Raw genomic sequence first — 115343 nt, forward strand, 5'->3', positions numbered from 1 at the left:
GCCCGCGTACTGGATGTACTCGGGTGGTGCGACAACGCGGCGAGGTGCCGTGCCGGGCGTCGCGAGCCGGTGAACCTTTCCGGTCACAGCACTAGCCTGCTGCCGTGACCCCAGACGACCTCATCGCCCACTACGGGCTGGAACCCATCCCGCGCGAGGGCGGGCGGTTCCGCCGGACCTGGACGGGCCCGGCCCGGGCCGACGGGCGGCCGGAGGGCACCGCCATCGTCGCCCTGCTGACCGCCGCCCCCGACGACCACTCGGCCCTGCACCGCCTCCCGGCCGACGAGGTCTGGCACTTCTACCTCGGCGACCCGCTGGAGCTGCTGCTCCTCGCCCCCGACGGCGGCACCCGCACGGCCGTCCTCGGACCGGACGTCCTCGGCGGCCAGCACGTGCAGTTCACCGTGGAGGCGGGCACCTGGATGGGCGGACGGGTCGCCGCGGGCGGCTCCTGGACGCTCTTCGGGTGCACCATGGCGCCGGGCTTCACCTACGAGTCCTACGAGCACGGCGACGCCGCCGTGCTGACGGCCCGCTACCCGGCCGAGGCGGCCCGGATCGCGGAGCTGTGCCGGCCGTGAGCGGGCTGCTGGAAGGGCAGGTGGCCCTGGTGACGGGGGCGGGCGGCGGCATCGGGCGCGGGATCGCGCTGCGGTTCGCCGAGGAGGGCGCGGCGGTCGCCGTGCACTGCCGTACGTCGGTCGCGGCGGCGCACGACGTGGCCGCCCGCATCCGGGACACGGGAGCCCGGGCGGTCGTGCTCCGGGCGGACCTGACCGTCGAGGAGGAGTGCCGACGCCTGGTGGCCGAGACCGCCGAGTGGGGCGGCGGACGGCTGACGGCGCTGGTCAACAACGCGGGGGTGCAGCCCGTGCAGGAGCTGGCCGGGATGACGGCCGCGGACTGGCGGGCCGTGGTGGACACCAACCTGTCGGGCGTCTTCGCCTGCACCCGGGCCGCCGCGGAGGTGATGCGCGACGCGGGCGGCGGCACCGTCACCCACATCGCCTCCGTCGAGGCCACGCACCCGGCCCCGCTGCACGCCCACTACTGCGCGTCCAAGGCGGCCGTCGTGATGCACGCGCGCTCCGCCGCCCTCGAGTACGGGCCCCACGGCATCCGCGTCAACACCGTCTCGCCCGGCCTCATCCACCGCCAGGGCATCGCCGAGGACTGGCCGGAGGGGGTGGAGCGGTGGCAACGGGCGGCGCCCCTGGGCCGGTTGGGACGTCCGGAGGACGTCGGGAACGCCTGCGTGTTCCTGGCCTCCCCCCTCGCCTCCTGGATCACGGGCCACGACCTGGTGGTGGACGGCGGGGTGTCGGCCCGGCCCACCTGGTGACGGCTCCGAGCCAGACGCCGGGCGACTCGGCCGGCGGCCGGCCCGGTCGGGGCGGCCGACGATGAGAAGAGGGCCCGCCGCGTCCGTACGTAACCGAGACCCGGAACCGGCGGATACGGGAGACGTGACGTGGACGGAGGACGTGTGGACGGGGGGAGTCGGGGCGCGGACCGGCGTGGCGGGCGGCTGCGGCACCTCGCGTTCGTCCTGCTCGTCGCTCCCCTGCTGCTCCTCGCGGGCGCCGGTGCGGCCTCCGCGCACGCCGCGCTGACGGGCACCGACCCGGCGGACGGCAGCGTGCTGAGGACGGCGCCGAAGGCGATCACCCTCACCTTCTCCGAGTCGGTCGGGCTGCTGGACAACTCCATCCGCGTGTTCGATCCCGGCAACCGCCGGGTTCACACGGGCGAACAGGAACACGCGGACGGCCGCGCGGACACGGCGCACGTCACCCTGCCCGATCTGAAGCAGGGCACGTACATCGTGGCCTGGCGGGTGGTGTCGGCCGACAGCCACCCCGTGTCCGGCGCGCTCACCTTCTCCGTGGGCAAGCGCACGGCGACCACGGCGGCCCTGCCGGACGACGAGGCCCAGGACGCCGCCTCCACCGCCCTGTACAACACGGCCCGCTACATCGCCTACTGCGGCCTCGCGCTGCTGCTCGGCGCCACCGCGTTCGCGATGGTCACCGGCGTGGTCGCGCCGCGCGGACTGCTCGTGGGCGGCTGGTGGACGCTGCTGGCGGCCACGCTCGGCCTGCTGCTGCTCCGGGGCCCCTACGAGCGCGGCAGCGGCCCGGCGGCGGCCCTCGACCTCACGGTGCTGCGGGAGACGGCGACGAGCCGCCCGGGCCTCGCGCTGCTCGTGCGGGTGGCGTTGCTGGCGGTGGCGGTGCCGGTCGCGGCGCGGGCCGGAGTGCTCCGCGCACCGGCCGACGGGCGCGGACCCGCGGGTTCCGCCCGGCTCCGGTTCGCGATCGTGAGCCTTCTGTCGCTCGGCCTCGCCCTGACCTGGGCGGTGGCCGAGCACGCGTCCGCCGGGATCCAGGTGCCGCTCGCGATGACCTCGGCCGTGCTGCACCTGCTGGCGATGGCGGTGTGGCTCGGCGGCCTCGCCGCCCTGGTGACGGTGGTGCAACGGGCGCCCGGGGAACTGCCCGCCGGCGCGGTCGCCCGTTTCTCGCGGCTGGCGTTCGCCGCGGTCGCCGTCCTGGTCGTCACCGGCGTCTACCAGTCCTGGCGCGGCCTCGGCTCCCTCGACGCGCTCACCTCGACGCCGTACGGCAGGCTGCTCCTCGCCAAGCTGGCCGCGGTCGCGCTGCTGCTCACCGCGGCGGCCTTCTCCCGCCGCTTCACGGCACGCCTTGCGCCTCCGGCGGCGGAGGGTGCGGAGGGAGCGGCACCGGAGCGGGTGCGGGCCACGGTGGGGGCCGCCGCACGGGACGCCGGCGCCGTTCACGTACGAGGCGCCGTGGACGTACGGGACGCGGCGCACCTACAGGACCCACGGGACGCCGTGGACGCACGGACGGACGCGGACCCCGAGGACGCGCCCACGGGCCCCGCCGAGGGCACGGGCGGCCCCGCACTCCACCTCCAGGCCCTGCGTCGCTCCGTGCTCGCCGAGATCTCCCTGGGGGTCGTCGTCCTGGCCCTCACCACCCTGCTCACCGGAGCCCAGCCGGGCCGGGCGGCCGAGGAGGCGGCGGCGAACACGGCCGCCGCCGATCAGCCCCTGGGCTCCGCCACGGTGATCCCCTTCGACGTGGGCACCCCCGGGGGGCACGGCAAGGTGCAGATCGAGCTGACGCCCGGCCGGGTGGGCGAGAACGGCGTCCAGGCGCTGGTCTTCGGGCCCGACGGGGGCATCGCGACGGTGCCCGAACTACGCCTCACCTTCACCCTCGAGGGCCGCGACGTCGGCCCGCTCGACGCGAAGCTGACCGACCGGGGCGGCTACTGGGCCACCGACACCCTGAACCTCCCGCTGCCGGGCCGGTGGACGATGAAGGCGACCGTACGCACGAGCGACATCGACCAGGTGACCGTCTCGAAGACGGTCCGGATCGGCTAGCGGCAGCGGTTCCACCGGCCCCGGGCCGACAGGGGCTCCGATAGGTGCTGTCTGAAACTGTTTACTTTTCTTTACCGGCACTCGTCTTGCCATCCCTCGGGGACGGCCCGGCGTGACCGCCACCGATCAACGCCGTGTCGGTCACGTTTCAAAAACGGCCCTTGGCGGCTCTTGACGGAGGAGCGGACATTCGCGTCTTATGACGCCACGATGTTCGGTCAAGTTTGATTCTGATCGTTTCTGACCCTTCGATCGGAACCACCCGGGACCCCTGCCCCCAGGAGCCGCAATGCATCACTCACCCTCCGGTCTCTCCCTCCCCGGTCCGAGCCGCCGCACCCTGCTGCGCGGGATAGGCGGCGCCGCAGCGCTGAGCGCGGCCGTCCCCCTGCTGAGCGCCTGCGCCGGCAGCAGTGGCTCGGGTGGTGACTCGAAGACCGTGTCCCTCGGCTCCAACGCCTCGGACGCGGTGCCGAAGAAGGCGTTCGCCGACATCTACGCGGCCTTCCAGAAGAAGGACGGCATCAAGGTCGCGGTGAACACCAAGGACCACAACACGTTCCAGGAGCAGATCAACTCCTACCTGCAGGGCACGCCGGACGACGTGTTCACCTGGTTCGCCGGCTACCGCATGCAGTTCTTCGCGGCCAAGGGGCTCGCCTCCCCGATCGACGACGTGTGGCAGACGATCGGCGCCAACTTCCCCGACGCGATGAAGCAGCTCAGCAAGGGCGAGGACGGCAAGTACTACTTCGTGCCGCTGTACACGTACCCGTGGGCGATCTTCTACCGCAAGAGCGTCTTCCAGCAGCACGGCTACAAGGTCCCCACCACGTGGGACGAACTCGTGGCGCTGTGCAAGCAGATGAAGAAGGACAACCTGGTCCCGATCGCGTTCGGCGACAAGGACGCCTGGCCCGCGATGGGCACCTTCGACCAGATCAACTTCCGCCTCAACGGCTACGACTTCCACAAGTCCCTGATGGCGGGCAAGGAGTCGTGGAACGACGCCAAGGTGAAGGCCGTCTTCGACCACTGGGCCGAGCTGCTGCCCTACCACCAGGACGGCGCCGTGGGCCGCACCTGGCAGGACGCCGCGCAGACGCTGGTGTCGAAGAAGGCGGGCATGTACCTGCTGGGCTCCTTCGTGGCACAGCAGTTCACCAACAAGGCCGACGTGGACGACCTCGACTTCTTCGCCTTCCCGGAGATCAACTCCGCCTACGGCCAGGACACCGTCGAGGCCCCCACCGACGGCTTCATGCTCAGCAAGAGCCCGAAGAACCACGCGGGCGCCGTGAAGCTGCTTCAGTACCTGGGCACGCCGGAGGCCGAGGCCATCTACCTCAAGTCCGACCCGAGCGTGGTGGCCGCCTCCAGCAAGGCCGACACCTCCTCGTACACGGCGCTGCAGAAGAAGGCGTACACGATGATCTCGGGCGCCAAGAACCTCACCCAGTTCATGGACCGCGACAGCCGCCCGGACTTCACCTCCACGGTGATGCAGCCCGCGCTGCAGAACTTCGTCCGCAACCCCAAGGGCGTGGACAGCATCCTGTCCTCCATCGAGCGCCAGAAGAAGACGATCTTCGCGTCCTCATGAGCATCGAAACCGGAATCCAGAACCCGGAGGCGGCCGAGGTGCCGCCTCCGGGCGGCGCGCCCGTCCAGAAGAAGCGCGTCCCGCAGGGGCACCGCCGCCTGCTCACCCGCCGCGACCGCCTCACCCTCGGGCTGATGGCGGGCGTTCCCACGATCCTGCACGTCGCGCTCGTGTGGGTCACGGCCCTCGCCTCGGTCGCGCTGGCCTTCACCACCTGGGACGGCATCGGCTTCGACTCCATCAAGTGGGTCGGGCTGCAGAACTTCAAGCAACTGTTCACCGACAACCCGCAGTTCTGGCCGGCCGTCGAGCACAACATCATCTGGTTCGTCGTGCTCATCCTGATCCCGACGCCGATGGGCCTGTTCCTGGCCGTGCAGCTCGACAAGAGGATCCGGTTCAGCCGCATCTACCAGACGGCGTTCTTCCTGCCCGTCGTGGTGTCGCTGGCGGTCACCGGGTTCGTCTGGCAGCTCGTCTACAACCCCGACACCGGCCTGATCAACAGCCTCATCGGGGCCAACAAGCCCGGCCACTACATCGACTGGATCGGCAACCCGCACCTCAACCTGTGGGCGGTTCTGGTCGCCGCGTCCTGGCGGCACACCGGCTACATGATGATCCTCTACCTGGCCGGTCTGAAGGGCGTCGACCCGTCCCTGCGAGAGGCCTCCGCGCTGGACGGCGCCAACGAATGGCAGACGTTCAAGAACGTCATCTTCCCGACGCTGCGGCCCACCAACACCGTCGTCCTGGTCGTCACCATCATCGAGGCCCTGCGCGCCTTCGACCTGGTGTTCGTCTTCAACAAGGGCGCCCAGGGCACCGAGCTGCTGTCGATCCTGATCACCAACAACATCATCGGCGAGTCCAGCCGGATCGGATACGGCTCCGCGATCGCCGTCGTCCTGCTGGTCATCTCGCTCGCGGTCATCATCCCGTACCTGATCGCGACCTTCCGGAAGGAGCGGCGCGCATGAGCACCCCCACCGTCGCGCTCGCTGCCAAGCAGCGCACCCCCGTCCGCCCGGCGAGGGTCCTGCTGCACGTGTTCCTCGTCGTCACCTCGCTCGCCTGGCTCGCCCCGCTGCTGTGGGCGATCTTCGCGGCCCTGCGGCCGTACTCGGAGACCAGCGCCAAGGGCTACGTCTCCTGGCCGGACAAGCTGAGCTTCGACAACTTCACGAACGCGTTCAAGCAGTCCGACATGATGCACTACTTCGGCAACACGCTGATCATCGCGGTCCCGGCCGTGCTGCTGACGCTGCTGCTGTCGTCGATGGTCGCGTTCTACGTCAGCCGCTTCGACTTCCGGTTCAACATCGCGCTGCTGCTGGTGTTCACGGCCGGCAACCTGCTGCCCCAGCAGGTCATCATCACCCCGCTGTACCGCCTGTACCTGCTGATCGACCTGCCCGGCATCACCACCAGCGGCAAGCTGTACGACTCCGCGCTGGGCCTGGTGCTCATCCACGTGGCGTTCCAGTCCGGCTTCTGCGCGTTCGTGCTGAGCAACTACATGCGCATGCTGCCGCACGAACTGACCGAGGCCGCCCTCGTGGACGGCGCGTCGGTGTGGCGGATGTACTGGCAGATCGTGCTGCCGCTGTGCAAGCCCGCGATGGCCGCCCTGGCGACGTTGCTGTCCATCTGGATCTACAACGACTTCTTCTGGGCCATCGTGCTGATCTCCACCGGTGACCGGATGCCGATCACCTCGGCCCTGAACAACCTGTCCGGGCAGTACTTCACCGACCCCAACCTGGTCGCCGCCGGCGCGCTGCTCACCGCGATCCCCACGCTGATCGTGTACTTCGTGCTCCAGCGCCAGTTCGTCAGCGGCCTGACCCTGGGCGCCAACAAGGGCTGACCGACCCCTTTTCCGAGAGAGAAGCACTGTGCACCACCCCTTCACGCCGCTCGCCTCCGTGCCCGTGGACGTCGCCCGTGCACGGGTCCACGAGGAGGGCTGGCAGTCCTGGAGCCCGAGCGGCGCCTACGCCCTCGGGGAGAAGCCCCACCGTCCGGCGAACGACAACTGGGCGACCGTCTGCTACCGCCCCGGCCGCACGGTCCCCGCCGGCGTCTTCCAGGGCGAGGGGCTGCTCGCGCTCGACCCGGGAGACGGCACGCCGGTCAGGCTGTGGGCGGCCGCGGACCCGTACCGCGCTGTCCCCTCCATCCGGCTGGACGTGCACGGCGACCGGGCCGAGGTGAGCGCGGACGGGCCGGTCCGGGAGCTGACCGGGACGGACATCCGGTCCGTCCTCGCCGCGTGGGCCGACGGTCTCGGCGTGGCGCCGCCGCGCCCCGCGCCGACCGTGTGGTGCTCCTGGTACGAGTACTTCACCGAGGTCACCGAGGACGACATCCACGAGAACCTGCGGGCCATGGACACCCTGGACCTGCCCGTCGACGTGGTGCAGATCGACGACGGCTACCAGAGCGCCCTCGGTGACTGGCTCACCCTCTCCGGCCGCTTCCGCTCCCGCTCCGCGATCGCCGACACGATCCGGGCGCGCGGCCGCAGGGCCGGCATCTGGACGGCGCCCTTCCTGGTCGCCCCGGACAGCGAACTGGCCACCGCCCACCCCGACTGGCTGATCCGGGACGCGGCGGGCGCGCCGGTGCACGCGGGCCACAACTGGGACCACGACCTGTACGCCCTGGACACCACCCACCCGGACGCGGCGGCATATCTGACGCACGTCTTCGCCACCCTGCGCGGCGAGGGCTACGACTACTTCAAGGTCGACTTCCTCTACGCGGGCGCCCTGGACGGCGTACGGCACTCCGGTGCCGACCCGCTCGCGGCCTACCGCGCGGGCATCGCCCTCATCCGGGACGCCATCGGCCCGGACGCCTACCTGCTGGGCTGCGGCGCGCCGATCCTGCCGTCCATCGGGCTGTTCGACGCGATGCGCGTCAGCCCCGACACGGCCCCGCACCGCCGCCCGGAGGCGGACGACTTCAGCCAGCCCGGGCAGGACTCCGCCGAGTTCACCGGCCGGGCACGCCAGTGGCAGCACGGCCGCCTCTGGATCAACGACCCCGACTGCCTGATGGCCCGCCCGGCGGTGGAGACCCGCGAGCGCTGGGCCGCCCACGTGGAGGCCACCGGGGGCCTGATGGCCTCCAGCGACCGTCTGCTGTCCCTCGACGCGTGGGGCGTGGCCACGACCCGCCGACTCCTCGCCGGAGGCACCCTGTGAAGCGCACCCTGTCCGTACCCGGCATCGCCTACGGCGGTGACTACAACCCCGAGCAGTGGCCCGAGGAGGTCTGGGCCGAGGACATGCGCCTGATGCGCGAGGCCGGGGTGACCGTGGCCAGCGTCGGGATCTTCTCCTGGGCGCTGCTGGAGCCCGTCGAGGGCGTGTACGACTTCTCGCGCATGGACCGGGTCCTCGATCTGCTGCACGAGAACGGCATCGCCGCCGACCTCGCCACCCCCACCGCGGCCCCGCCCGCCTGGTTCTTCCGGGCCCACCCCGAGGCACTGCCGGTGGACCGCGACGGCCGCACCCTGTCCTACGGCAGCCGGCAGACCTTCTGCCCGTCCAGCCCCGCCTACCGCGAGGCCGCCCTGCGCATCGCGGGCAAGCTGGCCGAGCGGTACGCCGACCACCCGGCCGTCGCGATGTGGCACGTCCACAATGAGTACGGCTGCCACAACGCCGAGTGCCACTGCGACATCAGCGCGGCGTCCTTCCGCGGCTGGCTGCGCGCCAAGTACGGCGACGACCTGGCGGCGCTCAACCACGCCTGGGGCACCGCCTTCTGGAGCCAGTGGTACTACGACTGGGACGAGATCCTGCCCCCGCGCGCGACCGGCGCCGTGGCCAACCCCACCCACCAGCTCGACTGGCGCCGCTTCTGCTCCGACGAACTGCTGTCGCTGTACACGGCCGAGCGGGACGTGCTGCGCGCGGCGGCCCCCTCGATCCCGGCCACCACCAACTTCATGGTGAACTTCAGCTTCGAGGCGCTGGACTACTGGCGCTGGGCCCCGGAGCTGGACGTCGTCTCCAACGACCACTACCTCCGCTCCACGGACCCGGAATCGCACATCGACATCGCCATGAGCGGTGACCTGATGCGCTCGATGGCGGGCGGCCCCTGGTTCCTCATGGAGCACTCCACGGGAGCGGTGAACTGGCAGCCCGTCAACCGCGCCAAGACCGAGGGCGAGCTGCGCCGCAACGCGCTCGCCCACGTGGCGCACGGCGCGGACGGCATCGCCTACTTCCAGTGGCGGGCGTCCAAGGCGGGCGCCGAGCAGTGGCACTCGGCGATGCTGCCGCACGCGGGCACGGACAGCCGGATCTGGCGGGACGTCGTACGACTCGGCGCCGACCTGAAGGCCCTCGCGGAGGTCCGCGGCAGCACCGGCACCGCCGAGGTGGCGATCGTCTGGGACTGGAACGCCCGCTGGGCCCTGGAACTCCCCTCCCAGCCCAGCGCCGAAGTCCGCTTCGCGGACCTGGTCCGCGCCTGGTACGAGCCGCTGTGGCGCGCGGGCGTCGCCGTGGACTTCGTCCGCCCCGACGCCGACCTGTCGCCCTACCGCCTGGTCCTGGCGCCCAGCCTGTACCTGGTCGACGACGCGGGCGCGGCGAAGCTCACCGGGTTCGCGGAGCGCGGCGGAACCCTCGCGGTGGGCTTCCACAGCGGGGCGGTGGACGAGAACTGCCATGTTCGCCTCGGCGGTTACCCCGGGGCCTTCCGCGAGGCGCTGGGGGTCAGGTCGGACGAGCTGTTCCCGCTGCTGCCGGGCGAGTCGGTGCCGCTGAGCGGCGGCGGGACGGCGACCCTGTGGTCGGAGCGGCTGCGCCTGGAGGGCGCCGAGGCCGTGTCGTCGTACGAGGGCGGCCCTCTTCAGGGCGTCCCCGCGGTGACGCGCCACGCCCACGGCGAGGGCACCGCCTGGTACCTGGCCACCCGGCCCGACCCGGACACCCTCGCCTCCCTGCTGACCCGCATCCGCACCGAGGCGGGCGTGGAGCCGGTGCGGCCGGCGCCGGAGGGCGTGGAGGTGGTCCGGCGGCGAGGTCCCTCCGCGGACTACCTGTTCGTCATCGACCACACGGGCCGCGGCGCGCGGGTGACCGTCGCCGAGGACGCGGTGGAGCTGCTGACGGGCAAGCCGGCGCCCGGCTCGGTGACGGTGGAGCCGGGCGAGGTGGCGGTCGTGCGGGAGCCCCGGCGACCGTGAGGCGGAGCTGAAGGGGGCCCCGGCCGTGATCGGCCGGGGCCCCTTCGCGTCCGGTCCGCCCCGAGCCGCGGGCCTCCGCGACCGTTCGGCCGATCCGGGTGCCCCGTGCTCCTACTGGGCGCGGGCGACGAGGAGGGCGACGTCGTCGTGGTCGTCGGGGTGGCGCAGCCCGTGCAGCAGGAGGTCGCAGGTCTCCTCCAGGGGACGCTGGGGCTGGTCGAGGAGGGAGAGGAGCGCGTTCAGCCGGTCGTCGATGGAGTGATGGCGGGTCTCCACCAGGCCGTCGGTGTACAGGACCAGCAGGTCACCGGGCTCGAGGTCGGTGGTGGAGACCTCGAAGGGGATGCCGCCGACGCCGAGCGGGGCCCCGCTGGGCAGGTCCAGCAGGGTCGGGTCACGGCCGGTGCGGGCCAGCGCGGGCGGCAGGTGCCCCGCGTTGGCGATGCGGCACTCCTTCCGGTGGGGGTCGTACACCGCGTACAGGCAGGTGACGATGTAGTGCTCCAGATCGCAGGTGATCTTGTCGAGGTGCTGGAGCACGACCTCGGGCGCGAGGTCGAGGTCCGCGTAGGCACACGTCGCGGTGCGCAGCCGGCCCATGGTGGCGGCGGCGTCGATGCCGTTGCCCATGACGTCGCCGACGACCAGAGCGGTCTTGTCGCCGGTCAGCGGGATGACGTCGTACCAGTCGCCGCCGACCTCGCTGGTGGTCTGGGCGGGCTGGTAGCGGGTGGCGAGGTCCAGGCCGGTGTGGTGCGGGGCGTGGTCGGGCAGCAGGCTGCGCTGCAGGGTGAGGGCGGTGTTGCGCACGCTCTGGTACCAGCGGGCGTTGTCCATGGCCACGGCGGCCCGCCCGGCCAGCTCGGTGGCCAGGACGACGTCGTCGTCGTCGAACGGGAGCGGGTTGCGGGTGCGCTTGAGGTCGAGGGCGCCGATGACCTCGCCGCGTGCGATCAGCGGCACGGCGAGGTAGGAGTGGACCCCGGCCCGGGCCAGCAAGGTGGTTCCCGCGGGGTCGCGGGCGATACGCGGCAGATCGTGCTCGCCGACGTGGCGGACCAGGACCGGCCGGCCGGTGTGCACGCACAGGGTCACCAGCCGGTCGCCGTCGTAGGCGGCGAGGTCGCCGGGGGCGTCGGCGGCGCGCAGGGCCACGGTGGGGTGGGCCGCCTTGAGGGCCAGGGTGCGGAAGAGCTCGGGGCCGCTTTCCGGTTTGCCGGTACGGCGGAAGGCGAGGGCGGAGTCGAGGACGTCCACGGCGACCACGTCGGCCAGATCGGGCGAGGCGACGTCGGCCAGCTCGCGGGCGGTCTGCTCCACCTCCAGGGTGTTGCCCACGCGGGCGGACGCGTCGGCGATGAGGGCGAGGCGCCGGCGGGCCCGGTCGGCCTCGGTGGCGGCGCGGTGCCGCTCGGTGACGTCGACGACGGAGGTGGCCGCGCCGAGAACGCGTCCGCCGGGGTCCTCCAGGCGGTAGAAGGAGAGGGACCAGGCGTGGTCGTGGTCGGGGTCCGCGGGGGTGCGGCCCACGTGGTACTGGTCGAGCAGCGGGGTGCCCGTGGCCAGCACCTGGTGCAGGGCGGACTCGATGGTGTCGACGTCGGCGAACGGCACGGTCTCCCGCAGGTGCCGGCCGATGTGCTCCTCGGCGGGAACGCCGTCGATGCGCTCCAGGGCCGGGTTCACCAGGAGGTAGCACAGGTCGGGGTCCATCAGGGCGAGGCCGATCGGGGACTGGTTGACCAGCCGCTCGCACAGCGCCAGGTCGGTCTCCAGACGCTGCAGGACGACGTGGTCGGCGGCGATGCCCAGGGCGTACACGTCCCCGCGGTCGTTCCACAGCCGCATGTTGCGGAACTCCATCAGCCGGGTGTCGCCGTTCTTGTGCCGGATGGGGAAGGCCCCGGCCCAGCTCCGGCCGGTCTCCATCACCTCGGCGAACAGGCTCAGCACGGACTGGACGTGCTCCGGGTGCACCAGCAGCCGCGCCGCGTACTCGCCGAGCGCCTCCCCCGCGGTGTAGCCGAACAACTCCTCGGCCTGCGGGCTCCAGAACACGATGCGCCCGCTCTGGTCGAGCACCACCGCGGCGACGCTGAGCACGTCCAGCAGGCCGGTCCGCCGGGAGCGTGCGGGGCCGAATTCGTCGCCGTCCACCTGGAAGGGTTCGGCTGACATCGAGGACCTCCCTCCGCCTGCCGGCGTGGCCGGCGTCCTGTACCCCCATCGCTCCACGCCTGAATCAGGCTTCCGGTATATCCATGCTGCCCCGGGGCGGGGGCGGTGCACAGCCGGGACCTTCGCCGGGCGCCACTCAGGGGCGTGGCGGTGCCGCCGCCCCGGCGAGCGCCGGGTGCGCCGGCAGCCCGTCCGGGGTCTTCGCCGCTCGGAGCTGCTCCGGGGAGGACGAGGCCGCACAGCCGACGGTGGAGGTGCGGTGGGCCCGGCCGCCAGGGGCGGCGGGACAAGGCGACGGCGAGGCCCGGGGGAGCAGCTCCGGGCCGGGGAGGGCAGGGGCGGCGGGCACGGAACCGACCGACCTGCGGGCCGTCGGCCGCCGTGGTTGCGCGAGCCTGCCCGGAGGGCAGCGGCCGTCGCGCGGCCCGCCCCCGGCCACCGGAGGTGCTCCGGCCACCGGCGATGGTGTGGTCCCGTGCCACGCGGCGCGGACTCTTAAGAGAGGGTGCCCCCACCGCGCCTCCGGCGGCGAGCCGCCAGCCACAGCGTCGCGGCCCCAGCGGCGGCCACCAGCAGCACGGTCCGTTTGTCCCGTGCCGCCCGGGCGCCCAGGGCCGCCTGCCGCCGCAACGGCTCCGGTGCCCGGTCCTCCCACACCCGCCCGGCCTGAGACGCCTGCGCGCGGGCCCCGCCGACAGCCCGGGCCGCCTTGCCCCTGACCGTGTCGGGCAGCTTGTCCTGCACCTGGTGCGCGACACCGGCGGCCTTGGCCTTCAGCTCGGCGGCCCTGACCACGGCTTGGTCCTTGACTTCGGCGGCCTTGACCATGGCCTGGTCCTTGACTTCGGCGGCCTTGACCACGGCCTGCTCCTTGACTTCGGCGGCCTTCTCCTGGGCGCGGGCCTTGACGTCGGCCCTGGCCACCAGCGCCTCCACCGTCTGCCCCAGCTCCTCCCGGCTGTGTTCGAGCTGTACCCGCAGTTCCTCCGTGCCCGTGGCGCCCTGTCCGTCGTCGGTCGGCTTGCTCATCGGTGCGCACTCTCCTTGATCTCGGCCACGTCGGCCTTGACGTTCTCGATCGTCTGCCGGGGCGTGGGCGGTGCGGCCCGGCCGACCTGCTTCTTCCCGGTCACGGCCAGGACCGCCGCGATCACGCCCAGCGCCACGGTGACGATCAGAGCGGCGGCCCACACCGGCAGGGGTACGGCCAGCGCCGCGATGATCGTGGCCACCAGGGCCTGCAGGGCGAGCAGGCCGACGACTCCGGCACCGCCGAACAGCCCGCCGCCCCGCCCGTAGCGCCTGCCCTTCTCCTTCATCTCCGCCTGCGCCAGCCTCAGTTCGCCGCGCACCAACTCCGTCAACTGCTGCGAAGCCCGATGCACCAGCTCACTCACCGGCTCCTGAGCGGAGCGGTTCACGCTGTGGTCGCGTCCGGTGTAATGCGGCTGCGTGCTCGTCACGGAGATCACCACCCATCCGTCTCGGTTCCAGCGATCGGCCGGGGCGCTGTGGCGCCCCGACCCTCCGGTGTGCTCGCGAGTACCCCGATCAGGCCGGTTCAGGGCGCGGAACCCGGCCATGCCGCCAAGCCGTTCGACCGGCTCGTACCTCCTCCACGGCGGCAACCGGCGTACGCCCCGGCGCATCCCCCCGTCGGGAGCGCACCCGGCCGCGCCACCAGGTTCCGTTCGAGGCCGGCGGGTACTCCACGCGCCATGGGATCTTTGAGTTCGCCGGTTCTGCTCCTGCTGTTCGCGGCCGGTGCCGCGGTCATCTGGTACGCGGGCGTCAAGCTGTCCGACACCACGGACGTACTCGCCGAACGGCTCCACCTCGGCAGTGCGCTCGGCGGTCTGATCCTCCTGGCGATCGCCACGAATCTGCCCGAGACCGCCATCACCGTCAGCGCCGCGCTGGCCGGCCAACTCGACGTCGCGGTCGGCAACATCCTCGGCGGCATCGCCGTCCAGACCGTCGTCCTGGCCGTCCTGGACGCCACCGGGGTCCGTCCCCGCGCACCCCTGACCCGGCTGGCCGCCAGTCTCCAACTGGTCCTGGAGGGCGCCCTGGTGGTGGCGGTGCTGGCCGTGGTCGTCATGGGCACGCAGCTCCCCGCCGGTCTGCACGCCGCAGGTCTGGCCCCGGCGTCCGTGGTGATCGCCGCGCTGTGGGTGATCGGTCTGGTACTGCTCGACCGGGCCGGGCGCGGGCTGCCGTGGCGGGAAGGCGGCGACGCCCCCGACAACCAGCCGGAACCACGCGGCCACTCCAGGGCCAAGAAGGAGAAGGCCGCCGGCGACCGGGGCGTGAGCACCGCACGTGCCGCGCTCGTGTTCTCCGTCTCGGCCCTGGCGACCCTGGTGGCCGGTGTGGTCATCGAACGCAGTGGCGAGGAGTTCTTCGCCCGGCAGGGGCTCAGCGGCGTGCTCTTCGGTGCCACGGTGCTGGCCGTGGCCACCGCCCTGCCCGAGATCAGCACCGGCCTGACCTCCACCCGGCTCGGCGACTACCAGCTCGCCGTCAGCGACATATTCGGCGGGAACGCCTTCCTGCCCGTGCTGTTCCTGCTCGCGAGCCTCGTCTCGGGCAAGCCGGTGCTGCCGGCCGCGCACCACACGGACGTCTATCTCACCGCGCTGGCCGTGATCCTGACCATCGTCTACATGGCGGGCCTCGTCTTCCGGCCCCGCCGCCAGTACGCCCGGATGGGCATCGACAGCGTCACAGCGGTGATCGTCTACGTCGTCGGCATCGCGGGACTCGCGACGATCTCCGGCTGACGCAGACCGGCTGTCAGCCGACTCTGATCAAGGATTTACTTTCGCCTGATTGTCTCTGATCGGACAGGGCGGATAGCGTCGCGGCCAGCGGCCTTTCTCCCTCATCGGACCGTCAACGAAGTCGGCGCCAGCTCACCTGACGAGGCATCAGTTCTGCTCACGCGCTCCCTCCGAGCAGCCCCCGCCCTGCGTGCACGTCACACGGCGCCGATCGGCAGATGTCGCCCCCCGGCCGCCGGCATCCGTCGGAACAACGGCCACGATCAGGCACGTCGCTCCCCGTCGGCACCACACAAGAAGGACACTCCCTTGCGCTCAAGCGCCGAACACGCGACATCGGAGCCGGGCGGCAGACGCAGGCACAGAGGCCGCGCGGGCGCCGTCGCGGCCGCTTGGCTGGCCGCCGCGGCCCTCCTGGCGGGCGGACCGCTCACGGACACCGCCTCCGCGGCCCCGGCCACCTCGTCGGCCCACGTCAAGCACCTGTGCGCACACGCCACCGAGCCCGGCCGGATGGCGTGCCTCGCCGAGGCCAGGACCGACATCGTCCAGCACATGACGCTCGGGCCGGACACCACACCGTCCGGCTACGGCCCCACGGACCTGCAGAGCGCCTACAACCTGCCGTCCACCACGGCCGGTTCGGGCCGGACCGTGGCGATCGTCGACGCCATGGACGATCCCACCGCCGAGTCGGACCTCGCCACCTACCGGTCCCAGTACGGCCTGCCCGCCTGCACCACCGCGAACGGCTGCTTCCGCAAGGTCAACCAGACCGGCGGCACCACCTACCCGAGCGCGGACACCGGATGGGCCGGCGAGATCTCCCTGGACCTCGACATGGTCAGCGCCGTCTGCCCGCAGTGCCACATCCTGCTCGTCGAGGCCAAATCCGCCAGCGTGTCCGACCTCGGCACGGCCGAGAACGAGGCCGTGGCCCTCGGCGCGAAGTACGTCTCCAACTCCTTCGGCGGCACCGAGGACCCGAGCGAGACCACCGCGGACGTCCAGTACTTCGACCACCCCGGCGTCGCCATCACCGTCAGCGCGGGTGACAACGGCTACGGCGCCGAGTACCCGGCCAGTTCCCCGTACGTCACCGCCGTCGGAGGCACCTCCCTCACCCGTGCGAACACCTCCCGGGGCTGGAGCGAGTCGGTCTGGTCCACCGACAGCACCGACGGCACCGGATCCGGGTGCTCCGCGGACGAGCCCAAGCCGTCCTGGCAGTCGGACACCGGCTGCTCCAAGCGCAGCGTCGCCGATGTCTCGGCGGTCGCCGACCCGGCCACCGGCGTCGCGGTCTACGACAGCTACGGGGCCTCCGGCTGGGACGTCTTCGGCGGCACCAGCGCGTCGTCGCCCATCGTCGCGGCCACCTACGCCCTCGCGGGCACCCCGACCGCGAACAGCTACCCGTCGTCGTACCCCTACGGCCACACCTCGGCGCTGAACGACGTCACCACGGGATCCGACGGCACCTGCTCACCGAGCTACCTGTGCACCGCGGGCTCCGGCTACGACGGCCCGACCGGGCTCGGCACCCCCAACGGCACCGCCGCCTTCGCCGGCGGCCCGAACACCGTCAACGCGTTGCAGCCCGGACAGAAGCTGACCTCCGGGCACCGCCTGAGCAGTGCCAACGTCACGCTGTCGATGGGCAGCGACGGCAACCTGGCCGCCTACCTCAGGACGGGCGCGACGGGCAACGGCCCGGCGATCTGGTCCAGCCACACCTCGGGCCACTCCGGTGCGTACGCCTTCATGCAGAGCGACGGCAACCTGGTCGTCTACGCCCCCGGCGGCAGCGCCCTGTGGTCCACCCACACCAACGGCCACTCCGGCGCCTACCTCCTGCTACAGGACGACGGCAACCTCGTGGTGTACGGCCCCGGCGGCGGCCCCGGCACCGGCGGCTCCCTGTGGGCGGACGGCACCAACGTGCGCTCGACGACGATCAAGTCGGGCCAGAAGCTCACGGGCGGCTGGTGGAGCCAGACCCGCTACACCCGCCTCGTGGTGCAGCCGGACGGCAACGTCGTGATGTACCGCAAGCACGACGGCAAGGCCATCTGGTCCACCGGCACCTACGGTCACGCGGGCGCCTACATGTACATGCAGAGCGACGGCAACCTGGTCGTCTACACCTCCGGCGGCAGCGCCCTGTGGTCCACCCACACCAGCGGCCACACCGGCGCCTACGCCCTCCTCCAGAGCGACGGGAACTTCGTCGTCTACAAGAGCGGCGGCGGCCCCGGCACGGGCGGCGCCCTGTGGGCCAGCAACACCTACACGTCGGTGCCCTGACCTTCCCACCACCGGCCGACGGCCCCGCCCGACCGAACGGGCGGGGCCGTCGGCGCACCAGCGGCTGCCACAGCGGCACACTCCACCGGGAAGCGCTGCCTGTCGAGCCCGAGCAACCCGAACCACAGTGCCTGGCAGTACTACTGGTCCAACGAGCGGTGGGGCAACTGGACGACCAACCTGCGCGTCAGCGACTACGGGACGTACCACGTCTGGTCGAAGTGACCCTGTCTGCTCGTGACCGCGTTCGGTCGTGAACGGTCCGCGGAGGCGCCCCGCCGGCCGGCGGGGCGCCTCTCGGCTCGAACAGTTCCCGCATTCGCCCGACCCACAGGACCTGATCCCATGATGGTGCGTCGTTTCCTCCGTGCCGCCGCCGGTTCGATCACGGTGATCGTGTTCGGTCTGCTGACCGCCTGCACCACCACGACCCACTCCACACCCTCGGCTGCCGGTGGCACCACCCCTCCTGCCGCCGGCGCCTGCACCACCGGTTCGGTCGCCGGCACCGGCGCCGCCGGTCCGGTGAAGACGCTCCACCGTCCCGCCTGTGCACCGCACTGACCGCGGACGCCGCCAAACCGCTCATCGCCGACGCGCCGCTCGTGGCCCTGGTCAGCCCCGACAAGGGCCGGGCCCCGGACGTCTGCAACTACGCATCGCCCGACGGAACGTCGACGCTGGCCCTCACCTCGGCCTCCCGCACGTACGACGCCGAACTGCCCGCCGCCCACGACCTGCGCGCGAACCTGGCGCCGGCCGGGATGCGCGACGTGCGGGTCGACCCGGTGAGCGGCCTGGGCCGACAGGCCTTCCGGGAAACCGCCTACAGGAACAGGCTCGGCAGCACGTCACCTTCCTCGTGTGGAACTCGGGAGCCCGGACCTAAGTCTGGGAGGACCTGAAGACGTCGAAGTAGCCCGGCCACCGGTTTCTCATCGCTGAGGACAGCGAGGGCATCGCAGCTGCGTTCACACACGCCCGTTTGGTGTCTAATGATCCGGCACTCATGCCCCCTGCTGGTGAGGCACGGCGCATGCTCATGATGCTTGGCACCGCTGCTCGTACTCGGCGGCAGGGTCACCGATTGGGCAACCAAGTACTCGAGGAGGCGCTGCACGACATCCTTGACAGCGAACCGGATAGCTCATACGTGCATGTATGGGGCAAGGTTGGTCCCAAAAATCTGCCAAGTCAGAGGATGCTGAAAAGAGCAGGCTTCGAGGAGCGCGACGTTCCGAGTTTGGATAACTTCACGCACTGGTACCTCGCGCGAGAGCGCTGACCGACAAGTGCCCGAGCCTGACGTAAGTGCCTCTGGTGGCGGCGTACCCGGTAGAGGTCTGGCTCATCGTGGGCGTATCCGAGTGTTGTGCCGAGGGTGGAATGCAGCGCGGGACTAATTGCTGGCGTCGACAAGGCCAAGCCTCGGTCCTGCGCTGCTCAGTTGTCCGGACCAAGTGCTTAGAAGATGCGGGCAGGCCCTACAAGCCCGACTCGACGCCCTCTCATCACCTTCATCACGAACTGCCGAGAGCCGTCGCCGTCCGCGAACGTTGCCGTCAGTACCGTCGGCCGTACTAGTCGGTCATCGCATTAGGGGCGCACAAACTGCGCGGCAGCCACGAGAAAAGCGTTGACACTTAAAAGTACTTATTCAGGTTTACCTCCCTGCACTACTGCAGGGAGGGCCACGGTCAGTGAGTCGTAAGGATTTTTGGGTTGAAGAGTTGGGAGCTCTAGTTCACCAGACATAGCACCATCGCTACGAAGAGTGGTGTCGTGCTCTGTACCCTTCGGGTCGGCAGATCTCATGTTGATACTTCTCTCAGTATCTGCCGCCAGCGTCGGCTTGGAACCTTTAGTCGAATTAAGTTCGATCAATGCTTCATCGTTCGCGGAAAGTTCCCCTGTTGCTGTGAGACTCACATCCAGGGCCCACGCCTCTCCGGCAATATGTCGGAACGACCACTTTAGGCGAGAGCCATCCAACGCGCGATCTATCGAAATATTGCGCAGGTACACCTGGGCGATGATGTGATCACCGCCACTCGCTCCGATTGCTTTTTCGTAACGCGTATCTCCGGCCGTGACGTTAGCGACTCCGACGGACGACTCGATATCACGCCGGACCCTAACTGCATCACGCTCTTTCGATGCCGCTAGATTTGCATAGATGGCAGGAGCGAAGCCGGCGAGCACTGCACCAACGACCAACAGGGCAACGGTCCGGAAGCGGGTATTTCCGAGGTGAGTCGTGGATATACTAAGCCACTGAGGATCTCTCGCAAAAAGCCATATTACTATCATTGTCAGGACGACGCGTGCAATGAAGGGAAGAGTTGGAGGGGTGCCAGGAATTATTGCAACCAGCCAGCCAATAGCGGGAACGGAGAGCCCCCCGATGAAAGAAAGGATGTTGCTCGAAGCGTTGGATGCAGGCCGAGGATCCGACGGCCCAGGCGAGTTGCTCGACATATTCCTTGCCTCCGCATTTTTTAAATCACGCCATGAGACATGTAAATCGTTTGGTTCCTCCGACCTCAAAGAGACGGTCAGTACCTGGCTCAGTAAGAAGTCGTGCGGGCCGACCCGTTCTTAGCGCGACGGACGCTTCGGAGGAACCGGTCCTGGGATCACGTCCTTGCCCAGGTGTTCCTTGATCAGGTATTTGAGCTCCGGGCCTTCGATGAGTTGGAGCCGACCATGCTGACGGGCGAAGTCGTGGCTGGCCCTGCCGAACCATGAGGTAGTGATCAGGATGCCCTTGGCGGCTCGCTTGTGTTCCACGACGCCTGCCAATGCCTGCACGGCCTCAACGCCCACGAGTTTGCTGTAGCGCTTGGCCTGGATGATGCACTCACCGTTGAAGACCGGGTCCTTGCTGACGGCCACCGCGTCCACACCTTCGTCCTTTGAGGCCTGTGTGTTCCATGCCTCCATCCCGATCGCCTCGAAGAGTTGGCGGATCAGGTGCTCGAACTCGGTGGGGGTCAGCTTGACCAGTACGGGCCTGCTGTCCAGGTCAGCTACCACGTCCATGCTGTCCATCAGGCGGTACTTGGTCAGGTCGAATTCGATGATGGGCCGGATGGGTTCGAGGTCGTAAGGGTTGGGAGATACGAGTGCGTTGAGCCCCTTGAGACAGGCAGCGGGATCGACCTGGCTGAGCCGCAGCTTTCCGAACTGTTCCCTGCTGGCACTCAGTGTGACGAGACAGGGTGAGACTTCCTGACCAGTAGCTCGGTCGATGGTCTTGACGCGACCGTTCAAGATGACGCCGTTGACCACTCGGTCCGGATCGCCGGCCAGGATCTCGTGGACGGTCCGTAGAGCGACCTGCGCCAAGACAGACGAGTAGATCTCCTTACGCTCCTTCTCCGGCCGAGGCACCACAGTCATCTCATCCCGGCTCTTCACATACCTGTAGCCGCGCGCGGCGGGCACGATTGTCTCCGGCGGCAGCTGAATCTCCACAAGGACGTCCCCCGTAGCAGGGCGGAAGGCGATGAGGTGCTCGTGAGGGAAGCCCATGGGGTACGACGAGGCATCGAGGACGGCCCCTAGGTGCGCTTCCACTGCTTCCGGATCGCCGGCGCGATACGCCTCGCGCTGCTCATCCAACTGCCTGTTGAAGGCCTCGACCTCCTCAGCGGATCGCTCCTCCGCCTGACGGTGCTCCGCGCGTTTCTGCTCCAGCGTCGCCCGGCGCTTCTCCTCAGCTCGCGCATGCCGCGCCTGCGCTTCCCTGAATCGCTCACGGGCCTCGGCGACCTCCGCCTCGTGTCGCTTCCTGCCAAAGCCCAGGACGGCACCCAGACCGCCGGGCCCTGGGGGTGCGAAGTCTTCCCACCGCGGTGAAGGCTCCGGGCGGGACCAAGGGCGTTCATCTAACACCGTCGGCGTATGAGTCCTCCGTCGGCGCTCGAACGTCGTGGGCGGGTCACCGACCAGAGCATCACGCAGCAACTGGCTCAGCTGCTCGACCTCGTGCTCGACCCCGATCGTCTGCACCTTGGCATGCTCGGCCTGCTGCTCTTGATACGCAGCCTTCCGCTCTTGCTCCCGCCGTTTGCTGGCCGCTTCAGCAGCCTTGCGGGCCCGCTCTGCTTGGCGGGCCTGTTGCTCCTGGGCCCGCCGCAAAGCTTGCTGCTGCCGCTGGTACTCGTTGCCTCGGCCACTACTACGCTGCGCCATTCGCTAGCCCTCCCCTGGCTTGACCCCTCAAGCTGCATTCCCCTCTCAGCTCGCAGAATCACCAGGCGAGCCGTCAGCGCCTCTAGCACGGCAGGAGCCTGGCAGGCGGACCACAGGCGGCAGCCCGCTCCCTGCGTCCGACGGGATGGGTCGGAGCACCGCCGTCCGTTGCAGGGCTCCAGGGCCCGTCATCCGATTAGCCGTTCGCAATCCCAGCGGTCGCCAGGGGTTCGGTGAGCTGCAGAACTGCGGACGTTCGCCGAGCGGTGAGAGGTGTTCCCTGGCGGCGGCTTGGACCACGAGAGCCAACGATGCCGCTGTTTGTGTGCGAGCGGGGGCGGCGGGGCCAGCTCTGTCTTGAGGTCAGGTCTCAGGAGCGGCTACGGATCACCACATGCCTCCCCGTCCAAAGACGCTCGGAAGAGAAACCGCCCAGCGACTTACCGCGCCATTAGGAGCGCAGGCCCGGCCGGGAGCCGGGCCGCGCGCGGTGAGCGGAGCGAGCTGCCTTGACGAGGCCGCCGCTGACTCGGCCTTCGTGCTGCTGACCGTGGAAGAGGCCGCGCGACAGCATCCGTATCGGTCCTACGACGTGCTTCCGGCTGGTCATGTCCAGCGAGATCGAGTCCGTGACTGTGGGGCGGCTCCGGCGAGTCCCGGTCGACGCTCTCTCTGCGTACGTGGCGAAGCTGCGGCGCCCGGCTGCGGTTGCGTAGGGAAGGGGACGTGGCAGAGCAGAAGCGCACCCGTCAACCCAACGGGGCCTCGTCCATCTACCTCGGTAAGGACGGCAAGTGGCACGGACGTGTGACGGTCGGCGTCCGGGATGACGGCAAGCCCGACCGCCGTCACATCGAGCGAAAGACCAAGGCCGAGGTGACCAAGGCCGTTCGCGAGATGGAGCGGGCGCGGGATGAGAAGAAGCTCAGGAAGCCGGGCCAGAGCTGGACCGTCCAAGCGTGGCTGGAGCACTGGGTCGAGAACATCGCCAAGCCGTACGTCTCGGAGAACACGTACGACGGCTATGAGGTCGATGTTCGGGTCCACCTCGTGCCCGGCCTGGGTGCCCACAAGCTCGACCGCCTGGAGCCGGAGCACCTGGAGCGCTTCTACCGGAAGATGCAGGAGGCCGGGAGCGCGGCCGGCACTGCCCACCACGTCCACCGCACGATCCGGGTCGCCCTGGGGGAAGCTGTCCGACGTGGCCACGTCGCCACCAACGTTGCCGAGATCGCCAAGGCTCCCCGCCTCGAAGAGGAGGACATCGAGCCGTACACGATCGAAGAGGTTCAGAGCCTGCTGGTCGAGGCGGCCAAGCTCCGGAACAGCGCGCGCTGGGTCGTCGCCCTGGCCCTCGGCCTCCGCCAAGGGGAAGCGCTCGGGCTGCACTGGGAAGACGTCGACCTGGACGCGGGGTATGTCCGCATCCGCAAGAACCGGCTGCGGCCCAAGTATGCGCACGGCTGCGGTGCTGATCCGTGTGGCAGGAAGGCGGGCTACTGCCCGAAGCGGGAGCAGATCCGGCGCGAGCACAAGTCGACCAAGTCACGCGCGGGGCGGCGCACCATCGGGCTGCCTGACCCGCTGATCAGAATTCTCCGCCAGCACCAGGAGGTACAGGACCGGGAGCGGATCGCGGCCGGTGCGGAATGGGAGGGCAAGGGGTACGTCTTCGCCTCGCCGATCGGCGGGCCGTTGAGCCCGAACACCGACTTTCACGTCTGGAAGCGGCTTCTCCGGGACGCGGGCGTACGAGACGGCCGACTGCACGACGCTCGGCACACTGCCGCCACCGTGCTGCTGATCCTCGGAGTCCCAGACGTGGTGATCGACTCGATCATGGGTTGGGAGCCTGGGGGAGCGGCGCGGATGCGCGCCCGGTACATGCATGTGACGGGAACCATGCTCCGCAAGGTCGCCCAGCAAGTCGGGGACGCGCTCTGGGTGCCGCCCGGTACCGAAGAAAGAACCAACTGAGACGGAAACTGAGACGGACAACGTCGAAGGGCCCCACTGCGAACAGTGGGGCCCTTCGACATCGTGCCCGGTGAGGCACTGGCGGAGGATACGAGATTCGAACTCGTGAGGGGTTGCCCCCAACACGCTTTCCAAGCGTGCGCCCTAGGCCTCTAGGCGAATCCTCCGCCGGAAACATTACATGACGCCGGGGAGTGCTAGCGAACTCGTTCGGGACCCCGGCGATCGGGTAGGCTGGGGCTCAGCCCCTCACGCGGCGCTATCTGACTGAACTCCCCCAGGGCCGGAAGGCAGCAAGGGTAGGTCGGCTCTGGCGGGTGCGTGGGGGGTCTTTCGCATCCGGGGGACGGGTGCCCGGGGCGGGCCGTCGGGGGCTGCGCACGGGCCGAGGCTCGGGCCGGGCGCTTTGTCAGTGGGCGCCTATAACCTCGTAAGCGTGTCGTCTCTCGCGCTGTACCGCCGCTATCGCCCGGAGTCCTTCGCCGAGGTCATCGGGCAAGGGCATGTCACCGACCCGCTGCAGCAGGCGCTGCGGAACAACCGGGTCAATCACGCGTACCTGTTCAGCGGGCCGCGCGGGTGCGGCAAGACGACCAGCGCACGGATCCTGGCCCGCTGTCTGAACTGTGAGCAAGGTCCCACGCCGACGCCGTGCGGCGAGTGCCAGTCCTGCCGCGACCTGGCCAGGAACGGACCGGGGTCGATCGACGTCATCGAGATCGACGCCGCCAGCCACGGTGGCGTGGACGACGCCCGTGACCTGCGGGAGAAGGCCTTCTTCGGGCCCGCGAGCAGCCGCTACAAGATCTACATCATCGACGAGGCCCACATGGTCACGTCGGCTGGTTTCAACGCGCTGCTCAAGGTCGTCGAGGAACCGCCCGAGCACCTCAAGTTCATCTTCGCGACCACCGAGCCCGAGAAGGTCATCGGGACCATCCGGTCGCGTACGCACCACTACCCGTTCCGGCTCGTGCCGCCCGGGACGCTGCGCGACTATCTCGCCGAGGTGTGCGAGAAGGAGAAGATCCCCGTCGAGGACGGGGTCCTGCCGCTGGTCGTGCGGGCGGGCGCCGGATCCGTGCGTGACTCCATGTCCGTCATGGACCAGCTCCTCGCCGGCGCGGGTCCCGACGGTGTGACGTACGCCATGGCCACCTCGCTGCTCGGGTACACGGACGGCTCGCTCCTCGACTCCGTCGTCGAGGCCTTCGCGACCGGGGACGGCGCCGCCGCCTTCGAGGTCGTCGACCGCGTGATCGAGGGGGGCAACGACCCCCGCCGGTTCGTCGCCGACCTGCTGGAGCGGCTGCGGGACCTGGTCATCCTCGCCGCCGTGCCCGACGCCGCCGAGAAGGGACTCATCGACGCCCCGGCCGACGTGCTGGAGCGGATGCAGGCCCAGGCGGGCGTCTTCGGCCCGGCCGAGCTGAGCCGCGCCGCCGACATCGTCAACCAGGGGCTGACCGAGATGCGCGGGGCCACCTCGCCCCGGCTGCAGCTCGAGCTGATCTGCGCACGGGTGCTGCTGCCCGCCGCGTACGGGGACGAGCGGTCCGTCATGGCCCGGCTGGACCGCCTGGAGCGCGGCGTCGACTTCTCCGGCGGCGGCACGGCCCCCGCCATGGGGTACGTGCCCGGCCCCGAGGCGCACGCCGGGGCGGCGGCCGCTCCTCCGGTGCCGCCCGGCGGCGGCCCGGCGGCGGCCCGGGCCGCGGTGCGGGGCGGAGGCACCGGCACGGGCGCGGGCGGTGCGCCGGGCCCGGTCACGTCGAACGCTGCGGCGACGCCTGTTCCGGCAGCGCCCGCAGCGCCCGCGGAGGCGCCGCCGGCGGCTCCCGCTCCCGCCCAGCCCGGGCCCCCGGCCGCCCCTGCTCCCACCGCCCCCGGCGCCTGGCCCACCGCCGCGTCGGCGGGCAGCGGCCGACGGCCCGGCGGGTGGCCCACGGCGGCGTCCGCGGGCGGGGGACAGCCCCCGGCCGCGCCCACGCGACCGGGGGCGCCCGCGGCCACGCCGGCACCGGCCGCCTCCGCTCCGGCACCGGCCGGCGCACCGGCGCCGGGCGGACTCGACCCCCGAGCGCTGTGGCCGAACATCCTGGAGGCGGTGAAGAACCGCCGCCGCTTCACCTGGATCCTGCTCAGCCAGAACGCGCAGGTCGCGGGCTTCGACGGAACGACGCTGCAGCTCGGCTTCGTGAACGCCGGCGCCCGGGACAACTTCCTGAGCAGCGGCAGCGAGGACGTCCTGCGGCAGGCGCTGGGCGAGCAGTTCAACGTGCAGTGGAAGGTCGAGGCGATCGTCGACCCGTCGGGCGGTTCGGCACCGCCGTCCGGCTCGGGCCCCGGCTTCGGCGGCGGTGGCGGCTACGGCTCGGGCGCCCCGTCCGCGCCGCGTCCCGCACCCCAGCAGCCGACTCCGGCCGCGCGCCCCGCCGCCCCGGCGGCCCCCGCCGCACCGGCACCGGCGGCGCCCGCCCCCGCCCCGTCCGCGCCTCCCGCCCCGGAGCGTCACGTGGTCGCCCCCGAGGACGACATGCCGGAGGACGACGACCCCGACCTCGACGAGTCGGCCCTGTCCGGCCACGAACTGATCGTGAGAGAGCTCGGGGCCACGGTGATCGAGGAGTTCTCCAACGAATAGGTGCGGATAGTAGGTGCGGGTAGAGCGAAAGCGGATGGAACGGATAAAGCGGACAGGGTAGATAAAGCAGATAGAGCGGATAGGGCGAGTAGCACCGCAGGAGGACCCGGGGGTGGCTCCTGGGAGGAACCCACAAACCCCCGCCCCGCCCCTCTTCGGCGGCCCCCACAAGGTCACCGGCCCGCGCCCGTTAGGCTGACCCCGTGAAGGTCCTCGTCATCGGTAGCGGCGCCCGCGAACACGCCCTGTGCCGTTCCCTCTCCCTCGACCCCGACGTCACCGAGCTGCACTGCGCCCCCGGCAACGCGGGCATCGCCGAGGCGGCCCGGCTGCACCAGGTCGACGCCCTCGACGGCAAGGCCGTGGCCGCGCTGGCGACCGAGCTCGGTGCCGACCTGGTCGTCGTCGGCCCGGAGGCACCCCTCGTGGCGGGTGTCGCCGACGCCGTGCGCGAGGCCGGAATCCCCGTCTTCGGTCCCTCCAGGGAAGCCGCGCAGCTCGAGGGCTCCAAGGCCTTCGCCAAGGACGTCATGGCGGCCGCGGGCGTCCCCACCGCACGGTCGTACGTCTGCACGAACGCCGAGGAGGTCGAGGAGGCGCTCGACGCCTTCGGCGCCCCTTACGTCGTGAAGGACGACGGTCTCGCCGCCGGCAAGGGCGTCGTCGTCACCGCCGACCTGGAGGCCGCCAAGGCGCACGCGGCGGCCTGCGAGCGCGTGGTGATCGAGGAGTTCCTCGACGGCCCCGAGGTGTCCCTGTTCGCCGTCACCGACGGCGAGACGGTCGTCCCGCTCCAGCCCGCCCAGGACTTCAAGCGCGCCCTGGACGGCGACGAGGGGCCGAACACCGGCGGCATGGGTGCGTACTCGCCGCTGCCGTGGGCCGACCCCAAGCTGGTCGAGGAGGTGCTGCAGACGGTTCTGCAGCCGACCGTCGACGAGATGCGCCGCCGCGGCACGCCGTTCTCCGGGCTGCTGTACGCGGGGCTCGCGATCACCTCGCGCGGCGTCCGGGTCATCGAGTTCAACGCCCGCTTCGGCGACCCGGAGACCCAGGTCGTCCTCGCCCGGCTGAGGACCCCGCTCGCCGGCCTGCTGCTGGCCGCCGCGAACGGCACCCTCGCCGACCTGCCGCCGCTGCGCTGGAGCGACGACGCGGCCGTCACCGTGGTCGTGGCCTCCCACAACTACCCCGGCAGCCCGCGCACCGGCGACCCGATCACCGGACTCGACGAGGTGGCGGCCCAGGACGCCCCGCACGCGTACGTCCTGCACGCCGGCACCCGGCGCGAGGGCGACGCCGTGGTGAGCGCGGGCGGCCGCGTGCTGTCCGTCACGGCGACCGGCGCGGACCTCACCGAGGCCCGCGACCGGGCGTACACGGCGGTCGGCCGCATCGGCCTGGAGGGCTCCCAGCACCGCACGGACATCGCGGCGAAGGCGGCCGAAGCCGCCGTCTGACCCCGGCGCGCCCGCGACGGTGGTGACGCCGGTCGATGTGACGCCGGTCGATGTGACGCCGGGCGATGAACCTCCCGGGCCCCGCACCCGTCTCAGGGTGCGGGGCCCTTCTCATGCGGCGGTGTCGCGCGGGGCTGGGCGCCGGCCGGGCGCGATCCTGGCCTGGCCGTTGCGCTGCGTCAGCCACCTTTCCCCAAAGCCATTCCATCGAGTGAGCGGTGCCCCATCCGGCTGACGTCGGCCGGAGCCCCAACTAGGGTGCGGCGCAGGCGTTCCGGCACTTGGCCCACCGGCATTGCGATGTCAGTGGCGGGTGCCACAGTGGGGGAGTGAGCAACGCACGGGCATCCGGCGGCGACCTCCGTGACGCAGACCGTCACGGCACAGGTCGTGCCGGACAGAGGCGGGTCCGAGGGGGTGACGTCCGGTCGTGACAGGTATGGGTGTGGAGGCAGGCGCGCAGGCCGCGCGCTCCCGGGCCCTGGCCGTGCTGCGTATCCGCAGCCGGGCGCTGGCCGTCGCCCTGCTGCCCGCGGCCGTCGCCGTCGTGCTGCTCGTCGGCGGTGCCACCGGTCACCTGACCGGAGCCCGCTGGGGGATCGCCCGCTGGATCGTGACCGGCATCGCCGCGGTCGTCCTGCTCTGCGCCGCCGCCATCGCCCTCGTGGTCGCCCGCGCCCGCCCGGCCATGAGCCCCACGGTCCCCATCGCGGAGGACGCGGCCCCCGATCTCTACCGCATGGTCAGAGACCTCGCCGACCGCCTCGACGTGCCCGCGCCGTCCGCCATAGCGCTCACCCCGGACTGCGACAGCTGGCTGGAGGACCGCACCCACCCCGCGCACGGCCCGCCGTGTCCGCCGCCCGGGGAGGAGATATCCGGCGCCCGCGGCATACGCGGCCTGTCGGCCCCCCGGCAGCACCGCGCCGCGACCGCACCCGTGCTGGTCATCGGCTCCCCGTTCCTGTGGTGGATGCGGGTGGGCGAGCTGCGCGCGGTCCTCGCCCCGGTCGTCGCCGGTACGGGGCCCTCGGCACACCCCGACATAGCGGCGGCACGGCGTTTCGTCCGGGGGCTGGACGCCGCGGTGGCGGTGACGTCGGCGCCGGCCCACGGACCGGTGGTCCGTACGGCGCTGGCGGGCGCCGGCTGGGTGGCGCGCCTGCTGCTGCGTAGCTGCCGCGGGCATGCGGAGGAGATGGAGCGGGGGGTGGCGGCGGCCGCGGCCGAGCGTGCACAGGCTGTGGACTACGGCGTGCGGATCGTCGCGCAGGAGCAGGTGGGGCTGGCGTACGCGGGCTGGGACCGGCTGCTGACCCGGGTCGCGCTGCCGGCCTGGCGGATGGGCCGCTGGCCCTCGCGGCTGGACGCGGGCGTGGTCTCCGCGCTCACCGAGCTGTCGCGCCGGGACCGGCTGGCCGAGGGTTTCACCTCCCGGCTGGGTGAGCGGCCGGCCTGTGACCTCCTCGAGGAACCCGGCGTGGTGGACGAGGCCGCGTCCCTGCTCGCGGCCCGCCTCTTCCACGGAGGACCGGCCGAGCCCGGCCCCGACTGGGCCCCGGTGAACTGGCAGGAGTACCCGGACGAGGTCGTCGACCGCAAGTGGCGCACGGACGCGGCCCGCCTGCACCGCGTCCTGGACGCCCTGGGCGTCCGGCACGCCCACCACGGCACGGCCCCCGAAGCGGACCGGCCGACACTGGAGCGGGTCCTGGAGTACCTGACGGTCCGCCCGGGCGGCAGCGCGAGCGGCACGCCGACGGGCGAGGACGAGGTCGACGGCGTACGCCCGATGGGTGAGCGCGGGGCCGACGGCGTACGTCCGCCGGGTGAGGACGGGGCCGAGGGCACACGTCCGACGGGCGAGCGCGGGTCCGACTTCATACGTCCGCCGGGCCGTCCGCCGGGCGAGGACGGCGTCGGCGACGAAACCGATCGTGTCCCCGACGACGACGCGGTCGCCAGTGTGCGGACCGCCGCGCTCGTCGCCGGCCTCAGCGCCGAAATGGCCCGGGAGGAGACGGCCGGTGTCCTGCCCGGCGGCCGGGCCGGGGCGCAGGCGGCGGGTCCGGACCGAACGGTGTGGGACGCGACCGCGATGCTGCCGCTGTTCCCGCTGCAGCCGCCCCGCACCGGCCGTGAACTGCTCGTCGACCACGTCGCCGCGGTGGTGTGCTGCGCCGCGATGGACACGGCGGGGGCGGCACCGGGCCTCGACTGGCTGGACGGCCCCTCCCTCCTGGTGAAGGGCGAACGCGCCGCCGACCTCTCGCCCCGGGTCCGCACCCTCGTCGAGGAGGGCGACCCCGCCCCGCTGCGCACCTGGCTCCGCGCCATCGGCGTGCGCCCCGAGAAACCGGTCCGCCTGGGCTGAGACCCCGCGACCCCGGTCCCACCTGGGGGAACCCGCCCGGCTCGATTCCGCAACCCCGACCCGTGGCCGCAGAATCCCATTCCGTTCACGTCAATTCGCGACGAACGGTGACGGAGTGGGTGCGTTATGTGATGTGCTGGGTACCGATCGGGCACTCGGTAAGGGCTTACGACGCGGCTCACGGGGGCGAGGGAGGGGACACACATGGGGTCGGAACACATCCGGCGGTGGGAGTCGGGTGCTCTCGCGCACGCCGTGACGGATCCTTTCGGCCAGGGTCCCGTTCCCTGGCTGAGGGGCAGTGAGACGTACTTCGACGACACGGGCCACGTGGTCCCCTGGTACGTGGACCCGACCCCGGCACACGTCCCCGCCCAGGGCCACAAGGGGGCACGGATCCCGGCCCCCCGCACCAGCGGCCCGCGCTCCGCGGACGACGTCCACCGCCAGATCAAGGGCTTCACCTCCACCGGCGCGGTCGCTCCGGGCGAGGCCCTGGACTTCCACATCACGGTGGACCCGCCCCAGGAGTTCTCCGTCGACGTGTACCGGATCGGGCACTACAACGGCGACGGAGCAGCAAAGATCACCACCAGCCCCCGTCTCTCCGGCATCGTCCAGCCGCCCCCGCTCACCGCCGACCGCACGGTCTCCTGCCATCACTGGTGGCTGTCCTGGCGGCTGCAGATCCCGTCGTACTGGAGCGTCGGCGCCTACGTCGCCGTGCTGACCACCGCCGACGGCTACCGCTCCCACGTCCCGTTCACCGTCCGCGACGCCCACCCGGCCGACCTGCTCCTGCTGCTCCCGGACATCACCTGGCAGGCGTACAACCTCTACCCGGAGGACGGCCGCACCGGCGCCAGCCTCTACCACGCCTGGGACGACAACGGCCGGCTGCTCGGTGAGACCGACGCCGCCACCACGGTCTCCTTCGACCGCCCGTACGCGGGCGCGGGCCTGCCCCTGCACGTCGGGCACGCCTACGACTTCATCCGCTGGGCCGAGCGGTACGGCTACGACCTCGCCTACGCCGACGCCCGCGATCTGCACGCCGGACGCGTCGACCCCACCCGCTACCGCGGTCTCGTCTTCCCCGGCCACGACGAGTACTGGTCGGTGCAGATGCGCCGCACCGTGGAGCTAGCTCGCGAGCACGGCACCTCGCTGGTCTTCCTCTCCGCCAACACCATGTACTGGCAGGTGGAGCTCGGTCCGTCCCCGTCCGGCGTCCCGGACCGCCTGCTCACCTGCCGCAAGCGCCGCGGCCCGGGAAAGCCGGTCCTGTGGCGGGAGATCGACCGTGCGGAACAGGAACTGATCGGCATCCAGTACGCGGGCCGGGTGCCCGAGCCCCACCCCCTGGTGGTCCGCAACGCCGACCACTGGCTGTGGGAGGGGACCGGCGCGGAGGAGGGCGACAGGCTGGACGGGATGGTCGCCGGGGAGGCGGACCGTTACTTCCCGCGCGCCCCACTGCCCGACCACGAGGGCCGCATCCTGCTCGCCCACTCCCCGTACCGGGACGGCGAGGGCGCCCTGCGCCACCAGGAGACCTCCCTGTACCGCGCCCCGTCCGGAGCCCTCGTCTTCGCGTCCGGAACGTTCGCGTGGTCCCCCGCGCTGGACCGCCCCGGTCACGTCGACCCCCGCATCCAGCAGGCGACCGCAAACCTCCTGGACCGCATCTGCAAACGGGACTGACCCGGCCACTCACCGGCCCCGCGGACGGCTCGCTCCGGGCATACGGGAGAATCGAGCCATTGGGAGAGAACCACGGGGAGGAACCGTGTCCGGATTCGTCGAAAAGCCCGAGCCCGTTCAGGTGCCGGGCCTGGTGCATCTGCACACCGGAAAGGTGCGCGAGCTGTACCAGAACGAGGCGGGCGACCTCGTCATGGTCGCCAGTAACCGTACGTCCGCATTCGACTGGGTGCTGCCGACCGAGATCCCGGACAAGGGCCGGATCCTCACCCAGCTTTCGCTCTGGTGGTTCGACCTGCTCCGGGACCTGGTTCCGAGCCATGTCCTGAGCACCGAACTACCGCCGGGGGCCCCCGCCGACTGGGCCGGCCGCACCCTGGTCTGCAGATCCCTGAAGATGGTCCCGGTGGAGTGCGTGGCCCGCGGCTACCTCACCGGCTCGGGCCTCGCCGAGTACAACCAGTCCCGCACCGTCTGCGGCCTGGCCCTCCCCGAGGGCCTGGTCGACGGCTCGGAACTGCCCGCACCGATCTTCACCCCGGCGACCAAGGCCGCGGTCGGCGAGCACGACGAGAACGTCTCCTACGAGGAGGTCGCCCGTCAGGTCGGCGCCGAGACCGCCGCCCAGCTCCGGCAGGCCACCCTCGCCGTGTACGGCCGCGCCCGGGACATCGCCCGCGACCGCGGGATCATCCTCGCGGACACCAAGTTCGAGTTCGGCTACGACGGGGACACCCTGGTCCTCGCCGACGAGGTCCTCACCCCGGACTCCTCCCGCTTCTGGCCGGCCGACCGGTGGCAGCCCGGCCGCGCCCAGCCGTCGTTCGACAAGCAGTTCGTACGGGACTGGCTCACCTCCCCCGCCTCCGGCTGGGACCGCACCAGCGAGCAGCCCCCGCCGCCGCTGCCGCAGGAGATCGTCGAGGCGACCCGCGCGAAATACGTGGAGGCATACGAACGCCTGACCGGCGTCCGCTGGTCCTAGGCGACCGGCCGCCCGAAGGGGCCCGGTACCGGCCGGGCCCCGCGGCGGCTCCTCGAATCCGGACGCACCACGAGCACGAGAAAGGCCCCGGTCCACGACCGGGGCCTTTCTTTGTGGAGCGGACGACGAGGCTCGAACTCGCGACCTCAACCTTGGCAAGGTTGCGCTCTACCAACTGAGCTACGTCCGCACTGCGCGCTGCGCGAAGCCAACTATACCCAACCCCGCTCCCGGGTGGTGCACACGTTCCCCGAGGTTCCGCGCGGCGCCCTGCGACGACCGGCTGGGCCGGCGCCCTCTCCGCCGCCCGCCCGGTCTGCGAACTCGGGTTCCGAGCAAGGACGTCCGTGACTCCGCGCCGACGTCGGCCACACGATCCCCCGGGTGCGAGGGCGTGTCGTGTGCGCGGCGCTGTGGCCACCTTCACACCGTGTACGGATCGCGAGCACGAGAAAGGCCCCGGTCGATCGACCGGGGCCTTTCTTTGTGGAGCGGACGACGAGGCTCGAACTCGCGACCTCAACCTTGGCAAGGTTGCGCTCTACCAACTGAGCTACGTCCGCATTGCCCCCGACCGGCTTTCACCGATCGGTGCGAGCACCAGCCTACCTGATCCACAAGGGTGGTCCGGCCGGTCTCGTGGAGCGGGTGACAGGGATTGCACACTGCGCCTCCCCCTTGGAAAGGGGGTGTTCTGCTACTGAACTACACCCGCGTGACCCCTCGGGCCTCGGCCTTCCGGCCTCGCCCCTCGGCGTGCTCCAGACTCTAGCTGATCACCAGGGGTGCGACGCAAGTCGGTTGGGTGCGGGGCCCGATGGGGGCCGAGCGCCCCCGAGGGGTGCGGGGAACCGCGCGACCGGACCCGGGGCGCAGCCCCGCGACGGAACCCCATCACCGAGCCCGGCCCGGCCGACCGCGCCGAACCCCCGTCAGGCGGGCGCGGCCGGCGCGCGGCTACTGCGCCTCGGCGAACGCCTCGTACACCTTCTTGGGGATCCGTCCCCGCGGCGGCACGTCCAGCTTGTTGGAGCGGGCCCACGCGCGGACCGCGGCGGGATCCGGGGTCAGCGCCGTGTGCGTGTACGTCCGGCCCGACTTGGCCTTCTTCCGCCCGGCCTCCACGTACGGCTCCAGCGCCTTACGCAGTTTCTTGGCATTGGCTTGATTGAGGTCGATCTCGTACGACTTGCCGTCCAGTCCGAAGACGATCGTTTCCGCCGCTTCTGAGCCGTCGATGTCGTCAAAGAGAGTGACCACGACACGCTGCGCCACGAATATCGGTCCCTTCGTGCGGCACCTCCGCGCCTCGCGCGGCATGACGTGCGCAGCCTTGACGTGCGCGGTCGTCCGGCGGTTGTCGGGGAGGTGTCGACTGTCCGGCAGTAATTGGGGAAAGTATCGGCTATTGCCTTTTCCTTTGTACAGTGCCCGGCATTGCATTGTGAAGACAGACTGAATGCCTCCGCGTGTCCGTGTGCAATGGCGGGGCATCCGTCTTCGTGTTTTTCCGAGGATTTTCCGTGCGGGGCACCGCGTCGATGCATGATCGTGACGGCGGTCACGTAGGATGCTACGAATCTACGCGAGTAGAAATTGTGTGCGGGTAGTCTGAAGGAACCTGCTCAGCACCACACACCGGGAGTGCCAGTGGCACGCGTCGTAGTCGACGTCATGCTCAAGCCGGAGATCCTCGACCCCCAGGGCCAGGCGGTGCAGCGCGCACTGCCGCGCCTCGGTTTCGACGGCATCTCCGACGTACGTCAGGGAAAGCGATTCGAACTCGAGGTGGACGGGCCGGTCGACGACGCCGCGCTCGCCCGCATCCATGATCTCGCCGAATCCTTCCTCGCCAACACCGTGATCGAGAACTTCACCGTCAAGGTGGAGGAAGCGGCGGAGGCATCGAAGTGACCACCCGTATCGGCGTCGTCACTTTCCCCGGCAGCCTCGACGACCGGGACACCCAGCGCGCGATCCGTATCGCCGGGGCGGAGCCCGTCGCCCTCTGGCACAAGGACAAGGACCTCAAGCAGGTCGACGCCGTGGTCCTGTGCGGCGGTTTCTCCTACGGCGACTATCTGCGGGCCGGCGCCATCGCCCGCTTCTCGCCGGTGATGGAGCCCCTCATCGAGCAGGCGAAGGCGGGGCTTCCTGTCCTCGGTATCTGCAACGGCTTCCAGATCCTCACCGAGGCCCACCTCCTCCCGGGCGCCATGCTCGGCAACGACCACCTCCACTTCATCTGCCGCGACCAGAAGCTGCGGGTGGAGAACGCGGAGACCTCCTGGACCGGCGACTACACCGCCGGACAGGAGATCCACATCCCGCTGAAGAACATGGACGGCCGGTACGTCGCCGACGAGTACACCCTCGACAAGCTGGAGGCCGAGGGCCGGGTCGCCTTCCGGTACCTCGACTTCAACCCCAACGGCTCGCTGCGGGACATCGCCGGCATCACCAACGAGGCCGGCAACGTCGTCGGCCTCATGCCGCACCCCGAGCACGCCGTCGAGCCGCTGATCGGTACCGGTCGTACCGACGGCCTCCCGTTCTTCACCTCGATCCTCAAGAAGCTGGTCACCGCATGAGCAGGACGCCTCTGGACACGGTCGAACACGCGGCCGCGACCCCCGACGTCGAGCTGCCCTGGGCCGAACTCGGCCTGAAGAAGGACGAGTACGAGCGGATCGTCGAGATCCTCGGCCGCCGCCCCACCGGCGCCGAGCTCGCCATGTACTCGGTCATGTGGTCCGAGCACTGCTCGTACAAGAGCAGCAAGGTCCACCTGCGCCAGTTCGGCGAGAAGGCCCCCGAGTCCGACGCCCTGCTCGTCGGCATCGGCGAGAACGCCGGTGTCGTCGACGTCGGCCAGGGCTACGCCGTCACCTTCAAGGTGGAGTCGCACAACCACCCCTCCTACGTCGAGCCCTACCAGGGCGCGGCCACGGGCGTCGGCGGCATCGTCCGCGACATCATCGCGATGGGCGCGCGCCCGGTCGCCGTGGTCGACCCGCTGCGCTTCGGCGCGGCCGACCACCCCGACACCAAGCGCGTCCTGCCGGGCGTCGTCGCCGGCATCGGCGGCTACGGCAACTGCCTGGGCCTGCCCAACATCGGCGGCGAGGTCGTCTTCGACGCCTGCTACCAGGGCAACCCGCTGGTCAACGCCGGTGCCATCGGTGTGATGCGGCACGAGGACATCCACCTCGCGAAGGCGTCCGGCGCGGGCAACAAGGTCATCCTGTACGGCGCCCGCACGGGCGGCGACGGCATCGGCGGCGCCTCGATCCTCGCCTCCGAGACCTTCGACGACGCGAAGCCCTCCAAGCGTCCCGCCGTCCAGGTGGGCGACCCCTTCCAGGAGAAGCTCCTCATCGAGTGCACCCTGGAGGCCTTCAAGGAGAAGCTGGTCGTCGGCATCCAGGACCTCGGCGCGGCGGGCCTGTCCTGCGCCACGTCCGAGCTGGCCTCCAACGGCTCCGGCGGCATGCGCGTCACGCTCGACGACGTACCGCTGCGCGACTCGACGCTCTCGCCCGAGGAGATCCTCATGAGCGAGTCGCAGGAGCGCATGTGCGCGGTGGTGGAGCCCGAGAAGGTCGAGCGGTTCCTGGAGATCTGCGAGAAGTGGGACGTCATCGCCACCGTCATCGGTGAGGTGACCGACGGCGACCGCCTGGAGATCTACTGGCACGGCGGCAAGATCGTCGACGTCGACCCGCGCACGGTCGCGCACGAGGGCCCGGTCTACGAACGCCCGTACGCCCGCCCGTCCTGGCAGGACGAGCTGCAGGCCGACGACGCGAACAAGCTCCCGCGCCCGGCGACCTCCGAGGAGCTGAAGGACCAGGTCCTGAAGCTGGTGGGCTCGCCCAACCAGGCCTCCAAGAAGTGGATCACGCAGCAGTACGACCACTTCGTGCAGGGCAACACGGTCCTCGCCCAGCCCGAGGACTCCGGCATGATCCGCATCGACGAGGAGTCCGGCCTCGGCGTCGCGATCGCCACCGACGGCAACGGCCGCTACGCCAAGCTCGACCCGTACGCGGGCGCCCAGCTCGCCCTGGCGGAGGCGTACCGCAACGTCGCCACCACCGGTGCCAGGCCGCTGGCGGTCTCCGACTGCCTGAACTTCGGCTCGCCCGAGGACCCGGCGGTGATGTGGCAGTTCGCGGAGGCCGTGCGCGGCCTGGCGGACGGCTGCCGGCAGCTCGGCACCCCGGTGACCGGCGGCAACGTCTCCCTGTACAACCAGACGGGCGAGGCGGCCATCCACCCGACCCCGGTGGTCGCCGTGCTGGGCGTCATCGACGACGTCGCCCGGCGCACCCCGGTCGGCTTCCGGGAGGAGGGCCAGCTCCTGTACCTCCTCGGCGACACCCGCGAGGAGTTCGGCGGTTCGGCCTGGTCTCAGGTGATCCACGACCACCTCGGCGGTCTGCCCCCGCAGGTGGACCTGGAGCGCGAACGCCTCCTCGGCGAGATCCTGATCTCCGCCTCCCGCGACGGCATGATCGACTCCGCGCACGACCTGTCCGACGGCGGTCTGATCCAGGCCGTGGTCGAGTCGGCGCTGCTCGGCGGCAGGGGCGCGCGCCTGATCGTGCCGGAGGGCCTGGACGCGTTCACGTTCCTCTTCTCCGAGTCGGCGGGACGCGCGATCGTCGCCGTGCCGCGCTCGGAGGAGGTCCGCTTCAACGACATGTGCGGCGCGCGGGGCCTGCCCGCCACCCGCATCGGTGTCGTGGACGGCGACACGGTCGAGGTCCAGGGCGAGTTCGAACTGTCCCTGGACGAACTCCGGGAGACCCACGAGCGCACGATTCCGGCGCTGCTCGCGTAAGCGGTCGTACGCCATCGGGGAAGGCCCCGTCCGGTTCGCCGGGCGGGGCCTTCGCTCCGCCTCCCGGCGGATCGAAAAGGGCCTGAACAGGTACGCAGTGACGGCATAGGCTCGCCCCATGCCACCGGCCAGGAAACGCACCCGGACCTACGACCCCGCCAAGACCCGCGCCGCGGTTCTCGCGCAGTTCGACCACGTGCGGGAGGGCGTCGGCGCCCTCACGGACGCGCAGCTCGCGCTGCCCACGCGGCTCGGGGAGTGGAGCGTGCGGGAGCTGGTCGCGCACATCGGCATGGCCCTGTCGGCCGTGGAGCGGTCCCTCGAGCGGCCCGAGCCGTCCCGGCAGGACGCGACGGTGCTCGACTGGCCCTTCGCGACCTCCGCCGACTCCGCCGCCATCGCCGACAGGGCACGCACCCTCGCCTCGGAGAACCCCGACCTCGGCGCCCACCTCGCCGGCATCGGGAAGCGCGTCACCGAACGCCTGGCCGAACACCCCGGTACCCGTCTGCTCGACACCAACGCGGGCGCCATGCCGCTCGCCGACTACCTCGTCACCCGCACCGTCGAACTCGTCGTCCACACCGACGACCTCAACGCCGCCGTCCCCGGCCTCGACATCCCCTACGACCGCCGGGCCCTGGCCGCCGCCACCCGCCTGCTCGCCGACGCCCTCGCGGTCAGGGCGCCCGGTGCCTCCACCGAGGTGCGCATTCCGCCGTACGCCGTCGTGCAGTGCGTCGAAGGCCCCCGGCACACCCGCGGAACCCCGCCCAACGTCGTCGAGACCGACCCGCTGACCTGGGTTCGGCTCGCCACCGGCCGTACGAGCTGGGGCGCGGCCCTCGCCGCCGCGAAGGTCAGCGCGAGCGGTGAACGCGCGGACCTCGGCGGCCTGCTGCCCCTCATGGGGTGAGAGGGCGACGGTACGCGCCAGTCACCTGACGGTGGGCACCCGAGGGAGCTCCCTGGGAGATGTGCGACGCCTCACTCACGGACACCGGGGAGCTGCCGGCCACGTTCCCCGGCCGTCCGCCCAGCTCCACCCCCGGCCCTTGCGGCGCCTGGCTGACCAGCGGAAACGTCCGGGACACCGGCGTGGTCGCCGAGCGCGGGCCAGGGGCGATCGGCGACGTCGCACGGCGTGCGGCACTGAAGACCGGATTCGGACCAGTGCACGATCTCGCCTACACTCGGTGGCGTGCCACGTGGTGACGGTCGACTCAATCACGATCTGCTCCCCGGTGAGAAGGGCCCCCAGGACGCCTGCGGCGTCTTCGGTGTCTGGGCTCCGGGCGAAGAGGTCGCAAAGCTCACGTACTTCGGGCTCTACGCCCTCCAGCACCGGGGCCAGGAATCCGCGGGTATCGCGGTGAGCAACGGCTCCCAGATCCTCGTCTTCAAGGACATGGGCCTGGTCTCCCAGGTCTTCGACGAGACCTCTCTCGGTTCGCTCCAGGGTCACATCGCGGTCGGCCACGCCCGCTACTCGACCACCGGCGCCTCCGTGTGGGAGAACGCCCAGCCGACGTTCCGCGCCACCGCGCACGGCTCCATCGCGCTCGGCCACAACGGCAATCTGGTCAACACGGCGCAGCTCGCCGAGATGGTCGCCGACCTCCCCAAGGAAAACGGCCGCGCCACCAAGGTCGCCGCCACCAACGACACCGACCTCATCACCGCGCTGCTGGCCGGCCAGGTCGACGAGGACGGCAAGCCGCTGACCGTCGAGGAGGCGGCTCCCCAGCTCCTGCCCCAGGTCAAGGGGGCATTCTCGCTCGTCTTCATGGACGAGAACACCCTCTACGCGGCCCGCGACCCGCAGGGCATCCGCCCGCTGGTCCTCGGCCGGCTGGAGCGCGGCTGGGTCATCGCCTCCGAGACCGCGGCGCTCGACATCACCGGCGCCAGCTTCGTCCGTGAGATCGAACCGGGCGAGTTCGTGGCGATCGACGAGAACGGTCTGCGCACATCGCGGTTCGCGGATGCGAAGCCTCGCGGCTGTGTCTTCGAGTACGTGTACCTGGCCCGTCCGGACACCGACATCGCCGGCCGGAACGTGTACCTCTCGCGTGTGGAGATGGGCCGTCGCCTCGCCAAGGAGGCGCCCGTCGAAGCCGATCTGGTCATAGCGACCCCCGAGTCCGGCACGCCCGCCGCGATCGGCTACGCGGAGGCCTCCGGCATCCCGTTCGGCTCCGGCCTGGTGAAGAACGCGTACGTCGGCCGGACCTTCATCCAGCCCTCGCAGACCATCCGCCAGCTCGGCATCCGCCTGAAGCTGAACCCCCTCAAGGAAGTCATCAAGGGCAAGCGCCTGGTCGTCGTCGACGACTCGATCGTGCGCGGCAACACCCAGCGGGCCCTGGTGCGGATGCTGCGCGAGGCGGGCGCCGCCGAGGTCCACATCCGGATCTCCTCCCCGCCCGTGAAGTGGCCCTGCTTCTTCGGCATCGACTTCGCCACCCGCGCCGAGCTGATCGCCAACGGCATGTCGGTCGACGAGATCGGCCGCTCCCTGGGCGCCGACTCGCTGGCCTACATCTCCATCGACGGCATGATCGAGGCGACCACCATCGCCAAGCCGAACCTGTGCCGCGCCTGCTTCGACGGCGAGTACCCGATGGAGCTGCCCGACCCGGAGCTGCTGGGCAAGCAGCTGCTGGAGACCGAGCTGGCGGCCGGTCCCGCCGCCACGGCCGCGACCGACGCGATCCGTCGCCCGTAAGCCCCGTTTTCTCACCGATCGGAAAGATCCCAGGCAATGTCTGCTGCGTTTGATCAGTCGACTCCGTCGACGGGCACCCCCAAGGGCACTTCGTACGCGGCCGCCGGCGTCGACATCGAGGCGGGCGACCGCGCCGTGGAGCTCATGAAGGAGTGGGTGAAGAAGACGCAGCGCCCCGAGGTCCTCGGCGGCCTCGGCGGTTTCGCCGGCCTCTTCGACGCCTCCGCCCTCAAGCGCTACGAGCGTCCCCTGCTGGCCTCCGCCACCGACGGGGTGGGCACCAAGGTCGACATCGCGCGCCGGATGGGCGTCTACGACACCATCGGCCACGACCTGGTCGCCATGGTCATGGACGACATCGTGGTGTGCGGCGCCGAGCCGCTGTTCATGACCGACTACATCTGTGTCGGCAAGGTCCACCCCGAGCGGGTCGCGGCGATCGTGAAGGGCATCGCCGAGGGCTGCGTGCTCGCCGGGTGCGCCCTGGTGGGCGGTGAGACGGCCGAACACCCGGGACTTCTGGGTCCGGACGACTTCGACGTCGCCGGTGCCGGTACGGGCGTCGTGGAGGCCGACCTGCTGCTCGGCGCCGAGCGCATCCGCGAGGGTGACGCGCTGATCGCCATGGCGTCCTCCGGACTTCACTCCAACGGGTACTCCCTCGTCCGGCACGTCCTGCTCGACCGGGCGAACCTCGGCCTCGACCGGCACGTCGAGGAGCTCGGCCGCACCCTCGGCGAGGAACTGCTCGAGCCCACGAAGATCTACTCGCTGGACTGCCTGGCCCTGATGCGCACCGCCGAGGTGCACGCGTTCAGCCACGTCACCGGCGGCGGACTCGCGGCCAACCTGGCCCGCGTGATCCCCGACCACCTGCACGCCGTGGTCGACCGTTCGACCTGGACCCCCGCGCCCGTGTTCGACCTCGTCGGCCGGACAGGCGACGTCGAGCGCCTGGAGCTGGAGAAGACCCTGAACATGGGCGTCGGCATGATCGCCGTCGTCCCCGAGCAGTCGGTGGACGTCGCGCTCGCCGCCCTCGCGGACCGCGGCGTGGACGCATGGGTCGCCGGCGAGATCACCGAGCGGGGCGGCCACGCAACGGGTGCCGCCCTGGTCGGGGACTACGCCGGCTGAGACCCTGCCGACAGCACAGAACCCGGTCCGTGGCCAGGGCCACGGACCGGGTCACAGCTCGGTGCAGGGTCAAGCGCCGCGACGGTGCCGCGAGGACGACTCGTCTTGCTCGTCCTCGTCGTCGTCCGCGTACAGATCGGCGTACCGTGCGTACAGATCGTCGTCGTGCTCATCGTCCTCGAACCGGTCGCCGTTCGGCGACGCGTTCGACGTCGATGCGCCCAGCTCCTCGGCCAGGCGTGAGAGGTCCGTCCCACCGCTGTTGTACTTCAGCTGGCGGGCGACCTTCGTCTGCTTGGCCTTGGCCCGGCCGCGCCCCATGGCTCGACCCCCTCAACGACGGGGCTCGACGGCCCCAGAGTCTTGACACGCGTTCATGATCCGGAACGGACTCTCCGTGGAGAGACCGGCCCGTAGGGCTTCCACGGTACCTGAGCCCACGCCCATACGGTACGTCGCCCGCAGGACGGGCGTGTGCCCATGACCACCAAGGAGCCCTGTCCTCGCTGGTCACGGCCGATTTTAACCACTTATTGGCCGACGACCCGCCGATGAAAGTGAGAGTCCTCTCAAACTCGTCACCGGCGGGTACCGGTCAGCCCCGGGCGATCCCCCTGCGGCGCCCGCGGAAGGTCACCGTCCGCGGGCCTCCGCCATGCGCTGCTCGGCGATCCGGTCGGCCGCGGCGGCCGGCGGAATGCCGTCTTCCTTCGCACGAGCGAATATGGCCAGCGTGGTGTCGAAGATCTTCGACGCCTTCGCCTTGCACCGGTCGAAGTCGAAGCCGTTCAGCTCGTCGGCGACCTGGATCACACCGCCGGCGTTGACGACGTAGTCGGGCGCGTACAGGATCCCGCGGTCCGCGATGTCCTTCTCCACTCCCGGGTGCGCGAGCTGGTTGTTGGCCGCGCCGCACACCACCTTCGCCGTCAGCACCGGCACGGTCTCGTCGTTCAGCGCCCCGCCCAGCGCGCACGGGGCGTAGATGTCCAGGCCCGCGGTGCGGACGAGGGCGTCGGTGTCGGCGGCCACGGCGACCTCCGGGTGCGCGTCGGTGACGCGGCGCACGGCGTCCGGCCGCACGTCCGTGATCACGACCTCGGCGCCGTCCTCGAGCAGGTGCTCGACCAGGTAGTGGCCGACCTTGCCGACGCCCGCGATGCCGACCTTGCGGCCGCGCAGCGTCGGGTCGCCCCACAGGTGCTGGGCGGAGGCCCGCATGCCCTGGAAGACGCCGTACGCGGTGAGCACGGAGGAGTCGCCCGCGCCGCCGTTCTCGGGGGAGCGGCCCGTGGTCCACGGGCACACCCGGGCCACCACGTCCATGTCGGCCACATAGGTGCCGACGTCGCAGGCGGTGACGTACCGGCCACCGAGCGAGGCCACGAAACGGCCGTACGCCAGCAGCAGCTCCTCGGTCTTGATCCGCTCGGGGTCGCCGATGATCACGGCCTTGCCGCCGCCGTGGTCGAGGCCGGCCATGGCGTTCTTGTACGACATCCCGCGCGAGAGGTTCAGCGCGTCGGCGACGGCCTCCTCCTCGCTCGCGTACGGGTAGAAGCGGGTGCCGCCGAGCGCGGGGCCCAGGGCGGTGGAGTGGATCGCGATGACGGCCTTGAGGCCACTGGCCCGGTCCTGGCAGAGCACGACCTGCTCATGACCCCCTTGATCCGAGCGGAACAGGGTGTGCAGGACGCCGTCGGTTACGTCGGTCACGGTGGTGACTCCCGGTGGAGTAGCGGCGGTTGAGGGCGGGTCCCGTGCGGGTGGCGGGGCCCGTGGGCATGAGCGTAGAGCGTGCGGGCGTCCGCGTCGGGCGCAGTGCCGAGGATCACCCTCCCTCGGAGTACGCCCGGTCGGGTTCGTGGGACGATTTGCAGGGGTTTTCCACCTCGGCCGGGCCGGCGCCCGGGCGGGTTCGGGTTGGGTTCCGGTGGGGAGGGAGCAGGTGTGCCCAAGGTGTCCTCGGTGATCGTCCCGTACGCGTCCTACTTGCGCGTGTACGAGCCGCTGGCCGCCTTCCCGGAGCCGGAACGCAGCCACTGGGCGCGCTACGCCCGCCGCCCCGACCGCCCCTCGTACCAGGACGAACTGCGCCGTTCCCTGGCCGACTTGCTGCCCACGCCACCGGTCCCGGTACCGGTGCACGAGAGCGACGACGCCTTCGTGACCGAGGTCGAAGGGGTCCTGTGCGTGTGCCCCTGGCGCACCCGGCTGCGCGGCTGGCAGGCGCTCGGGGAGTTGCCCGAGGAGCTGCCGGCGCCGGTCCTGGACGCGGTGCTGCCGCCCGTCGTGCGCCGCCAGGCCGCCCAGGACTACGAGCGCTGGCTCGAGCGCAACCCGGACGCGCGCCCCTGGATCCGCACCGCGACCTGGCAGGTGCCGCTGAACTGGTTCGTGCTGGTCTCCGACGAGGAGCGCAGGTACGAGAAGGGGTCCGGCGGGGTTCCCCCGATGCTGCGCTACCGCACGCCCATGGTGCAGGCCCGCAGGCGCGTCGCGCGGGCGCTCAGGACGCTGAAGGACACGATCGACGAGGGGCCGCTCATCGACGGCCTGGTGGACGTCGGGCGGTGGCTGGAGGAGTTCCACCCGCGGTCGCTGGTCGAGCTGGACTACGGCGGGCTCGTCCACGTCCTGCCGGCCGTGGAGCTGGACGCGGACCACTCGGCCGCGGACGTCGCCGAGGGCATCGAGGCCCTGCGGCACGGGGACGGGGTGACGGCCGGGGAGGCGTACGGGCGGCTGGTGGAGCGCTGGCGGGCCGTACGGGAGCGCCGGTCGGCGAACTGAGGGAGCGGCCCCTCGACCGGGTCGTGGCGAACCGTTGCTCGAATTGTGACTCACGAGACATGGTGAAGTCGCAACCCTTGGCCCATGGTTGACGTACCGCAGTTCAGTGCGGGTTCGGCGCGGAGGACGTAGCGACCGATCCGGGCCTAATGCCGCCAAGCGTGACGGACGGCACTTACAAGGACCTTGCGTCTTACGACCCTCCTCATGCCAAAATAGGACAAGGAGCCCGGGGGAGGCCCCTTCTGCCCACATCTGGGCGGAAACTCAGCATTGCACTCTTTGGGGGGTCTCGTGCCTCCTGATCGCCCTGTGACTGATCGTCACAGTGGCGTGACTGTCCGCTATGGCATGGTCCATCGGCTTCCGTCGCTGATGAACACCTGGGAGGGCAATTCCATCGGTTTGGCCGACGCGGCTGGACAGATGGTGTAGTTGTAGTGCCGAGGACAAGCCGTTCGTCCTATAACCGACTCGACTCGCGTCCGCCATTTCGGGCAACGCGGGTCAAGGTGCAGAATTTAGAGGAAAGAACCGAGAAGGTTCGGTTCTCCCGAGGAGGCCGCTCATGACCGCTCGCACCCCTGATGCCGAGCCGCTGCTGACCCCGGCTGAGGTCGCCACCATGTTCCGCGTCGACCCGAAGACGGTCACGCGGTGGGCGAAGGCCGGCAAGCTCACGTCCATCCGTACGCTCGGCGGGCACCGCCGCTACCGCGAGGCCGAGGTCCGCGCCCTGCTCGCGGGCATCCCGCAGCAGCGCAGCGAGGCCTGACCATCGCATAGCCGGACCTACGCGCAGGTCCCCCACCTGCCGTGACGTCCGGAACAACAGCTCCAAGCGACGCGGGTTCTGCCCCAACAGGACTCACGCCCGAGGTCAACAGAGGCACGACAAGGGTGCGTCGTGGATCGCGCTGGACTCCGCCGGGTCCAGCGCGATCTTTTTTGTGCGCCGACCGGGGGTGCGGGGCCGGTCTGTGAGCGGCCTTGTCGAAGTCTGGGGAGCGGTGTCGGAACCGCTGTGTGCGACCTCAGAGCATGGTGCAATTGCACATATTAAATTGACCCTTTGTAGGAGAGGGGTAAGGGCGGCGGTCCCCGAAACTGGGGCGGTGACACCCGTCACATGCCAGAGTCCTTGTTGCGCAAGCGGTCTCTTTGCTAGGGAACGGCCCGCTGCGGAGCGGGTGTTGGGCGCCCGTACGTCCAGGAGTGCCCCCGCGGGCGCGGGATGAACCCCACCGGTTCGTCAGGCCGGCGCGGCGCTCTCGGAGGCGCTGTCGTCCTCCGGGGCCGTCTCCGGGGCCTCCTCGCCGCGCTGGCCGGGTTCCATGGCCAGGCGCAGCAGGTGGTGGCAGATCGGGCAGTGCCGCGTCAGATGGCGGTATCCGGCGGCGGCGGACAGGTGGGCGCGGAGCAGAGCACGGATCTCGTGCCGAACGGACGCCGCCATACGCCACCTCCCCGGGGCCGCCCCCGCCTCGGGGGGCCCTGACTTCCGGGGTACCGAGGGAAAGTGACGCCGTCAAGCCACGGGACGCCCGCGCTGCCGCCCGGGCCGCGCTCGGGGCCCGGCGCCCGGGGTGCCGTCACCGGGTTCCGCCCCGCCGGGCTCCGGGCGCTGTGCCGCCGTGGGCGGGGGCGCCGCGTCGGTGACGGTGGGCGGGTGGTCGCCCGGGGATGCCCGGGGCCACGCGGTGGCGGCCCGGCTCCGTGCCGCTTCCGGACGCTGCCGGCCGGCCTCCGCCGCGGCGGGACGTACGCCGACCGGTGACGCCGCCGCTGTCCCGCCCGCACCCTGCCGGGCCGTGACCTCTCAGGAACTGCGTCCTCCCCCGCCACACGGCGAAGTCCCGCGCCTGGCGGGGGAGAGAGGCCTTGAGCTGTCCGGCCCTGATGCCGGGGCGCGGCTGCGCCGCAGGGGCCGAGACCTCCGCCTTCGCCGGGCGGCCGCTCGGCGGGCGGTACGGCAAAGGCCCGCGTCCGTTGCCGGATGCGGGCCTTTGTTCGATGCGGTCCTGACGGGATTTGAACCCGCGGCCTCCACCTTGACAGGGTGGCGAGCACTCCAAACTGCTCCACAGGACCAGGTTTCGCGGCGCTTCTCGCGTCGTGCGCTGCGAGAAGAGACTGTACAGGAGGGTGAGCCCCGGGTCGAACTCACCCTTCGTGCACGCGTCGTCACGGCGCCGCCGCGTCGATCGCCTTCACGATCCGCTTGTCCGAGACCGGGTACGCCGTGCCCAGTGCGTGGGCGAAGTAGCTGACCCGGAGTTCCTCGATCATCCAGCGGATGTCCCGCACCGAGGACGGCACGGGCCGCCCCTGCGGCAACTGCTCCAGCAGCCACGCGTACTCGTCCTGCATCTCCCGGACCTTCTCCATGCGCGTGGTGTCCCGCTGCACGTTCGTCGGCATCTGCTGGAGGCGGCGGTCCGCGGCCACCAGGTAGCGCATCAGGTCCGGCAGCCGCCGTATCCCCGCCTCCGTCACGAACCCGGGCTTCACGAGGGCGTCGAGCTGCGCCCGTACGTCCGCCAGGTTCGGCAGCAGCGCCGGGCTGCGCACGGACTTCAGGCGGCGCTCACAGGCCTGCCAGGCGGCCAGCACCTGCTGCACCTGCGCGACCGTACGCACCGTCGTGTCGACGATCTCCGCGCGCACCCTGTCGAACAGCTTCCGGTAGGACTCCTCGTCCCACGCCGGTCCCCCGAAGTCCCCGATCAGCTTGTCCGCCGCCGCCGTCGCGCAGTCGTCGAACAGTGCCTGGATCGAGCCGTGCGGGTTCGCCGACAGGGCGAGCTTCTGCTGGTTGGTCAGCTTCTCGGAGGCGAACTTCGCCGGGTTCACCGGGATGTTGCGCAGGATGAGCCGGCGCGTGCCCTTCCACATGGCCTCGGCCTGCTCCGCCTCCGTGTCGAAGAGGCGCACGGACACCGTGTCGCCGTCGTCCACCAGCGCCGGGAACGCCTTCACCGGCTGTCCGGCCCGGCGCGTCTCGAACACCTGGGTGAGCGTGCCGATCGTCCAGTCCGTGAGGCCGGTGCGCTCCAGGGACTCCCCGCCCTGCCGCTCCGCGGTGGCCGCGGCGGCCTGCGACAGCGCCTTGCGCGCCCTGGGCTTGAGCTTCAGCTTCAGAGCCTCGAGGTCCTTGTCCTCCGCCAGCTTCCGGCGCCGCTCGTCGACGATCCGGAAAGTGATCTTCAAGTGGTCGGGCACCTTGGACCAGTCGAAGTCCTCCGCCTCGAACGGCACCCCGACCATCCGCTTCAGCTCGCGCGCCATCGCCGCCGTCAGCGGCTCCTGCAGGGGCACCGCCTTGTCCAGGAACGCCTTCGCGTAGTTCGGCGCCGGGACGTAGTTGCGGCGGATCGGTTTGGGGAGGGAGCGGATCAGTTCCGTGACCAGTTCCTCCCGCAGGCCCGGGATCTGCCAGTCGAAGCCCTCGTCGGTGACCTGGTTGAGGACCTGCAGCGGGATGTGGACGGTCACGCCGTCCGCGTCCGCGCCCGGCTCGAACTGGTAGGTGACGCGGAACTTCAGCCGGCCCTGGCGCCACGAGTCCGGGTAGTCGTCCTTGGTGACGGCGCCCGCCTTCTCGTTGATGAGCATCTCGCGCTCGAAGTCGAGGAAGTCGGGCTGCTCGTGGCGTTTGCGCTTCCACCAGGAGTCGAAGTGCGCACCGGACACGACGTGCTCGGGCACCCGCTGGTCGTAGAAGTCGAACAGCGTCTCGTCGTCGACGACGATGTCCCGCCGCCGGGCGCGGTGCTCCAGCTCCTCGACCTCGCTCAGCAGCCTGCGGTTGTCGGCGAAGAACTTGTGGTGCGTGCGCCAGTCGCCCTCGACCAGGGCGTTCCGGATGAACAGCTCGCGGCTGGCCTCGGGGTCGATCCGGCCGTAGTTCACCTTCCGCTGGGCGACGATCGGGACGCCGTACAGCGTGACCTTCTCGTACGCCATCACGGCCGCCTGGTCCTTCTCCCAGTGCGGTTCGCTGTAGGTCCGCTTCAGCAGGTGGCCGGCGAGCGGCTCGACCCACTCGGGCTCGATCTTCGCGTTGACCCGGGCCCAGAGGCGGGAGGTCTCCACCAGCTCGGCGGACATCACGAAGCGCGGGGGCTTCTTGAAGAGGGCCGAGCCCGGGAAGATCGCGAACTTGGCGTTCCGGGCACCCAGGTACTCGTTCTTCGCTGTGTTCTTCCCGCCCTCCCCCCCGGCGTTCTTCACGTCCTTCATGCCGATGTGCGACAGCAGACCCGCGAGGAGCGAGACATGGATGCGGTCGGCCGGGGCGTCGTCCTCGTTGACGTGGATGCCCATCTGCTTGGCGACCGTGCGTAGCTGCGTGTAGATGTCCTGCCATTCGCGAATGCGCAGGAAGTTGAGGTATTCCTGCTTGCACATCCGGCGGAAGGACGAGGAGCCCCGCTCCTTCTGCTGTTCGCGGATGTACCGCCAGAGGTTGAGGTAGGCGAGGAAGTCGCTCGTCTCGTCCCTGAAGCGGGCGTGCTGCTGGTCGGCCTGGGTCTGCTTGTCGGCGGGCCGTTCGCGCGGGTCCTGGATGGACAGGGCGGCGGCGATCACCATGACCTCGCGGACGCAGCCGTTCCTGTCGGCCTCCAGGACCATGCGCGCCAGGCGCGGGTCGACCGGAAGCTGGGCCAGCTTGCGGCCGGTGTCGGTGAGGCGCTTGCGGGGGTCCTTCTGGGCGGGGTCGAGCGCGCCCAGCTCCTGCAGCAGTTGCACGCCGTCACGGATGTTGCGGTGGTCCGGCGGGTCGATGAAGGGGAACTTCTCGATGTCGCCCAGGCCGGCGGCGGTCATCTGGAGGATGACGGAGGCGAGGTTCGTCCGCAGGATCTCGGCGTCCGTGAACTCCGGGCGGGCGAGGAAGTCGTCCTCGCCGTAGAGCCGGATGCAGATGCCGTCGCTGGTCCGGCCGCAGCGGCCCTTGCGCTGGTTGGCGCTCGCCTGCGAGATCGGCTCGATGGGCAGCCGCTGGACCTTCGTCCGGTGGCTGTACCGGGAGATCCGGGCGAAGCCGGGGTCGATGACGTACTTGATGCCCGGGACGGTGAGGGAGGTCTCGGCGACGTTCGTCGCGAGAACGATCCTGCGGCCCGTGTGCGGCTGGAACACGCGGTGCTGTTCGGCGTGGCTGAGCCGGGCGTACAGCGGCAGGATCTCCGTGAACCTGTACTGCTTCCTGGTGAGCGCGTCCGCGGTGTCGCGGATCTCGCGCTCGCCGGAGAGGAAGACGAGGATGTCGCCGGGACCCTCGGCCATCAGTTCCTCGACGGCGTCGATGATCGCGGTGATCTGGTCCCGGTCCGCGTCGTCGGAGTCCTCCTCCAACAGCGGCCGGTAGCGCACCTCGACCGGATAGGTCCGGCCGCTGACCTCGACGATCGGCGCGTCGCCGAAGTGCCGGGAGAAGCGCTCGGGGTCGATCGTGGCCGAGGTGATGACGACCTTGAGGTCAGGGCGCCGGGGGAGGAGCTGGGCCAGGTAGCCCAGCAGGAAGTCGATGTTGAGGGACCGCTCGTGGGCCTCGTCGATGATGATCGTGTCGTAGGCGCGCAGCTCGCGGTCCGTCTGGATCTCGGCGAGCAGGATGCCGTCCGTCATCAGCTTGATGAAGGTCGCGTCCGGGTTCACCTGGTCGGTGAAGCGGACCTTCCAGCCGACGGCCTCGCCGAGGGGCGTGTCCAGCTCCTCCGCGACGCGTTCGGCGACCGTGCGGGCGGCGATGCGGCGGGGCTGGGTGTGGCCGATCATCCCGCGGACGCCCCGGCCGAGTTCGAGGCAGATCTTGGGGATCTGGGTGGTCTTGCCGGAGCCGGTCTCACCGGCCACGATCACGACCTGGTGGTCGCGTATGGCGTCGGCGATCTCGTTCTTCTTCTGGCTGACCGGGAGTTGTCCGGGGTACGTGACGGCGGGCACGCGGGCGGTGCGCTCCGCGATCCGCGCCTCGGCCTTGGCTACCTCCGCCTCGATCTCGGCGAGTACGGCGGCCCGGGCCTCGGGCTTGCGGATCTTGCGCGCGCCTTCGAGCCTGCGGCCGAGCCGGTGCGCGTCGCGCAGGGAGAGCTCGTTCAGGCGGGGGGCGAGGGTGCCGAGGGCGGGGGCGGGATGCGTAGACATACGCGGTCCAGGATCTCACCTCGGCGAAAATCGTGGCTAACGAATTGCCGTCGGCGGACGGCGGGGCGCGGCGTGCGGAGGTCGGGAGGCCTCTGGGGCCCTTCCGCGTGACGGGCGCGCAACGGGGCGCACGTCGCCTGTCGCGGCACTAGTGCTGCTGCTGGGACGCCGGCGGTGCCTGGTCGCGGGCGGCCATGGACTTCGCCGTGTTGGAGACCGCCTTGATGCCCAGATACGCCGTGGTCACGCTGCTGACGGCGGTGAAGGCCGCGGTGAGGACGCTCACGATCACCGATGTGTTCCCGCCCAGGCGCCAGACGCCGAAGGCCGCCACGCCGGCTATGGCCAGATTGGTGGTGATCACCGCGAGCAGGCCGTAGCGGGCCCGGGTCTTCTCCAGATCGTCCCGCACGGCTCCCGCCTCGTCCCGGCTCATGACTCCCCCACGGCTGCCCCGACCCGGCAGAACGTAGCGCCCGGAAGGGGACATGCCAAGCGGGCGCGGCGGGGAACCGCCGGCGCGGACCCGTGTGATCGTCGTGACATGCTGCTTTCGGCGCAATCGGGCGTTGTGGGCGGTTCGGCCGTCACGCTGTGCCTGTTGATCACGGTCCAGGTCGAGGAGACCGCCGGCACACAGGTCGCGTGAGCGGCTCTCCGGGAGGATCCGGCGGGCCGTTCACGACGTGATGGGGATGGCGAACACATGGCTGATGAAGCGAGGTCGGGGCCGACCGGAACAGGCACAGGGACATCACGACGCCGCGTACTGACCACGGCTGCGCTGGGAACGACATGCGCGGCACTGCCGGGACGGGCCGTCGGCATCGGGCACGGCGCCTCGCACGAAGGGGCGCACAACGGCACGGATCACCCGCACGGCGGTGAGTCCCCAGGCGCGGGCGGCAGGGCCGGCCGGAATGCCGACGCGTTGGTGCGTCCCGCCGACAGCACCGCGAAGGACTGGGCCCACGTGGCGGCGGAGCTGGGCCGCGAGGGCAGCATGCTGGGCAGGCTCATCTACCGGACGGCCTTCCCCCGCTCCGACCTGCATGTCGTCTCCGACGGCGTCATCGTGTCGCCGGAACTCGCCGTCGGCTCGCACGTGTCCTTCATCCGCTATGCCGACGGCACCGCCCTGACCATGGGGGAACTGGCCGTCACCGAGAAGGAGCTGCACCGGGTGACCGGCGCGCTGCAGTCGCACGGCATCGAGCAGGTGGCCATTCACAACCACCTGCTCGCCCACACTCCCCGAATCGTGTGGGTCCACACGCACGGGCACGGTCCGCAGCCCCAGACCCTGGCCCGCGGCCTGCGTGCCGCGCTGGCCTGCACCGGCACGCCGCCCGCCAGGTCCTCGACGACTCTCCCGAAGAAGCTGAAGCTGGACACGGCGGGCATCGACGCCGCCCTGGGCACCACGGGCACCGTCTACGGCAACGTCTACAAGTCCGCCTTCGTACGCCGCGAAACGATCATCGACGGCAACTACGTCCTGCCGCCCGGCTCCGGGGGGACCACGGCCCTCAGCTTCCAGCCGGTGGGAGGGGGCCGTGCCGCGGTCAGCGGGGATGTCGCCGTCGTGGCCGGGGAGACGCAGGACGTGCTGGACGCCCTCCAGCGCGGCGGAATCCAGATCGTCGAGTTGCACAACCACGGCCTGGTCGACACGCCCCGCATGTTCTTCATCCACGTCTGGGCCGTCGGCGACCCCGTGAAGATCGCCCGGGGCCTGCGCCGTGCGGTGGCCCTCACCAACGCCGTACCCGCACGTGGGACGGCGGGGGGCGAGTAGCGGCGCGGCCGACATGAACACAGCCCCTCCGGGAGATCCCGGAGGGGCTGTGTGCCCTGGTAGGGCGGTTGTGGCTGGGGCCGGGGTCGAACCGGCGACCTTCCGCTTTTCAGGCGGACGCTCGTACCAACTGAGCTACCCAGCCACGAGGTTTCGGTGAAACCTCAGCGGTCCTGACGGGATTTGAACCCGCGGCCTCCACCTTGACAGGGTGGCGAGCACTCCAAACTGCTCCACAGGACCAAGCGCTGCGTACGACAGTGTCGCACAGGGTGGTGCGTGCCCCCAACGGGATTCGAACCCGTGCTACCGCCTTGAAAGGGCGGCGTCCTAGGCCGCTAGACGATGAGGGCTATCGGCCCGCCTGGGCGCTTCTCAGCGCGTCGGGGACGTGAGAAGCATATGGGATGGGAGGAGGGTTCGCCAAAACCGTTTAGGGGGCGCTCGGTGCCGGGGTCGCGCCGGGGCGGCTCGCCGGGGGCGTGCTCGGGGGCGCGGTGCCCGGTGTGGGGCTGCCGCTCGGTGTGGGACTGCCGCTCGGCGCGGGGGTCCGGCCCGGCTGGTTCTCCTCGGGCAGGTGCCGGGTCACCTCCGCCGTCGTCTGCCCCAGGCCGCCGAGCTTGATCTCGTCCCAGGCCTGCAGACGGCGGGTGTCCCGGTCCAGGTAGAGGATGGAGGCCTCGATCGGGGCCGGATACCGGCGCTCGACCGCCCGCAGCCCGCTGCCGCCCGTCGATCCCTCGATGCGCAGCCGGGTGCCGTACTTCATGACCTCCATCCCCTCGTGGTGCAGATGCCCCGCCAGGACCAGCGGTACGTCGCCGTCCACCTGGCGTGCGGCGGTCGGTTCATGGGCGATCGCGATGTCGACGGGCCTGCCCGCGGTCTTCTGGTCGCGCAGGGCCGTGGCCAGGCGGGCGCCCGCCAGTTCCTCGGCGCGGTCGCCGCCCGGGGTGACCGACCGGTCGGGGGTGAACTGCGGGTCCCCGATCCCGGCGAAGCGCAGGCCCGCGACGCTGACCGCCCTGCCGCCGTCCAGGACGTGCACGTTCTTCATGTGCTCCAGGTAGCGCTGGGTGGTCAGCGAGTCGTGGTTGCCGCGGACCCAGACGTAGGGGGCGCCCAGGTCGGCGATCGGATCCAGGAAGCGGTTCTCCGCCGCGGTGCCGTGGTCCATGGTGTCGCCGGAGTCGACGATCACGTTGACGTCGTACTGCTTCACCAGCGAGGCGATGATCTTCCAGCTCGCCGGGTTGAGGTGGATGTCGGAGACGTGCAGAACCCGGATCGTCGTCGGGTCCGGCTGGTAGGCGGGGAGGGTGGACGTGACGTCGTAGAGCTTCGTCACGTTCGTCACCAGGCGCGCCAGCTCCTGCTGGTAGACGTCGAACTCGGTGACGATGCTGCGCGCGTTGCCGACCAGGGAGGGCGCGGAGGAGAGCAGGCCGGAGAACTTCGGCTCGAGGACCGACTTGGGGTTCCAGGTGGCGTACGCCGTCGCCCCACAGGCGGCGAGGAGGGTGAACGCCAGTCCGCCGGCCGCGAGGGCCCGGCGCGGACGGCGGTAGACCGCCAGGCCGAGCGCGCCGGCGCCGGCGACCACCGCGACGCAGGAGCGCACGGCCAGGTCGAGCGTGCCGTGTTCCACGTCGTGAGTGATCTCCTCCTGGAGCCCGGAGATCCGCTCGGGGTGCTCGACCAGCTCCTGGGCGCGGGCCGGGTCGAGCTGGTCCACGTTGACGTCCAGGCGGACCGGCGCCTCGTGGCTGTTCAGGCTCAGGGCGCCGAGCGGGGACACGTTGATCTTCGTGCCCCCGGCGAGCGAGGGGCGCAGGGTCATCGTGGTGTTCATGGGGCCCACCGGGACGCGTACGTCGCCCACGATCAACAGGCCGAGCCAGGAACCCAGGAGCACGACGGCGACCATGCCGAGGGCCCGCAGCCAGGGGTGGGGCTGCGGGAGGAGTTCGGCGGCCGGGCGCGGGCGGAGTGAGCGGTAGTACCGGGCGAACGTGGAGGGCGCCCGTCGAACGCGGTTCAGAGCTGCTGCGGGGACGCGGTCCATTGGTCCCGTATGCCCAGGTTGGCGAGCGGATATGCGGAGTGGATCACCGGATCCGCGGGCGGTCGCGCCCCGCCTGGCGGGGGATCGTGCCGGACAATGGGCCTGTGCTGGAGATGACGCGCGAGGAGTTCGAAGAACTGGTGTCCGAGGCGCTCGACCGGATCCCGCCGGAGCTGACGCGGCTCATGGACAACGTCGCGGTGTTCGTCGAGGACGAGCCGCCCACGGACGATCCCGGGCTGCTCGGTCTGTACGAGGGCACTCCGCTGACGGACCGCGGCGAGTGGTACGCGGGCGTGCTGCCGGACCGGATCACCATCTACCGGGGGCCGACCCTGCGGATCTGCGACACCCGGGAGGACGTGGTCGCCGAGACCGAGGTGACGGTGGTGCACGAGATCGCGCACCACTTCGGCATCGACGACACCCGGCTGCACTCGCTGGGGTACGGGTGAGGCGCGGCGTGCGCTCCGGCAGGGGGCACGTCCGGAAGCGATGCCCGCGGTGACGGTCGAGCGTCCTCACGCACGGGTGACCTCGGGCGGGTGACATTCCCTTCGCGCGGCGCGTGTCCTCTTGCGGGCGACGGGAGTTGGGCAGGCTGACTTCTCGTACGCCCCCCGGAGGTGGCTGCCCGTGCGCGCCTGTTGTGTACCCGTCCGTCTGGCCGCCGCGGTCATGGCCCTCGCCGCCGCCACCGGCTGCATGAGCGTGGGGGACGGCGCGGGCGCTCCGTCGAAGGCGCCCTCGGTGGGGCGGCGCGGCGGGGCGGCTCCGGACGGCGGTTCGGCGACGAGCGGGGGTGCGGACGCGGGCCTGGGCGGAGCGGCGGCCAAGGGGGGATCGCCGAAGCCGGGCGTGCCCGGGACCGGGGGATCCTCCGCACCGCCCTCCGCGTCGGCGTCCAGGGGCAGCGGTGGGTCGAAGGGCGCCGGGCCGACCGCCGGGGCGACGACACACCCCGGCAAGGGGGGCGGCGGTGCGGTGCCGCCCGCGCCGACGGCCGGGCAGCCGGACCCCACCCAGAGCTCGGTCGACCCCTCGCCGACGAGCCGTCCGGATCCGCCGTCGCCGACCCCGGCCACCGCGGAGCCGTCGTCCTCGGCGCCCGGGCAGGCCACGCAGCTGGTGCAGCGGGAGCCCGCGCCACGCGCGGGAATTCCGGCCGCTTAGGGGTGGACGGCCCTTGTGGCTGTGGCGAGGGTCACCCGGAGGGAGCGGGGATCGGTTTGCGTTCGGCGGGGCGAGGTGCGTATCTTGGTAGATCGTTTGATCCCATTTGCCCGGCGCCATGAAGACGCGCCGCGTGTGGCGCGTACTCTCCCTTGCCGTGGCCGGACCGCATCGAGGCGGTCGATTGTGACTTCACGGATGTTTGGGCACGTGCCAGAACTCCGGAAGGTTCGCATTTCGTATGTCTGTTGCCGGTACCGAGCACATCGTCCTGTCCGAGGACGACTCCCAGGACACCGAGGGCACCCAGCACACCTCCGTGGCCGCTGAGACCCAGGACACCGCTCCCGAGGTCACCTTCGCCGACCTCGGCCTGCCCGAGGGCATCGTCCGCAAGCTCGCGCAGAACGGCGTCACCGTCCCCTTCCCGATCCAGGCCGCGACCATCCCGGACGCCCTGACGGGCAAGGACATCCTCGGCCGCGGCCGCACGGGCTCGGGCAAGACGCTGTCCTTCGGTCTGCCCACCCTGGCCACCCTGGCCGGCGGGCACACCGAGAAGAAGAAGCCCCGGGCCGTGATCCTCACCCCGACCCGTGAGCTGGCCATGCAGGTCGCGGACGCGCTGCAGCCCTACGGCGACGTGCTCGGGCTGAAGATGAAGGTCGTCTGCGGCGGCACCTCCATGGCCAACCAGATCTACGCCCTCGAGCGCGGCGTGGACATCCTGGTCGCCACGCCCGGCCGCCTGCGCGACATCATCAACCGCGGCGCCTGCTCCCTCGAGGACGTGCGGATCGCCGTCCTCGACGAGGCCGACCAGATGTCCGACCTGGGCTTCCTGCCCGAGGTCACCGAACTGCTCGACCAGGTCCCGGCGGGCGGCCAGCGGATGCTGTTCTCCGCGACCATGGAGAACGAGATCAAGACCCTCGTCGACCGCTACCTGAACGACCCGGTGAGCCACGAGGTGGACGCCGCCCAGGGCGCGGTGACGACCATGTCGCACCACATCCTCATCGTGAAGCCCAAGGACAAGGCGCCGGTCACCGCCGCGATCGCCTCCCGCAAGGGCCGCACCATCATCTTCGTCCGCACCCAGATGGGCGCCGACCGTGTCGCCGAACAGCTGCGCGACGCCGGGGTGAAGGCGGACGCGCTGCACGGCGGCATGACCCAGGGCGCGCGCACCCGGACGCTGGCCGACTTCAAGGACGGCTACGTCAACGTGCTCGTCGCGACGGACGTCGCGGCCCGCGGCATCCACGTCGACGGGATCGACCTCGTGCTCAACGTGGACCCCGCCGGGGACCACAAGGACTACCTGCACCGCGCCGGCCGTACGGCGCGTGCGGGCCGTACGGGCACGGTGGTCTCCCTCGCGCTGCCGCACCAGCGGCGCCAGATCTTCCGGCTGATGGAGGACGCGGGCGTCGACGCCTCGCGCCACATCATCCAGGGCGGGGCCGCCTTCGACCCCGAGGTCGCCGAGATCACCGGCGCCCGGTCGATGACCGAGGTCCAGGCGGAGTCCGCCGGGATGGCCGCGCAGCAGGCCGAGCGGGAAGTCGAGCAGCTCACCAAGCAGTTGGAGCGGGCGACGCGGCGCGCGGCCGAGCTGCGGGAGGAGGCCGACCGCCTGGTCGCGCGGGCCGCGCGGGAGCGGGGCGAGGACCCTCAGGCGGCGGTGGCGGCCGCGGCGGCGGAGAGCACCGAGGCGCGGACCGAGATCTCGGTGCCGGAGCAGCGGACCGCCAAGGACGCCGAGCGCGCCGAGAGCGCCGAACAGGGCGAGCGTGCGGAGCGTACGGCGGCTTCGGCGTCGTACGAGCGGCGGGAACGCCGGGAGGAGCGCGGCGGTTTCCAGCGGGACCGCGGTTTCGACCGTGACCGTGACCGGGACCGCGGCTTCGACCGGCGGGACGACGACCGTGGCGGCCGTTCCTTCGAGCGGCGTGACGACCGGGGCGGCTTCCGCCGCGACGGCGACCGTCGCCCCTCCGACCGCGACCGCGGCTTCGCCGGCCGGGACCGCGACCGTGGCTTCGACCGCCGCGACAACGACCGCCGCGACAACGACCGTCGTGACAACGACCGTCGTGACAACGACCGTCGTTCGTTCGACCGGCGTGACGACCGCGGTGGCTTCCGCCGGGACGACGACCGTGGTGGCTTCCGCCGTGACAACGACCGCGACCGCCGCCCGTTCGACCGCGACCGTCGTGACAACGACCGTCGTTCGTTCGACCGGCGTGACGACCGGGGCGGCTTCCGTCGTGACAACGACCGGCGCCCCTTCGAGCGCCGTGACGACCGCGGCGGGCACCGCGGCAGCGACCGCCCGTTCAACCGGGACCGCCAGGGCGACCGCCCCGGCTTCCGCTCCAGCGGCCACGACCGCCCCTACGGCCGTCGTGACGACCACCGCGGCACCGGTTCGTTCGGCCGCCGCGAGGACAAGCCGCGCTGGAAGCGCAACGGCTGACGGCCGGTGATTTCGAAGGGCCCGTACGACTTCCCGTCGTACGGGCCCTTCCGCGTTCCGTGACGACCGCGGCGACAGACCTTGCCCAACCGTTGGTCAACCGCCGGTTTCAGGTCACCGAGTGACGCATGTCACGCCCTCGGCGAGGGAATCGCTGGGGGCATGACAGATGACGCCAGAGCCAGTGGGCCGTCGGACGAAGAGCGGCTGGCCCAGCTCGGTTACACACAGGTTCTCGCGCGCCGCATGTCGGCGTTCTCCAACTACGCGGTCTCCTTCACGATCATCTCGGTCCTGTCCGGCTGCCTGACGCTGTACCTCTTCGGGATGAACACCGGCGGCCCCGCCGTGATCACCTGGGGCTGGGTGGCCGTCGGCCTGATGACGCTGCTCGTCGGGCTGTCGATGGCCGAGATCTGCTCGGCGTACCCGACCTCCGCGGGCCTGTACTTCTGGGCCCACCGCCTGGCTCCGCCGCGCACGGCCGCGGCCTGGGCCTGGTTCACGGGCTGGTTCAACGTGCTGGGCCAGGTGGCGGTGACGGCGGGCATCGACTTCGGTGCCGCGTCCTTCCTGGGCGCGTACCTCAACCTCCAGTTCGACTTCGAGGTCACCCCCGGCCGCACGGTCCTGCTCTTCGCGGCGATCCTGCTGCTGCACGGCCTGCTGAACACCTTCGGCGTCCGCATCGTCGCCCTGCTCAACAGCGTCAGCGTGTGGTGGCACGTGCTCGGGGTCGCGGTCATCGTCGGCGCCCTCGCCTTCGTACCGGACCACCACCAGTCGGCGTCCTTCGTGTTCACGAAGTTCGTGAACAACACCGGGTGGGGCAGCGGAACTTACGTGGTCCTGCTCGGCCTGCTGATGGCGCAGTACACGTTCACCGGTTACGACGCCTCCGCCCACATGACGGAGGAGACGCACGACGCGTCCACCGCGGGCCCGAAGGGTATCGTCCGTTCCATCTGGACCTCCTGGATCGCCGGCTTCGTCCTCCTGCTGGGCTTCACCTTCGCCATCCAGTCCTACGACAGGGAACTCGCGTCCCCGACCGGCGCGCCGCCCGCGCAGATCCTGCTGGACGCCCTCGGAGCGAGTGCGGGCAAGCTGCTGCTGCTCGTGGTGATCGGCGCGCAACTGTTCTGCGGGATGGCGTCGGTGACCGCCAACAGCCGCATGATCTACGCCTTCTCGCGCGACGGCGCGCTGCCCTTCTCGCACGTGTGGCACACGGTCAGCCCGCGCACGCGCACCCCGGTGGCGGCGGTCTGGCTGGCCGCCGTCGGGGCGCTCGTCCTGGGCCTGCCGTACCTGATCAACGTGACCGCGTACGCGGCCGTCACGTCGATCGCGGTGATCGGCCTCTACATCGCCTACGTCATCCCGACCCTGCTGCGGGTCCGCCGGGGCGACACCTTCGAACGCGGCCCCTGGCACCTGGGCCGCTGGTCCCAGCCGATCGGTGTGATCTCGGTGGCCTGGGTCGTCGTGATCACGGTCCTGTTCATGCTGCCGCAGGTCTCCCCGGTGACCTGGGAGACGTTCAACTACGCCCCGGTCGCCGTCCTGGTCGTCCTCGGCTTCGCCGCGACCTGGTGGCTGGCCTCGGCCCGCCACTGGTTCCTGAACCCCGGCCACGAACGCACCCGCGCCCGCGAGGCCGCCCTTCCCCGACCTCTCGGCTCCGCTCGAGCAGGGGAGACCCCGGGCGGCGCCCCCGAACCGGCCGACCCGTAACCTCACCGGCCACCCGCACGGCCGTCCCGCCACCCACCCGCATGCCACCCACAACGAACACATCCGGCCCGCCTCCCCGATACCCGATCGGAGACACGGCCTCCTCGGGCTATGCTCGGGGAGGCAACATCGCGAGGGCCCTTAGCTCAATTGGCAGAGCAGTGGACTTTTAATCCATTGGTTGTGGGTTCGAGTCCCACAGGGCCTACGGCTGGTAGGCGGGGGATATGGCCCCTGACCTGCTACGCAGCGTCCGAGCCGGCGTCAGCTGGCTCGGACGCTGCTTCGTTTCCGGGCTCCTGCGTGAGCGATGCGTGAGCGGGAAGAGCGGCCACCTGCGGCGGTTTTGTGTGAGACCGCCCTCAGCGGATACCCGGCGGGCGTGAGGTACGGCAGTGTGCCCCACGAGTGGGCCGTCTGCCCCGGATGTCTCCATGAGCCTCGGCAGGCGGTGCGCTCCTTACGGGCCTTACGGGTGAGCCCGTCCGGTGCTGCGGGTCGAGTCGGCCGGCGGCGTACGGTGGAGATACCGAGGGCATCACGCACTCCGGCCGTCCTGCCGGGTCGTCCTCGGCGAGAGACGAACCCCGGGCCGTCCGAGCGGCGGTGCGGAGACGGGTCGGCAATCATGCCCGCCGCGATCACAACAACTCCGCACCCTTCCCTGGTCGTTGCGTTTCCCTGCCGAAGGGCGGGGTGATGGCCGTGCAGCGCCTGGACATCCACCGGCGTGACCGGGGGGAGCGGGCCCTCGTCACGCTCGTCGGCGACATCTGGCCGGCCTCGGCGCCCCTGCTGCGGGCCGCGCTGGAGCAGTGCCTGCGCGACGGCATGACCGCCATCGACGTCGATCTCACCACGGTCGGCTCCTGTGACGCCAAGGGCCTGGACGTCTTCCTGGCGGCGTCACGGCATGCCGGCCGCGTGCACGCCTGCCTGCACCTGCACCATCCGTGCGCGCAGATCACCCGGCTCCTCGCCTTCACCGGCTCCGCGCCCCTGCTCCGCGATCTGCTGGACCCGTCCGCGGCGGGTCCGTCGGCCGGCGGGACGCAGACGTCCGGCGACCGCGCCGGTGCGCCGGTCGTCAAGGACGGGATCCGCCTGCGCAGGCTGACTCGCCGGCAGGTGGAGGGGATGAGCGAGGACATCGCCGACCTGGCCGTGGCCGGCCCCTTCCTGCGGGACGACTTCCTGCGGCGGCTTGCCGTCAGCGCCCGACGGCCTGGCTTCGCGCTGCTGGTGGCCGAGACGACGGTGTTGGTGGGGTGCGTCTTCGGGTTTCCGGTGAGTCCCGTCAGCCGGTCCGAGCAGGGGTTGCAGGAGAGCGTCCAACGGCTCACCGGCTGTGCCCGGTTCCTGCTCCTCACCCAGGTCGTGGCGCACCAGCACCCACAGCGCCGCGACATCGGCCGCCGTCTGCAACAGCGTCTGCTGGCCGATGAGCGCACCGAGCTCGGAGTGGCCTTGCTGATTCCGGCCGACCGGGCCGGACAAGCCGCCTACGACTCGTGGGGCTGGCGGAACCACGGGGAGATGGTCGGGCTGCCCGGTCGGGGCGCTCCTTGCGTGCTGACCCTGTTCCGGGAGAGCGGATCTTCGCTGCCTGCGCCTCGGGCCGCCGTTCCAAGCCGGGCGTAGCCTTGAAGACACCGAGAGCATGTCGGGCGCATGATCAGGACAGCGCCGTTCCCGGCGAGTGGCGAACGAGGGCAGCTCCAGGCCGCCCGGACGGGATCGCACGATGGACTCCCCCACACCGCCCGTAGGAGACCGGCCGCCGGGTGACGCGCACACGTACAGGATGCCGCTGGCCCGGCTGAGGCTCACGCCGGAGGCCAGCCATGGCCCGCTGGACGGGGCGTGGTGGCCGCGTTGCGACGCCCTGGAACTGGAGCTGCCCGCGCTCGTGGGCTCGCTCGACCCCGGCCTTGGCACGGTCACCCGCGTCACGGTCGGCGCTGCGGCCTGGCCTGACGCGCCACTGACCGTGTCGGCGCCGGACCACGTGATCGAGGTCGTCCTGAGCGACGCCACCGCCGAGGAGCATGCCATCACCCTGGACTGCGGCACCCTGGGGCGCTGGGAGCTGCTGGTCGTCCCGCCCGACGAGCCGGCCGGAACCGCCGAATGCCTGTTGACCGCCGCCGCCGATCCGTGGAATCCGCTGTCGGCTCAGCGCACCTTGGCACATGTCGAGGACAGCTTCGGCCGGGAGGGCGCAGGGGAACAGCACGGCCCATGATGGAGTGATGGGACGGGTAGTCCATTCGCCGGTCGACCCCGCCGCCGATGTCCGTGTGGATCACGGTGGGTGAGCTGATGACGGCCGAACCGGGCACGGACCGCTCCGAGAGCTTCGGGGAAGCGCTTCTGGGGGCGGTTCTCGACCGGGCGCACGAGCTCCCGCCCCACCTCATCGGACCGCTGGTCGCCGACGTGGTGGAGCGGCTCGGCGGCCGCCGTCCGCAGGTGCTGCTCCAGGACTACGGTCAGTTGCTGCTCGTACCTCTGCGCGGTGAGGGCCTCACGGGCGGGGATCCGCAGGACATCGACGCTTCCGTCGCGGGCCGGTGCTTTCTCGACGCCCAGCCCGTCGAGGTGCCCGAGGCCGACGGCGTACGGGTCCACCTGCCGCTGCTGGACGGCGGCGACCAGGTGGGCGTCATGGCCGTGACGCTGGACCGGGTCGATGACGACGACCGGCGGCTGCTGGCCAGGCTCTCCGGCCTGGTTGCCGACCTGCTGGTGACCAAGCACGGCTACTCCGACCTGTTCTTCTCCACCCGCCGCGGTGAGCCGATGAGCGTCGCCGCCGAGATCCAGTGGTCCCTGCTGCCGCCTCTGGCCATGGTCATGCCGCGGGTCGCCGTGGCCGGGATCCTGGAGCCCGCCTACGACGTGGCGGGGGACAGCTTCGACTACGCGCTCAACGGTGACATCCTCCACGTGGCCATGATCGACGCGATGGGGCACGGCCTGGGCGCGGCCACCATGGCCACCGTGGCCATCGGCGCCTACCGTCACGCCCGCCGCCTCGGCACCGGCCTGTCGGAGATCTACGCCGCCATGGACGTCGCCGTGGTACACCAGTTCGGCCCGGACCACTTCGTCACCGCCCAGATGATGCGGCTGGACACGGCCACGGGGCGGATGCACTGGGTCAATGCGGGACACCCGCCACCGATACTCGTGCGCGATCACCGCGTCGCGCGTCGGCTGGTCGCCCCCACGACCCTCCCGGTCGGCCTGGGCGGGCCGGCGCCGGAGGTCAGTGAGCTGGACCTGGAGCGTGGAGACCGCGTCCTCTGCTTCACGGACGGACTGATCGAGGAACACGCCGTGGGTGAGGAGCAGTTCGGTGAGGACCAGCTGATCGACTGCGTGAACCGGCTGGAGAGGACCGGTCGCGGGGTCCGGGCGGTGGCGCGCTCCCTGTCGCACACCCTCAAGCGAGCACGGGGCGGACACACGACGGACGACGCGACGCTGCTCCTGGTGGAGTGGCGCGGCTGACCGCACCACCGGCAACGACGAAGGTCAGCCGGACGGCCTCTGCCCGCTTCCCGTGTCGATGAGGATCTGCCCCGCCTCGCTGACGTTGCCGGCCAGGGCAGCCTGTGCCATCGCAGCGCGGGCGGCCTCGGGAGGCGTGTCCGGTGGGACCACCAGCAGCGAGAAGAGGTCACCCTCGCCCCGGGTGATCAGGACCGTGTCGTCACCCACCGGGAAGGAGTCCACGTGTACCACGTGGTCGCCGACGACGATCCGGGTCGGGAGCCCCTCCCAGGCCGTGGCATCCAGCCCGACGCGGGTCAGGGGGCCCAGGTGCTCGGTGAGGGCGCTCAGCAGCGCGGGCAGCTCGGCACCGATGTCGCGCGACCGCGGCCACCACGCCCCGTCGAGGACGCCTTCGCGCGATGCCGTCGTCTCCAGCCGGAGCAGTGCACTCCCCGGCCGCACGGCATGGTGCACACCGCTCGGCAGGTGCCTGGAACCAGGGGATGTGTCGGAGCCGGTCATGGAGGACCACCTGTCCGGGATCCGGTGCGAACACGGGATCCGCCTCGCTTCTGACCACGCTACTCCCCATCACCGCGAGCATCGGCGTCGCCGGGAATCGCCGGGACGCCCGCATACAGCGAGGGGAAGCCGCATGAGGGGCTGCGCGGCGGGGCACCCGGGCGGCGGAGGCTGTGAGCGAGGCCGCAAGGCCCACTGCCTGTCGGCATCAGCAGCCTCGGATACCAGCCTGGGAGCGCCAGAGATGACGACACTCCGTGAACGCAAGACCTACCGCAAGGCCGTCCTCCGGCAACTCTACGGAGCCATGGAACGCAACCGACCTGAGGTCAGCGGGGCGGCACTGCGCGAGGCGCTCCGGCTGCCCGACGACGACCTGTCCGCAGCCTGCGCCTACCTGGCCGACGAGGGCCTGATCACCGTCGAGTGGACGTCGCACAAGACGCCCGCCACCGTCTCACTGTCCCATGAGGGCATCCGTTACATGGAGGAGGAAGAGGAGTGGGGTGATCCCAGGCCGAGTGAGTGACGCGGCTCCACGCCCGGTCGCTGCTTTTCGGGCCGGGACTTCAATCCCCGTGTGACGCCTGGGCGGATGTGCCGGTGGCCTGCGGATCGAACGCTGCCGGGGCGGACGGTTCGGCGGCTGCCGGACGGGACCGCGGGATCAGCCTCGCTGCCTTCTCAGCGATTTCGCGGTCGAGCTCCGGGAGCAGGCTCGTGTACGTGTCCGAGGTCAGCGTGATGGTGGAGTGCCGGAGGGTCTCCTTCACCGTGTGGATGTCGCCGCCGCCTCCGTGCGTGAGCGTCGCGGCCACGTGGCGCAGGTCCCGCAGGGTGATGGGGGGCAGGTCGGTCGTGGCGAGGATACGGCGGAAGGTCTCCGACACCGTCTCGGGGTGGAGCCAGGAGCCGTCCTCCTTCGTGAAGACCTTGCCCGTGTCCTGCCAGGCGCCGCCCCAGTCCGCACGCTCCTTGTCCTGGCGGGCCTTGTGGTCGCGCAGCACGGCGATGTTCATGCTGTCGAGCGCGATCGTGTTCGCGCTGCCGTCTGTCTTCGGCTCGGACTCGTAGAGGTCCCAGCCGTCCACCACGATCTCCTTGGCCGGAGTGATGAGGCCGGCGCCGAGATCGATCTCGTGCCAGTCCTGGCCGACCGCCTCGCCGCGACGGAGGCCGCGGGTGCCCATCAGGTGGAAGATCGCGTACAGCCGGTCACCCTCGGCGGCGTCCAGGAAGGCGCCGAACTGCTGCGGGGTCCAGACCATGACCGCGCCGGGGATCTCGCCCGTCTCGCGCCAGCGTCGGACCCGCTCCTCGGTCCAGAGGAGGGGCTTGGGGCGCCTGCCGGACTCCAGCTCGACGTGGGAGGCAGGGTTGAAGGTGATGAGCTGCTGGGCGATCGCGGAATTCAGCGCCGCGCGCAGGGTGCGGCGGATCGCCTGCCGGGTGGCCGGGCCGGTGATCTTTCGGAACGGCTTCATCTCCGCCAGCTTGGCCCGCTCGGCCGCGAGCAGCTTTCGCTCGGCCCCTACGGGTCGCCCGGGTTTGCTCGGCTTGCAGCGGGCGATCTGCTCGCGGCGGGCCTCGTTCTCGGCCGCGATCACCTCGTTCTCGTCGGCGATCGCGTCGAACATCTCCACCAGGTGGCCGACGTTGAGCCGGTCGAGGCGCACGTGGCCGATGCGCGGCTTCAGGTGGACGCGGATGTGGGAGGCGTAACCGTTCAGCGTGGTCTTGCGGCGCTTCTTCGCGGCGAACCACTGGTCGAGCCACTCGCCGACGGTGAGGCTGCCACGGAGGGCCAGGCCCGCACGCAGACGGCGTTGGGTCTCCTCGATGGCCGGCAGTGGGGCCTTCTCGGCCGCGACCTCCGCCAGCATGGCGGCGAGGCGCTGGAGGCTGTCGGGGTCGTCCTTGTCCGCGAGGGCCAGCAGGGAGCGGACGTGGTCGAGTTCCGACTGGGCGTCCTTGAGGGACTCGTAGCCGGCGCGGCTGAAGGAGCGACGGGTGCCGTCCTCGCGGGGCGGCAGTTCCTGGCGTATGGAGTAGTAACCGTGCTTGCGGCCCTTGCGCTTGGGGCACGAGGCGCCGAGTTCCTTGCCGGTCTTCGGGTCGCGGCAGGAGCAACGGCGGTAGGTGGAGCCCTTCAAAGGCGTTCCTCCGGGGTGGTTTCGGTATCGGGTTCGGGCGGGTCGACATCGCCCAGTGCGGGTGGCAGATCAGGTGGGGTGGCCCCCTCCTCGCGGAGGTCGCGGCGGAGGTAGCGGAGCCTGTACTTGGCCGAGACGGCCTGATCGGCGTACTTGGCCTGCTGGCGCTCGGCTTCTTCCTTCTCGGCGCGGCTGGTGGCCGTCTTGGCCGCGAACCGGGCCTGTTCTTCCTCTTCGAGCGCGGCGAGAGCGGTGCGGACGAGACTGGCGTGAAGCTCGAAGTCGGGGACCAGGCCCGCGTCGTAGCCGGGTACGTCCTCTTCCCCGGTGAAGCGCCGTAGGGCGTCCCAGGTGGGCACGAGGTGCTGGAAGGGGAGTTCCTGGGTCTTTTCGACGTAGCCGACCGGGAAGATCAGGCAGACCGGGTACGTCTCCAGGGCGGCGGCCAGGACCATGACGTCCGCGAGGGGGAGGTTGGCCCGGCGGCCGGACTCCATGTTGGCGATCACGTTGCGCGGGATGGCATGTCCGAGCTGTTCGCACCGGTCCGCCAGGTCCTGTGCGCTCCACCCCATCTCCTTCCTTCTGCGCCGGACTTCGCCGGCGACGTTGGCCTTGATCCGGTCCGCCCACTCGGGGACGTCGTCCTCGTCACTTCCATCATCGAAGCCGCGTTGTGTCATAAAGACACATTAGCTTGGCCATCCTGGTTGGTAGACGCCTGGAGCCGGACGTGATGACTGCGTTCGCCGAGGGCTGCATGGAAAGGGGCGCACTGCATGCGCGACGACGCGATGGCCGGAGACTCGAAGGGCTCGAAGGGGATGAGTCGGGAGGAGGTACTCGCCCTCCCGGTGGCGGTTGACCTGGACACGAGCAATCGAGCGCTGGGGCTCGGCCGGAGCAAGGGCTATGAGCTGGCGAAGCGAGGCGCCTACCCGTGCAAGGTGCTGCGCCTGGGCAACGCCTACCGGGTGGTGACCGCGGACTTGTGGGAACTGCTGGGTCTGGCGGCGTGAAGGGGCGGCAGCGTAGCAGACGGTTCTGCGCTGAGCTGACACAGAATCGCTGGACTGTCGCCGGGGGTGGACGTACTGTCCGTGTTCCCTCGGGGCACCGAGCGAGTGTCCCGACTCGGGACACAGAGCGTGTTCAGTCTCTGAACGCAGCGAGCCTCCGGCGCGGCAACGCCGGAGGCTCGGGAATCCCCGTCGCCCGTCTCCAACGAACGATCCGCGCCGCTGGGCCTGCATGCCCAGCGGCGCAGAAGAGGAGCCACCTGGTGCAACCTGAGAACCCTGCGCCCTATTCCACCCCCGTATCCCCTGCCACCGCATGGCCGTCGGTCGCGGTGCCGGGCAAGCCCGACCAGGGCGAACCCGAGCACGCTGCGTCGGTCGCGGCGGCCGAGACCCGGGCGCCGGATCCGGAGCCGACCGTCGGCTCGGCGCTGCTGGACGAACTGCGTGAGCAGATAGCGAAGTTCGTGATCCTGCCCTCGCCGGAGGCGCTGGATGCGGTGACGCTGTGGGTGGCGGCGACGCATCTGCAGCCGGCCTGGCAGCACGCGCCGCGTCTGGCGGTGGTGGGGCCGGCGAAGCGGTGCGGCAAGTCGCGGCTGCTGGACGTACTGACCGAGACGGTCCACGAGCCGATGCTCACCATCAACACCACACCGGCTGCGGTGTTCCGGTCGATCACCGAGGAGCCGCCCACGCTCCTGGTGGACGAGGCGGACACCATCTTCGGCACGCCGAAGATGGCGGAGAAGAACGAGGAGATGCGCGGCCTGCTCAACGCCGGCCACCAACGCAACCGCTACGTCACGCGGGTGGTCGGCAACGACCACACCCCGCACCGGTTCGCCACCTTTGCCATGGCGGCCCTCGCGGGGATCGGTGACCTGCCCGACACGATCATGGACCGGGCTGTGGTGATCCGTATGCGCCGCCGGGCGGAGGGCGAGCGCGTCAAGCCCTTCCGCTCCCGACGCGACATCCCCGCTCTGCACGACCTGCGCGACCGGATCGCTGCATGGGCAAGGCCGCTGCTGGATGAGGCAGCGGACCTGGAGCCGGACATGCCAGTGGAGGACCGGGCCGCAGACACCTGGGAGCCGTTGGTCATCATCGCGGACCTGGCCGCCGGATCCTGGCCCCGTCGCGTCCGAGAGGCGTGCGCACGGATGGTCGCCGCAGAGGTCGAGGCAGAGGAGGACCGGCCCGGCGGAGCCCGAATCCTCGCCGACATCCGCAGGGTGTTCGTAGCCCAGCGCGAGCCCGACAGCCTTACCACGGACGAACTACTCCACCAGCTCCGGCAGGATGCCGAGAGCCCCTGGGCGGAGTGGGGACGCAACGGGCTGAACGCCAAGGACCTGGCAGCGATGCTCCGAGAGTTCGATATCAGGCCCGGCAACGTTCGCCTCCCCGACGGAACCCAGCGCAAGGGCTACATGCGCAACAAGTTCCTCGACCCCTGGCGGCGCTACTGCCCCACTGTCCACTCAGTGGACACCGAGCCTGCCGCCCCCAGCGCAGACTGACCCCCGCATCCCCCGGTGGGCGTCCCTGCCGTCCCTGCCGTGATTCCGCAGGTCAAACGGCATGCAGGCAAGACGGCAGCCGGCGACAAGACGGCAAAGCGATCATGGTGAATCGCTGCCGCCGGGAGGACGCCGCCCGGATCCGTCTTGCGCCGTCCCACGCGTCCTCGCCGTATCACCGCAGGTCACAGCCCCGCCGAGTGGGACGGCACAACGTGGAAGTGCCGTCCCGCCCGGCCGGGGACACGACGAGACGCCGCCGGCAGGCCGCCCGCCGTCAGGCCGCGCCGCACACGCCGGACGACGCCCGAACGCCGCCGGTACGGCACATCCACGCCCTGCCGTACCGGCCCTGACCTGCGCTTGCAACGGCCAAGACGGCAAGACGGATCACACCGCCAAACCCCAGGAGCACCCCGCTTGACCCTCCCTACCCCCACACCCAGCCCCACCTACCGGGGGCACCGTCCCGACGAAGGACGGCTGTCGATGACCAAGAAGGACATCGAGCGGTACACGCTCGGTGCAGCCGGAGTCGTCATCGTCGCCCTCACCATCAGCGGATTCTGGCTGTCGTACGCACACCTCGCCGAGGTCGCCGGACAGCACGGGCTGCGCAGCTCTCCCACTCGCCGCTGGGCCTGGCCGGCGACCTTGGATGCGTTCATCGTCGCGGGCGAACTGCTCATGCTCCGTGCGGGCCTGCGCCGGGTGACCGACAGGTGGGCGATCGCCCTTACGGCCACCGGGTCGGTCGGCTCCATCGCGCTCAACGTGGCCGGGGTCAACGGCACGGGCAGCGCGGGCACTGTGCCGCTGCTCGACTACGTGGTCGCCGCGGTCCCCCCGACCGCAGCGCTGCTGGCCTTCGGCGTCCTGATGCGGCAGATCCATCAGCTCGTCGACCAGCCTGCGGGCCATCCGGAACCCGCGCCGGTCCAGGCGCCGGAACCACCGGTCACCGCCCCCGCCACGCTTGCCGAGGCACCGGCCGAGCCCGCCCAGCCCGTGCCGCCGACCGCCGTGTCGTGCCAGCCGTCGAACCCACCGTCCGAGATTGCGGAGAGCAGGCCGCGCGGTGGCCGCCCGCCCGGCGCCACGCTTGAGGAACTCGTGGAGATCGGCCGGATCGCCCTCGCCGAGCACGGCACGCTCACCCGGTCACTGCTCCGGAATGCCGTCAAGGCCAAGGGCCTGACGATCAGCAGCGAGCGGCAGACCGACGTGATGACCACCCTCCGGTCCGAAATCGAAGCCGCCGCCGAGACCGGTCCGGACAGCGGCTGACCGGAATCTCCACGGGGTGACCGGAACCCTTCCGGTCACCCCGGCCAGTCGGCCACCGGTCTCACTCGCCGCCCGCTTATCCACATCTGTGGACGAGGCGGTGACTGTCCCCACTCCGCCGCCCCCTCCTGCGGAATTGCCCGCCTTGCCCACCCCTCCTGGAGCACCGCCCGTGACGCACAACCCGCACCACCCTCAAGACACCCCAGACGAGCCGATACCGCTGACGAAGTCCTCTACGCTGATGAACCGTCTGCGGCGTGCGTTCGGACGGGGTGCCCCTGGCGGAGCCAGTAGTACCCCGAGTCCGACTCAAGGCCGGTCTTCGGGGGTCTCCGCCCCGGGGGTGGCGGAGACGGCCCAGCGCCAGGGGGCGCAGGACCAAGGGCTCGGGGCCGAGGGCAGCGCCGACCCGGAGACGTTCCACACCGTCCAGCGCCAGATCCTCCACCCCGCACCCGCCACCGTGCCAGCCGCCGAGGATCGAGCCGTGCAGAGCGTCCAGCCAGCGATCCGCCGTTTCACCGGCACCAAGCGGACCGTACGCGTCGGCCCCCTGCGCTTCACCGGCGACGAGCACGTCCTGCTCCAGGAGGCTGCCACCGAGCACGGCTACAAGGGCGAGTCCGGTTTCGCCGCCGACATCGTCCTCGCATTCATCAGCGGCCGGTTCACCGCCAACCTGCCCCTGTCCGAGGACCGCCGCCGCACGCACATCTTCCGCGCCCAGGTCCTGCGCCAGCTCAACCGGATCGGCGTCAACGTCAACCAGATTGCCCGAGCCCTCAACAGCGACCTCACCCCACCCGAGATCCGTCGGCACCTTGCAGAACTCCAGGACCTGCTGGAGCTGATCGCCGAAGCCCTGCGCGAGCCCGCCGACCTGGAAACGGAGGCGCCCGCGTGATCGCCGCCATCAAACCGGCCGGGTCCAACACCCGCGGCCTGCTCGCCTACCTCTACGGCCCCGGCCGCCACGACGAACACCTCGACCCGCACATCGTGGCCGGATTCGCCATGCTCGGCATGCCCGACCCCGGCCGCGACGAGAACGCCACCCTCACCGACCTCGCCCGCCACCTCGACGCGCCCGTACGCCTGCGCAACAGCGAGTTCGGAAGGAAGGTCACCGACCACGTCTGGCACTGCCCCGTCCGCGCCGCGCCCGAGGACCGCTACCTCTCCGACGCCGAGTGGGCCGAGATAGCCCAGCGCATCGTCCAGGCCGCCGGCATCGCCCCCGCCGACGACGACGTGGCCTGCCGCTGGATCGCCGTACGTCACGCCGACGACCACATCCACATCCTCGCCACCACCGTCCGCGAAGACGGCCGCCGCCCCAAACTCCACGACAGCGGCCTGCGCATCGGCGACGCCTGCCGCGAGATCGAGAAGGACTACGGGCTTAGGCAGTTGAAGAAGGGCGACCGCACCGGCGCCCGTCGCCCCACCCAGGCCGAGATGCACAAGGCCGAACGCCTCGGCTGGGACAAGACCAGCCCCGAATGGCTCCAGAACCGCATCCGCGCCGCCATTCCCCACGTGACCAACGCCGAGGAATTCATCGCCTACCTCGCAGCCGACGGCATCGAGGTCAAAGCGCGACGCGGTCCGTCAGGAGACCTCCTCGGCTACGCCGCCGGCCGCCCCGGCGACGTCAACGTGGCCGGCGAGCAGATCTACCACCCCGGAAGCAAAATCTCCCCCGACCTCTCCCTGCCCAAGATCAAGGCCCGCCTTGAATCCGGCCGACCCGAAGAACACCCCACCGCCCGCCGCAACCACCCCAGCACCCCCTGGCAGCAGGCCACCGACGCCCTCGACACCCTCCACATCGGCCTCGCCGACGACACACACGCCCAGGCCCACATCGCAGCCCTCGGCGAGCTGCTCGAAGCCACCGCCCAGAAAGCACCCGCCAACCTGCGCGCCGAACTCCGAGCCGCCTCCAAGGCGTTCGCCCGAGCCCAGCGCTCCCAGATCCGCGCCGAAGACCGCGCCGCCCACGCGCTGCGCAGCGCGGCACGCGACATCGTCCACACCGCCACCGGTCCCGACGGCAGCGCACTCGCCGTCCTGCTCGCCGGTCTTGTCTGGGCCGCCATCGTCGCCGGACGCTGGCACGAAGCAAAGAACCACGCCCACCAAGCCGAAGCGGCCCGCCAGGCAGTCCAGCACCTCCGGACCGCCGCCGACCACGCCCTCACCCCCACGCTCACCGAACTCGCAGCCCGGCCCCCAAGGGCCCAAGCGTGTGGCGTCCTGGCCAGCGACGTACGAGCGGCAGTCCCCGACCACGCCAAGCGGATCCTCGCCGACCCGGCCTGGCCGGCACTCGCCACCGTGCTCGCCGACGCCGAAGCCCGCGGCCACCAACCCCACCAGCTCCTCAAGGAAGCCGCCGCACAGCGCGAGCTGACCACCGCCCGTCATCCTGCCCGCGTCCTGATCACCCGCATCCAGCACACCGGCCGAAACCCGGCACCCAACCGCCGAGCCGAAGCTGCCCGCCGACGCTCAACCACCGGGGCTTGGCCAGCGGGAAGCCCGATCCCGACACCGCAGCAGGCCGCCCGTGTCGCCACTCAAGGAGGGGACGCCCGTCCCCGACGTTAGCGCGACCATGACCGAGCGGGCTCCGGGCGGTCAAGGAGTCCACTCGGTCGTGCACGATCACTTAGCCATCGTCGGCTGTCCAGCTCGGCACAGAGCGGCATGACAGTCGACCGGGAAAGAACTCTGCATGAGCGCCCCGTTGCCCAGGACTACGGTGTCGGCCATGCGGGAGGTGGAGTACGAGAGCCACGGCTGTCCGTTGGAGGACTACCAGCTCACCCGCGGTGATCACCGACAGCAGGAGCAGTCGGAGAACATCGAACGTTGGGTGGAGAAGGTGCTCGCTGCGAAGGAGGCCGAAGAACGGGCAGACCCTGTGCTCGCAGCAGGTCGCCGCGCAGCCGCAGACAGGGCACTGGACATGCTGCGCAACTTCAAGACCGCTGAGCGCGAGATCATGCGGTGGCGCGTACGGCTCTATTGCGGCCACATCGTTGAGACTCGGCGGCATTGCGAGAATCGCAAGCCCACGCTGCACGGTTCGTCATCAATGCAGTGCCCGGAGTGCGGGAAGGACCCATCAGCGATCGTGGCCTTCGAACCGATTGGGCTGGCCGGAGAACCGCGGTCCCCTGTGAAGCCAGCACCTTCTTCGCGGCCGAAGAGGCTGACCCGTACGGAGCTTGAGCGGCGAGTAGCCGCATTGGAGAAGGAGATCGAGCGCCTCCGCGCGCAGGGAAGCGGAGAGTAGCTTCCCTGCGGGCGGAGGCGTCAACGGGCGTGGCGCCCGTGGGTGTACTGCAGGAGACCCGCCCTGGCCACAGGGCTCGTGCCGCGGGGGACGGCAGGCTCGTCCGTGGCCAGGGCGGGGGCTTAACCGTGGCGGAGGAACCGGCTCTGGCCGCGGTTTCTGCCAGTACGTCGGCCCGAGGTTGGTCTTGGGGCGGTGGGCTCGTACAGCCGGTCAGAGTGAGTCGGTTCATCCCTGCTGAGTAGCGACTCCCAGACGCGTGCTTGGAGCTCGCGGATGCAGGGTCCGCATGCATACATGGGCGCCTGGGCGCCGGCGACGCTCGCGGGGCCGATCCACAGGACGCGTGTCCAGCGCTGGCCGCAATAGAGCCAGCAGAACCCGTCGACCCATTCGTTGCCGTCGTCCGTGGCCGCTGGGGCGGGTAGTCCCCCTCGGGCGAATTCTGCGATCCCGGGGATCACCCTGTGCTGTAAGGCGATTTCCGTCAGCATGGTTCGGACGCTTCCCCGATTAGGCTCCCTGGGCCGCCGAGGAAGCCTTCTCCTGCTTCTCGCCATCGGAGAACAGCAGGGTGGGCTCGGCGAGGATGTCGCGGCCGGCCTCGCTCTTGTAGATCTCGTCGACGCTGCCGAACCGGGCCTGGGAGTAGTCAAGCCCCAAGAGATCGGCGGCCTGTCGGACGGACGCTTCGTCGGGCCCTTCGATCTCCAGGAACGTGGGGAGGTCGGGCCAGGTGTCGAAGTCGAAGGCGACCTCTCCCAGACGCCACTCCTCGCGGTAGTTCTCCTGGTAGCGGACCTCGGTAAGGCCGACTCGGCGGAGGATGTCGGCCATGGCGTGCAGGTCGGCGACCTCGGTCTCGATCTCCTTGGTGCCGTCGATCGTCGTGGCATCAGTGACCTGCTTGAGCGTGAGCGTCGAGCGGGTGCCTTCGTCTCGCAGACGGAGCCACGCCCCGCCGTCGAGGGAGTCGTTCTCGAAGATCTTGCGGGTGAGGAGGGTGCGGGGGAGCGCCTGGACGGCACCGAGGGCAGACAGCTTGGCCTGCAGGTCGGCGACGTCGACGGCCAGGAACTTCGCCTCGTACTCGTGCTTCATGGATCCTTCTCTCAGAGACGGTCGGTGTGGGCGGACGAACGGGCCGCCAGGAGCAGGCCCATGCGATGGATGTGGTCGTGTGGCTGGCCGATGTGGGGCCGCTCAATGAACTCGTTCGTGCGCAGGGTGAGCAGCACGTCCCAGTCGCCGAGGAAGTGACGGTGCAGGCGTTCGGGAGAGGTGTAGTGCTCCACCATGTGGTGGCGCTGTTCCACGGGCATCATGAACTCCGCACCGAACACACCGCCCGGGCGGACCAGGCGCTGCATGCGGTCGACGAACTCGGCGAGAGGGCGGTGGTGGTTGGCACTGTAGTGCCACGAGCAGCTCGTCCAGACCGCCTCGCACGGCACGTCCAGAGGTTCCCCCGCAAGGAAGTCCTCTTCGATCACCTGCACACGGGCCCGGAGTTCCTCCAGCTTGAGCCGGTCGATCAATCCCATGGCGTGTACGTCGATGCCGCCCGGGAGGCGGACCTCACCTCCGTGCACGGCGAGCGCGTCGCGTTCGATGGCCACTACGCGGTACCCAGCCGCGGCCAGGGGCAGGACGAACTTGCCGTCGCTTGCACCGACGACCGCGACCGTGGCATCAGGAGCAACGCGTTCCTGCAGGGTCGCGAGGAACTGCGGAAAGAAGGTGAGGGTGTGCTCCCACAGGCTCTGTGTCTGCATGGGAGTGCGCTCCTTGCGTATCGGTGGCGGTGATCACGCGGAGGACTTCTTCAGGGGTGAGCCCCGTGGTGTCGATGCGTTGCATCGGGAACGAGGCGTAAGCATCCGTCACTTGGTCCGTGTCGGGCTCCGTCAGCGCGTCCCATCGCGATGTCGGCTTGTTCCGTGATGCGAGGCGGCGCCGGCGTTCGTTGTCAGCGCATACGAGGTAGTAGGTGACGGGAGTCGGCAGCCAGGCCGGCAGAGTGACGCCGAGCCGGGCGCCCAAGGCTCGGTGGCTGGTTAGGCACCGGGCGAAATAGCTCTCCACGACAACCGGAACGCCGCTTCTGAGGAGCCGCTGGATCTCTTCGGCTGCTGTGAACAGTGCGGAGAGGTAGAGGCACATCCGAGCCTCGACGTTCGTCCGCCTGTCCACCTCGCGCCTGAGGGGCTGGTAGAAGGCTGGCACGGTGGGCACAAGGACGGCTTGACGGGCAACGGCGAGCATCGGAGCGATCGTCGACTTCCCAGTGGCCCGTAAGCCTTCCAGGCTCTCGAATCTCGGCTGGTCAGGCACGGGCGTACACCACGTCCGGTACGGAGAGCGTGAGCTCGTCGGTGGCGGAGGGCCTGTGGACGATGCGGTTCGCGGCCTTCTCGTACCAGAACGCGTGGGAGTCCTTACCGACCGCCTTGCAGGACATGGTGAGCGCACCGCGCGGGTCGGCCTCGATCCGGTCGATCTCGCGAGGCCCGCTGGGCGGAGCGCAGACCGCCGGAGCACCGTGCTCGGAGAGGTCCTCGTCGACGATCACCTCAAGCGGCAGCTTGGTCTGTGCGAGCTCTTCGCGAAGCCGGCCGTAGGCGGTCGTGTCCGTGACCAGCAGCTCGGGGTGGTCAGCGGCATTGCCTACCGGCCTCAGGTGGTGGAGCTTCAGTTGCCGGACCCCGAATTGCCCGAGGATGCTGGCGAGAGGGAGGACCTCGCCGATGTTCTGAGAGGTCACGGTCATGGTCGCGCCCGTCGGAACACCGAGGTCCCGTGCCAGGCTGAGTGAGCTGAGGGCGCTCTGGTAGCTGCCGCGCTTCCGGATGCCGTCGTTGGTCGAGCCAACCCCCTCCAGGGAGACCCTGAGCAGGTCCAGGTGCGGAGCGATCTCGGTCAGGCGGCGCTCGATCCGATATCCGTTGGTGCAGATCTCGACGCGCTGGCCCAGTTCCTGCTTGGCGTGCCGGACGACCTGCGGGAGCTCCCGGTGGACGAACGGTTCGCCGCCGAGGAGGGTGACGGCCTCCGTGCCGTATTCGTCTCGCATCAGGGTGAGGAGACTGACGGCTTCCTCGGCGGTGAAGGCGTCGGCGTACTGAAGTCGCTTGCCGTGGAAGCAGTGCAGGCACGTGAAGTTGCAGCGGTAGAGCAGCTGCAGGTACAGCATCCGGATCTTCCTGATCCCGGTGACTTCCTCGATCACATGGGCTCCTTCGGCTGACTGCCTGGTGGGAACCCCGATGGTGGCGGTCTGCCAGGGGACCTCGTCACCGCGTTCGGGGACGGTCCGAGGACGTCCTGGGACGTTTTACACGCCCGCGAAGGACTCCAGGATGCCGAGAACCCGCCTGGTGTCCGATAGGTCCGGCAGGATCTCGTGGGCGCCGGCAGCGGCCAGCTCCTCGGCACTGTGGACACCGGAGGCGACCGCAAGGATCGCGGAACCCGTGGCCAGGGCGGCTTCCACGTCGCGGGGGGTGTCTCCCACGAGGACCAGGGGCACATCAGCCGGAACGCCACGGCGCTGCTGTATGCGTTCACGCGCGACCGCGACAAGTTCGGGGCGGAGCTCGGCGTCCGCTCCGTAGGCGCCGGCAGGCAAATCCAACAGCGAGTCGAGGCCGAAAGCGGAAAGCTTCACGTGAGCGTTGGCGGCGATGTTGCCGGTCAGGACAGAGGAGACCCAACCACTTCGTGCGGCAGCGGCCTTGAGCACCTCGTGAACCCCGGGCAAAGCCGTCCCGCGCAGGCGCAGATCATCAAGGCGGTCATGCCCAGCTTGCGCGAGGGTGGCCTCGATGACGGACCACTCGGGTACAGGTAGCCCGTCACGAAGGAACATATCCCGCATGATGAGTCGATCCGTGCGCCCCTCGGTACGCGCCGGCTCCGACGGTTCGCGTCCCGCGAGTGATGAGAAAGCGGCAGCGTAGATCTCCTTGCTAACCCCCGCGTTCTCGATGAGGGTGTGGTCGATGTCCCACAGGACGATGAGCTCCATGGCGCCAGGGTAGGCAGTCCCTTCGGAGCTCTGCTTCCGTGACAACGTCCCATAACGTCCTTGCGCGATCATGCATGGGGCCGCTTCCATGGCTCCTGTGAACGACCGACTGCACTCTGTGCTCGCGCAGCGCGGCGTCTCGCCCGAATCGCTCGCGGAAGTCTGCGAGGTGGACCCCAAGACGGTGAGCCGGTGGCTGGGAGGGCGTGTTCCACACGCACGGCATCGCTTCCGCGTCGCCCGCCACCTGCGCGTGGAAGAGACCTTCCTTTGGCCGGCGTCGCCTCGACGGCCCGGCCGAGCGCGTGACGGGTTAGGCACCGAACTGGTCGGCACTTATCAGAACCGGGCCAGTGTGCCGCGGGACGTCTGGCTCTCGCTGCTGCGCGAAGCCCAGCACGAGATCGGTGTCCTCGTCTTCTCCGGCACGTTCTTCGCGCAGTCCAATCCGCACGTAGCCAAGATGCTCTCCGAGCGCGCGGCGGAGGGGGTCCGGGTGCGCCTGTGCTTCGGTGACCCGGACGGTCAGGCCGTCGCGATCCGAGGCCGCGAAGAGGGAATCGGCGACACTCTTGCCGCCAAGATCCGAGCATCACTGACGTACTACCGACCCCTGCTGGGCGAGGCCGGGTGTGCCGTACGCCTCCACGACACCACGCTCTACACGTCCATGTTCCGCTACGACGACAACCTCCTGGTCAACCCCCACATCTGGGGGCAGCCGGCCAGCGCCAACCCCCTGCTTCACCTCAAGAGGACTGAAGGCACTGGGTGGTTCGACAGTTACGCTCAGAGCTTCGATGCCGTCTGGGCCGCCGCGCGGCCGTGGACACCCGACCACGAGAGGACCACCGCCCATGGGCAGGACTGAGTACTACAACGACCCGGCCGCCCCGAAGGCAAACACCCTCATCCCTGCCAGCAACCTGCTCGTCGTCGACGAGACCGGAGCCATCCTTCTCCAGCACCGCCGTGACACCGGCCAGTGGGCGCTTCCCGGAGGCGCACAGGACATCGGCGAGACCGCGGCAGAGTGCGCGGTACGCGAGTGCCTGGAAGAGACCGGCATCATCGCCGAGATCACGGGCTTCCTCGGCGTCTACACCAACCCGAACCACATCGTCGCCTACAGCGACGGAGAGATCCGCCAGCAGTACGAGAACACGTACATCGGCCGGCCCATCGGCGGAGCTCCCACGATCAACGACGAGGCTGACGGGGTGCGCTTCGTCCAGCCGGCCGACCTCGACCAGTACGACATCCACCCGAGCATGCGCCAGCAGATCGGGGACTACCTGGCCGGCACCTATCCCTACCTCGGCTGAGCCGCCAGCGCTGCCTCGACCCTTTGCACAGAAGAGAGGATCTCAGGGGCCGCACGGCGGATGAACCGGCCGACCACACTGTCCGCGCCATACCGACTGGTGATCTCCGCGATCCGCTCCCGCGCACTGGTTGGGGCACCGTCGGGAGTCGTCGTCATGTCGCAGTACACGAGAGCGTCCACCAGCAACGGCTCCTCCAGCAATGGAAACTCCGACGCCAACTCGTCCCGCAGCCCGCGCTCCTCAGCCTCCAGCAGGGCAAAAGAGTGGTTCGCGACCAGCCGCACCAGCCGCTCGTCGGCCCCATCCTCGTCGCGAAGGAACCTGGCCCCGTCCAGCGGGTGGAACCCGGTCACGGCCAGCCGAGGTGCGTACCCGATGTCGTGCAGGGTGGCGGCAGCGACGAGAAGAGCGCTGTGCTCCCCGAGAAGCCCCCGGACTTCGGTGGCGCGCTCGGCCACTCCTTGCGTATGGGCCCACCTCCGGGGAAGCTCAGCGGCGAGCTCGGATTCGGCTACCTCCGTCGCCCACTTCGTGATCAGATCGGCCATGTCTGGCTTGATGCCCCCAAGGTCTCTCGAACACACCACGGCGCCCCCACCAAGCAGCACCAAACTAGGTCGAGTCGGCAGCGAGTGTCAGCGCTCCACGCCAGGATCCTCCTATGCACATCGACTTGGAGCGCATAGCCGCGATCCAGCGGTCGGTCATCGGAGCTGTGTTACTCGTTGCCATAGTGATGGTGACGTACCGATCGCTTGCCTGGGTCGCGCGTCGGATCCGCCGGATACAAGAGTGGTGGTCGGCCTGGAACGCGAGGGTTGCCGATCGGGACATAGCGCCGACAGCTCAGGCGCTCCAACCGCTTGGTTTGGCAGACCTGCCGATCCATGATCTCCGTGAGGCTGGCCGGAAGACCGCCGGATCCGTAAAACTCCGCTATCAACTGCTCACCTTCGCAGTCAGCATGGGGGCCTTCGACCTGTTGATCGCCGTGATCAAAACCATCGACACTCAGCGGGTGCAACCGGACCTGAGGCCACCGGCGCTGATGCTCGCTGGTGTGACGTTGCCCCTCCTGATGTGGGCCGCCCGGCGTGGCAAGGCCATCGTGGGTTACAGATTCCTGCTCTCGATCATGGCTGCCATCGAGGCGTGCGAGGCTGTGGCCAGCGCGGATACGAGCGCCAGGCATCAGGCGCTTCGGCATCTGGATGACACGTGCTCCATCGTTCGGCGGTCGCTTCTGCGGGTCCACCGGATCTCGAACAGCGTCAGGCGTGGATCTCCCCGGCAGCGCAGCACAAAGCGTCACGCCGCCCTCGTAGTGGCAAAACTGCAGCTTGCCGAGGCGCAGGTTGACACCAAGGGCATTGGTGGGCTCCGCAGTCTGGCCGCGCTGCTCGCCAAGATCGGCAACAGCTACGCTGCCGGAAACGCTGGCAGGCTTCTGCCAGAGCAGAGGCTTCGAGGCACGGTTCCGGTGGCCAACCGAGAAGGGCTTCGGCTGGTTGCCGTGGTCTCCGCTCCAGTAGCAGCGGTTTGCCTGGCCGTTCTGACAGGGCTTCCCTCAGGAGTCGAGACCGTCTTGGCGGCCGCTGTAGCTGTGGTGGCTGCTGCGGCCGCATACGGGCCGCGGGTCGCAATCGCCAAAGCGGCCGAGATCATGAGCATTTTGAAGCAGTAGTACTGCGCTCATTGGTACTGAACGCGCTGCTCAGCAGGTTCTTTTTGCGTGAGCGATGCGTGAGCGGACGATGCGGCACGAGCTGTCACGAGCCACACCGCCCGTCACGGCGCACATGCCCTGACCAGGTGGTTCCGGACCCCGAAGCACGGCCCGGAACCACCCGGCAAGCCTTGACCAGGACTTTTAATCCATTGGTTGTGGGTTCGAGTCCCACAGGGCCTACGGCGGCGGGGGAGGGGTTACCCCCTCCGACCTGCTACGCAGCGCCCGAGTCGGCTTCGGCCGGCTCGGGCGCTGCCTTGTTTCCCGGGCCTTGCGTCAGCGACCCGGGACTGTCTCCGGGCGGAGCCGGCCGGGGTAGGTGTTCGCCTACCCCGGAAGTGGGTTTCGGCCCATGGTGCTTGCCGGTCCCCGCGCAGCAGCATGATCCCCGGGCCACAGCGTGTGGCCCGGAGGACGAGATGGGGGGGCGGTATGTGGCCGTTTCCGGTGGGTGGGGCGCCCTGGCCCATGGGCGTGCTCGTGGCGTTGACCGCGGTCTGCGCGGTGCTGGCCTTCAGGGCGGAGCAGGCGCGGGACCGGCCGGGGCGTACCGCGCGACCGGCCGGGCGGATCGGCTGGCCGGTCGTGGCGGGACTGGTGGGTACGGCCGCGTACGGCAGTGTGCCGGCCCTGGTGCTCGCCCTGCACAACACCGCGGGAACGGGCGGCTACGTCGTCACCGCGCCGGATCTGCAACCCGACGGGCTGCTCGCGGCGGCGCTGCTGATGGCCGGCCTCCTGGCCACCACGCTGCTCCCCTCGGCGCGCGTGCCCAGGCGGTGGGTGCTGCCCGTGGTCGCGGCGGTGACCGGCGAACTGCTGGAATGGACGTACTGGCTCACGCACGCGCTCACGCGTTCCCCCGCCGCCTCTGGCCTGACGCCCCTGAACGTCCTGGTGGGCTGCGTGAGCGTCGCGGTGCTCGCCGCCCTGGCCGGTGCGGCTCTGCGCCGGCCGGCGAACGGCAGGCCCGCGCGTCTGGCCGGAGCCGACGCGCCGAGCTCCGCGCGCTGGGCCCTGCTGCTGCCCGCCGTCGTGGTGATGACCGGCGACCTGCTCGGCCTCGAACTGTGGCAGTCCGCGCCGCCGGGCACCGGGATCGGGCCGGCGATGACGGCTTACCTGGTCGGGCTGGCGCTGCTGGCCGCCGTCGTGGCCGGGCTGGTGCGGTGGCCCGGGGCGGCGGCGAACCTGGCCGTCCTGGGGCTGGTGGGGATCGGGGCGTACGACATCGCCCAGAGCGGGTTCGGACCACGACTCGTGGACGTACGGAAGTTCGGCTCCCCCCGGGTGCCGGCGCCGTCCGTCGACTTCGAGATGGTGGCCCACCACGCATCGGTCCTCGGCGGCATCCAGGGGGCGGTGCTCCTGGCCCTCGGGCTCTGGCTGCTGCCCAGAACCGTGCTGGCGGACGCCGGACGGCTGTTCGGAAGGGGGTCGGACCCGGCGCTGGCCCGGCGGGTGCGGGAGCTGACCGAGACACGAGCCGATGCGGTCAGCTCCGCGGCCGCGGAGCTGCGCAGGATCGAGCGGGACCTGCACGACGGCGCACAGGGACGGCTGGTCGCCATCGGGATGAACCTGCGGGTCGCCGAGGAGATGATCCACAGCGATCCGCAGGAGGCCGCCGCACTCGTCGTGGAGGCCCGTGTCGCCTCGGCGGCGGCGCTGGCGGAACTGCGCGGCCTGATCAGGGGGATGCATCCGCCGATGCTGGCGGACCGGGGGCTCGGGGAGGCGGTCCGGGCGCTCGCGCTGGACCTGCCCCTGCCGTGCGAGACCGAGATCGATCTGCCCGGGCGGCTCGCCGCCCCGCTGGAGTCGGCGTGCTACTTCGCCGTCGCCGAGGTGGTCACCAACGCCGTCCGGCACGCCTCGGCCAACGGCGTCCAGATCCGCATGGCCCGGACGGACGGGCTGCTGCGCATCGAGGTGGTCGACGACGGGGTGGGCGGCGCGGATCCCGCCCGGGGCACCGGGCTGGCCGGGGTGGAACGGCGGCTCGCGGCCTTCGATGGCATCCTCGCGGTCAGCAGCCCGCCCGGGGGGCCGACGATCGTGGTCATGGAGGTGCCGTGCGCGTAGTCGTCGCGGAGGATCTCTTCCTGCTCCGGGAGGGGCTGGTCCGGCTCCTCAAGGCGCGCGGGTTCGAGATCGCGGCGGCCACCGACAGCGCGCCGGGCCTGCTCGCCGCGCTGCTGGAGTTCCGGCCGGACCTCGCGATCGTGGACATCAGGCTGCCGCCCACCCACACCGACGACGGGCTCCGTGCGGCACTCGCCGCCCGGGAGCGGATACCCGGGCTGCCGATCCTGCTCCTCTCGCAGTACGTCGAGCAGATCTACGCCGAGGAACTGCTCGCCGACCGGGCCGGAGGGGTCGGCTACCTGCTCAAGGACCGGGTGTTCAGCGACGACCAGTTCGTCGACGCGATCCGTACGGTCGCCGCGGGTGGCACGGTCATGGACCCCGAAGTGGTCACCAAGCTGCTCGGCCGCCGCAGCCGCGGCGAACGCGAACCGCTCTCCAGGCTCACCGGGCGGGAACGCCAGGTGCTGGAGCTCATGGCCGAGGGGCGCTCCAACAGCGCCATCGCCAACCGGCTCTTCATCAGCGAGAAGGCCGTATCCAAGCACAGCACCGGCATCTTCACCAAGCTGGAGCTCGCCCCCTCCGACGACGACAACCGCCGGGTGCTGGCCGTGCTCGCCTACCTCATGTCCGCGCCACGCGAAGGCCGCACTCCACCGAGCCACTGAGCCGATCGAGAACGGGACACCGCCGCCCGGGCCGGCGGCCCGAGCGCCGGGCGTTGCCCAGTGCTGTCCACAGACCCAGGGAGGGCCCATGACGACCATGCCGTTCACGAACCGAGAAGGAATGCCCCGCCGTCGCGTGCTCGGGGCCGCGCTGGCCGCCGGGGCCGCCGTGCCGATCGGCGCCGCAGGCCGGGCGCGGGCGGCTTCGACCGCCCCGGGACCGGTGCGGCTCAAACTGCCCGTGCCCACCGGACCGTACCCGGTGGGCACGGTGCCCCTGCACCTCGTCGACACTTCACGTCCCGATCCCGTGGTCGGCCCCGGGCATCACCGCGAGTTGATGGCCGCCGTCTGGTACCCGGCCCGGGGCGTCGAGCGGTATCCACTGGCCCGCTGGACGTCCCCCGTCGTGGCGCGGGCGCTCCTGACCTCGGCGGGCTTTCCGGCCGATGTCGCGGTGGCGCCGCTCACGGCCGGCCACGAGGGTGCACCGGTGCTGCGAACGGGCCGACGACTGCCCGTCGTCGTCTTCTCGCACGGAGCGCACGATCACCGGGCGGACACCACCATCGTCGTGCAGGAGCTTGCCAGCCACGGGTACGTGGTGGTCACGGTGGACCACACGTACGACGCGTTCAGCGTGTTCCCCGACGGCCGGCTCACGGTACCGCTCGACCGACCCGCCCTGACGCCAAGGGACTTCGCCACCGACATCCGGTTCGTGCTCGACCGCGTCGAGGACCTCGCGGCCGGGCGCAACCCCGACGCCGGACGACGGACGCTGCCGGCCGGCCTGCTCGGCGCCCTCGATCCGCAGCGCATCGGCATGTTCGGCTGGTCGAAGGGCGCGACGGCGACGGCCTGGGTGATGAGCGAGGACCGGCGCGTCCGGGCCGGGCTGAGCTTCGACGGGCCGATGCAGCCGACGGTCACCACCGACCTGGACCGGCCGTTCATGCTGATGACCGCCGAGTTCCCCCGGGCCACGCAGCCGAGCGTCGCCGAGTTCTGGTCGCGCCTGCGGGGATGGCGGCTCAACGTCCAGGCGCAGGGCGCGGTTCACTCGTCGTACTGCGACGTCCAGTTCCTGGTCCCACAACTGGCACAGGCCGTCGGGATGAGCGACGCGGATCTTCGGGACTGGATCGGCACCCTCGATCCGGCCCGGGCGGTGCGGATCCAGCAGGCGTACCCGCTCGCCTTCTTCGACCTGCACCTGCGCCACCACCGAGGGCACCTGCTCGACGGCCCGTGCCCGGCCTTCCCGGAGGTGCAGTTCATTCCATGAAGCGCCGGACCGCGTCACTGCCCCGGCAGACCTTCCTCATGAGGCGACGATGCCGGCCTCGGCCCGTCGACACGGGGGTCACCGGATCGAGGCCCTCGTCCCGGCCCCGCCGAGCCGGCGTCACTCGCCTGAACGGCCGTTCGACAGCAGGGACTTCCAGGATCGGTTTCGCCGGAAAGGCTTCTCGAAGACCTCCGCGAACAGCCACGCCCCCAGCAGTGAGGCGGGCAGTCCCAGCATGACGGTGAACCCGAATGTGGGCAGCCCGGCCGGCACGCAGTGCGGAGCGATCTTCCGGACGACGACCATGACGATCGGCAGATGAATGAGGTAGAGGCTGTACGAGAAGTCGCCGAGGCCGCGCACGGGCCGCGTGGCCAGGAGCCGCATGAGGAGGACGGGCCGGCCGGTGGCGACGGCCGCGAGGAGCATCGTCATGGCGGGGACCACGGCGAGATCCACCCAGAAGTAGTGGTCCACCGCCCACGTCGGCCCCTTGAGGACGACCAGGGACAGAGCCGGCGTGACGGCCAGGGCGGCGAGCCACTGCCATGGCAGGCGGCGGACCTTCTCCGGCGCGGCGATCACTCCGGCACCGACCAGGCCGGCGACGAACGCGGGGACCAGGTGCGGAGCCAGCCAGTTCACGCCTTCCACCGGGTTCGCGTTCGCCGCCGACAAGCCGCGTGCGACCACCGGCAGGGTCACTCCGGCGACCAGGACCACCGCGCCCAGTCGCCGCCGGACGAACAGCAGGAGGGGGAAGAGGAGATAGAGCTCCGCTTCCACGGCGATGGACCAGAAGGCGCCGTTCGGGGTCGGAGCCGTGAACACGTCCTGGGCCAGGAGGCCGTACACCAGAACCGACGTGCCGGTCGGCGCTCCGAAGTGCGACGCGGGCACCACGGACCAGGCGACCGCCAGGCTCAACGCGAGTGCCGCCCAGTAGGGCGGGAGGATGCGCCAGGCGCGTCTGCGCAGGAAACGAGCGGCGCCGCCCGACCGCCAGCCGTTGTCGGCGGGCGAGAGGGCCAGGGAGAAACCGGACAGCACCAGGAAGAAGACGACGGCGAGACGCCCGTACATCAGCCAGCCCAGCCAGGAGGGACCCGAGTTGCGGGGGAAGCCCGGGAAGGTCAGGAGCCAGCAGTGGAACAGGAGCACGTACAGGGCCGCCAGGCCGCGGAGTCCGTCGAGGCCCGGCACGTGGCGGCGACCGCGCTGCTCCCCCGTCCCGTCCGCTTGCCGGACCGGGACGGGTTCCCGGACCGGGACGGGTGAGTCGAGAGCGCCGACCGGGTGGCTCGATTCCAGTGTGATCGTTCGGCCCTTTCTCCCGGCGCCGTGTGCGAACACGGCGCCACCCACGGTGACTGGTACGTCGCGCGCGGCGAGGAGGTTCAACGGGCGCGCGGATGAGTTCCCGCGGGCCGTTCCAGCGCCGGGTGGAGTTGCGCACCGACCCGCCCGGCGCACGGGCCTTCCGTCTCTGCACGTGCCCCGGTTCACAGGCATGGCCGCCGTGACCGGGGTATCCGTGGGACCGGAGGGGAGGTGCGCATGTCCGAGCTGGCGGTTCCCCTGTGGGACGTGGGCAATGGGCAGGGGCTGCGGCAGTTGGCCGAACTCGGTGTCGCCCTGCTGCTGTCCACTCTGATCGGCTGGGAGCGGGCGGCGCAGCAGAAGAGTGCGGGCCTGCGGACCCACACCCTGGTCGGCATCGGCAGCGCGCTGATGATGGAGGTCTCCCAGCACGGCTTCACCAACGTGCTGGGGCTGGACAACGTCTCCTTCGACCCGTCCCGGGTGGCCGCCCAGATCGTGTCCGGCATCGGCTTCATCGGCGGCGGACTCATCTTCGTACGCCGGGACGCCGTCCGCGGTCTGACCACCGCGGCGACGATCTGGCTCACCTGCGCGGTGGGCATGGCCTGCGGCGGCGGCCTGCCGATCCTCGCCATGGCGGTCACGGCCCTGCACTTCCTCGTCGTGCGGGGCTACCCCCTGCTCACCGCGCGCCTCGTGCCCGACCGGGCTCCCTCCGTCTTCGAGTTGCGCATGACCTACCGCACGGGCACGGCCCTGCTGCCCCGGCTGATGGAGATCTGCACCCGGCGCGGTTTCCGGATCCTCCAGGTCAAGGTCGACCGGCTGCCCGGCGGCACCGACCCGGCCGCGCGCGTCCTGCTCGAGCTGGAGGGCACGGCCGACACCGGACGGCTGACGTCCGAGCTGTTCGAGAGCGACGGCGTGACGGAAGTGGAGATGACCGCCGCCGCGGACGACGAGTAGAGCCGCCACGGGGGAGAAGCAGGGCCGCACGGGCGGCGAGCGGGGCCGCCGCGGACGAGCGCGCGCGGAATCCCGGGAATCCCGGAAGCCGCCGCGAGCGGCATTAGGGAATGAGTCGTGCGGGTACCCGGCCGTGGTGGCCGGAAGTGTGGTGTCGTCTCTGGCGGCCGTGACCCGTGCCGGGGTCGGCGGGGCGTGGGCCCTCGGCGGGGCGGGCGTCCGTACCGCCGGGCGCGTGGCGCCGGTGGCGGCCAGGACAGGGCTGCGGGCCGCCGAGGGCGGCGGGCGGGTGGCGGTGGCGGCCGTCCGGCACGGGGTCTCCGCGGCCGCGGGGGTGCCCGGGCGGGCCGCGCGGATGGGGCGTGTTCTGGTCGACCTCCACCCGCGGCGGCACACCCGCCATGTGTGGGCCTCGCACGGACGTGCGCACATCGAGGTGCGCGGGCTGGATCGCGGCGGCCGCACGAGGGAGCGGCTGGCCGGCGGGGTGACCAGGGCGCTGCGCGGGCTGAACGGCGTGCGGTGGGCCGAGGTCAACGCGGTGACCGGCCAGGTACTGCTGTCGTTCGACGAGCGCAGCGTCGGCGTCGACCGGCTTCTGAACACGGTCAGGGCGGTGGAGCGGGCCCAGGGCGTGCGGGACGCGGACTTCCCCTGGGCGCAGCCGGTGACCCCGGGCGACGAGGCGCCGGCCGCGGCGGTGACGGCCGAGTTGCTGGTCGACTGCGCGGCGGTGGCCGCCGGGGCCGTGCAGCGGGCCTTCCGGCTGCCGTCGCTGCCCCGGGTGGTGCCCGTGGCGTTGGCGGCGCTGGAGCTGGAGCGCGGCCTGCGCAGGCCGTTGGTGCGCCGCATCGGGCCGCTGGAGACCGATCTGCTGCTGTCCCTGGCGGGCGCCGTCGTGGGCGGGCTGTACGGCGGTGTCGGCATGCCCGCCGTCGATGCGGCGAACCGGATGCTGCTGCTCCGCGAGATTCGCGCCCGGCGCCGGGCATGGGAGCGGCGCGAGAGGGAGCTGTGCCCGGGCCCGGCCTGCGTCCCGCACACCCGGCCGGCGCGGCATCTGCGCGGCAGGGCCCGGCCGCCCGGTCCCGTCGAGCGGTGGGAGGCGCGGCTGGCGCCGTTCGCCCCGCTCACCGCCGCGGCCGTGTTCGCGCTCAGGGGCAGTACCAGCCGGGCGGCGGACGCGTTGCTCGCCGCGGTCCCGCGGGCCGCCCGTTACGGGCGGGAGGGCTTCGCGGCCACGGTCGGACGTGAGCTGGCGCGGCGTGGCGTGGTCTCCCTCGATCCGTCGGCGCTCCGGCTGCTCGACGTGGTCTCCGCCGTGGTCGTCGACTCGGCGGTGCTGGTGACGGAGGACGGCCGGCCGGCTCCGCCCGCCGGGCCGGTGCTGGCCGCCGCACGCGCCACCGGGGCGCGCGTGGTGCTCACCGAGGACGAGCGGATCCGTGAACTCCTGTGCCCCGCGGACGAGATCGTCGACCGGAGGCAAACCCTGGCCGAGCGGGTGTGCACACTGCGGAACCACGGTGAGGGCGTCCTGGTGATCTCCGGCAGGGACGCGGAGGCGCTGGCCGCCGCGGACATCGCGGTGGCGGTGCCCGACGCACCGGGCGTCGAGGCGTCCTGGTCGGCGGACCTGGTGTGCGCGGACGGCCTGCGGGACGCGTGGCGCATCCTGCGTGCGGTGACCGCGGCCCGCACGGTCTCCCGGCGCTGTGTCCGGTTGGCGCTGGCGGGGTCCGCCACCGGAACGGTGCTCGCCCTCGTCGGCCCCAGGCGTGGCGTCCTCCGCGCTCTCACCCCGGTGCACATCGCGAGCCTGACCGCCCTGCTGTGGTCCACCAGGACGGCCCGGCGCGCCGTGCGGTGAGCCTCAGGGACGTGATCCGGCCGTCCGGGGGCCGACGGCGACCGGCTTGCCCGCCTCCCGGTTGCCGCGGCTCGGCTTCGTGGGCGGGGACCACGCCCCCGCCCACGGCTGAGCTCCGGTCTCCCGAGCCTGCGTCAGACTCCGTTGACCTCGATCACCGCCAGGTTCTTCTTGCCCCGGCGCAGCACCAGCCAGCGACCGTGCAGGAGCTGGTCGGCCGTGACCACCGCGTCCTCGGCGGTCACCTTGACGTTGTTCACGTAGGCGCCGCCCTCCTTCACGGTGCGGCGGGCGGCCGACTTGCTCGCCACCAGGCCGACCTCCGCGAAGAGATCGGTGACCTGGCCGAGCTCGCTCACCTCGGCGCTCGGGAGCTCGGAGACCGCGGCCGCCAGCGTCGCCTCGTCGAGTTCGGCGAGTTCACCCTGCCCGAACAGCGCCTTCGACGCGGCGATCACCGCAGCGCACTGGTCGGCGCCGTGAACCAGCGTGGTCAGCTCCTCGGCGAGCGCGCGCTGCGCGGTACGGGCCTGCGGTCGCTCCGCGGTGACCTTCTCCAACTCCTCAAGCTCCTCGCGGGACTTGAAGGACAGGATGCGCATGTACCGCGAGATGTCCCGGTCATCCGTGTTCAGCCAGAACTGGTAGAACGCGTACGGCGTGGTCATCTCCGGGTCGAGCCAGAGCGTGCCGGTCTCCGTCTTGCCGAACTTGGTGCCGTCCGCCTTCGTCATCAGCGGCGTGGCGAGCGCGTGCACCTCGGCCTGCGGTTCCAGGCGGTGGATCAGATCGAGACCGGCCGTGAGGTTCCCCCACTGATCGCTGCCGCCCGTCTGGAGGGTGCAGCCGTACCGCCGGTACAGCTCCAGGAAGTCCATCGCCTGAAGGAGCTGGTAGCTGAACTCCGTGAAGCTGATGCCCTGCTCGGACGCCAGGCGCTGGGCGACCGAGTCCTTCGTGAGCATCTTGTTCACCCGGAAGTGCTTGCCGATGTTCCGCAGGAACTCGATCACGGACAGGCCCGCGGTCCAGTCCAGGTTGTTGACCATGGTCGCCGCGTTGTCGCCCTCGAAGGAGAGGTACGGCTCGATCTGCGCGCGCAGCCGGGTCACCCACTGGGCGATGGTCTCCGGGTCGTTCAGGGTGCGCTCGGCGGTCGGCCGCGGGTCGCCGATGTGGCCGGTCGCGCCGCCGACGAGCGCCAGGGGGCGGTGCCCCGCCTGCTGGAGCCGGCGCAGGGTGAGCACCTGCACCAGGTGGCCGACGTGCAGGCTGGCCGCGGTCGGGTCGAAGCCGCAATAGAACGTGACGGGTCCATCCGCGAGAGCCTTGCGCAAAGCGTCCTCGTCAGTGGCCTGGGCGATCAGCCCGCGCCACTTGAGCTCGTCGACGATGGCCGTCACGGTCCTTTGTCTCCTTGAGTCGCGTGTGTCAATGTGGCGGCCAGTGTAGTGCTCCGGCCGGATTTACGCGTTTGTGCTGCTCGGCGACGGCGCGGGCACGCGCCTGGATCTCAGCGCAGGAAACTCGGCGCCAAAAATCTCAGCGAGAACCCCAGCGTGGGAACCCCAGTGGGAATCCCAGCGTGGGAATCTCCCTGCTGTTCATCCCGCCGTCAGTTCCGTCAGCGGCAGGGTGTGCTGGGTGTGGACCACCTTGGCGCGCAGATAGCGCACGTTCTGGGCGGTGGTGAAGACGCCGGTGGGGACGCGGTGGGTGACCGTGAGGCCGAGGTCGCGGAGCTGGCGGGCCTTGTCGGGGTTGTTGGAGAGCAGGTCCAGGGCGTCGATGCCCAGCGCGCGGAGCATCTGCGCGGCGGCCGTGTAGTCGCGGGCGTCCTCCGGCAGGCCGAGCGCGGCGTTCGCCTCGTAGGTGTCCAGGCCCTGGTCCTGGAGGGCGTAGGCGTCGAGCTTGTTGTAGAGGCCGATGCCGCGGCCCTCCTGGCGCAGGTAGAGCAGGACGCCGCCGTGTTCGGCGATGCGTTCCACCGCCTCGCGGAGCTGGGGGCCGCAGTCGCAGCGGGCCGAGCCGAAGACGTCGCCGGTCAGGCACTCGGAGTGCAGCCGCACCAGCGGCGGCCGGCCGGCGGCGGGTTCGCCGAGGATCACGGCCACGTGCTCCTGGCCGTCGGTCAGGCCGTGGAAGGTGACCAGGTCGGCGGTGACGGTGTAGCCGTCGCCGAAGCGGAGGGGGACCGTCACGCGGGTGCGGACCGTGGCGGCGGGGAGGCCGGTGGCGGGCAGCTCGGTGCCGGGAATGCCGGTGGCGGGCAGGGGGGTTGCGGAAAGGGGAGTGGCCAGGGCGGCCGCGGACGGGTCCGCTGTGTGCGGGTCGGCCGGGTCGCCGGTGTCGCGGGAAGGGATGGTCTCGTGTGCGTCGCGCATGGCTGTCGTCTTTCTCCGGGCCGACGATGGCGGGTGCGGAGGATGCGCCCCATGCTTCAGATTTGAAGCACAACCTCGGCCGAGACTCTAGCCCTGCTTTAAACTTCAAGCAACTCTTTTCCCGTGTTGCCTGGGTTACTCGGCTCACGCCGGGGGCGAACGCCGCTGGGTTGCTCGGCTCACGCGGTGGACGAACGCCGCTGGGTTGCTCGGCTCACGTCGTGGACGAACGCCGCCGCCACGGCAGCTCGGCGCACGCCGACCGCTCCTCACCCGCCTGGAGCGCTTCCGTGATCCGGGCGCAGATCTCCTCGAGCTGGGCCACCTGCTCCTCGGTGAGGTGGTCGAAGACGGCCGATCGGACCGTCTCGACGTGCCCCGGCGCCGTACGCTCCAAAAGCGCCCTCCCGGCCTCCGTCAGGACCGCCACGCTGCCGCGCTTGTCGGTCGGGCACCCCTCCCGGTGGACCGTGCCGTCCTTCTCCAGCCGGGTGACCACGTACGTCAGCCGGCTGCGCGTGATCTTCAGCGCCTCGGCGAGATCGGTCATGCGCATACGGTGCCCGGGCGCCTCGGAGAGGTTCGCCAGGACCGAGTAGTACAGGTGCGGCATGCCGGCGTCCTGCTGGAGCTGCCGGTCGATCGCGTCCTCCAGGAGCCACGACGCGGCCAGGTACGAGCGCCAGGCGCGCATTTCCTCGGGGGTGAGCCAGCGGGTCGTCATACTGGCAGTGTAGTTATTGTTTAAAAGTTGAACCAAGCTGAACCAGGCTGAACCGAGCCCGTCCCGTGCACCGGATGATCCCGACCCCAGGAGCGCCGCCATGGCCCACCCCTACGTCCTGTTGTCCGCCGCCGTCTCGCTCGACGGCTTCCTGGACGACACCGGGCCCGAGCGGCTGCTGCTGTCCGGTCCGGAGGACTTCGACCGGGTCGACGAGGTGCGGGCGGGCAGCGACGCCATCCTCATCGGCGCGGGCACGCTGCGCACCGACAACCCCCGGCTACTGGTCTACTCGGCCGAGCGCCGGGCGGCCCGGCTCGCCGCCGGGCTGCCGGAGTATCCGCTGAAGGTCACGGTGAGCGCGTCCGGGGACCTGGATCCCGAGGCCCGCTTCTGGCACACGGGCGGCGCGAAGACCGTCTACACGACGAACAAGGGCGCCCGGCGGCTGCGCGGTCTGCTGCCGGCGGAGGTGGAGGTGGTCCCGCTCGGCCCTGAGGTGGAGTGGCGGGCCGTGCTCGATCACCTCGGGGACGTCAAGGGCGTACGGCGGCTGATGGTCGAGGGCGGCGGCAGCGTGCACACGCGACTGCTCCAGCAGGGACTCGCGGACGAGGTGCAGCTCGTGGTGGCGCCGCTGTTCGTCGGGGAGCCGGAAGCCCCGCGGATGTTCGGGCACGGCGCGTACCCGCCCGGGCGGATGCGGCTGGTGGAGACGCGCGCGGTCGGGGACGTCGTGCTGATGCGGTACGCGCCCACCGCGCCCGGCACCGGGGCGCTCGCCTCGGCCGCGGACCGGCGGTGGCTGGAGGTGGCCTGCGAGCTGGCGGCACAGTGCCCGCCGTCCCGGACCGCCTTCAGCGTCGGCGCGGTGGTCGTCGCGGCCGACGGCACGGAACTGGCACGGGGCCACTCACGGGAGGGCGGCGATCCCGTGGTCCACGCCGAGGAGGCGGCGCTGGCGAAGCTGGATGCCGCTGATCCGCGGCTGGCCTCGGCGACGGTGTACAGCAGCCTCGAACCGTGCGCCCGCCGCGCCTCCCGGCCCGCGCCCTGCGCCCGGCTGATCGCCGAGGCGGGGGTACGACGGGTGGTGACGGCCTGGCGGGAACCGGACACGTTCGTCGCGTCCGCGGACGGGAACGCGGTGCTGGCGGCGGCGGGCGTGGACGTGGTGCTGCTGCCGGAGTTCGAGGACCGCGCCAAGGCCCCGAACGCCCATCTGCTGCCCCCGGGCGCCCGTTCCTGACGGCGTAGAACCGGGGCCGGGCGGCCTCGCGTCGGGCCGGATTCCGCTGGTGGGACGCCGTGGGGGTGGAATGCGTGCGCAACCTGTCGCGCGCATGGCGTACACTGGAATCACCGACGCGGGGTGGAGCAGCTCGGTAGCTCGCTGGGCTCATAACCCAGAGGTCGCAGGTTCAAATCCTGTCCCCGCTACTGAAGGCCGAGGGCCGGAGTCCGAAAGGGCTCCGGCCCTCGGTGCGTCCCGGCCCCTCGGTGTTTCCCCGGCCCCCTCCTTCACCCTGCGGCGGCTACTCCGCCCGGCCCACAGCGGTCGCCCCCCGCCGCCCTTCCGGGAAGCCTGGACGGGTGGCGCAGCAAGCAGGCGAGCGGTGGTCATGGGAGCGGGACGATCCTGACGACGAGGAGTCGCACGGATCCCAGGGGTCCCAGCGGTCCCAAGGGCCCCGGAAATGTCAGCAGTCCCAGGTGTCCCAGTCCCAGATGTCCCAGTCCCAGGTGTCCCAATGGCCCCGTGGGGCCCATGAGTCGTGTGAGCGGGGGACCGAGGACCGCGACCCGCCGGTCCGACGCCTCTTCGACCGCGACGACCGGCGGGGCGGGCGCCTCCCCGGCCGCACCGACCAGCGACGCGGCCGACTCGTCGGCGCGTCCGGCCACCCCGGCGCCTCCAGAGTCCGTGAGGACCCCGGAGTCCCTGAGGACCCGGGAGTCCCCGGCGACTCCGGGCTCCCCGGCCCGCCCGGGGCCTCCGCCACCCCCCTCCCCACCCCCACGCCCGTCCCCGGAACAGTCCCGGTGTCGGCGTACGGAGAGGGAGACGCGGAGGCCGAGGCCCGGGAGCGGCGGATCTCGTACGCGCGGGCGTTCCTGCGCGCCCTGCCCGGACTGCTGATCGTCGCGGGGGTCTGCTTCGACCTCTTCGCTCCCTCCGACTACACGGCCGGCCCCCTCTTCACCGCCGCGCCGCTCGTCGCCGCGCCCCTGTTCCCGCTGCGGGGCACCGTCCTCACCGGCGTGACGGCCGTCGTGGTGGTCGTCGGGGTCCGTCTCGGGCTCGGCGTGCTCGGACGGGCGGGCGAGATCACCGAGGTGGCCACCGTCGTCACCGTCGCCGCCCTCGCCGTCCTCATCAACGTGCTGGTCCGCCGCAACGTCGCCCGCCTCGCCTCCGCCCGGCAGATCGCCGAGGCCGCGCAGCGCGCGGTGCTGCCCGAGCCCGCCGCCCGGATCGCCGGGCTGGACATCGCCGCCCGCTACGAGGCCGCCCAGGCCGACGCGTTCATCGGCGGTGACCTGTACACCGTCCAGGACTCCCCGCACGGCGTACGGCTCGTCGTCGGCGACGTGCGCGGCAAGGGCATGGGCGCCGTGACCGCCGTGGCCGTCCTGATCGGCGCCTTCCGGGAGGCCGCCGAGCAGGAGCCGACGCTCGAGGCCGTCGCCCGGCGCCTGGAGCGGGCGCTGTCGCGTGACCGCGCCGGACGCGAGGGGCCCGACGCGTCCGAGGGGTTCACCACCGCGGTGCTCGCCGAGATCCCGCACGGTTCCGGAGTCGTCCGCATCGTCAACCGCGGCCACCCCGCTCCGCTGCTCCTGCACCCGGACGGCTCTCTGCGCGAGTTGCAGGGCACCGAGGCCGCGCTGCCGCTCGGCATGGGCGACCTAGGCGTCTGGCCCGACCGGGCGGAGGAGTGGGACTTCCCGCCCGGCTCGACGCTGCTCTTCTACACCGACGGAGTCTCGGAGGCACGGGACGCCCACGGCCGGTTCTACGACCCCGCCGTCCGGCTCGCCGGGCGGGTCTTCCCCGGCCCGGGCGCCCTGCTGAGCACCGTCACCCGGGAGGTCGCCCGGCACACCGGCGGCCGCGGCACGGACGACATGGCCCTGCTGGCCGTGCGCAGGCGCGCCCGCCTCCGGGCGCGCTCACAGACGGTGAGTGAGTGATGCCCCTGCGCATAACAACTGACATACTGTCAATACCGGTGAGGTCTCTGAGGCCGGGGCGACTCGCCCCTTTTTCTCCCTTCAGGCCGTGAAAGTCCTGGCCAGCGGCTTGAACGGATCTGTCCGAACAGCTTGGAATACAGGCCCCGCGTCTATTAACGTTCGATAACGCAGCGCGGTCGTCCCAGCCGTCACCAGAGACGGCTCCGTGCGCGCCTGCCGAATCCCGCGAGGGAGCCGGGGAACCACCACCTTGGGGTGAATCGAGCGGATATCGCCGTGTTCGCACGGCCGGTATACGCGCGTAGGAGACCTTCCTGCTCCGAACCCGTCAGCTAACCCGGTAGGCGAGACGGAAGGAAAGGAGTGCGCCCACGTGGCGTTCAACCGGCCTGCCCAGAGCACCTCGTTCGCCCCGAACGGCACCCAGACGCTCGACGTCGCCCCCGGCCTCGACGAGGGCCCCTGGGAGGAGTGGAATCCCACCGAGGACTCCGTCCGTCCCGTCCGCGGCCGGCACCGCGTCGCCAAGCAGCGCGGGGGCGGGCTCGCCCGCAGCTCCACCGTTCTGGGCGTCGGCGTGATCGCGGCCGTCGGCGCGGGCGGCATGGCCACCGCGCAGTCCGGCAAGCCGCCGGTGTCCATATCCCTGCCGGACCTCTCCTCGGTCACGGACTCCGCCAAGGCGCTCATCGGCGAGGACTCCGGCGCCCCCAAGAGCTCGGCCACCGCGCTCAGCACCGTAGGCCGGACCGACGCCACCGACACCGCCGGTGCGAAGAACGCGGGCGAGGCGCTGCGCGCCCGGATCATGCAGCAGGCCGAGTCCCAGCAGGACCGGATGGCGCGGGCGGCCGCGCAGGCCGCCGAGGACGCCGCCGTGAAGAAGGCCGCCGCCGCGGCGGCCAAGGCGCAGGACGACGCGCGGGCCAAGGCCGCCGCCCAGCAGAAGAAGGCGGAGGAGGCCGCGCGGCTGGCGAAACTCGCCCAGCAGTACTCGCTGCCGACCTCGTCCTACACCCTGACCTCCCGCTTCGGTGACGCCGGGGGCATGTGGTCCTCCGGCTACCACACCGGCCTGGACTTCGCCGCGCCCACCGGCACGCTCATCAAGGCCATCCACAGCGGCACGATCACGGAGGCGGGCTGGGCCGGCGCGTACGGCTACCGCACGATCCTCACCCTCGACGACGGCACCGAGCTGTGGTTCTGCCACCAGTCGTCGATCAGCGTCACGGTCGGGCAGAAGGTCAGCACGGGCGACGTCATCGGCCGCGTGGGCGCGACCGGCAACGTCACCGGACCGCACCTGCACCTGGAGGTCCACCCGAACGGCGGCGCCGCGATCGACCCGATGGCGTGGCTGCAGAGCAAGGGGATCAACCCCTGACGCCCCAAGGCGCGCCCGTTTACAGGATCTTTGCGGGCTTCGCGGAAGACGCCCGTCCCGTCCGGGCGTTGGCGTAGAGCATGACTTCTCTTCGCAAGCTGGGTTCGTCCGATCTCGAGGTCTTCCCGCTGTCGCTCGGCGGCAACGTCTTCGGCTGGACCGCCGACGAGACGCAGTCCTTCGCCGTCCTCGACGCCTACGCCCGGGCGGGCGGCAACTTCATCGACACCGCCGACGTCTACTCGGCCTGGGCGCCGGGCAACAAGGGCGGCGAGTCGGAGACCATCATCGGCAAGTGGGTCAAGGCGCGCGGCAACCGCTCCGACGTGGTCATCGCGACCAAGGTCAGCCAGCACCCCGACTACCAGGGCCTGACCGCCGCCAACATCAAGGCCGCGGCCGACGCGTCCCTGCGCCGCCTGGACACCGACTACATCGATCTCTACTACACGCACTACGACAAGCCGGAGGTGCCGGTCGAGGAGATCATCGGCGCGCTGGACGAGCTGGTGAAGGCGGGCAAGGTGCGCGCCATCGCCGCCTCCAACATCTCCGCCGAGCGGCTGCAGGAGTCCCTGGACTTCTCCGACCGCGAGAACCTGGCGCGGTACGTGGCGCTGCAGCCGCACTACAACCTGGTCTCGCGCGACACCTACGAGGGCGCGCTGCAGGATGTCGCCTCCCGCGCGGGGCTCTCGGCGGTCCCGTACTACGCGCTCGCCTCCGGCTTCCTGACCGGCAAGTACCGGCCGGGTACGACGGTGGAGTCGGCGCGTGCCCAGGGCGCGGCCAAGCACCTGGCGACCGAGCGCGGGCAGCGGGTCCTGACGGCCCTGGACGAGGTCGCCGAGGCCCGGGGCGCCGAGATCCCGACGGTGGCGCTCGCCTGGCTGGCGGCCCAGCCGACGGTCACGGCCCCCATCGCCTCGGCGCGGACGGTGGAGCAGCTTCCGGCGCTGCTGGCCGTGGCGGACCTGACGCTGACGGACGAGGACGTGGCCAAGCTGACGCAGGCGTCGGCGTAGCGGGGCAGACCGCCGGCCGTCTCCGTCCCGCTGCGCACGGAGACCGGCCGGCCGGCGAGATCCGGCGGTGCGGCACCGGCCGCAACTCCTAGGAGCGATACGGGTTGTACTCCGGATACGGCGCCGCCGGGCCGTAGTGCGGGGCGGTCGGGCCGTAGTGCTGCGCGGTCGGGCCGTAGTGCGGGGCAGTCGGGCCGTAGTACGGGGCCGCCGGGCCGTAGTGCGGGGCCCTCTGGTGGGGCACGTTCCCGTATCCGGGCCACACCGGCGGAGCCACCGGCATCGTCGTCCGTGCCGCATACTCCAGCGCCGGCCGCGCCACCTCCCGGCGGGCCCACAGCTCGGTCAGCAACTCCCCCTCGCGTACGGCGAAATCGGCGCCCGCCCGCCCCCGGCGCCCCCGGTGGCGCAGGAACGCCAGCGACGTCGCGTACGCCTCGTACTGCGCCACCGACCGCGCCGCGGCCTTCCCCAGGTGCTGCCTCGCGTGCTCCCGTGCCAGCCTCCGCGCCCGCATCGAACCGAGCACGAACGGCTCCACCGGCCCCATCCACCCGGCGACCGCGTACGCGGGCAGTTCCTCCCGCACCGTCCGCAGCTCCCGCTGGCGCGTCCAGATGACCAGCCAGGTCAGCAGCCCGAACGCGGGCACCATGAACGACGCGTAGACCGCGAAGAACCCGTACTGGCCGAACGTGGACGACCCGTTCCACATGGAGTGCATGCCCATCGCGAGCAGCAGCCCGCCGAGCGGCGCCAGCACCCGCCGGACCCGCTGGCGCTCCGCGGACAGCGCGGCGATCCCGAAGCCGATGCCGGTGAGCACGGTGAACAGCGGGTGCGCGAAGGGCGACATCACCACGCGGACGAAGAAGGTCGCGGCCGTGACGGACGCCAGCCCGCTTCCCCCGCTCATCTGGTCGGTGCCGAAGGCCGTGCCCAGATACAGGATGTTCTCGGTGAAGGCGAAGCCGGTGGCGGTGACGCCGGCCACCACCACCCCGTCCACGATCCCGGTGAAGTCCCGTCTGCGGAAGAGGAACACCAGCAGGACGGCCGCGGCCTTCGCGGACTCCTCGACGATCGGCGCTATCAGGGTCGCCCCGAGCGTGTCGGCGCTGTGCGGGTCGGCGGTCGCGGTGGCTATCCACCGGGTGGCGAAACTGTTGGCGACGATCGCGATGAGCGCCGCGGCGCACGCGCCCCAGGCGAAGGCGAAGATCAGGTTCCGCCAGGGTCCGGGCGCCACCCGGTCCAGCCAGCGGAACGCCGCGATGAGCAGCGGCACGGGCAGCACCGCGAGGCCCAGCCCGACCAGAAAGCCCTCGGTACCGGTCTGCTGCCGCACGAGGGCCAGGATGACGAGCCCGGACAGCGCGAGAAGCGTGATCAGCGCCCCGTAACGCACCCACCGCCGCTGCCACCAGTGCGGGTGCCCGAGCGAGCCGCCGGCGGCGTTGCCGCCCGGGTGAGTCGGGTACGAGGGAAAGGTGGCCACGGCATCGACCCTAACGAGACAGGGGCGCCGCCCGCGACGGTGTCCGACGGGCCCGCGGGACGCTCAGCCCTCGGCGGAGGGGTGATCGCGGTGCTGTACGCGCCGGAAGAGCAGGTCGTTCACGACATGCCCCTTGTCCAGTCCCTGGCCCTCGAAACGGGTCAGCGGCCGGAAGGCGGGGCGGGGCGCGTACCCGCCGTCGGGCCGGGTGTTCTCGAACGCCGGGTGCGCGGTGAAAACCTCGAGCATCTGTTCGGCGTATGGCTCCCAGTCCGTGGCGCAGTGCACCAGCGCGCCCGGCTTGAGGCGGCTCGCGGCGAGCGTGAGGAACTCGGGCTGGATGAGCCGCCGCTTGTGGTGGCGCTTCTTGGGCCAGGGGTCGGGGAAGTAGACGCGCAGCCCGTCGAGGGAGTCGGGGGCGAGCATCTCCCGGAGCAGGATGATCGCGTCGCCGTTGCCGACGCGGACGTTGGCCAGCCCTTCCCGGTCGGCGAGCGCGAGCAGGTTGCCCTGGCCGGGGGTGTGCACGTCGACCGCGAGGATGTTGGTGTCCGGGTCGGCGGCGGCCATCTGCGCGGTGGCCTCACCCATGCCGAACCCGATCTCCAGCACGACGGGACGGGCGTTGCCGAACAGCTCGGCGAGGTCGACGACCCGCTGCCCGTCGATGTCCAGCCCCCACTTGGGCCACAGCCGCTGCAACGCGTCCGCCTGCCCGGCCGTCACCCGGCTGCGCCGCGGCTGGAAGCTCCGGATCCGCCGCTCGAAGTGCGACCCGGCGGGATCGGCCTTGGGCCCGTCGGGGAACCGCGGCTCCCCCTTGGCCCGGGGGCGGCGGCTTCCACCACCGGGGGTGGCCTGGGATTCTTCGGGGACGAAGTCGAGGGAGTCAGACACAGTGGGACCAATTTTAGGGCCTGCGGGACCGCGGGCGGTCGGGCCTCCTGCGCCGCTCATCCCCGCCCCAGCACACCCAGCACCCTCCGCGCCACCTCGCGCCCGATGGGCAGCGAAGCGGTGGCCGCGGGGGACGGCGCGTTGAGGACGTGCACCGCCCGCGCCCCCTCCCGGATCAGGAAGTCGTCCACCAGCGTCCCGTCCCGCAACACCGCCTGCGCCCGCACCCCGGAAGGGGCCCGCACGAGGTCGTCCTCCCGCACCGCGGGCAGCAACCTCCGCACGGCCTCGGTGAACGCCCCCTTGGACACCGACCGCCGCAGCTCCCCCGCCCCGTACCGCCAGTGGCGCCGCGCGATCCGCCACGAGCCCGGCCACGCCACCGTCGCGCCCAGCTCCCGAGGCCGTACGACCCCCCAGCCGTACCCCTCGCGGGCCAGCGCCGGCACCGCGTTCGGCCCGATGTGCACCTCTGAGTCGATTCCCCGGGTCAGGTGCACCCCGAGGAACGGGAACGCCGGATCCGGCACCGGATACACCAGTCCCCGCACCAGCTCCGGCCGCCGCAGCGCGTAGTACTCGCCCCGGAACGGCACGATCCGCACCCCCGGGTCGTCCCCGGTCATCCGGGCCACCTCGTCGCAGTGCAGCCCGGCACAGTTGACCAGCACGCGCGCGCGGAGCACCGTCCCGTCACCCGTGCGCACCGCGACCCCCAGCGAGGCGCGCCGGTCGATCCGGACCACCTCCGCCCCGTACCGGATCTCCGCCCCCGAGGCCTGCCCGAGCTGCCGGGCGACCGCGACGAAGTCGCAGATCCCGGTGGTGCCCACGTGGATGGCCGCGAGCCCGCGCACCTCCGGCTCGTACTCCGTCATCTGGGCCGGGCCCAGCTCCCGTACCGGAATGCCGTTCTCCCTGCCGCGCTGGACGAGTGCGTGCAGGCGCGGCAGCTCGTCCCGGTCCGTCGCGACGATCAGTTTGCCGGTGACGGCGTGCGCGATGCCGTACTCCGCGCAGAACTTCACCATCTCGGCGGCGCCCTCGACCGCGTACCGCGCCTTCAGGGAGCCGGGGCGGTAGTAGATCCCGCTGTGGATGACCCCGCTGTTGCGCCCCGTCTGGTGGCGGGCCGGGCCCTGCTCCTTCTCCAGGACGGTCACCCGCGTGCCCGGCGCGGCACGCGTGATCGCGTACGCCGTCGACAGGCCGACGATCCCACCACCGATCACCAGCACGTCGCAGTCGTAGGCGATCTCCCGCACCTGCTCCACCTCCCGGTTTCGATAGTGCACTGCGCCACTGACAGCGGCCTCAAACCAGGGGGAGGACCAGCGCCCCGGTCGGGGGCGCGGGGCCGTATCGACATGCGGCTCCACCGCGTGGGCGCGACGAGCCGCGGACACCCCGCGGCTCCAGGACGACGGCGATCGGGCAGACGCTCGGGCACACCCCGGGGCCCCGAGCGGAGCGCCTACGCGGGAGCCATGAGCAGCGGCCGCGCCCGCTCCCGCAGCTCCGCCACGCGCGGTTCGTCGCCGTACGGCTCCAGCCGGTGCAGCAGGTCCCGTACGTACTCGGTGGTGCGCGCCGACGATATGCGCCCGGCGATCTCCACCGCCCGCACGCCCTGCTCGCACGCCGCGTCCAGGTTTCCCGACTCCAGTTCGGCGACCGCCGACACCACCAGGCGCAGCCCGTGCGAGCGCACGTACTCCTCTCCGGGCTTCGACAGCGCCTGCTCGGTGAAGCGGCGGACCTGGCGCGGGGCCTTGAGGTCGCGGTAGCACTCGGCGGCGTCGGCCGCGAAACGGTCGTAGGAGTAGAAGCCGAGCCAGGACGGGTCGTTGTCGCCGTCGCGGGCCCGCTCCAGCCAGCCCTCGGCGGCCTTCAGGGCCGCGCCGGCCGCCTGGGCGTCGCCCGCGCGTGCGTGCGCGCGTGCCTCGACCAGGCGGAAGAAGCTCATGGTGCGTGCCGTGGCCAGGCCGCGGTTGCGCTCCAGGGCGGCCTGCGCGAGGTCGACGCCCTCGTCGCCGAAGCCGCGGTAGGTCGCCTGCAGCGACATGGAGGCCAGGACGTAGCCCCCGAGGGGCACGTCGGCCGCCGCGCGCGCGAGGCGCAGCGCCTGGATGTAGTAGCGCTGTGCGGCCTCCTGCTGACCGGTGTCGAAGGCCATCCAGCCCGCCAGCCGGGTCAGTTCGGCCGACGCGCCGAACAGCGCCCGGCCGACCTCGTCGGAGTAGGAGCCGAGCAGCAGCGGCGCGGCCTCCACCCGCAGGCACTCCGGCACCATCGACGACCGCCAGTCGCCGCCCCCGTACTTGGAGTCCCAGCGCCTCGCGTCCTCGGCGGCCTCGCGGAGCTTCCGCACATCGCTGTGGCCGACCTTGATCGGCGATCCGGACCCCTCGCCCGGCGCGGGGTCGCGCGCCACCGAGCTGTCGGCCGGGGTTATCAGCCAGCGGGAGGCAGGGGTCGCGTAAGCGCTCACTGCGAACGATCCGGCCAGCGACTGCCAGATGCCGCCGCTGCCGGCCCGGCGCCCGGCGAGGTCGAGGCGGTACAGCTCCGTCGCCGACTTCACCGCCTGTCCTACGTCCCGGGGGAAGGCGAGGCCCACTTCGGGTGCGGGATCCGCGTCCGCCAGACCGATCTCGTGGAGCGGTACGGGGCGGCCGAGCTTCTGGCCGATGGCCGCGGCGATCAGGTGCGGCGCGGCACCCTGCGGCACCATGCCCTTCGACACCCAGCGGGCCACCGACGTCTTGTCGTAGCGAAGAGTCAACCCGCGTTGGGCGCCAAGGTCGTTGACGCGCCGGGCGAGTCCTGCGTTGCTGATTCCCGCGAGGGCGAGAACGGCGCCGAGCTTTTCGTTCGGCCCGCGTTGCTCCCTGGACATGCGCCACCCCTCGACACAGACGGCTGCCGCGTCGGTGGCATAACCGCGCGGCATTCGTAAACCCAGCGTAGTTCGCCGGATCCCATGCGTTAAGGGGCGTAAATCCGGTTGGCGGGATTGTGGTCCGTACTTATGTACGGAGTGTCGCCGCGTGCTCCCGGTGTGTGGCCGTGCGCCTGTCCGTGCGCTCTTCTCCGGCCATCGCGCGGACGGTTCCATGGGCCGTGCGTGGGTCGGCCCGCTGTACTGGATCCAGCGGGCTGGGGGACACCGCCGCCTCCATCCCCGCGGGCGGCGGACCGGTCCGGGAGGCGAACTCGGTCTCCCGGGCCGTGCGTTGCCCACGGCCTGTACGGAGCGTGCCCAAGCCCGGCCGCCCGCAGCCGATTTGGCCGAAAACCGATGGTGGATTTCCACGGTCATCAATGCGCCGACCACGGCTCTTGAGGGCGCGAACGGCGTTTTCGGGGAGCATTATGGGGGCGCATTCACGTCGCTGTTCGTTTCGGCACCTCCGCGACCGCCGCGGGTCGCGCGGGAGTCGACCGGCTCGTGGGCCGCTCTCCACGGGCGCGTTCCGGGGCGCACGAGCTGTGGCGTGCACCCTCCGGCGCGCATTCTTCGTGGCAGCATGGGAGCCGTTCGTACGGTGCACTGGTTGTCCACGGTCTGTGGAGGCGTCGATGCGGTGGTTGGTGGGATGGAGCAGCACCGCCGCGGGAGCCGTCGGGCCCGGCTCCGCCGGCGCCACCGGTTACGACGGCGAAACCGTGCACCCGGTCGGTTCCCAACTCCTGTGGGGCGACCCCGATCCGCTGTGGGCGGTCGGCGACTGGCGCCCCGACGAGGTGCGCGTGGTGACGGCCGACGCGCAGACCCGCATCGCGGTCCTCGGCACCTGCGGCGCGTCCGACGAGCAGCTCCGCGTCGCCCTCTTCGCCGCCCGGGGCGGGGCGCTGCGCCATCTGACCGCCTGGTCCGGCAGCTACACCGCCGTCGTCCAGGTCGGCCGCAGGGTCACCGTGTGCGGCGACCTCGCGGGCGCCCGGCCGGTGTTCTACACGCCCTGGGCCGGCGGCACCGCCTACGCGACCGCCGCCCTGCCGCTCGCCGACCTCATCGAGGCGAACCTGGACTTCGGGCACCTGGCGGCCCTGCTCGCCGCCCCGGACGTCCCGGCCGCGCTGCACGACTCCACCCCGTACGACGGCGTACGACGCATCCCGCCGGGGCATGCGCTCATCCTGCGCGCGGGGGCCCGGGAGATCGCCGGGTACGAGCCGGTCGCCTCCCTCGCGGTCGCCGCACCCCCGGCGGACCCGGCCGACGCGGTGGACGCGGTACGCGACGCGCTCGTCGACGCCGTACGCGCGCGTCTGTCGGCGCCGCGGCACGTCCCGAGCGCCGACCTCGACCCCGGTCCGGTGCCCGGCATGGGGCCCGCGGAACGCCGTGCCGCACGCGGCATGCCCGTCCCCGGGATCGGCGCCGACCTGTCCGGCGGCCCCGCCTCCGGCACCCTGGCCCTCCTCGCGGCCGGACTGCCGGGCATGCCCGGCACGATCCTCGGGCACGGCACCGGCGCGGGCGAACGCCTGCTCGCCGTCACCTTCAACGACCTAGCCGTCAAGGGCCGCGAGGCCGAACTGGAGCGGGCCGGGACCCTTGCGGCCAACCCGCGGCTGCACCACGTGGTGGTGACCGGCGGGGAGGAGGTGCTCCCCTACGCCGACCTGGAGGGCCCGCTGACGGACGAACCGGGCCCCTCCCTGGTGACGGCGGCGCGGCACCGCGCGCGGCTGGCGTCGGGCAGTGCCGACCACTTCACGGGCTACGGCGCCCGGCAGGTCCTCGACGCGCACCCGGCCCGGCTCGCGGACCTGCTGATGGACCGCAAGCGCCGCCACCTGGTACGACCCATGGCCGCGCTCGCGAAGGCGGACGGCTCGGTGATGGTCCCCGCGCGCGTGTACAGCGCGGCCCGCAAGCTGGCCCGCACCCCGTACCGGGCCGGCGTGGACGCACTCTCCGACCGGCTGATGCGACGGCGGTTCGAGGAACCCGGGGGTGCCGTGGGCGCGTCGCTCGCCGCGCTCACCTGGGCGAGACCCGGGCCCGCGGCGCGGTGGCTGACCGGTGAGGCGCTGGCCGAGGTATCGGTTCGCCTCCAGGGCGCCGCAGGCCGCACGGACGTGGGTCCCGGGCAGCGTCCCGGCGACCACCGCGCGCGTGCCGCACTGGCGAGACACGCGACCGACCTCCGCGTCCTGGAACAGGCCGCCGAGATCCGCTCCCAGCGGCTGCACGCCCCGTTCCTGGACAACCAGGTGGTCCGCGCCTGCCGCGCGCTTCCCGAGACCCTGCGGGTGCAGCCGGGGGCGCGGGCGGCGATCCTGCGCACGGTCCTGGAGGGCGCGGGCGTCGGCGGCCTGCCGCCCGGCTGGGGCGCCCCCTCCCACGGCTCCTCGGCGGCCGCGGCCCGCACGGGTCTCAGGCTCGCCGCGCACTCCCTGGTCGACCTCTTCTCCACGCCCCTGCTGGCGGAAGCGGGCCTGGTGGAGGCCAGAGTGGTCCGCAAGGCGGTACGCGCCGCGGCCGACGGCGCCCCCCTCCCCCTGGACGGCCTGGCAGACCTGGTCTCCCTGGAACTCTGGCTCCGCCGCCTCCTGTCCCGCCGAGGCACCTGCTGGACGGGAACCCCGGCAAGGGCCCGCGCGGTCCCGGCGGGCATCTCGGCCCGCGGGAGAGCGCTGGGAGCGGGAGCGTAGCCGCCAGAGCCGCGAGCCATCGCGCTGCGGACCGATCCACCGCGCCAGGGCCGCGAGCCATCGCGGTGCGGACCGATCCACCGCGCCAGGGCCGTGAGCCATCGCGCTGCGGACCGATCCATCGCGCTGCGGACCGACCCGCCCGCAGCAGGTACCGCCGCGGGGCCGGGGCCCGCCCGGCGGCCCGGGTCGCGGTGGCGGCCGCGGCACCCCCACAATCCCCGTGCCCCGCTCCCCACCCCCCGCCACAATGACCCGGTGCGGTACAGAATCCTGGGCACAGCCCGAGCAGAGGACGACCAAGGCGCCCCCGTTCCCCTGGGCGGCCCCCGCCTGCGCGCCCTCCTCACCGCCCTGGCCCTCCGCCCGGGCCGCACGGCCACCCCCCAGGCGCTCATCGACGACATCTGGGCGGACGACCCCCCGCTCGACGCCCCCGCCGCCCTGCAGGCCCTCGTCGCCCGTCTGCGCCGCGTCCTCGGCCGGTCCGCCGTCGCCTCCGACGCCGGCGGCTACCGCCTCGACACCCCCCGCGACTCCGTCGACCTCTTCGCCTTCGAGGACCTCGTCCAGCGCGGCACCACCGCCCTCGCCGACGGCGACCCGCACACCGCCGCCCGCGAGCTGCGCACGGCCCTCGCCCTGTGGCACGGCCCCGCCCTCGCCGACCTCCCCGACCGCACCGCCGCCGCCCGCCCCGAGGCCCTCCGCCTGGCGGCGACCCGCGCCCGCGTCGAGGCCGACCTGCGCCTGGGCCGCGCCCCCGACGTCGTACCGGAGCTGACGGAACTGACGACGGCGCACCCGTACGACGAGCCGCTCCACGCCCTCCTCATCCGCGCGCTGCGCGCCACGGGCCGCGGCGCCGACGCCCTCGCGGCGTACGAACGCGCCCGCCGCGCCCTGGCGGACGGCCTGGGCGCCGACCCCGGCCCGGAGCTGCGGTTGCTGCACACCGAGCTGCTGTCCCCGCAGGCCTCCCCACCGGCCTCCCCCCAGTCCCGGATCCCGTCCCGGACGTCAACCCCGCCCTCCCGCCCGGCCGCCCCGCAGCAACCCACCCCCCACAGGCCGCCGGAGGCCCCCCGCACCGGCAACCTCCGCCCCCGCCTCAACTCCTTCGTCGGCCGGGAACTCGAACTCGAGGCCATCCGTTCCGACGTGCACAGGTCCCGCCTGGTCACCCTCACCGGACCGGGCGGCTCCGGAAAGACCCGCCTCGCCGAGGAGGCCGCCGCCGGGCTGCCGCAGGCGTGGCTGGCCGAGCTGGCCCCGCTCGACCGGCCCGAGGCCGTCCCCGCCGCGGTGGTCAGCGCCCTCGGTCTGCGCGAGACCGTGCTGATGACCAACGAGCCGGCGGTGCCGCAGGACGACCCGGTCGCCCTGCTGATCGAGTACTGCGCCCCGCGCGATGAACTCCTGATCCTCGACAATTGCGAACATGTGATCGACGCCGCGGCCGAGCTGGCCGAGACGCTCCTCACCCACTGCCCGGGCCTCACGATCCTCGCCACCAGCCGTGAACCCCTGGGCGTGCCGGGCGAATCGGTCCGCCCCGTCGAGCCCCTGCCGCCCGATCCCGCGCGCCGCCTGTTCCTGGAGCGCGCGGCGGCCGTGCGCCCCGACCCGCACGCCGTCCACGACCCGGTGGCCGTCGACGAGATCTGCCGCCGTCTCGACGGCCTGCCCCTGGCCATCGAGCTGGCCGCCGCCCGCCTGCGGCTGCTGACCCCCCGGCAGATCGCCGACCGCCTCGACGACCGCTTCCGCCTCCTCACCTCCGGAAGCCGCACGGTGCTGCCCCGCCAGCAGACCCTGCGCGCGGTCGTCGACTGGTCCTGGGACCTGCTCGACGAGCGGGAGCGCACGGTGCTGCGCGAGGTCTCCGTCTTCTCCGGCGGCTGGGACCTCGCCGCCGCCGAGGCCGTGTGCACCGGTCCTGTCGCCGACCTCATCGGGGCGCTCGTCGACAAGTCCCTGATCGTCGCGACCCCGGACGACCAGGGCGGTGACGGTGGTACGGGCATGCGCTACCGCATGCTGGAGACGATCCACGAGTACGCCGCCGAGCGCGCCGCCGAGGTCCCCGAGCTGCGCGCCGCCGCCGAGCGCCGGCACCGGGCGTGGGTGCGGGCGCTCGTCGAGGAGGCCGAACCGAAGCTGCGCTCGGCCGGGCAACTGCCCTGGATCCGGCGCCTGGAGACGGAGCTCGACAACATCCGGGCCGCGCTGTACCGCGCGATCGCCGCCGGTGACGAGGAGGAGGCCGGCGCCATCGCGCTGGCGACGGGCTGGTTCTGGTGGCTGCGCAACTTCCGCCGCGAGGGCACGGAGTGGACGGAGCGGGTGCTGCGCCTGGGAGCGGCCCTGGACGCCGGCGCCCTGGCCGGTTCCGCACCGGGTCCGGCGTCGGCGGGTCCGGCGTCGGCGGGGGCGGCGAGCAGGCGTCCCTCGGCCGACGTCCTCGCGGAACTCGCCGGGTTCGACCACGTCGACGTCTTCCTCGCCGACCCCGCCGCCGAGGAGCGGCACCCCCTGCACTCCCGGCGGATGAATCTGCGGATGCTGCACTTGTTCCTCGTCTCGGAATCCCGGCCCGCGGAGTCGCTCCGGGACGAACGGACCCGGCGGTACAGCGCCCGGGTGCGGGCGGCCTTCGAGCGGGGCGGCCCGGACGCGGCCCGCTTTCCCGGCATCCTCTGGGCGCTGACCGTGTTCCACCAGGGTGAGCCGCACGACGTCCGGCACGCCATGGACACCACGCTCGCCAACTGCCGCCGCCACGGGGGTGACTGGGAGGTCGGCGTGGTCCTCATGTTCCGCGCCCACACGCTCGTCGACTCCCCGGGAGGTCTGCACGGCGTGGACGGCGACCTGGCGGAGCTGCGCACGCTGAGCCGCCGGGTCGGCGACCGCTGGATGCGCGCCCAGGTGTGCAGCGCGGTCGGGGAGGCGGCGATGGGGCGCGGCTCCTTCGAGGAGGCGAAGCGCGAGTACCAGGAGGCACTGCGGCTCGCCCACGAGGTGGGAGCGTACGCGGAGTCCCCGTTCCTGCTGGCCCGGCTGGGCGAGATCGCCTACCGGGAGGGAAAGCGGGCGGACGCTCAGGCGGCGCTGGACGAGGCGAGCGAGGCCGCCGACCGGTACGGGGTGCACGACGCCCGGGCCTATGTGAGCCTGCTGCGCGCCCAGCAGGCACTGGACGACGGGGAGACCCTCCGGGCGCGCGAACTGTGCGAGAGCGCGCGGGTGGAGACGGTCCGGGGCACACCGCCGCCCCAGTTCGTCGCCGCGCTGAACGGCGTGGACGCGCTCGTCACGATCGCCGAGTCCGGTCCGCCGTCCGCGCTGCCGAAACTGGCCGAGGCGCTGCGCCGGGCGGTGGCCGACCGGTGCGCGGAGTCGGTGACGGCGTGGCTCGCGGACATCGCGGCGAACGCCCTGGGGACCCTGGGCGAGCATGCCCGCGCGGTCCGGCTGCTCGCGGCGGCCGACCGGTGGCGTCTGCCGTGCGCGCGCCCGGAGCCGGAGCGCGGCGAGGCCGAGCGGGCCGAGGCGGCCGCGCTGGAGGCGCTCGGGCGGGCCCGGTTCGACGCGGAGCGGGCCACGGGCACGGAGTTCACCCCGGACGACGTGCTGAAGGAGCTGGCGGAGGCGTCCGTGGCCCACCCCGTCGGGTGAGCCGGGTCGGGCGGGGTCCTACGGGCAGGTGAACCGCGACTCCGCCCAGTCCGCGAGCGCCGCCGAGTCCCGCCGGGCGTGGGGTTCGACGACCAGCCGGACCGTCCTGTGCCCGGTGAGGCCGATGTGCACGGGCACCGCCGGGCGGCCGTTCTTGACCTGCGGCGACCGCCACACGCGTATCCCGTCGAGGAACACCGAGAAGCGCAGCTTGGCCGCTCCGGCGGTCAGGTCGTCCACGCCGGCCAGCGCGTCGAACGCCGAGCACGTGCGGTTCAGGTCGATGGTGACGGAGGACGAGCCGTGCACGGTCACACCGCGCGCGTACTGCTCGTCGGCGATCGACATGCCCCACCGCCGCCACACCCAGTCGCTCTCACCGGACCGCATCTCGGGCCCGCTGCCGTCTCCGGTGATGTCGTACGGCAGTTCGTTCCACTGGTAGACCGTCGGCGCGGGTGCGGGCGGCGTCGTCTTCTGCCCGGGCGTGGGGGCGGCCGTCGGTGTGGCCGTCGGAGTGGGGGCCGGTGCGGGGGAGCGCCCGGCCCGCGTCGGGGCCGGGCTCGGAGCGGGGGCCGGGCTGGATGTGAGGCGCGGGGCGGTCGTCGGGGCCGGTGTGGGCACCGTCGCCGACAGGTGCGCCTCCCCGGGTGCCGCCGACCGTTGCGGAGGGGGCTGGGTCCGCTCGCTCCGCTCCTGGTCTCCGCGGTCCTCGGGCGTGGGGGGCGGGGTGGCCGCCCGGGACTCCTCGGTCCGGGTGGCCGGCAGCCCGGCCTCGGTCCTGGGGGCCGGTGCGTGGTGGTGGTCGGCCGACGACAGGACGACCGCCGTGGCCGCCACCGCGGCGACGCCCGCGGCGACCAGGGCCTTGACCGCGCCGATCCCCGCCTCCGACACGGCGACGGCCCCACCCGCGCCACCGGACCCGCCACCCGCCGCCGCTACCGTGCCCGTGGCACCCGTGCCCGTGCCGGTCGCTGCGGCCGTCGTCCCGGTGGCTCCCGTGCCGCCGCCTGCCGCAGCCGCTGTCCCCGTGGCCCCCGCGCCACCCGCGCCGCCGCCGCTCGCCGCGGCGGCCCCCGCCGCACCCGCTCCGGCGCCCCCGGCGACGATCCCGAGTACCTTGGCGTACCCGGCGGCCCCGAGCCAGCCGATGACCGCGACCGGGACGACGGCGGGGATGCCGCTCGCCAGTTCCTCGAGCTGGGCAGCGGCCAGGCGGCACCTCGCGCACCCCTCCAGGTGTTTGCGCAGACCCCGTTCGGCGCGGATGCGCAGTTTGCGGCGGGCGTAGGTGCCGAGTTGGTCCGCGTAGCGGGCGCACTCCTCGTCGGCGGCGAGAGCGCTGCTCACATGGGCCTGGAGGTAGGCCTGTCTCAGGCCCTCGCGGGCGCGGCTGGCGAGGACACGGGTGCCGTTGGCGTCCAGCCCGAAGAGCGTGGCGACCTCGCTCGGTGACTCGTCCTCGACCTCGGTGTGCCACAGCACGGCCTGCCAGCGCTCGGGCAGCGAACGGAAGGCCTGTCTGGCCAGGGACTGCTCGGCCTCGTGCAGCGCGCGCACGTCGGCGCCCAGGTCGACGCCCGTGCCGAAGGCGCCCGGGGACGCGGCATCGCCGGACGCCTCGGACAGGCGTGCGGCCTGCGCGGCGAACACCGCGAAGTCCTCGACCAGTTGCTCCCGCTTCGCGGACTTCGTCCAGGAGGCGGCGACGCGCCGGACCGAAGTGAGCAGATACGCGCGCACGGCGTGTTCGGGTCCGGCGCCCGCGCGCACCGCCTGGAGCATGCGGGCGAAGACCTCGGCGGTCAGGTCGTCCGCGGTGTGGGCGTCGCGGCAGCAGGTGCGGGCATAGCGGCGCAGGGCGCCCGCGTGGCGCCGGTACAGCTCCTCGTACGCCGTGTCGTCGCCGTCGCGCATCCGCCGGATCAGCTCGCCGTCCGAGGGCGGCAGCGCGCTGCCGTCGCGCTGCGCCGGCACGGTGGGGCCGGACGCGCCGCCGGAGCCGGGCCCCTCGGTGGCGCCCCGCGGCGGTCCGCCCTGGCTCGGCACCCGCCCCCATGTCTCCGCGCCACCGCCGCCGAGTGACTCGTCCCGCCCGTCAACGCCCATCGCGGAAAGCCCCTGCCGCCTGCCCCACCGGTCTCCGACACGGGTCAGAGTGCCATACGGTCAACGGCCGGCAGCACCCCGCACGGCTCCGGCGACGATCCTCGCGACGCCACGCGGACGCGGCAGCGGCGATCCCGGCCGGGCACCGCCTGAACGGGCCTGCCTCGCAGGCGAGAACACCGCAACGTGCGGCAGGGGTCGCGGGCCGCGCAGCGCCCGCGCCCGGGAGACCGCCGCCGCGACGGGGACGGTCTCAGCGGCCGGCCCGGCTCACGCCGGACGGGACCGCAGGCCCTCCAGAAGTATGTCCAGCAGCCGCGCCGAGGCCGCCGCCTGCTGGGCGGCGTCCGGCAGCGAGGGCGCCGCCGTGGCGATGACCAGCAGCACGTCCGAGACGGTGACGTCCGGCCGCAGTTCACCCGCCGCACGCGCCCGCTCCACGAGCTGCCCGACGACCTCCAGCAGCGTCGCCGCACCCGCGTCGTCCGGCTCCGGCGCGGGCCGCTGCTCCACGAGGCGCAGCTCGGCGGCCGGCTCGGACCGCTGCTGCGGCACCCGCGCACCGTCCGCCGGTACCGCGTCGGGCCCTTCGTCGCCCTCCTCGGCGACCCCCACCCGCAGCACGTGCGGCGGCAGCAGCCGTCCCGCGCCCGACGCCACCGACGTGCGCAGGAAGCGCGACAGCGCCGACCACGGCTCGTCCTCCTGGCCCAGCGCCGTCCTGGCCTGCTCGGTCAGCCGGGAGGTCTCCTCCTCGGCTATCCGCCGCACCAGGACGTCCTTGCTCGGGAAGCGCCGGTACACGGTGCCGACACCGACCCTCGCGCGACGCGCCACGTCCTCCATCGGCGCGCCGTACCCCAGCTCGCCGAAGACCTCGCGCGCCGCGCGTAGTACGTGCTCCAGGTTGCGCTGTGCGTCCACACGCAGCGGCGTCGTCCGCGCACTCTCCCCGCGTCCGTTCTCCGCCGCCGCGCTCACCGTGCCCGCCGGTGCGACGGCGGACGCGGACGACCAATGAGAGTCCTGAATGTGCATGAGTTTTCCCCCGGTCCTGACGTCTCCCCCCGGAGACTCCCCGCCATTGGAAACCGGAGCGTACGGAACAGGCGTCGTACGTGACCTGGCCCGCCCGTCGCGGGCCCGCGAGCGCATCCCCCTACACCCCGTCAAGACACGAACATAGTTGAGCGGGACTCAATTCAGAAGGGGCGTGTTCCGGACGAGTCGCCCCCCGATCGGAGTACGGGCCGGATTCGCCCCCTTTGCACCCTCCGTCATCACCACCCGTACCCCGCTGACCAGCGACGCTTCCCCGCACGCCGGTAATTCGGCCAACCCCGCCCCACCGGTCCGTCCTGTCACACAAATTGCCGGGCCTGTGGACAAAATCCGGCGCCGGGTGCCTCATGGGAAGGTGACGGCTGCATTCCACCGGGCGACACCCCCCGAACACCCGAAGTGTGTGCGCATCCTCGTCGTCGGCGGCGGCTACGTGGGCCTGTACACGGCGCTGCGCCTGCAACGGAGACTGAAAGCGGAACTGTGCCGGGGCGAGGCGGAGATCCTGGTGGTCTCGCCGGACCCCTACATGACCTACCAGCCGTTCCTGCCGGAGGCGGCCGCCGGCGCCATCTCGCCGCGCCACGTCGTCGTCCCGCTGCGCCGCGTCCTCCCGGACTGCCATGTCGTCGTCGGCGAGGCCACGGCCATCGACCACGCCAAGCGGACCGCCACCGTCTCCACGCTCGCCGGCGAGGAGACCGGGCAGACGGAACAGATCGCCTACGACGAACTCGTCCTCGCCCCCGGCTCCGTCTCGCGCACCCTCCCCATCCCCGGTCTCGCCGACCACGGCATCGGCTTCAAGACCGTCGAGGAGGCCATCGGCCTGCGCAACCACGTCATCGAACAGATGGACATCGCCTCCTCGACCCGCGACCCCGCGATCCGCGACGCCGCCCTCACCTTCGTCTTCGTGGGCGGCGGATTCGCCGGCGTGGAGGCGCTCGGCGAACTCGAGGACATGGCCCGGTACGCCGCGCGCTACTACCACAACGTCAAGCCCGACGACATGAAGTGGATCCTCGTGGAGGCCTCCGGGCGCATCCTGCCCGAGGTCGGCGAGGAGATGGGCCGCTACACGGTCACCGAGCTGCGCCGCCGCAACATCGACGTACGCCTCGAAACCCGCCTGGAGTCCTGCGCCGACCGGGTCGCCGTCCTCTCCGACGGCTCCCGCTTCCCGACCCGCACGGTCGTGTGGACCGCCGGTGTGAAACCGCACCCGATCCTCGCCGCCACCGACCTGCCGCTGAACGAACGCGGACGCCTGAAGTGCACCCCGCAGCTCACCGTGGACGGCGTCACGCACGCGTGGAGCGCGGGAGACGCGGCCGCCGTCCCCGACGTCACCGCCGACCGGCCCGGCGCGGAGACGGCCCCCAACGCACAGCACGCCCTGCGCCAGGCCAAGGTGCTCGGCGACAACATCGTGCACGCGCTGCGCGACGAACCCCTGGAGACGTACGCGCACAAGTACGTCGGTTCGGTGGCCTCCCTGGGGCTGCACAAGGGCGTCGCACACGTCTACGGGCGCAAGCTGAAGGGCTACCCCGCGTGGTTCATGCACCGCACGTACCACCTCAGCAGGGTGCCCACGTTCAACCGCAAGGCGCGCGTCATGGCCGAATGGACGCTGGCAGGCCTCTTCAAGAGGGAGATCGTGTCGCTCGGTTCACTCGAACATCCCCGTGCGGAGTTCGAACTGGCTGCCGGTGGAAAGCCTTCTTCAGACCCGAAGGGGTCGAACTGAGCGGACCCAGGAACTCCGCCGGAAGCACCGACGTCTGACGGATGTCGGTCCGGTCGGACAGACTGGTCCACGACCCGGGCGGGCCGACCCTCGCCCTGACGCACCCACCAGGCTTTCCCCACAGCGCCGTACCCCCCGGGGACTGGCCCCCGGACCCCCGCCCGGATCCGGAGCCGGCCGGAGACGACAACACGAGGCAAGGATTCGGTGAACTTCACGCGCTGGAGCGCCCGGCTCCCCGGAACGCAGCGCCGCGCCGCAGCGCGGACCGAGCACACGGTCTCCCCGGACCGGCGGGACGGCTCGGTCCCCGTGGCCCGCGCCGAGCGGATCACCGACGGCACGCCGAGCGTGCCCGCCCTCGACGAGCTGCCGGCGCGGGAGGTCCTCGACCGCATCCCGGCCCTCGTCGCCCTGGTGCACGGCCCCGACCACCGCCTCGCCTACGTGAACGACGCCTATGCGGCGGCCTTCGGCGCCCGCCCGGTCGGCGAACCCGCCCGGCAGGCACTGCCCGAGCTGGAGGAACTGGGCCTCCTTCCGCTCCTGGACCAGGTGCTGCGCAGCTCCAGACCGCGCACGGTCAAGTCCCGCAAGGCGCCCGGCGGCCGTTCGTACACCATCACCTGCACACCGGTGGACGTGCCCGACGACAAGGCCCGCGGCGTGCTGGTCTTCGCCGCCGACGTCACCGACCACGCCGAGGCCGCCGAACGGCTGCGCGCGAGTGAACGCGAACAGCGCCGCACCGCGGTGACCCTCCAGCGTTCCCTGCTGCCCCAGGAACTGGAACAGCCCGACGACCTGCGCATCGCCGCCACCTACCAGCCCGGCGGCACCGAGGCCGCGGTCGGCGGCGACTGGTACGACGTGATCACCCTCGGCGGTGGCCGCACCGCGCTGGTGATCGGCGACGTGATGGGCAGGGGGGTGCGTGCGGCGGCGGTGATGGGCCAGTTGCGCACGGCGGTGCGCGCCTACGCCCGCCTCGACCTGCCCCCGCACGAGGTCCTCCAGCTCCTCGACGGCCTCGCCGCGGAGATCGACGCCAACCAGATCGCCACCTGTGTCTACGCCGTCCACGACCCGAACGAGGGCCGGCTGGTGTACGCCTCGGCCGGCCACCTGCCGATCCTGGTCCGCGACGAGAGCGGCAAGGTCCTGCGCGCCGACGAACCCACCGGGCCGCCCCTCGGCACGGGCGGCTGGATGCACGCCTCCGGTTCGGTACCGCTGGCACCGGGATCCACCGCCGTCCTCTACACCGACGGCCTGGTCGAACGCCGGGACGCCGACCTGGACGAAGGCATCGCGGGCTTGGCGGGCGCGCTCGCCGGCGCGACGGGCACACCGCAGGTGATCTGCGACCGCCTGCTGCGTTCCGCGGGCGTCACCGCCGGCCATGACGACGACGTGGCGGTCCTGGTCCTCCAGCACCCGGCGCGCACGGGAGCGGACGGCGAGCTGTTCCGCAACGCCGCGCTGGAGCTGCTGGGCGGGGTGGAGGCGGCGCCACGCGCGCGTGCGTTCGCCTCCGGGGTGCTGACGAGTTGGCGGTTTCCGGTGGACCTGCATGACCTGGGGGTG

87 protein-coding genes, 11 tRNA genes, 1 other RNA gene and 1 riboswitch (1 of these 100 running past the window's edge) are annotated in these 115343 nt (G+C 71.5%); of the genes, 61 read left to right on the forward strand and 38 right to left on the reverse strand.

All coding sequences use genetic code 11. From position 1 onward, the window contains the following. Positions 1-104: 104 nt before the first annotated feature. The 8 genes from ACZ4SW_RS31280 (at position 105) to ACZ4SW_RS31315 (ending at position 10236) form a co-directional block, all read left to right on the forward strand. Positions 105-584 carry a cupin domain-containing protein gene (locus ACZ4SW_RS31280; protein WP_468252192.1) on the forward strand — a complete coding sequence of 160 codons (480 nt, stop codon included), beginning with the start codon at positions 105-107 and terminating at the stop codon, positions 582-584. Continuing rightward, positions 572-1345: an SDR family NAD(P)-dependent oxidoreductase gene (locus tag ACZ4SW_RS31285; protein WP_468252193.1), complete on the forward strand. Its 774-nt coding sequence runs from the start codon at positions 572-574 to the stop codon at positions 1343-1345. The genes ACZ4SW_RS31280 and ACZ4SW_RS31285 overlap by 13 nt, the downstream gene beginning before the upstream one ends. A gap of 144 nt (positions 1346-1489) precedes the next feature. After that, positions 1490-3418, forward strand: coding sequence for a copper resistance CopC/CopD family protein (locus ACZ4SW_RS31290; protein ID WP_468252194.1), 1929 nt, complete (start codon positions 1490-1492; stop codon positions 3416-3418). A gap of 289 nt (positions 3419-3707) precedes the next feature. Continuing rightward, complete coding sequence (locus ACZ4SW_RS31295; RefSeq protein ID WP_468252197.1) at positions 3708-5021, forward strand: ABC transporter substrate-binding protein; 1314 nt, start codon at positions 3708-3710, stop codon at positions 5019-5021. Then, positions 5018-6001 (forward strand): carbohydrate ABC transporter permease, encoded by a 984-nt coding sequence (locus ACZ4SW_RS31300; protein ID WP_468252198.1) that lies wholly within the window; start codon positions 5018-5020, stop codon positions 5999-6001. The genes ACZ4SW_RS31295 and ACZ4SW_RS31300 overlap by 4 nt, the downstream gene beginning before the upstream one ends. Next, positions 5998-6891, forward strand: coding sequence for a carbohydrate ABC transporter permease (locus ACZ4SW_RS31305; RefSeq protein ID WP_468252199.1), 894 nt, complete (start codon positions 5998-6000; stop codon positions 6889-6891). The genes ACZ4SW_RS31300 and ACZ4SW_RS31305 overlap by 4 nt, the downstream gene beginning before the upstream one ends. Positions 6892-6919: 28 nt before the next feature. Beyond that, positions 6920-8233, forward strand: a complete 1314-nt coding sequence (locus tag ACZ4SW_RS31310; protein ID WP_468252201.1) for a glycoside hydrolase family 36 protein — start codon at positions 6920-6922, stop codon at positions 8231-8233. Further along, positions 8230-10236, forward strand: coding sequence for a beta-galactosidase (locus tag ACZ4SW_RS31315; RefSeq protein WP_468252203.1), 2007 nt, complete (start codon positions 8230-8232; stop codon positions 10234-10236). Before ACZ4SW_RS31310 ends, ACZ4SW_RS31315 begins: the two co-directional genes overlap by 4 nt. 111 nt (positions 10237-10347) lie before the next feature. Here ACZ4SW_RS31315 and ACZ4SW_RS31320 read toward each other — a convergent pair whose 3' ends face one another. The 3 genes from ACZ4SW_RS31320 to ACZ4SW_RS31330 all read right to left on the reverse strand — a co-directional run bounded on the left by ACZ4SW_RS31320 (position 10348) and on the right by ACZ4SW_RS31330 (position 13811). Next, a complete protein-coding gene (locus tag ACZ4SW_RS31320) occupies positions 10348-12414 on the reverse strand; it encodes a SpoIIE family protein phosphatase (RefSeq protein WP_468252204.1) in 2067 nt (688 codons plus the stop codon). 495 nt (positions 12415-12909) lie between these two features. Continuing rightward, complete coding sequence (locus ACZ4SW_RS31325; protein WP_468252206.1) at positions 12910-13443, reverse strand: DUF3618 domain-containing protein; 534 nt, start codon at positions 13441-13443, stop codon at positions 12910-12912. Beyond that, the gene (locus ACZ4SW_RS31330; protein WP_468252290.1) at positions 13440-13811 is read right to left on the reverse strand and encodes a phage holin family protein; all 372 of its coding nucleotides are present in this window, start codon (positions 13809-13811) and stop codon (positions 13440-13442) included. The genes ACZ4SW_RS31325 and ACZ4SW_RS31330 overlap by 4 nt, the downstream gene beginning before the upstream one ends. A 321-nt stretch (positions 13812-14132) precedes the next feature. Here ACZ4SW_RS31330 and ACZ4SW_RS31335 point away from each other — a divergent pair, with 321 nt between their 5' ends. The 4 genes from ACZ4SW_RS31335 to ACZ4SW_RS31350 all read left to right on the forward strand — a co-directional run bounded on the left by ACZ4SW_RS31335 (position 14133) and on the right by ACZ4SW_RS31350 (position 18409). Continuing rightward, positions 14133-15197: a sodium:calcium antiporter gene (locus ACZ4SW_RS31335; RefSeq protein ID WP_468252207.1), complete on the forward strand. Its 1065-nt coding sequence runs from the start codon at positions 14133-14135 to the stop codon at positions 15195-15197. 396 nt (positions 15198-15593) lie between these two features. Then, a complete protein-coding gene (locus ACZ4SW_RS31340; RefSeq protein WP_468252291.1) occupies positions 15594-17504 on the forward strand; it encodes a hypothetical protein in 1911 nt (636 codons plus the stop codon). Positions 17505-17849: 345 nt separating this feature from the next. Next, positions 17850-18068: a hypothetical protein gene (locus tag ACZ4SW_RS31345; protein WP_468252208.1), complete on the forward strand. Its 219-nt coding sequence runs from the start codon at positions 17850-17852 to the stop codon at positions 18066-18068. A gap of 41 nt (positions 18069-18109) precedes the next feature. Beyond that, complete coding sequence (locus tag ACZ4SW_RS31350) at positions 18110-18409, forward strand: hypothetical protein (RefSeq protein ID WP_468252209.1); 300 nt, start codon at positions 18110-18112, stop codon at positions 18407-18409. Between the two features lie 748 nt (positions 18410-19157). Here the strand turns inward: ACZ4SW_RS31350 and ACZ4SW_RS31355 are convergent. Both ACZ4SW_RS31355 and ACZ4SW_RS31360 read right to left on the reverse strand, forming a co-directional pair. Beyond that, the gene (locus ACZ4SW_RS31355) at positions 19158-19721 is read right to left on the reverse strand and encodes a hypothetical protein (protein WP_468252210.1); all 564 of its coding nucleotides are present in this window, start codon (positions 19719-19721) and stop codon (positions 19158-19160) included. A 381-nt stretch (positions 19722-20102) separates the two neighbouring features. After that, positions 20103-21701 (reverse strand): restriction endonuclease, encoded by a 1599-nt coding sequence (locus tag ACZ4SW_RS31360; RefSeq protein ID WP_468252212.1) that lies wholly within the window; start codon positions 21699-21701, stop codon positions 20103-20105. 726 nt (positions 21702-22427) lie between these two features. Here ACZ4SW_RS31360 and ACZ4SW_RS31365 point away from each other — a divergent pair. Further along, on the forward strand, positions 22428-23678 hold the full coding sequence (locus tag ACZ4SW_RS31365; RefSeq protein WP_468252213.1) for a tyrosine-type recombinase/integrase: 1251 nt from the start codon (positions 22428-22430) through the stop codon (positions 23676-23678). Positions 23679-23757: 79 nt separating this feature from the next. Here the strand turns inward: ACZ4SW_RS31365 and ACZ4SW_RS31370 are convergent. Next, positions 23758-23845, reverse strand: a tRNA-Ser gene (locus tag ACZ4SW_RS31370). A gap of 73 nt (positions 23846-23918) precedes the next feature. Between ACZ4SW_RS31370 and ffs the strand changes: the two genes are divergently transcribed. The 6 genes from ffs (at position 23919) to ACZ4SW_RS31400 (ending at position 32845) form a co-directional block, all read left to right on the forward strand. Continuing rightward, an RNA gene (ffs, locus tag ACZ4SW_RS31375) (signal recognition particle sRNA small type) lies at positions 23919-24015 on the forward strand. 99 nt (positions 24016-24114) lie between these two features. Next, a complete protein-coding gene (locus ACZ4SW_RS31380) occupies positions 24115-26322 on the forward strand; it encodes a DNA polymerase III subunit gamma and tau (RefSeq protein ID WP_468252214.1) in 2208 nt (735 codons plus the stop codon). A gap of 203 nt (positions 26323-26525) precedes the next feature. Beyond that, complete coding sequence (gene purD / locus ACZ4SW_RS31385) at positions 26526-27782, forward strand: phosphoribosylamine--glycine ligase (RefSeq protein ID WP_468252216.1); 1257 nt, start codon at positions 26526-26528, stop codon at positions 27780-27782. Between the two features lie 439 nt (positions 27783-28221). After that, entirely contained in the window at positions 28222-30156 is a 1935-nt protein-coding gene (locus ACZ4SW_RS31390; protein ID WP_468252292.1) for a hypothetical protein, read from the forward strand. A 204-nt stretch (positions 30157-30360) separates the two neighbouring features. Further along, the gene (locus ACZ4SW_RS31395) at positions 30361-31860 is read left to right on the forward strand and encodes a N,N-dimethylformamidase beta subunit family domain-containing protein (protein WP_468252217.1); all 1500 of its coding nucleotides are present in this window, start codon (positions 30361-30363) and stop codon (positions 31858-31860) included. 85 nt (positions 31861-31945) lie between these two features. Continuing rightward, positions 31946-32845 carry a phosphoribosylaminoimidazolesuccinocarboxamide synthase gene (locus ACZ4SW_RS31400; protein WP_468252218.1) on the forward strand — a complete coding sequence of 300 codons (900 nt, stop codon included), beginning with the start codon at positions 31946-31948 and terminating at the stop codon, positions 32843-32845. Positions 32846-32959: 114 nt separating this feature from the next. On the opposite strand, the gene ACZ4SW_RS31405 is transcribed toward ACZ4SW_RS31400, so the two are convergent. From ACZ4SW_RS31405 to ACZ4SW_RS31420, 4 genes are all read right to left on the reverse strand, one after another. Then, positions 32960-33035, reverse strand: a tRNA-Gly gene (locus ACZ4SW_RS31405). A gap of 297 nt (positions 33036-33332) precedes the next feature. After that, positions 33333-33408, reverse strand: a tRNA-Gly gene (locus ACZ4SW_RS31410). Positions 33409-33485: 77 nt separating this feature from the next. After that, a tRNA-Gly gene (locus ACZ4SW_RS31415) sits at positions 33486-33560 on the reverse strand. Between the two features lie 242 nt (positions 33561-33802). Next, on the reverse strand, positions 33803-34120 hold the full coding sequence (locus ACZ4SW_RS31420) for a histone-like nucleoid-structuring protein Lsr2 (protein WP_468252220.1): 318 nt from the start codon (positions 34118-34120) through the stop codon (positions 33803-33805). Between the two features lie 375 nt (positions 34121-34495). Here ACZ4SW_RS31420 and purS point away from each other — a divergent pair, with 375 nt between their 5' ends. The 6 genes from purS (at position 34496) to purM (ending at position 41556) form a co-directional block, all read left to right on the forward strand. After that, a complete protein-coding gene (gene purS / locus ACZ4SW_RS31425; protein ID WP_468252221.1) occupies positions 34496-34759 on the forward strand; it encodes a phosphoribosylformylglycinamidine synthase subunit PurS in 264 nt (87 codons plus the stop codon). Next, positions 34756-35436 (forward strand): phosphoribosylformylglycinamidine synthase subunit PurQ, encoded by a 681-nt coding sequence (gene purQ / locus ACZ4SW_RS31430; protein WP_468252222.1) that lies wholly within the window; start codon positions 34756-34758, stop codon positions 35434-35436. The genes purS and purQ overlap by 4 nt, the downstream gene beginning before the upstream one ends. Continuing rightward, the gene (gene purL / locus ACZ4SW_RS31435) at positions 35433-37691 is read left to right on the forward strand and encodes a phosphoribosylformylglycinamidine synthase subunit PurL (protein WP_468252224.1); all 2259 of its coding nucleotides are present in this window, start codon (positions 35433-35435) and stop codon (positions 37689-37691) included. Before purQ ends, purL begins: the two co-directional genes overlap by 4 nt. Before the next feature lie 118 nt (positions 37692-37809). Further along, positions 37810-38607, forward strand: a complete 798-nt coding sequence (locus ACZ4SW_RS31440; protein ID WP_468252226.1) for a maleylpyruvate isomerase family mycothiol-dependent enzyme — start codon at positions 37810-37812, stop codon at positions 38605-38607. A gap of 285 nt (positions 38608-38892) precedes the next feature. Continuing rightward, entirely contained in the window at positions 38893-40419 is a 1527-nt protein-coding gene (purF, locus tag ACZ4SW_RS31445) for an amidophosphoribosyltransferase (RefSeq protein ID WP_468252227.1), read from the forward strand. 36 nt (positions 40420-40455) lie between these two features. Beyond that, positions 40456-41556, forward strand: a complete 1101-nt coding sequence (gene purM / locus ACZ4SW_RS31450) for a phosphoribosylformylglycinamidine cyclo-ligase (RefSeq protein ID WP_468252229.1) — start codon at positions 40456-40458, stop codon at positions 41554-41556. A 69-nt stretch (positions 41557-41625) separates the two neighbouring features. Here the strand turns inward: purM and ACZ4SW_RS31455 are convergent, their stop codons facing one another. Beyond that, positions 41626-41877: a DUF3073 domain-containing protein gene (locus ACZ4SW_RS31455; protein ID WP_468252230.1), complete on the reverse strand. Its 252-nt coding sequence runs from the start codon at positions 41875-41877 to the stop codon at positions 41626-41628. A 312-nt stretch (positions 41878-42189) separates the two neighbouring features. Beyond that, entirely contained in the window at positions 42190-43272 is a 1083-nt protein-coding gene (locus tag ACZ4SW_RS31460; RefSeq protein WP_468252231.1) for a Leu/Phe/Val dehydrogenase, read from the reverse strand. Positions 43273-43506: 234 nt separating this feature from the next. Here ACZ4SW_RS31460 and ACZ4SW_RS31465 point away from each other — a divergent pair, with 234 nt between their 5' ends. Both ACZ4SW_RS31465 and bldC read left to right on the forward strand, forming a co-directional pair. After that, positions 43507-44349, forward strand: a complete 843-nt coding sequence (locus ACZ4SW_RS31465) for a DUF8083 family protein (protein ID WP_468252233.1) — start codon at positions 43507-43509, stop codon at positions 44347-44349. A 568-nt stretch (positions 44350-44917) separates the two neighbouring features. Then, positions 44918-45124, forward strand: coding sequence for a developmental transcriptional regulator BldC (gene bldC / locus ACZ4SW_RS31470; protein ID WP_003949541.1), 207 nt, complete (start codon positions 44918-44920; stop codon positions 45122-45124). A gap of 477 nt (positions 45125-45601) precedes the next feature. On the opposite strand, the gene ACZ4SW_RS31475 is transcribed toward bldC, so the two are convergent. From ACZ4SW_RS31475 to ACZ4SW_RS31490, 4 genes are all read right to left on the reverse strand, one after another. Next, entirely contained in the window at positions 45602-45805 is a 204-nt protein-coding gene (locus ACZ4SW_RS31475) for a DUF6274 family protein (protein ID WP_468252234.1), read from the reverse strand. A 560-nt stretch (positions 45806-46365) separates the two neighbouring features. Continuing rightward, a tRNA-Asp gene (locus tag ACZ4SW_RS31480) sits at positions 46366-46440 on the reverse strand. 93 nt (positions 46441-46533) lie between these two features. Continuing rightward, positions 46534-50502 (reverse strand): ATP-dependent RNA helicase HrpA, encoded by a 3969-nt coding sequence (gene hrpA, locus ACZ4SW_RS31485; protein WP_468252235.1) that lies wholly within the window; start codon positions 50500-50502, stop codon positions 46534-46536. Between the two features lie 148 nt (positions 50503-50650). Next, a complete protein-coding gene (locus ACZ4SW_RS31490; RefSeq protein WP_468252237.1) occupies positions 50651-50938 on the reverse strand; it encodes a hypothetical protein in 288 nt (95 codons plus the stop codon). Positions 50939-51436: 498 nt separating this feature from the next. Here ACZ4SW_RS31490 and ACZ4SW_RS31495 point away from each other — a divergent pair, with 498 nt between their 5' ends. Then, positions 51437-52300, forward strand: a complete 864-nt coding sequence (locus ACZ4SW_RS31495) for a DUF1259 domain-containing protein (RefSeq protein ID WP_468252238.1) — start codon at positions 51437-51439, stop codon at positions 52298-52300. A 71-nt stretch (positions 52301-52371) separates the two neighbouring features. Here ACZ4SW_RS31495 and ACZ4SW_RS31500 read toward each other — a convergent pair. From ACZ4SW_RS31500 to ACZ4SW_RS31515, 4 genes are all read right to left on the reverse strand, one after another. Then, positions 52372-52445, reverse strand: a tRNA-Phe gene (locus ACZ4SW_RS31500). Between the two features lie 23 nt (positions 52446-52468). Beyond that, positions 52469-52543, reverse strand: a tRNA-Asp gene (locus ACZ4SW_RS31505). Positions 52544-52580: 37 nt separating this feature from the next. Next, positions 52581-52653, reverse strand: a tRNA-Glu gene (locus ACZ4SW_RS31510). Positions 52654-52733: 80 nt separating this feature from the next. Further along, a complete protein-coding gene (locus ACZ4SW_RS31515; RefSeq protein WP_468252239.1) occupies positions 52734-54365 on the reverse strand; it encodes a metallophosphoesterase family protein in 1632 nt (543 codons plus the stop codon). A gap of 104 nt (positions 54366-54469) precedes the next feature. On the opposite strand from ACZ4SW_RS31515, the gene ACZ4SW_RS31520 reads away from it, so the two are divergent. The 8 genes from ACZ4SW_RS31520 to ACZ4SW_RS31555 all read left to right on the forward strand — a co-directional run bounded on the left by ACZ4SW_RS31520 (position 54470) and on the right by ACZ4SW_RS31555 (position 63276). Further along, entirely contained in the window at positions 54470-54820 is a 351-nt protein-coding gene (locus tag ACZ4SW_RS31520) for a metallopeptidase family protein (protein ID WP_468252241.1), read from the forward strand. 181 nt (positions 54821-55001) lie between these two features. Next, positions 55002-55538 carry a hypothetical protein gene (locus ACZ4SW_RS31525; protein WP_468252242.1) on the forward strand — a complete coding sequence of 179 codons (537 nt, stop codon included), beginning with the start codon at positions 55002-55004 and terminating at the stop codon, positions 55536-55538. 241 nt (positions 55539-55779) lie between these two features. Beyond that, on the forward strand, positions 55780-58023 hold the full coding sequence (locus ACZ4SW_RS31530) for a DEAD/DEAH box helicase (protein ID WP_468252243.1): 2244 nt from the start codon (positions 55780-55782) through the stop codon (positions 58021-58023). A gap of 162 nt (positions 58024-58185) precedes the next feature. Continuing rightward, entirely contained in the window at positions 58186-59760 is a 1575-nt protein-coding gene (locus ACZ4SW_RS31535; RefSeq protein ID WP_468252245.1) for an amino acid permease, read from the forward strand. A gap of 135 nt (positions 59761-59895) precedes the next feature. After that, positions 59896-59968, forward strand: a tRNA-Lys gene (locus ACZ4SW_RS31540). A 491-nt stretch (positions 59969-60459) separates the two neighbouring features. Continuing rightward, the gene (locus ACZ4SW_RS31545) at positions 60460-61401 is read left to right on the forward strand and encodes an STAS domain-containing protein (protein ID WP_125499781.1); all 942 of its coding nucleotides are present in this window, start codon (positions 60460-60462) and stop codon (positions 61399-61401) included. Positions 61402-61504: 103 nt separating this feature from the next. Beyond that, a complete protein-coding gene (locus tag ACZ4SW_RS31550) occupies positions 61505-62005 on the forward strand; it encodes a DUF5994 family protein (protein WP_468252246.1) in 501 nt (166 codons plus the stop codon). 47 nt (positions 62006-62052) lie between these two features. Then, positions 62053-63276, forward strand: coding sequence for a PP2C family protein-serine/threonine phosphatase (locus ACZ4SW_RS31555; RefSeq protein WP_468252247.1), 1224 nt, complete (start codon positions 62053-62055; stop codon positions 63274-63276). A 24-nt stretch (positions 63277-63300) separates the two neighbouring features. Here ACZ4SW_RS31555 and ACZ4SW_RS31560 read toward each other — a convergent pair whose 3' ends face one another. Beyond that, positions 63301-63783 (reverse strand): DUF5994 family protein, encoded by a 483-nt coding sequence (locus ACZ4SW_RS31560; protein WP_263230766.1) that lies wholly within the window; start codon positions 63781-63783, stop codon positions 63301-63303. A gap of 244 nt (positions 63784-64027) precedes the next feature. Between ACZ4SW_RS31560 and ACZ4SW_RS31565 the strand changes: the two genes are divergently transcribed. Beyond that, the gene (locus ACZ4SW_RS31565; protein ID WP_158922448.1) at positions 64028-64312 is read left to right on the forward strand and encodes a hypothetical protein; all 285 of its coding nucleotides are present in this window, start codon (positions 64028-64030) and stop codon (positions 64310-64312) included. Between the two features lie 40 nt (positions 64313-64352). Here the strand turns inward: ACZ4SW_RS31565 and ACZ4SW_RS31570 are convergent, their stop codons facing one another. Both ACZ4SW_RS31570 and ACZ4SW_RS31575 read right to left on the reverse strand, forming a co-directional pair. Continuing rightward, on the reverse strand, positions 64353-65936 hold the full coding sequence (locus ACZ4SW_RS31570) for a site-specific integrase (protein WP_468252249.1): 1584 nt from the start codon (positions 65934-65936) through the stop codon (positions 64353-64355). Further along, positions 65933-66619: a helix-turn-helix domain-containing protein gene (locus tag ACZ4SW_RS31575; RefSeq protein ID WP_468252250.1), complete on the reverse strand. Its 687-nt coding sequence runs from the start codon at positions 66617-66619 to the stop codon at positions 65933-65935. The genes ACZ4SW_RS31570 and ACZ4SW_RS31575 overlap by 4 nt, the downstream gene beginning before the upstream one ends. Before the next feature lie 96 nt (positions 66620-66715). Between ACZ4SW_RS31575 and ACZ4SW_RS31580 the strand changes: the two genes are divergently transcribed. From ACZ4SW_RS31580 to ACZ4SW_RS31605, 6 genes are all read left to right on the forward strand, one after another. After that, entirely contained in the window at positions 66716-66955 is a 240-nt protein-coding gene (locus tag ACZ4SW_RS31580; RefSeq protein ID WP_225099819.1) for a hypothetical protein, read from the forward strand. Positions 66956-67218: 263 nt separating this feature from the next. Then, the gene (locus ACZ4SW_RS31585; RefSeq protein ID WP_468252251.1) at positions 67219-68481 is read left to right on the forward strand and encodes a DUF3631 domain-containing protein; all 1263 of its coding nucleotides are present in this window, start codon (positions 67219-67221) and stop codon (positions 68479-68481) included. 489 nt (positions 68482-68970) lie between these two features. Beyond that, positions 68971-69768, forward strand: a complete 798-nt coding sequence (locus tag ACZ4SW_RS31590; protein ID WP_388576008.1) for a DUF2637 domain-containing protein — start codon at positions 68971-68973, stop codon at positions 69766-69768. A 346-nt stretch (positions 69769-70114) separates the two neighbouring features. After that, positions 70115-70675, forward strand: coding sequence for a MobC family plasmid mobilization relaxosome protein (locus ACZ4SW_RS31595; protein ID WP_468252253.1), 561 nt, complete (start codon positions 70115-70117; stop codon positions 70673-70675). Next, entirely contained in the window at positions 70672-72384 is a 1713-nt protein-coding gene (locus ACZ4SW_RS31600; protein ID WP_468252254.1) for a relaxase/mobilization nuclease domain-containing protein, read from the forward strand. The genes ACZ4SW_RS31595 and ACZ4SW_RS31600 overlap by 4 nt, the downstream gene beginning before the upstream one ends. 163 nt (positions 72385-72547) lie before the next feature. After that, the gene (locus ACZ4SW_RS31605) at positions 72548-73075 is read left to right on the forward strand and encodes a hypothetical protein (RefSeq protein WP_263230759.1); all 528 of its coding nucleotides are present in this window, start codon (positions 72548-72550) and stop codon (positions 73073-73075) included. 513 nt (positions 73076-73588) lie between these two features. Here ACZ4SW_RS31605 and ACZ4SW_RS31610 read toward each other — a convergent pair. The 4 genes from ACZ4SW_RS31610 to ACZ4SW_RS31625 form a co-directional block, all read right to left on the reverse strand. After that, positions 73589-74176: a class IV adenylate cyclase gene (locus ACZ4SW_RS31610; RefSeq protein WP_263230758.1), complete on the reverse strand. Its 588-nt coding sequence runs from the start codon at positions 74174-74176 to the stop codon at positions 73589-73591. 11 nt (positions 74177-74187) lie between these two features. Beyond that, positions 74188-74850 (reverse strand): class I SAM-dependent methyltransferase, encoded by a 663-nt coding sequence (locus ACZ4SW_RS31615; protein ID WP_263230757.1) that lies wholly within the window; start codon positions 74848-74850, stop codon positions 74188-74190. A 551-nt stretch (positions 74851-75401) separates the two neighbouring features. Next, on the reverse strand, positions 75402-76304 hold the full coding sequence (locus ACZ4SW_RS31620) for a radical SAM protein (protein WP_263230756.1): 903 nt from the start codon (positions 76302-76304) through the stop codon (positions 75402-75404). A gap of 105 nt (positions 76305-76409) precedes the next feature. Further along, on the reverse strand, positions 76410-77102 hold the full coding sequence (locus ACZ4SW_RS31625; protein ID WP_263230755.1) for an HAD family hydrolase: 693 nt from the start codon (positions 77100-77102) through the stop codon (positions 76410-76412). A 97-nt stretch (positions 77103-77199) separates the two neighbouring features. Between ACZ4SW_RS31625 and ACZ4SW_RS31630 the strand changes: the two genes are divergently transcribed. Both ACZ4SW_RS31630 and ACZ4SW_RS31635 read left to right on the forward strand, forming a co-directional pair. Continuing rightward, entirely contained in the window at positions 77200-77973 is a 774-nt protein-coding gene (locus ACZ4SW_RS31630) for a helix-turn-helix domain-containing protein (protein WP_185867937.1), read from the forward strand. Then, positions 77960-78427: an NUDIX hydrolase gene (locus ACZ4SW_RS31635; RefSeq protein WP_468252256.1), complete on the forward strand. Its 468-nt coding sequence runs from the start codon at positions 77960-77962 to the stop codon at positions 78425-78427. Before ACZ4SW_RS31630 ends, ACZ4SW_RS31635 begins: the two co-directional genes overlap by 14 nt. On the opposite strand, the gene ACZ4SW_RS31640 is transcribed toward ACZ4SW_RS31635, so the two are convergent. Beyond that, positions 78415-78978 (reverse strand): HD domain-containing protein, encoded by a 564-nt coding sequence (locus ACZ4SW_RS31640; protein WP_351928361.1) that lies wholly within the window; start codon positions 78976-78978, stop codon positions 78415-78417. The genes ACZ4SW_RS31635 and ACZ4SW_RS31640 overlap by 13 nt on opposite strands. Before the next feature lie 113 nt (positions 78979-79091). Between ACZ4SW_RS31640 and ACZ4SW_RS31645 the strand changes: the two genes are divergently transcribed. From ACZ4SW_RS31645 to ACZ4SW_RS31665, 5 genes are all read left to right on the forward strand, one after another. Then, positions 79092-80114 (forward strand): hypothetical protein, encoded by a 1023-nt coding sequence (locus ACZ4SW_RS31645; protein ID WP_263230752.1) that lies wholly within the window; start codon positions 79092-79094, stop codon positions 80112-80114. A 150-nt stretch (positions 80115-80264) separates the two neighbouring features. Continuing rightward, a tRNA-Lys gene (locus tag ACZ4SW_RS31650) sits at positions 80265-80338 on the forward strand. Positions 80339-80627: 289 nt separating this feature from the next. Next, on the forward strand, positions 80628-82244 hold the full coding sequence (locus ACZ4SW_RS31655; protein WP_468252258.1) for a sensor histidine kinase: 1617 nt from the start codon (positions 80628-80630) through the stop codon (positions 82242-82244). Continuing rightward, positions 82235-82918: a LuxR C-terminal-related transcriptional regulator gene (locus tag ACZ4SW_RS31660; RefSeq protein WP_468252259.1), complete on the forward strand. Its 684-nt coding sequence runs from the start codon at positions 82235-82237 to the stop codon at positions 82916-82918. The genes ACZ4SW_RS31655 and ACZ4SW_RS31660 overlap by 10 nt, the downstream gene beginning before the upstream one ends. An 88-nt stretch (positions 82919-83006) precedes the next feature. Then, positions 83007-84206, forward strand: coding sequence for an alpha/beta hydrolase family protein (locus tag ACZ4SW_RS31665; RefSeq protein ID WP_468252260.1), 1200 nt, complete (start codon positions 83007-83009; stop codon positions 84204-84206). A gap of 120 nt (positions 84207-84326) precedes the next feature. On the opposite strand, the gene ACZ4SW_RS31670 is transcribed toward ACZ4SW_RS31665, so the two are convergent. Then, on the reverse strand, positions 84327-85412 hold the full coding sequence (locus tag ACZ4SW_RS31670) for an acyltransferase family protein (RefSeq protein ID WP_468252261.1): 1086 nt from the start codon (positions 85410-85412) through the stop codon (positions 84327-84329). A 354-nt stretch (positions 85413-85766) separates the two neighbouring features. On the opposite strand from ACZ4SW_RS31670, the gene ACZ4SW_RS31675 reads away from it, so the two are divergent. Then, positions 85767-86498, forward strand: a complete 732-nt coding sequence (locus ACZ4SW_RS31675) for an MgtC/SapB family protein (RefSeq protein ID WP_468252263.1) — start codon at positions 85767-85769, stop codon at positions 86496-86498. A gap of 169 nt (positions 86499-86667) precedes the next feature. Beyond that, the gene (locus tag ACZ4SW_RS31680) at positions 86668-88368 is read left to right on the forward strand and encodes a heavy-metal-associated domain-containing protein (RefSeq protein ID WP_468252264.1); all 1701 of its coding nucleotides are present in this window, start codon (positions 86668-86670) and stop codon (positions 88366-88368) included. A gap of 134 nt (positions 88369-88502) precedes the next feature. On the opposite strand, the gene tyrS is transcribed toward ACZ4SW_RS31680, so the two are convergent. The 3 genes from tyrS to ACZ4SW_RS31695 form a co-directional block, all read right to left on the reverse strand. Continuing rightward, the gene (gene tyrS, locus ACZ4SW_RS31685) at positions 88503-89771 is read right to left on the reverse strand and encodes a tyrosine--tRNA ligase (protein WP_468252266.1); all 1269 of its coding nucleotides are present in this window, start codon (positions 89769-89771) and stop codon (positions 88503-88505) included. Between the two features lie 201 nt (positions 89772-89972). Next, complete coding sequence (locus ACZ4SW_RS31690; RefSeq protein ID WP_468252267.1) at positions 89973-90752, reverse strand: GTP cyclohydrolase II; 780 nt, start codon at positions 90750-90752, stop codon at positions 89973-89975. Between the two features lie 214 nt (positions 90753-90966). Continuing rightward, positions 90967-91476 carry a MarR family winged helix-turn-helix transcriptional regulator gene (locus tag ACZ4SW_RS31695; protein WP_468252268.1) on the reverse strand — a complete coding sequence of 170 codons (510 nt, stop codon included), beginning with the start codon at positions 91474-91476 and terminating at the stop codon, positions 90967-90969. A gap of 100 nt (positions 91477-91576) precedes the next feature. On the opposite strand from ACZ4SW_RS31695, the gene ACZ4SW_RS31700 reads away from it, so the two are divergent. The 5 genes from ACZ4SW_RS31700 to ACZ4SW_RS31720 all read left to right on the forward strand — a co-directional run bounded on the left by ACZ4SW_RS31700 (position 91577) and on the right by ACZ4SW_RS31720 (position 97086). Continuing rightward, complete coding sequence (locus ACZ4SW_RS31700; protein ID WP_468252270.1) at positions 91577-92725, forward strand: dihydrofolate reductase family protein; 1149 nt, start codon at positions 91577-91579, stop codon at positions 92723-92725. A 117-nt stretch (positions 92726-92842) separates the two neighbouring features. After that, positions 92843-92916, forward strand: a tRNA-Met gene (locus ACZ4SW_RS31705). A 603-nt stretch (positions 92917-93519) separates the two neighbouring features. Continuing rightward, positions 93520-94671: a PP2C family protein-serine/threonine phosphatase gene (locus ACZ4SW_RS31710; RefSeq protein WP_468252271.1), complete on the forward strand. Its 1152-nt coding sequence runs from the start codon at positions 93520-93522 to the stop codon at positions 94669-94671. Between the two features lie 207 nt (positions 94672-94878). Then, a riboswitch (cyclic di-AMP (ydaO/yuaA leader) is annotated at positions 94879-95036 on the forward strand. An 11-nt stretch (positions 95037-95047) separates the two neighbouring features. Next, positions 95048-96061: a M23 family metallopeptidase gene (locus tag ACZ4SW_RS31715; protein WP_468252272.1), complete on the forward strand. Its 1014-nt coding sequence runs from the start codon at positions 95048-95050 to the stop codon at positions 96059-96061. 80 nt (positions 96062-96141) lie between these two features. After that, complete coding sequence (locus ACZ4SW_RS31720) at positions 96142-97086, forward strand: aldo/keto reductase (RefSeq protein WP_468252274.1); 945 nt, start codon at positions 96142-96144, stop codon at positions 97084-97086. Between the two features lie 88 nt (positions 97087-97174). On the opposite strand, the gene ACZ4SW_RS31725 is transcribed toward ACZ4SW_RS31720, so the two are convergent. The 4 genes from ACZ4SW_RS31725 to ACZ4SW_RS31740 all read right to left on the reverse strand — a co-directional run bounded on the left by ACZ4SW_RS31725 (position 97175) and on the right by ACZ4SW_RS31740 (position 102380). After that, complete coding sequence (locus tag ACZ4SW_RS31725; protein ID WP_468252275.1) at positions 97175-98584, reverse strand: PrsW family intramembrane metalloprotease; 1410 nt, start codon at positions 98582-98584, stop codon at positions 97175-97177. 63 nt (positions 98585-98647) lie between these two features. Further along, positions 98648-99481, reverse strand: a complete 834-nt coding sequence (gene trmB / locus ACZ4SW_RS31730; RefSeq protein ID WP_468252276.1) for a tRNA (guanosine(46)-N7)-methyltransferase TrmB — start codon at positions 99479-99481, stop codon at positions 98648-98650. A gap of 56 nt (positions 99482-99537) precedes the next feature. Further along, a complete protein-coding gene (gene lhgO, locus ACZ4SW_RS31735; protein ID WP_468252278.1) occupies positions 99538-100776 on the reverse strand; it encodes an L-2-hydroxyglutarate oxidase in 1239 nt (412 codons plus the stop codon). A gap of 179 nt (positions 100777-100955) precedes the next feature. Next, positions 100956-102380 carry an MFS transporter gene (locus ACZ4SW_RS31740; RefSeq protein ID WP_468252279.1) on the reverse strand — a complete coding sequence of 475 codons (1425 nt, stop codon included), beginning with the start codon at positions 102378-102380 and terminating at the stop codon, positions 100956-100958. A gap of 683 nt (positions 102381-103063) precedes the next feature. Here ACZ4SW_RS31740 and ACZ4SW_RS31745 point away from each other — a divergent pair. Then, the gene (locus ACZ4SW_RS31745; RefSeq protein WP_468252280.1) at positions 103064-105148 is read left to right on the forward strand and encodes an asparagine synthase-related protein; all 2085 of its coding nucleotides are present in this window, start codon (positions 103064-103066) and stop codon (positions 105146-105148) included. 258 nt (positions 105149-105406) lie between these two features. Further along, a complete protein-coding gene (locus ACZ4SW_RS31750) occupies positions 105407-108829 on the forward strand; it encodes an ATP-binding protein (protein WP_468252282.1) in 3423 nt (1140 codons plus the stop codon). Positions 108830-108847: 18 nt separating this feature from the next. On the opposite strand, the gene ACZ4SW_RS31755 is transcribed toward ACZ4SW_RS31750, so the two are convergent. Together ACZ4SW_RS31755 and ACZ4SW_RS31760 are read right to left on the reverse strand one after the other, a co-directional pair. Then, complete coding sequence (locus ACZ4SW_RS31755; RefSeq protein ID WP_468252283.1) at positions 108848-110941, reverse strand: sigma-70 family RNA polymerase sigma factor; 2094 nt, start codon at positions 110939-110941, stop codon at positions 108848-108850. A gap of 270 nt (positions 110942-111211) precedes the next feature. Continuing rightward, a complete protein-coding gene (locus tag ACZ4SW_RS31760; RefSeq protein ID WP_468252284.1) occupies positions 111212-111979 on the reverse strand; it encodes a TetR/AcrR family transcriptional regulator in 768 nt (255 codons plus the stop codon). A 379-nt stretch (positions 111980-112358) separates the two neighbouring features. On the opposite strand from ACZ4SW_RS31760, the gene ACZ4SW_RS31765 reads away from it, so the two are divergent. Both ACZ4SW_RS31765 and ACZ4SW_RS31770 read left to right on the forward strand, forming a co-directional pair. Then, the gene (locus ACZ4SW_RS31765; protein ID WP_468252286.1) at positions 112359-113756 is read left to right on the forward strand and encodes an NAD(P)/FAD-dependent oxidoreductase; all 1398 of its coding nucleotides are present in this window, start codon (positions 112359-112361) and stop codon (positions 113754-113756) included. Between the two features lie 207 nt (positions 113757-113963). Beyond that, positions 113964-115343: the 5' portion of an ATP-binding SpoIIE family protein phosphatase gene (locus tag ACZ4SW_RS31770; protein ID WP_468252287.1), read on the forward strand. The gene runs 300 nt beyond the window's last position; the window shows 1380 of its 1680 coding nt (coding positions 1-1380); its start codon is at positions 113964-113966; its stop codon lies beyond the right edge, outside the window.

It is taken from the genome of Streptomyces sp. NPDC028331 (assembly GCF_055565775.1).

Excerpts from the sequence above, each read along its gene's own strand:
- ACZ4SW_RS31295 (WP_468252197.1), top strand. The coding sequence starts at position 3,708 with ATGCATCACTCACCCTCCGGTCTCTCCCTCCCCGGTCCGAGCCGCCGC.
- ACZ4SW_RS31300 (WP_468252198.1), top strand. The coding sequence starts at position 5,018 with ATGAGCATCGAAACCGGAATCCAGAACCCGGAGGCGGCCGAGGTGCCG.
- ACZ4SW_RS31305 (WP_468252199.1), top strand. The coding sequence starts at position 5,998 with ATGAGCACCCCCACCGTCGCGCTCGCTGCCAAGCAGCGCACCCCCGTC.
- ACZ4SW_RS31320 (WP_468252204.1), bottom strand. The coding sequence starts at position 12,414 with ATGTCAGCCGAACCCTTCCAGGTGGACGGCGACGAATTCGGCCCCGCA.
- ACZ4SW_RS31325 (WP_468252206.1), bottom strand. The coding sequence starts at position 13,443 with ATGAGCAAGCCGACCGACGACGGACAGGGCGCCACGGGCACGGAGGAA.
- ACZ4SW_RS31335 (WP_468252207.1), top strand. The coding sequence starts at position 14,133 with ATGGGATCTTTGAGTTCGCCGGTTCTGCTCCTGCTGTTCGCGGCCGGT.
- ACZ4SW_RS31345 (WP_468252208.1), top strand. The coding sequence starts at position 17,850 with ATGATGGTGCGTCGTTTCCTCCGTGCCGCCGCCGGTTCGATCACGGTG.
- ACZ4SW_RS31360 (WP_468252212.1), bottom strand. The coding sequence starts at position 21,701 with ATGGCGCAGCGTAGTAGTGGCCGAGGCAACGAGTACCAGCGGCAGCAG.
- ACZ4SW_RS31390 (WP_468252292.1), top strand. The coding sequence starts at position 28,222 with ATGGGTGTGGAGGCAGGCGCGCAGGCCGCGCGCTCCCGGGCCCTGGCC.
- ACZ4SW_RS31395 (WP_468252217.1), top strand. The coding sequence starts at position 30,361 with ATGGGGTCGGAACACATCCGGCGGTGGGAGTCGGGTGCTCTCGCGCAC.
- purL (WP_468252224.1), top strand. The coding sequence starts at position 35,433 with ATGAGCAGGACGCCTCTGGACACGGTCGAACACGCGGCCGCGACCCCC.
- ACZ4SW_RS31440 (WP_468252226.1), top strand. The coding sequence starts at position 37,810 with ATGCCACCGGCCAGGAAACGCACCCGGACCTACGACCCCGCCAAGACC.
- purM (WP_468252229.1), top strand. The coding sequence starts at position 40,456 with ATGTCTGCTGCGTTTGATCAGTCGACTCCGTCGACGGGCACCCCCAAG.
- ACZ4SW_RS31455 (WP_468252230.1), bottom strand. The coding sequence starts at position 41,877 with ATGGGGCGCGGCCGGGCCAAGGCCAAGCAGACGAAGGTCGCCCGCCAG.
- bldC (WP_003949541.1), top strand. The coding sequence starts at position 44,918 with ATGACCGCTCGCACCCCTGATGCCGAGCCGCTGCTGACCCCGGCTGAG.
- ACZ4SW_RS31475 (WP_468252234.1), bottom strand. The coding sequence starts at position 45,805 with ATGGCGGCGTCCGTTCGGCACGAGATCCGTGCTCTGCTCCGCGCCCAC.
- hrpA (WP_468252235.1), bottom strand. The coding sequence starts at position 50,502 with ATGTCTACGCATCCCGCCCCCGCCCTCGGCACCCTCGCCCCCCGCCTG.
- ACZ4SW_RS31490 (WP_468252237.1), bottom strand. The coding sequence starts at position 50,938 with ATGAGCCGGGACGAGGCGGGAGCCGTGCGGGACGATCTGGAGAAGACC.
- ACZ4SW_RS31515 (WP_468252239.1), bottom strand. The coding sequence starts at position 54,365 with ATGGACCGCGTCCCCGCAGCAGCTCTGAACCGCGTTCGACGGGCGCCC.
- ACZ4SW_RS31530 (WP_468252243.1), top strand. The coding sequence starts at position 55,780 with ATGTCTGTTGCCGGTACCGAGCACATCGTCCTGTCCGAGGACGACTCC.
- ACZ4SW_RS31535 (WP_468252245.1), top strand. The coding sequence starts at position 58,186 with ATGACAGATGACGCCAGAGCCAGTGGGCCGTCGGACGAAGAGCGGCTG.
- ACZ4SW_RS31545 (WP_125499781.1), top strand. The coding sequence starts at position 60,460 with ATGGCCGTGCAGCGCCTGGACATCCACCGGCGTGACCGGGGGGAGCGG.
- ACZ4SW_RS31550 (WP_468252246.1), top strand. The coding sequence starts at position 61,505 with ATGGACTCCCCCACACCGCCCGTAGGAGACCGGCCGCCGGGTGACGCG.
- ACZ4SW_RS31555 (WP_468252247.1), top strand. The coding sequence starts at position 62,053 with ATGTCCGTGTGGATCACGGTGGGTGAGCTGATGACGGCCGAACCGGGC.
- ACZ4SW_RS31560 (WP_263230766.1), bottom strand. The coding sequence starts at position 63,783 with ATGACCGGCTCCGACACATCCCCTGGTTCCAGGCACCTGCCGAGCGGT.
- ACZ4SW_RS31565 (WP_158922448.1), top strand. The coding sequence starts at position 64,028 with ATGACGACACTCCGTGAACGCAAGACCTACCGCAAGGCCGTCCTCCGG.
- ACZ4SW_RS31575 (WP_468252250.1), bottom strand. The coding sequence starts at position 66,619 with ATGACACAACGCGGCTTCGATGATGGAAGTGACGAGGACGACGTCCCC.
- ACZ4SW_RS31580 (WP_225099819.1), top strand. The coding sequence starts at position 66,716 with ATGCGCGACGACGCGATGGCCGGAGACTCGAAGGGCTCGAAGGGGATG.
- ACZ4SW_RS31590 (WP_388576008.1), top strand. The coding sequence starts at position 68,971 with ATGACCAAGAAGGACATCGAGCGGTACACGCTCGGTGCAGCCGGAGTC.
- ACZ4SW_RS31605 (WP_263230759.1), top strand. The coding sequence starts at position 72,548 with ATGCGGGAGGTGGAGTACGAGAGCCACGGCTGTCCGTTGGAGGACTAC.
- ACZ4SW_RS31610 (WP_263230758.1), bottom strand. The coding sequence starts at position 74,176 with ATGAAGCACGAGTACGAGGCGAAGTTCCTGGCCGTCGACGTCGCCGAC.
- ACZ4SW_RS31615 (WP_263230757.1), bottom strand. The coding sequence starts at position 74,850 with ATGCAGACACAGAGCCTGTGGGAGCACACCCTCACCTTCTTTCCGCAG.
- ACZ4SW_RS31625 (WP_263230755.1), bottom strand. The coding sequence starts at position 77,102 with ATGGAGCTCATCGTCCTGTGGGACATCGACCACACCCTCATCGAGAAC.
- ACZ4SW_RS31635 (WP_468252256.1), top strand. The coding sequence starts at position 77,960 with ATGGGCAGGACTGAGTACTACAACGACCCGGCCGCCCCGAAGGCAAAC.
- ACZ4SW_RS31640 (WP_351928361.1), bottom strand. The coding sequence starts at position 78,978 with ATGGCCGATCTGATCACGAAGTGGGCGACGGAGGTAGCCGAATCCGAG.
- ACZ4SW_RS31645 (WP_263230752.1), top strand. The coding sequence starts at position 79,092 with ATGCACATCGACTTGGAGCGCATAGCCGCGATCCAGCGGTCGGTCATC.
- ACZ4SW_RS31655 (WP_468252258.1), top strand. The coding sequence starts at position 80,628 with ATGGGCGTGCTCGTGGCGTTGACCGCGGTCTGCGCGGTGCTGGCCTTC.
- ACZ4SW_RS31665 (WP_468252260.1), top strand. The coding sequence starts at position 83,007 with ATGACGACCATGCCGTTCACGAACCGAGAAGGAATGCCCCGCCGTCGC.
- ACZ4SW_RS31675 (WP_468252263.1), top strand. The coding sequence starts at position 85,767 with ATGTCCGAGCTGGCGGTTCCCCTGTGGGACGTGGGCAATGGGCAGGGG.
- ACZ4SW_RS31690 (WP_468252267.1), bottom strand. The coding sequence starts at position 90,752 with ATGCGCGACGCACACGAGACCATCCCTTCCCGCGACACCGGCGACCCG.
- ACZ4SW_RS31695 (WP_468252268.1), bottom strand. The coding sequence starts at position 91,476 with ATGACGACCCGCTGGCTCACCCCCGAGGAAATGCGCGCCTGGCGCTCG.
- ACZ4SW_RS31700 (WP_468252270.1), top strand. The coding sequence starts at position 91,577 with ATGGCCCACCCCTACGTCCTGTTGTCCGCCGCCGTCTCGCTCGACGGC.
- ACZ4SW_RS31720 (WP_468252274.1), top strand. The coding sequence starts at position 96,142 with ATGACTTCTCTTCGCAAGCTGGGTTCGTCCGATCTCGAGGTCTTCCCG.
- ACZ4SW_RS31740 (WP_468252279.1), bottom strand. The coding sequence starts at position 102,380 with ATGTCCAGGGAGCAACGCGGGCCGAACGAAAAGCTCGGCGCCGTTCTC.
- ACZ4SW_RS31745 (WP_468252280.1), top strand. The coding sequence starts at position 103,064 with ATGCGGTGGTTGGTGGGATGGAGCAGCACCGCCGCGGGAGCCGTCGGG.
- ACZ4SW_RS31755 (WP_468252283.1), bottom strand. The coding sequence starts at position 110,941 with ATGGGCGTTGACGGGCGGGACGAGTCACTCGGCGGCGGTGGCGCGGAG.
- ACZ4SW_RS31760 (WP_468252284.1), bottom strand. The coding sequence starts at position 111,979 with ATGCACATTCAGGACTCTCATTGGTCGTCCGCGTCCGCCGTCGCACCG.